Genomic DNA, 115,343 nt, shown 5'->3' with positions numbered 1-115,343 from the left:
TGCCTGCTCCACCGGGCTCGGTCTACCTGGCAGCGCCAGGAAACCGACCTGCCGACTCCAGATGCGCTCCGCCCACAGGCCAAGATCAAGATCTAGAGCCGGAGTACTGACTGGAATCGGTCCAACTTCGCTCGCGCTCGGTCCAAGTTCACTGTCACAGGACAGCTGGTCGTCCCTACCCCCGCTCTCGGGCCCACGGTCAGACACTCCCACCACACCACCGAGAGGCTCCTCCAACGGGTAGCCGAACGCGACCTCATGGGCGGCGCCTGACAGGTCGCTTCAGACGGGCACGAAGCCCCCGGCCATCTGGGCCGGGGGCTTCTTCGTGTGTCCGGAGCCTGTCCGCCCGGACTGCGCTCGCCGCGTGCGAATTCGTCGAGCGTGCGGCACGTACCACTCGACCACCGTGGCAGATGGCTACCCGCTCCGCACTTCGACGGAGCGGGGCAGCGCGCGCCGGAGCAGCAGGCAACCGTCGAGGGGCCGGCCACGGAGACCGCGTAGCCGACGGGCGTCGGCCCAACCGCCGCCGCACTGTGGTGCCGGCCGGCCGGCGGAGGCCGAGGACGCGCACGGCCGCATGGCCGGCCTGACTGACGGTGTGCTCAGGGCGGCGCCCACGTGGTGCGGCGGCTCGGTCTGCCCGCCCGTGAGTATGCCGACGACGCCCGGCCCCGGCCCGGGGCCCGGCCCGGGGCCGGAGCTCACTTCGCCACGATGCGGCCGTCGCGGAGGTTCAGAACAACGTCGGCACGGTCTATCAGGTGCGGGTCGTGGGTGGCGACCACGACCGCCACGCCCTCGCTGCGGACCAGGGCGTGCAGCAGGTGCATCACGGCGTGGCCGGTCTCGGAGTCGAGTTGCCCCGTCGGTTCGTCCGCGATGATCAGGGCCGGACGGTTGGCCAGCGCGCGGGCGATCGCGACGCGCTGCTGCTGCCCGCCGGACAGCTCCCCCGGCCGCTGCTCGGCGTGGTCGGACAGGCCCACCAGGGCGAGCAGTTCGTGGACCCTGGCCTCCCGTTCGGCCGGTGGGGTGCGGCGCAGGCGCAACGGGACACCGACGTTCTCCGCCGCGGTGAGGACGGGGAGCAGCCCGAAGGACTGGAAGACGAAGCCGATCCGGTCCCGGCGCAGCCGCAGCCGGTCCGACTCACCGAGGGCGGCAAGGTCGTGGCCGTCGACCTGGATCCGTCCGCTGTCGGCGCGGTCCAGTCCGCCGACCAGGTTGAGCAGGGTGGTCTTGCCGGAGCCGGACCTGCCCCTGAGCGCAGTCAGTTCTCCCGCCCGGGCGGTGAAGGAGGCACCGCGCAGGGCGTGGACGGCGGTGGGTTCCGTGCCGAAGGACTTGTGGACGTCCTCCACCACGATCATCGCCGGCCCCGGAGGCGTGCCTTCCACGGTGGGCGGGATTGGGGTCTGGGTTCGGCTGGTCATGGCATGCCTCCTGTCGTTCCGTCACCGGCCGGGCCGGGCTGTGGGGTGTCGGGCCGAACGGTGATGTGGTCGTGCTCCAGCGCGAGCCGGACGCGTCTGCTGATGCCGAGGCGCTCGGTGAACTCACGCGGCAACTGGAGGCGTCCGTGGCGGTCCAGCACCGCGAACTCGGTCGAGTCGCCGGTGTCCGCGGCCCGCAGCACCTCGGTGGAGGTGCGTCCGTTGCGGATCCGAACCGTGCGCCCGACCTGCTCGGACACCAGCGGATCGTGGGTCACCACGACCACGGTCACACCCAGTTCGGCATTGGCCCGGCGCAGCGCGGCGAAGATCTCCTCGCTGGTGGTGGTGTCGAGTTCACCGGTGGGTTCGTCGGCCAGGAGCACCCGGGGCCGGTTGGCGACGCTCACCGCGATCGCCACGCGCTGCTGCTCGCCGCCGGACATCTCGCCCTGACGGCGGTGGCGGCAGTGTCCGACGCCGAGCAGGTCGAGCAGTTCCTCCGCGCGGGCGCGGCGCTCGCCGCGCGGCACCTTCAGGTAGGACATCGGCAGCATCACGTTCTCCGCCGCCGTCAGGTAGGGCAGCAGGTTGCGGGCGGTCTGCTGCCATACGAACCCGACCACCTGGCGGCGGTAGTCGCGGCGTTCGCGCCGGCGCATCGCGAGCAGGTCGTGGCCGGCCACTCGGGCTGCTCCGGCGGTGGGCGTGTCCTGGCCGGACAGGATGCCCAGCAGCGTCGACTTGCCGGAGCCGGACGCGCCCACCACCGCCACCAGCTCGCCGTCGGCGACGGTCAGGTCCAGACCCTGCAGGGCTTGGACCTCCACTCCCTCGGCCCGGTAGATCCGCACGAGGTTCTCGCAGACGATCAGGCCTTCCTCCCGCTGCGGACGGGCCGCCGCGACGGCCTTGTGTCGCAGCTCCTCCAGATCGAGCGTTTCGGTGCTCACAGGTACGCCCCTTTCATCCATGCCCGTCGGCTGCGTCGTCCCTCTGCCAGGCGTCGTCCTCATCGCTCGCCCAGGCGCAGGACGGCGTGCAGGCGTGTGCGCCGCAGGGCCAGCGTTTCGGCGGCCGCCGCGCCGAGCACCAGCAGCGCCGCGGCCAGTGCCAGGAGGGCCACCCGTGTGTGGTCGGTCGGCCCGGGCGCCGCCGCGCCGGCGAGCGCGCGCAGGTCCAGTGCGGGGCCCAGGGCATGCGGCTCGACGAGCCCCAGGACCGCTCCACCGGCCGCGGCGGCAAGCGCCAACGGCAGCGTCTGCAGCAGGTGCAGGGCCAGCACCCGCGGACCGCCCAGGCCCAGGGTGCGCAGGACCGCGACCGTGCGGGCACGCCCGCCCGCCGTCAGGACCAGTTCCAGCGTCAGCGCGAGCAGGCAGAACACCGCACCGACGCTGGTGCAGAGCGCGTAGCTGCCCGACACGACCCCGGCCAACGCGTCGGACCCCTCCCCCGTGCCTGCGACCTGCGCCGTGACCAGGTCCCCGAAGACCGCCGTTCCGAGCGTCAGGACGAGGACGTAGAGCGCCAGGCCCGTCGTCGGCGCTGCGTCGGCCGCGCTGCGCAGCGCCACGAAGGCGACCAGGCCGGGGCCACGCCGCGTGCCACGGGCCAGGCCCCGCAGGACCAGCGGGTACAGCCGCAGCAGCACGGCGACCACGGCCACCGACACCAGCACCGGTGTCGCCGTCAGCTGTGGGTCCGGCCCCTGCGCTCCGCCGGAGGCGCCGCGTGCCCGCAGAGCGACGACGGCGGCCACGGCCAGCAGCAGGACGGTGGCCTCAGCGACGACGCGCCGCCCGGCCGGTCTCGCCGCCCCGGTGGCGGTGTGCCGCGGTTCACGCACCGACAGCCAGGCCTGCACGGGCACCACGAGGGCCGCTGCAGCGGCGACGGACCACGCGAGCAGGGGCTCGGGTCGACCCGAGGTCCCTCCCGGCGCCATGGCCGAGCCCGCCCCCCAGCCGAGCCCTGCGGCGACGGCGACCACGACGGCCGCTGCCGTGCCGCGCAGCAGTACCAGTGTCGCGACGGCGGCTCCGCGTGCCTGTTGCAGCCGCATCTGGGGGTGGCGGCGGGCCAGCAGCAGGCGTCCGGTGACGACGACGGTGGCGAGTGCCAGGGCGGCGAGGGCGGCCTCGGCGTAGGAGCCCAGGGCGCGGGCGCGGCGGTCCTTCGCGGCGAAGTCGGCCAGCAGGGGGCTGAGGCGGTCGGTGCCCTGGTAGAGAGTCGTGGCGCGGTCGTCGGCCACGCAGACGGGGTTGCCGTTGGCGTCGGTGCCACTGCACTGCAACTGGTCGACCTGGCTCAGATAGCCGTGCAGGACCTGCGGGACCGTGTCCGCGGCGCGCACGGCCGCGGGCCCGAGGGTCACGTGCAGCTGCCAGCTCAGCGCCGGTTCCGGGACGCCGTCCGCCTCCAGCAACCCGGGGCCGTCCGCGCCGAGCAGCGCCTGCGCCGCGACCTGGCGCCCCGGCGCGCCCGTTTGCGCGTACTGCAGCGGGATGTCCAGGGTCCGCCGAGCGCTCCAGAAGTCCGCGCCGCCCGGGGCCGGGACGAAGATCCCGGAGACGGTGAACGTCACGTCCGTGGACTGCGTGGGCAGCGAGTAGCGCGCCGTCAGATGCTGTCCGACGTGCAGGCCGAGCAGCCGGGCCGTGGCCTGGGACACCGCGATCGGCACCAGCACCCCGGCCGGGCGCGCCGCGGGCCCGGCCGCCGGCGCGGGGGTGCCGGGCGCGGGGGCGCTGCCCTGGACCAGGCGCACGTGTGCGAGGCCGTCGCTGAGATACGACACGGCCAGCTGCGCGGAGTCGGCGCCCGCGGCGGTGGGCTTCAGGCCCGGCAGGCTTGCGGCGGTGTAGTCGGCGGCCGACCAGGTCACGCCCAGCATGCGGTCCAGCGGCAGGTCGGCGTCGCCGACCAGTGCGCGGCCGGCCACCGCGAGGACCTCGGGCAGCGCCGTGGCCTTCCCCGCGGGGGCGGCGAGCAGCTGGGCGCCGACGGTGATCAGCGGCGCTCTCCTCTGCGCGGCCTCCAGGCGCCCCGTCAGCGCGCGGTCCTCCTGGCGTGCCATCAGCAGCGGGCCCAGGGCGCACAACGCGGTCAGCGTGGCGACCACGACCGCCAGGGCGCACAGCAGTGGCAGGTCGCCGCGCAGTTCGCGGCGGATGACAGGCAGCAGCATCGTGTTCCTCACACGTCCTCCCCCGCGCGCAGGACGCGGACCAGATCGACCCGCGCGAGCAGGCGGGACAGCGCCGAGACCACCAGCAGGATGGCCGCGCAGACCACGACCGAGGTCACCGCGACCTGCCCCCACGGCACGTCCACGCGCAGCGGCGGGAACGGGGCCGTGCCCTGGTCGTCGACCGAGACCGACGGCAACACGCCCACGGCCAGCGCGGTACCCAGCAGCGCCCCGGGCACCAGCGCGAACAGGCACACCCCCACCTGCTCCAGCCACAACAGCGCGGACAGCTGGCCCGGCCGCAGCCCCATGGCCCGCAACAGGGCGAAGTCGCGGCGCCGTTCACGGACCCCCACCACGCAGTGGACCGTGAACCCGATCACGGCGAACCCGGGCGCCAGCAACCGGCACAGGTCCAGGACCGTCCGCATGCCCTGCTTGAACGGATCCGCCCGCAGACGCGCGGCCTGCTCGTCGCGGGTGACGGCCTCACCCAGCTGCGGCCGTGCGGCCACCGCCGCGGCGGTCGCGGCGGGACGGCTGCTGGCCAGCCACCAGGAGGTGGGCGGCAGTTGCGGTTCGCCCAGGCCCGCCAGCGTCGCCGCGAGCCGGCGCTGGTCCGTCAGGAAGGCGCCCAGTTCGTGGTCCTGGCCCGGGACGGCGGCGATCTCCCCGATGATCCGCACCGTCAGTTGCCGGCCGTCGACCAGCCCCAGGGCGACCTGGTCCCCGACGCGGTGGTGTCCGTCCGCGAGCGCGGCGCTGTCGGCGAGGACCGGCAGGGCGTCCTGCGCCGAAGGGGCGAGGTCGGCCTCCAGCTCGGTGCCCGCCTGGGTCGTGCCCCCCGGCGCACCGGTGCGCAGGCCTGCGTCGAGGAGGTCCGCGCCACCGGCGCAGGCCCCGGCCTGCGGCCCGCCGGCGCCCTGGCACAGGGTGCTCCGGGCGCCGGAGACGCTCGGCGAATGGTCCGACCACGCCAGGGCGCCGGGCAGGGCCGACAGCCAGGCGCCGCCGGCGCCCACTCGGTGCAGGGCGAAGTCGAGGTCGGCGGCGGGGCGGCCGGGTGTCGGAACCAGGGTGAGCCCGGTGATGGTGAGCGGAGAGGCGCGCCGCTCAGCGCCGGGCAGGCCGAGCGGAACACCGACCTGGTGGCGGGCGCCGTCCGCCGCCGGGAGCGTCACGGTGACGGTGTCGCTGACGCCGGTGGCGTCCTGGACCGTCAGCTGGAGCTGGGGCGCGGACCGGTCGCCGTCGCTGCCCAGGGTCTCGTCCAGGACGAGCGTGGCCGGGGCGCCCGGCAGGGTCAGGCCCTGCGGCGCAACGTCCCGTCCCAGGGCGGCGAGAGCGGAGGCGTAGCCGGGACCGGCGAGGTCGGCCCGCAGGCGCGGCACCGGCGGAGGGGCACCCCCCGCGGCCGTCACGCCGGTGTCGACGGCGACGATCTCGTCGAGGCCGCCGGAGGCGGTGGTGGCGGGGGTGCGGGTCACGGGGGTGGCGCCGGTGACGCCCGGAAGGGCGAGCAGCGCCTGCTGGGCGGCTGCGGCCGGCAGGCCCGCGGCCGCCGGCAGCGTCACCCTCACGTCCGCACCGACCTGGAAATCGGCCTGGTCCCCCGCCAGGCCGTTCACGCACGCCAGCACCGTCGTCGCCAACGTCCCGACCGCCACGGCGACGCTCATCAGCAGCACCGGCCCGGCCACCTTCGCCGAGCGCCGGCCCACCTGCCAACCCGCCAGCGGAACGACCAGCCCACCGAGCGCCCGGCCGAGCCGGTCGAGCGCACGGGCGGCGGGCGGCAACAGGCGCAGCAGCAGCAGCGCCGCCGCGACCGTGGCCACGGTCGGGACCAGTACGAGAACCGGGTCGACTCCCAGCGCACCGCCGGAACCGGTCACGGCCGCGTGGTAGTGCGCCAATTGCAGATATCCGAGCACCGCGACCAGCAGCAGGGCCAGGTCCGCCCCGTGACGTCCCACCGCGGCCGCGCGCGGCCCACGCAGCCGCAGCCGCGCCCCCAGACCGTGCCCGGTGACCGCGGACAGCACCGGCGCGAGGGTGGCGGCGCCGTGGACGAGCAGGGTGGCGCCGACCGCGAGCCACGCGGACGCGCCAACCGCGTCCCCCGGCACGGGAACCGCGAGCCATCCGAGGGCGTGCAGGACCCGCAGCAACGGCCCGGCCAGCAGCAACGCCACCCCCGCCGCCGGCAGCGCGGTACAGCTCCACTCGGCGGCGGCGTCGCGCAGCAGCCTCCCGGTGCCTGCTCCCCTGGTCTGCTGCAACACCAGCTCGCCCTGCCGGTGGACGGCGAGCTGGCGCCCCGTCAACCCGACGGTGACCAGTGCCAGCGCGGCCAGCAGCGCTGTCGGCAGGTAGAGCACGGAGCGGGCGACGACGCTCGGGCCGACCAGCCCCCGCAGCGAACCCACCAGACCCGTCTGCACGGCGGCGTCGACCGGCACGGCGCGGCCGGGCTGCCGGACGCCGTCGCCGAGCGCGGAGATCCGATCCGCCAGCGGGGCGAGGTCTGCGGCCACCACGTGCGCGGTGTCGGGCAGGGCGGTCCACTCCGCCAGCACGTGGCCACCGAACGCGGCGGTCGCGGTGAGCGCCCCCGGCGAGAGGACCAGCACTCGGTCGGCGGTCCCGGCCGTCCCGGCCGGATCGCCCGCCATCGCCGGCCAGAACGCCGCCGCACCATCGGGCCGGAAGACGCCACTGACGCGGATCCGGACGCTGTGCCCGAGCGCGTCGGCGACCTGGAGCAGGGAGCCGGGGCGCAGGCGCAACCGCTGCGCCAAGGCCAGGGGGACCGCCGCCGGTACCGCCCCGCCCGCGGACGGGGCGCCCGCGGTCGGCCAGGTACCTGCGACGAGGCGCGCGTGAGCCTGCGCGGTCGTCACCGGCAGGGCGAGCGGGAAGAGGCTGAGGCCGTCGGCGCCGGGCTGCGGCGAGGTGACGGCCAGCGGCAGCAGCCCGAGCAGGCCCGTACCGAGGTCGTGCGGCACCGGCGCGAACGCACGGTCGAGGGCGGCGCGGATCCGGGCGTCCGCGGCGGCCGAGGTGTCCGCGCGGTAGGGCATGGTGACCCGCACCTGCGCGCTGGGATCAGCGGTCAGGGCGGCGGCGACACCGGAGTCGACCGAACCCTCGGTCAGCGCCGCGAGCACGGCCAGCACCAGGCCCGCCAGGAGCACGGTCGCCGCAGCAGCGGCCAGGACCAGGCCGTGGCGCCCGGAACGCCGCAACGCGGGCGGCAGTCTCCGGGCGGGCGGTGCCTGGCTTGCTCGGACGGCCGTGGCGGCCACGTGTCCCCCTGGTGGTCGGGAATCGGTCGAATCAGGGCGCGCCGTCCCACCCGGGGCGGGCGCGGTCGTGTGCCGGTGTCCCGGCGCTGCGGGTCAGCGGCCGGGTGGCGCGGCGGCGCCGTGGGCGGTGAGCGGGCCGTGGCGCTCCAACCCGTCCGCGACCGCGCGGACGACCGGAGCCAGTGCGGCTAGCGCGGGCACGCGCAGGAGCAGGTCGAGGCTCTCCGGGTGACGCCACAGCAGTTCCTCGATCAGCTGGCGGGTGTAGCCGGCCCGCAGGTCCGGCACGTTGCGCAGCACCGCCTTGAGGTTCCAGGTGTGGTGGAACAGCTCGACCGGGGCGGGCCCGTCCCAGCGTTCCTCCTCGACCAGCCAGAAGCCGTCACCGGCGGGGCGCAGCGGCGTGCCGAGCCTGCGGGCGACGGCCGGTGCCAGGCGCTGCTCGGCGAACGCGGCCCGCGCGACGGGGTGCAGCGGCGCCGGACCGCCGTTGGCGAGGGCGTAGCCGAGGGCGGCCTCGGCGAACGCCGCCCGGTGCTCCTCGTCCAGGAACGCCGCGACGGCCATGTTCGTGGCCGGCGTGTCGAAACGCATACCGCCGAGGTCCGCGCCGGAGCGGCCCAGCAGCTCCGCGGGCTCCGGATAGACGGCGTTGCCGACGGACTCCCAGTGCGCGAAGACGAACCCTTTGCCGTCCAGGCCCGGCAGTGGACGGCGCAGATAGAGGTCGAGGTCCAGGAGCGCGAAGGGGGCCGTGCGCCGGCGCACCGCCAGGTACTTGCCGCCGGTGAAGTAGACGACGGGGTCCAGGGCCAGGTCGTCGAGTTCGTCGAGGTCGGTGTCGATGCGGTCGTAGAGCACGTCCAGCCCCTGCTCGCGGAACCAGGCGGCGCCGAGCGAGTCGGTGGCCAACTCCACCGGGCCGTGGAGGCGCCGCCAGGCCAGCGCCCCGTGCACGCAGGTGAGGATCTCAGGCTCCGCGAGAGCGTAGGGACCACGCCGGGAGCCGGACCGGGTCCGCCGGAGCCCTGCCCGGTGCGGCCCCGTCCAGTTCACGTGCACGGCGGGAACCCGCGCGGCCGAGCTCTCGGGTGCGTCAGGTGTCGCGCGGGTCATCGGGTCCCTCCCTCGATCCGGGCGACGGCCAGGGCCATGCCGCGCACCGTCGCCTCGTCGTAGAGCTGATGCAGCGGCAGATCCACGCCCAGGCGGTCGCTGATCCTGGCCGCGATCCGCGCCACCGTCAGCGAGTGACCACCGAGCTCGAACAGGTCCTCGTCCAGCTCCAGGTCCACCGCGGGCACACCGAGGACCTCGGCCCAGATCTCGCGGACCACCACGGCATGGGCCGGCACGGACGCTCCCGGCGCCGGACCGTCCCGGTCCGGCGTGTCGGCCTCGGCACCGGGCGTGGCACCGGTCTCGACGCCGGTGTGCGGCTGTGCGTCCGCGAGCAGCCCCAGCGCGACGCGGTCGACCTTCCCGGCAGCCGTCAACGGGAGCCGGTCCAGGAAACGCCAGCGCTCGGGCAGCATCACCGCGGGCAGGACGCGGGACAGGGCCGCACGCAGCCCCGCGGACGACGGCTCGGCCGGGACGGCCACCACGAAGGCGGTCAGGACCGCTCCCGCCGGTCCGTCGTGCGCGACGACCGCCGCGCGCACCACCTCGGGCAGGGCGAGCAGCGCCGACTCGATCTCGCCGGTCTCGACCCGGTGACCGCGGATCTTCACCTGCCCGTCCAGCCGCCCCGAGAACACCAGACGCCCGTCCAGCCCCCGGCACACCAGGTCGCCCGTGCGATACCGTCGCGCCCCCGGGGCGCCGTCCGGGTCGGGACGGAACCGGTCCGCGGTCGCGCCGGGCCGACCGAGATAGCCGCGCGCCAACCCCGCGCCCCCGATCCACAGCTCGCCCGGCACACCGGCCGGAACCGGACGCCCCCACCGGTCCAGGACCTGCACGGTGGTGTTCGCGATCGGACGACCGAGCACCGGAGCGCCGCTCGTCGGCAGCGCCTGGTCGACGGTCGACCAGACGGTCGTCTCCGTCGGCCCGTAGGCATGCAGCACCCGGCCACAGCGGCGCGTCAACTCCGCTGCCAGCACCGGCGCGAGCGCCTCCCCGCCCACCACCGCGGTCAGCCCCGGCCCGCCGACCCCCGCCTCGAGCAGCAACTGCCAACCGGACGGTGTCGCCTGCACGTGCGTGATGCCCCGCTCTCGCACGAGCGCCTCGGTCGCCCGGCCGTCCAGGGCGGCGCCGGGCGGCGCGAACACGACACGTCCGCCGTCGATCAGCGGCAGGTAGCACTCGAGGGCGGAGATGTCGAAGGTCGGCGAGGTCAGGGCCAGCCAGCGCGGAGCCTGCTCGCGGCCGGGTTCGCCGCCGCCGCCGACCGGACCGCCACCGGCTGTGTCGCGATCACCGCCGCCGTCGCCGTCGCCGAGCAGGGACCGGAAGGACAGCAGCAGATTGACCAGGGCCCGGTGCTCGATCTCGACGCCCTTGGGCCGGCCCGTCGACCCCGAGGTGTGGAGCACGTATGCGCGGTCCCGCCCGACCGGCACACCGCCCGGCACACCGCCCGGCGCACCGTCACCCGTGCCGGCGGCGGTGGCGGCGGCGAGGTCCGCTGTCGGATCGAGGACCAGCAGCGGGGTGTGCGCGGACGCCGGGAGGGCGTCGGCGCCGCCGGGCAGGGCCAGCAGCAGATCCGGGCGGCAGTCCTCGAGCTGCAGGGCCAGCCGCGCGGAGGGGTGCTGCGGATCGAGCGGCACGTAGGCGGCGCCGCAGCGCAGGACCGCGAGTTGCGCGACCAGGCAGGCGGCGGAACGTGGAAGCGCAAGGGCAACGAGACCTCCCGGACGGGCGCCCGCGGCACTCAGCCGGCCCGCCGTCGCCGCGACGGCCTGCTGAAGCTGGCGGTACGTCAGCCGCAGGCTCCCGTCTTCCACCGCGACCCGGTCCGGCGTCCGCGACGCCTGGTCGGCCACGAGCTCTCCCACGGTCTTGGGGGGCATCGGCACCTCGGTGGCGTTCGCCTGCGCGCGCAGCACGGTCTCCTCGGGTGCGAGGTCGTGGCTGTCGAGGAGGGCGTCCGGCCGCGCGGCGACCGCGGCCGCGAGGGCGCACCAGTGGTCGGCGATCCGCTCGGCGAAGGCCGGAGCCAGGGCCTGCGGGTCGTGGTTCAGGGCGAACCGCCAGGCGTCGGGGCCGTCGACCATGTGGATCCGCAGCGCACCGCGCGAGGTGCCGTTGGGCAGCGCCCAGTCGACCATGGCCTCCGCCCCGGGGAAGCCGGGTGGTGCCTCTCGCCGACGGTAACCGAGGGTGACCGGCACCAGCGCGGCGCCCGGCCGCACGCCGGGCAGGGCGCGGGCCAACGGCACCTCCCGGTACCGGTACAGGCCTCGCAGGTCGGAACGCAGTCCCTGTTCGAAGACGAGGGACTGGGCGAAGTCACGGAAACTCTCACCGCGGTGCGGTGCGCGGGTGAGCGGCAGTTCGTTGACGTGGGCGCCGATCCGCTCGAGGTCCGCGGGTCGGCGGGTGCCGAGGTCGACGCCGAGGACGGGGGTGGGGTTGCCGTAGCGGTGCAGCAACGCCAGCCAGGTGGCAGCAGTGAACTGGAAGACGGTCAGTCCCAGCTCCGCACACGCCTCGGCGACGGCGCGGCGCAGCGCGTCGTCCAGGTCCCGAATCACGACGGCGCCCGCCGAAGCCCCGTCGCCGGCTCGGCGGGGCGCCGGCTCGGGCAGCGATCGCAGGCCGGGCAGTTGCACGCTGTGCTCGACGGCAGGCTGGGTGCGCCAGAAGTCGCGGGCGCCCGAGAGCAGTTCGGCGATGCGGTCTTCCGCGTCGTCAGGGTGTCCGTCCGGTGGGAGGTCGGGCAGTTCCTTGCCCGCGTACAGCAGCGCGAGGTCGTCGAGAAGGATCGAGGTCGACCGGCCGTCGAAGACCAGGTGGTGGGCCACGACCAGCAGCCGGACGGTGTCGTCGGCGGTGCGGAGCAACGTGAACCGGACCAGGGGCCCGTGCTCCAGGTCGAAGGGCCGCCGGATCTCCCCCTCCTCCACGGCGGCCGCGAGCTGCGGGTCCTCGCGCAGGTCCACGGTGACCGGGACCGGGGGGACGGCAGCGGGAACCAGGCCCGGCACGCCGGCCCGTTCCCGGACGGCGCAGCCGAGCACGGGGTGGCGGCGCACCAGGGTGCGGCAGGCCGCGCGCAGCGCCTCCTGGTCGACGTCGCCGGTGAGGGTGACGGCGAACGGCATGGAGAAGACGGTGCCGAGGCCCCCGGCGCGTTCGGTGACCCAGATGCCGTGCTGCGTCGCGGACAGGGGGTGGGGCTGGCGGTCACTGAGCGGCATCGGGGCTCGCTTCCGTGCGGTGGTCGGGATCGGTGGCCGTCGCAGGCAGGGCGGTCATGAAGGACCGGCCGAAGGGGTCGATGAGGGAGGCGGCGGGCTCGGGCGCAGGTGCGGGCCGCGGCTCGGGCGCAGGTGCGGGCCGCGGCTCCGGCGCGGCTGCCGGGGGCGGCGCGGGCGCGGCCATGGCCGCCTGCACCAGCGCGCGCACCTGCGGCTTGACCGGCTTGCCGGTGGCGGTGCGCGGGATGGCCAGGACCGGCACGATCCACACCGGCCGCTCGGCGCGGCTCAGGCGCCGGGCGAGATGGTCGCGCAGCTCGTCGAGGTCGAGACCGGGTTCGGCGCGCACCACCACCGCGGGTACGGCGCCCATGACGGGGCTGGGGACACCGACGGCCACGGCCTCGACGATCAGGGGATGTTCCAGCAGCGCCGCCTCGATGCGCAGCGTGGACACCTTCAGGGCACCCGACTTGATGACGTCGCTGTCGCGGTCGACGAGGCACAGGTAGCCCGCCTCGTCGATGCGGCCGAGGTCGCCCATGCGCACCCACCCGTCGCGGAAGACGGCGGCGGTGGTGGCGGGGTCGTTCTCGTAGCGGCGCGGGGGCGCGTCCGAGCGCAGCCACACCTCGCCGACGGTGCCGGGCGGGAGGGGTTCGCCCTGCTCGTCCGCGATCCTCAGGTCACGCGGGTCGGCCGGGCGGCCGAGGGCGTCCGGGCGGTTCGGGTCGACCAGCATGCTGACCTGGGCGGGCACCGCCTCGGTGCTGGTGTAGTAGTTGACCAGGAACGCGCCGGGGAAGAGCGAGGTCAGACCGCGGGCGAGGGCCGGCGGCAGCGCCGCCGCCGAGGAGCTGACCAGCTGGACCGTGCTCAGGTCGTGGCGCGCGGGTGCGTCGGAGCGCAGCAGTTCGGCGGCCATCGCGGGCACGAGGAAGACGGTGCCGGCCCGGTGTCGTTCGATCAGCGCGCAGAAGTCGTCCGCGTCGAAGCGTCCGGCGCACACCAGGGTGGGATGCGCGGTGAGGGCTTCGATGAGCATCATCTGCGCGGCGTTGGTGCCGATCGGGAACGCGTGCAGCATGGCCCGCGAGTGGGCGTAGCGGCGTGGGCCGCGCCCGCGGGCGGTCGAGCCGTGGCAGAGGTTGGCGTGGGTCGCGCCCACGTCCTTCGGGGTGCCCGTGCTGCCGGAGGTGCACACGATCTGGGCGAGGTCCCCGGGTCGGCAGGCTGGCGCGGGCACGAGCGGTTCCGTGCCCGCGGCCGGGCCATGGGCGCGGGCAAGCAGGGTCTCGGCGGTGTCGGTTCGCCAGGGTCCCGGCGGGGGCTGTTCGTCGGGGGCGTGCAGGACGACGCGGACGCCCGTGCGGCCCAGGGTCTCCTCGGCCTGACGGGGCGGCAGGCCGGAGGTGAGCGGGACGGCGACGCCGCCCGCCGCCAGCACCGCGCAGAACGCGACGGCGTAGCCGGTCCAGTCGGTGCCGTGGAGCAGGGCCACCCGGTCGCCGTGCCGCAGGCCCGTGGCGGCCAGGGCCCGTGCCAGCGTGGTGGCGTCGCGGTGCCAGGCGGCGAAGCTGAGCCGGCTACGGGCGTCGACGATCGCTTCGGCTTCGGGATCTCGGGCGGCGCGGTCGGCCAGCAGGCCCGGCACCGTGAGCGGTCGGGAGGGGGCGTCGGGTGGCCGCTGTGACTGCTCGACTCGCGGCATGGCGCGCCCCCTTCGGCTGTTCGACTGCGGACAGCCCGGGACGGTAACAGCGCCGAAACATGCTTGGGAAGGGGTTGCAGCAAGTTTCTGAATCCTCTTGCAGAGATCGTCTTCATGAGCCAGAGTGCTCACTCGCACCGCCCGTCCCGCCGTCTGCGAACCACCTTGGACGCTTCCCATGGATGCTTCACCGAGTCACGGCAGCACCCTCGCTGACCAGCAGTCAGCGCAGTGGACCGCCACTGCGACCGTCCTCGCCCGGATCTGGCGGCGGCTCCTCGGCGTCCCCCGGATCGGCCTCGACGACGACTTCTTCGCCCTGGGCGGGGACTCCTTCCGCGCCTCCCGCCTGGCGGTCGAGGCCGGACGGCTGTTCGGCGTCGACCTGCCCGTGACGCTGGCCTTCGACCGCCCCCGCCTGCGCGGACAGGCCGCCTGGATCGACTCCACCGCCGGGGCCGCCGCGGCGACCGCCGACCCGCCGCACGCGCCGGACGCCCCGGACGCCCCGGACGCCCCGGACGCCCCGGCGGGCGGTCCCGGACCGGGACAGCGGCTCACCACCCAGCAGTGGGAGTTCCTGGACTGGATGGCCGCCACCGACCCGCCCCGGGACCCCGGCACCGTCTGCACGGCCCTGCGCCTCCACGAGCCGTTCGACCCTGAGCTGCTGCGGCAAGCACTCGACGCGGTGACCCGCCGTCACTCCCCGCTGCGCACCGCCTTCCGGGCCACCCCGACCGGGCGTCTCTCCCCCTCCACCACCGCGCACCGGCCCCCCGTGGTCGAGGTCGTCGACGCACAGGGAGAGACCCCGCAGGAACGCGAACGGCACGCGGCCGAGCTCGCCCGCGCGGCCCGCGACCTGGCCCCGGAGCTGCCGCACGACCCGCTCGTACGCGCCTTGGCGGTCCGCCTCGCCCCCGACGACTGGGTGGTCGTCCTCGCCGTCCACCACTTCGTCTTCGACGGCTGGTCCCTGGGCGTCCTGCTGCGTGAACTCGGCCTGCGCTACTCGGCGTTGCAGACCGGCGACCGCGATCCGCTGCCACCGCTGACGCTGGACCACGAGGCCTACTGCGACTGGACCGCACAGCAGTGGACGCTGAACCGGCCCTACTGGCAGCGGACCCTGCACGGCGCGCCCCGCGCGCTGGAACCGTTCCCGGGCCGGCGTGAGGCGCACCGCTTCTCCCGGCGGCGCCACCCGCTCACGCTCGCCGCACCTTTGTGGGCCCGTTTCCGCGAGCGCGTCGCCGCCACGGGCGGCACGGCCTTCATGGGCGCCGCCACCTGCTGGACCGCCGTCCTGCACGAGTGGACCGGCGCCGACGACATCGTGCTGATGTCCCCCGTGCCCGGCCGCACCCTGCCGGAGCACGACGCGCTGATCGGGTGCCTGGTCCAGTCCCTGCTCATCCGCGTGGACACGAGCGGGCGGCCCGACTTCGCCGCGCTGCTGGAGCGCGTGCGCACGGCCGCCCTCGATGCCGCCCGCCACCAGTTCCACGCCTACCACGAGACCGCGCTGCAGGTGCCCTACCCCGCACGCATCCACTACGAGAGCTGGGGCGGCACCCCGTTCTTCCCCGGACTGCGCTCCGAGGCCTTCGCGCTGCCGCGCGAGCAGCAGAGCCTGGACTGGCCCACGCCGAACGGGGAGCCGGACCTGAGCACCCCCGAGCTGATCGCCGAGGAACGACCGGACGGCACGCTCGAGGCCGCCGTCGTCCACAACCACCACGCCTTCGACGGCGCCACCGCTGCCGCCCTCGCCGAGGCCTTCCGCGCGCACGTCGAAGCCGTCGCCCACGGTCAGGAGCCCGCCCGTGCCTGAGCTCTCCCCCCACCAGGAACGTCTGTGGTTCCTGCAACAGCTGGACCCCGAGGACGCCTCCTACAACATCTTCTGGGTGCACCGCCTGCACGGCGCTCTCGACCCGGCCGTGCTGGGGCGCGCCCTGGACGAGGTGGTGTCCCGTCACGAGACGCTGCGCACCCACTACACCGAGACCGACGGCGTCCCGCTGGCCCGCACCGACCCGTCCACGACCATCGCGCTCGAGCTGGTCGACCTCGACGGCCCCGGCCACGCGCCGGACCCCGGGGCCGCGCTGCGGGCCGCCCACACCGAGGTCCTCTCGCGCGTCCGGCGTCCGTTCGACCTGGCCGCCGGCGCGCCCGTGCGGGCCACCCTGCTGCGCCTGGCGCCGCAGGACCACGTCCTGTGCGTGGTGGTGCACCACATCGCCGCGGACGGCTGGTCGATCCGGGTGCTCGGGGCCGAGATCGCCCACGTCTACGAGGCCTACGCCGAGGGCAAGCCGTCCCCGCTCGCCCCGCTCGCCCACACCCACGGCGACTACACCGCCGAACTGCTCGGCCCCGAGGGCCGCGCGCGCAGCCGGGCCGCTCTGGACCACTGGACCGGTGAACTGACCGGGGCGCCGGACCTGGAGCTCCCGACCGACCTGCCGCGCGCACCGGTCCGCGTCAGCACCGGCGGCCTGCACAAGACCGAGCTCCCCACCGCACTGCTGGCCGACATCGACAAGCTGGCCCGCGCCCACCGCTGCACCGCCTTCATGGTGCTGCTGGCCGCCTGGCAGGTCCTGCTGGCCCGGCACAGCGGCCAACTCGACTTCTGCGTGGGCACCCCCGTCGCCGGTCGCACCCGGGTCGAGCACGAGGAGGTGGTCGGGTGCCTGGCCACCACCGTCGCGCTGCGCGCCGACCTGAGCGGCGACCCGAGCTTCGACGCCCTCGTGGACCGGGTCCGCTCCCGGACACTGGCCGCCTTCACCCACCAGCACATGCCCTTCGCGGAGCTGCTCGGACGTCTGGAGGTGGCCCGCGACCGCTCACGCACGCCCGTCTACCAGACCATGTTCGCCCTCCAGCACATCGACTCCGACGGCTTCGCCCTGGGCGGCGGCTCCGGCGACGTGCTGGAGATCGACTACGGCCAGGCCAAGTGCGATCTCGCGATGGAGGTCTGGCGTGGTCCGGGGCGCACCGAGTGCCACCTCAGCTGGTCCACCGGGCTGTTCACCGCGGACACCGCACGCCGCGTGAGCGAGCGCTACCTCACCCTGCTGCGCTCGCTCGTCTCCGCCCCCGACGCGCCCGCCCTCGACGCCGATCTGCTGCCCGAGCCGGAGCGGGCCGAGCTCCTCCTCCTGGGCGACGGCCCGGCGCTGACTGCGACCGCGGGCGCCACGGCGCTGGACCGCTTCCTCGTTCAGGCTCGCGCCACGCCGGACGCCCCGGCCCTGGACGCGAGCGGCGGGGACTGCCACGGCGCCGCGGAGCGAAGCGTCGTCAGCTACCGTGCGCTGGACGGCATGAGCGCGGAGATCGCGCGTCGCCTGCGCGCGCACGGCGTGGCGCCCGGCGACGTGGTCGGCGTCTTCGTGGAGCGTTCGCCCGCCCTGATCGCCGCGCTGCTGGGCGTCTGGCGGGCGGGCGCGGCCTATCTTCCGCTCGACCCCCGCTACGCGGCCACCCGGACCTCGCTCGCACTGGAGGACTCCGGGGCCCGCTGCGTGCTGGTGTCCTCGGCGTCCGCGGACCGGCTGCCCCAGGACTGCGCCACGCCGCAGGTCCGCGTGGACGGCTGCGAGACAGGGCACGATCTGCGGTCGCGCGCCCTGGACGGGCCGCCACCGGGCGCGCAGGACACCGCGTACGTGCTCTACACCTCCGGTTCGACCGGGCGGCCCAAGGGCGTCGCCGTCGCCCACGGCGCGCTCACCGCCTTCCTGGACGCCACCGCCTCGCTCGTCGGCGGCACCGGCCCGGAGGCGACCTGGCTCGGGCTCACCTCCGTCTCCTTCGACATCTCCGGGCTGGAGACGCATCTGCCGCTCACCACCGGCGGCCGCCTGGTGCTCCCCGACGAGGAGCAGGCAGCCGGCGACGGCACGGACCTGGCCCGGCTGGCCCGCGAACGCGCGGTGACCCACCTGCAGGCCACGCCCACGGGCTGGCAGGTCCTGCTCGCCGCCGGCCTGCACGCCCCCCGCATCACCGCCCTCGTCGGCGGCGAGGCTCTGCCGCTGCCCGTCGCCCGGGAGCTGCGCGCCCGCACCGGACGCGCCGTCAACCTCTACGGGCCGACCGAGACGACGATCTGGTCCAGTGGCTGGGAACTCCCGCCCGACCCGCCGCACGTCCTGATCGGCACGGCGATCCCGGGCACCCGGCTGCGTGTGCTGGACCGGCGTGGGCGGCTGTGTCCGATCGGGGTGCCCGGCGAGCTGTTCATCGGCGGCGCCGGACTGTCGCAGGGCTACCTGCGCCGACCGGCGCTGACCGCCGACCGTTTCGTCCCCAACCCCTGGGGAGCCCCCGGCGCCCGCATGTACCGCACCGGCGACCTGGTCCGCCACCGGGCCGACGGCGGGCTGGAGTTCCTCGGCCGCCTGGACGACCAGGTCAAGGTGCGCGGCCATCGCATCGAACTGGGCGAGGTGGAGGCCGCGCTGCGCACGGCCCCTCAGGTACGGGCCGCCGCCGCCCGGCTCCACGGCGACACCCTCGTCGGCTACGTGACTGGCGACGCCGACCCGGCCGCGGTGCGCGCCCACCTGGTGGCCCTCCTTCCCGGCTACGCCGTGCCGACGACCGTCGTCCGGCTCGACGCCCTGCCGACCACGCTCAACGGCAAGCTGGACCGGTCCGCGCTGCCCGCCCTCGCGCCCACCCGCGCCGGCGAACCGGCCGCGGTCGCGTACGAGGGCACGGCGGCCGAGATGCACGCCATCTGGTGCGAGGTGCTCGGCGTGGACGCGGTCGGCCCCGACGAGGACCTCTTCGACCTCGGCGGGCACTCCCTGGTCATCTCGCGGATCGCCGCCCGGGTCCGCGACCGGCTCGGCGTCGACCTCCCCCTCCACGCCTACTTCGACACCCCGACGATCACCGGACTGAGCCGGGCCGTGGAGGAGCTCGCGTGAGCGACGACCGACGGCTGGACTTCCGTCTCTCCCCCGCGCAGGAACGGCTCTGGTTCCTGCACCGGCTCGACCCGCAGGACACCGCCTACCACGTCTACTGGAACGCCCGCCTGCGCGGCACGCTGCACCGGCCGGTCCTCGAGGCGGCACTCGCGGACCTGGCCGAGCGCCATGAGCCGCTACGCACCGTCTACGTCGACGACGAGGGCGTCGCCCGCGGGCGGGTGCGCCCGGCCGGGGTACCGCTGGATCTGGTGGACCTGAGCGGATCGGCCGACCCGCAGGCCATGGCGACGCGGGAACTGCGCCGCCGCCTGGACCTGCCGTTCGACCTGTGCGAGCAGCCGCCGGTGCGCCTGGGCCTGCTGCGTCTGGGCCCCGAGGACCACGTGCTCAGCCTGGTGGTGCACCACATCGCCGCCGACGGCTGGTCCCTGGACCTGTGGGCCGCGGAGCTCGCGGATCGCTACGAAAGCCTGCTCGCGGGCCGACAGGACCAACCGCCGGCCCTGGCCCGACCCTTCCACCGGCACGCGGAGCTCCTGCGGGAACGGGCCGCCGCCGACCGCGCCCACTGGCTGCGCGAGCTCGACGGCGCACCCGCGCTGGCCCCGGCGGGAACCCGCCCCGAGGCACTCGCCGCCGACGGCGACTCCGCCGGGGCGTTCCACCCCGTTCCCCTCCCCCACGACGCACAGCAGCGCGTGCGCGAGCTGGCCAGGGCCGAGCGCACCAGTGTCTTCGTGGTGCTGCTCTCCGCGTTCCAGGTGCTAGTCGCCCGCTGGGCGGGGACGACGGACGTCTGCGTCGGCACCCCGCTCGCCTGCCGGGACGAGCTGGAGACCGAGCCGCTGTTCGGGTACCTGAGCAGCACCGTGGTGCTACGGGCCGAGCTGGGCGACCGACCCTCCTTCCGGGACCTGATGCGCCGCAACCGGTCCCGGTTCTTCGCCGCCTACGCCCACCCCCAGGTCCCGTTCGAGGAACTGCCGCGCGACCCGGCCGGCCCCTACCAGGCCATGTTCGTCCTCGGCGCGGGCGCCCCCACCGGCAGCATGCGGGCCCTGCCCGGCCTGGCCGTCACGCCCTTCGGGGACGGCCTGCACCGCGTCAAGGCCCCACTGACGCTCGAAGGCCACGACCGGATGACCGGAACCGACGGCCTCACCCTCCTGCTCGGCCACCGGCTGAGCCTCTTCGACCACGCCGCCGGACGGGAACTCGCCCGTCACCTGGCCACGCTCGTCGACGCCGCGACCCGCACGCCCGACCAACCGGTCGACCTGCTGCCGCTGCTGACCTCCGAGGAACACAACCGCCTGCTCGCCCTCGCGCGTGGGCCGCACCCCGAGGCCCCCGCCCTGGACGTGTCCGAGCTCTTCGCCGCCCAGGCGGCCCGCACGCCCGCCGCCGCGGCGGTCCACGACCGCGGCCGCGCCTGGAGCTACGCCGAGCTGGCCGAGCTCGTGCGCGGCGAGACCGACCGGCTGCGCGCGGCGGGCTGCGGTCCGGGCCGGGTCGTGGCCGTACGCCGGGAGCGTTCGGTCCACCTGGTGGCCGCACTGCTCGCGATCCTGGCCACCGGCGCCGCCTACACCGGCCTGCACCCGAACGACCCCCCTGCCCGCGTCGATGCGCTCCTGGCCGGGTCGGGCGCCGATCTGCTCCTCGACGAGGACGGACCCCGCCCCGCCACCCCGGCCACGTCGGGACCGCCCGCCGGCCCCGGGCTCGCCTACCTGTGCCACACCTCCGGCACGACCGGCGCGCCGAAGGCCGTCATGGTCACCCGGGAGGGCCTGGCCGCCCGGGTCCGCTGGATGGGCGAGGAGTACCGGCTCGGCCCCGGCGACCGCGTGCTGCAGTTCGCCTCGCCCGCCTTCGACACCCACGCCGAGGAGATCTTCCCGGCCCTGACCCGGGGCGCCGCCCTGGTCCTGCTCCCCGGGGGCGGCGAACTCCTGCCCGACTTCCTGCGTACGGCCGACGGCGCCTCACTGACCGTCCTCGACCTGCCCACCAGCTACTGGCACGCGCTGGCGGCCGAGCCGGCCACCGCATGGCCCCCGGGCCTGCGCCTGCTCGTGGTGGGCGGGGAGACGGCCCACGCCGGCGCCGTCGCGGCCTGGCGGCGCGCGGTCGGTCCCGGGCCGCGTCTGGTCAACACCTACGGACCCACCGAGGCCACCGTCGTCGCCACCGCGTGCGACGTTTTCGCCGCGGGCGGCGGCGTCGAAAGCCCCGGTGTCGGCCACGGTCAGGAGATCGGCGCGGGCACGGTCGTGCCGCAGGACATGGACCCGCCGATCGGACGGCCGCTCGCCGACACCGAGGCGCACGTCCTCGACAGCCGGATGCGTCCGGTGCCGGTCGGCACGCCCGGCGAGCTGTACCTCGGCGGCGCCGGACTCGCCCGCGGTTACCGGGGCGACCCGGCCCGGACCGCCGACCGCTTCCGCCCGGACCCCTACGGCCCGCCCGGATCCCGGCTGTACGCAACCGGGGACCTCGCCCTGTGGCTCCCCGACGGCCGCCTGCGCCACCTCGGCCGGATCGACGACCAGGTCAAGGTTCGCGGGTTGCGCGTCGAGCCCGCCGGGATCGAACGCGTCCTGTGCGCCCACCCGGCGGTGACCGCCGCAGCGGTGACGGTGGTGGACCAGGCGCTGACCACGTTCGTGGTCACCGGCCTCGACGACCTCTCCGCCCTGCACGACGCGCTGGCCGCCGCGCTGCCCTCCCGCCTGCTGCCGGTGCGGCTGCGGCAGGTGGAGCGCCTGCCGCTCACCGGCACGGGCAAGGTGGACCGGGCGGCGCTGGCCGCACTGGCGGCCGTGCCGGCTGCCAGGGACGCGGACCTGCCTGACGGGCGCTCCGGGTGGTCGAAGCCGCGTGACGAGGCCGAGGAACTCGTGGCCGCCGTTTGGTCGGGGGTGCTGGGGTGCGGTCCGCTCGGGCCCGAGGCCGACTTCTTCCTCCTGGGCGGACACTCGCTGCACGCCCTGCGGGTGGCCGCGCGACTGTCCGCCACCGTGGACGTGGAGATTCCGGTCCGGGTGCTCTTCGAACACCGCACCCTGGCCGGCCTGGCGGCGGCGGTTCGCGCCCTGGTGCTGGACGACATCGACCGGCTGACCGACGACGAGGTGGCCGAATCCCTCGGAAGGACCCCGACCGCATGACCGACCTGCCCACCACCGACCTGCCCACCACCGAACCGCCCTCTCCGGCCCCGCCCGCCACCGACCGGCCCTCTCCGGCCCCGCCCACCGCCGCCCGGCCCTCGGCACCCGGTTCGCCGACCGACGCTGCCACCGCCCGCGCCTCGCTGCTCTCCGCACGGTTGCGGCCATCCGGACGCGAGGCCCCCGCGCCGATCCCCCGCCGCACCCAGCCGGACCCGCCCCTGTCGTACGCCCAGGAGCGGCTGTGGTTCATGGAGCAGTACGCACCCGGCACCGCCGCCTACACCATTCCCCTGGTCCGGCGCCTGCGCGGCGCCCTGGACCCGGCCGCCCTGGAGCACGCGCTGCACCAGGTGATCCGACGTCACGAGGCCTTGCGCACCCGCTTCCCCGCCACCGAGGACGGCCGCCCCGTGGCCGTCGTGGACCCCGACGCCGCCCCCGCGCTCCCCACGGTCACCGTCGCGAGCGAGGAGGAGGCGCAGCAACGCGTCGAGGCGGAGCTCGCGCGGCCCGTCGACCCCGCGCGGGCCCCGCTGGCCCACGCCCTCCTGCTCCGGCTCGGCCCCGAGGAGCACGTGCTGGTCCTGCGCGTGCACCACCTCGCCTGCGACGGCTGGTCCGCCGAACTGCTGCTGCGGGAGCTGCTGGCGCTGGCCGACGGCGCCGCACCGCAGCCCGAACCGGCGGTCCGCTACGGGGACTTCGCCGCCTGGCAGCGCGGCCGCGACGCCGGGGACGAGGAGACCCGCGACCTGGGCTACTGGCTGCCGCGCCTGGCCGGCGTCCCGGCGCTGGACCTGCCGCCGGACCGTCCCAGACCGGCCCGGCAGACCTTCTGCGGCGCCACCCACTCCTTTGCGCTCGGCGAGGAGACCAGCCGGCGCGTGAACGAGATGGCCCGGGCCGGGGCCGCCACCCCGTTCATGGTCCTGCTGACCGCATTCCAGCTGCTGCTGGGCCGGTTCAGCGGGCAACGCGACTTCGCCGTGGGCACACCGGTGGCCGGGCGCACCCGCCCGGAGTTCGAGGACGTCGTCGGCTGCTTCGTGAACATGCTGGCGTTGCGGGCGACGCTGGACCCCGGGCGGAGCTTCGCCCAGCACCTGACGGCCGTGCGGACGGACACGCTCGACGCGTTCTCCCACCAGGGCCTGCCGTTCGAACGTCTGGTGACCGCCCTGGACCCGGCGCGCGACACCAGCCGCTCTCCCGTGTTCCAGGTCCTGTTCGCCCTGCAGAACTACGGCCCCGGCGGCGGCACGCAGGCATCCTCCGTGACCGCCGAGACCTACCCGGTCAGCACCTGGGCGGCCCGGTTCGACCTGGAGCTGTACGTCGTCGAGGGCCCGGACGGCTTCCACTGCCAGATCGTCCACAACACCGACCTGTTCACCGGGGCCACCGCGCGACGGCTGGCCCGCGCCTTCACGACCCTGCTCGCGGCCGCCCTCGCCGATCCGGACACCCCCGTCGCGGACCTGCCCCTGCTGGACCCGGCCGGACAGCGGGCGGCCCTGGCGGCGGGCCACGGCCCCACCGTTCCCGTGCCCGAGCAGGACACCCTGTCGGCGCGTCTTGCCGCCGCGCTGGCCCTGACTCCCGGCCGGATCGCCGTCACCGCCGAGGAGGGCAGCCTGACGTGCGCCGAGCTCGCCGACCGTGCCCGGCGCGTGAGCCGTGCGCTGCGGGCGCGTGGCGCGGGTCCCGGCACACTGGTCGCCGTCCACGCCGAGCGCTCACTCGACCTGGTGACCGCGCTGCTCGGGGTGCTCGGCGCCGGAGCCGCCTACCTGCCGCTCGACCCCGACTACCCGCCCGAACGCCTGGCCCTCGTGCTCGAGGACTCCGGCGCTCCCCTGCTGCTGACGCAGCGCCGGCTCGCGGCGCAGGCACCGGGGAAGGCCACGCAGACGCTGCTGCTGGACGACCTCGTCCGGCAGGAACCCGACGGCGAAGCCGCCGCGGCGCCGGCGGTGGGCCCGCTCGATCCCGCCTACGCCATCTACACCTCCGGCTCCACCGGTCGCCCCAAGGGCGTCCTGGTCCCGCACGCCGCCATCGTCAACCGTCTCGACTGGATGCAGCGCGCCTACACCCTGACCGGCGACGACGCGGTACTGCAGAAGACCCCGGCCGGCTTCGACGTCTCCGTGTGGGAGTTCTTCTGGCCGCTGCTCGCGGGAGCCCGCCTCGTGCTCGCCCGCCCGGGCGGCCACAAGGACCCGGCCTACCTGCGCGAGGTCATCGCCGCCGAGCGGATCACCGCCGCGCACTTCGTCCCGTCCATGCTGGCCGCGTTCGTCGAACAGGAGGACATCGAGACGTGCACGGCCCTGCGCCTGGTCGTGTGCAGCGGCGAGGAACTGCCGCCCGCGCTCGCCGCCCGGCTGCAGCGACGGCTCGACGTGCGCGTGGACAACCTCTACGGTCCCACCGAGGCGGCTGTCGACGTCTCCTCCTGGCCCTGCCCTCCCGCGCAGTGCGAGGGCGTGGCACGCCTGCCCATCGGCACGCCGATCCAGAACACCCGCCTCCACGTCCTGGACGAGCGCGGCCGCCCGGTCCCCGACGGCGTGCCCGGTCAACTGCACATCGCCGGCGTGGCGCTGGCCCGCGGCTACCTCGGCCGCCCCGGCGCCACCGCCGACCGCTTCCGCCCCGACCCCTACGGGCCGCCGGGCACGCGCCTGTACGCCACCGGCGACCTCGCGCTGCGCCGCGAGGACGGCGCGCTGGAGTTCCTGGGCCGCATCGACCGTCAGCTGAAGCTGCGCGGCGTGCGGATCGAGCCCGGCGAGATCGAGGCGGCGCTCACCGCACGGCCCGAGGTGCGCGAGGCCGCGGTCGTCGTCCGCGAGGACCGCCCCGGCGACAAACGACTCGTGGCCTACGTGACGGCCACCGAGGCCGCCGACACCGCCCCGGAACCGGCCCTCCTGCGCGCCGCCCTGAAGGCCACACTGCCCGACCTGTTCGTGCCCGCCGCCTACGTGCTGCTGGACCGACTGCCGCTCACGCCGAGCGGCAAACTCGACCGCTCCGCCCTGCCGGCCCCCACGCCGACGCGCGCGACCGGGTCCGGCGAGCCCCCCGCCCCCGGCGTCCAGCAGGACATCGCCCGCGTCTGGTGCGACGTCCTGGACGTGCCGGAGGTGGGCCTGGACGACGACTTCTTCGACCTCGGCGGCCATTCCCTGCTGGCCACCCAGGTCGTCGCCCGGCTGCGCACGGCCCTCGGGGCCGGGATCAGCGTGCTGGACCTCTTCCAGAACCCCACCGTCCGCGAACTCGCCGACCTGGCAGGCACTCCCACCGCGGAGCGCGGCCCGACGCCGCTGCTGCACGACCTCACCCGCCGCAACTCCGTCAGTGCCACCCCACGACTGACCCTGGTGTGCGCCCCCTTCGGCGGAGGCAGCGCCGTGGTCTACCAGCCCGTGGCCGACGCCCTCCCGGACGACTGCCGGCTGCTGGCCCTGCAGATGCCCGGCCACGACGTCGGCCGCGACGAGGAGCCGCTGCCCTTCGACGAACTGGTCGACCGCTGCACGGCGGAGATCCTCGACCGGGTGACCGGACCGCTCGCCCTCTACGGGCACTGCGCGATCGGCAGTGCCGTGGCCGTGGAGCTGGCCCGCCGTCTGGAGGCGGCCGGACGTGGCCTGGAGGCCGTCTACGTCGGCGGGATCTTTCCCTTCGCCCGCCCACGCAGCCGCGCGGTGCGCTGGCTCGCCGCGGCGGCGCGGCGCGACGTGCTGACCGGCAACCGCGTCTACGAGAACTGGCTGCGCGGGCTCGGACTGGAGCTCGGCGACCTCGACCAGGAGCAGGCCCACCGGATCGTGCGCACCATGCGCCGGGACAGCGAGGACGCCGAGCAGCGCTTCACCGAGCTGCTCCACCGGCGCGTCACGCCGATCGCCGCGCCGGTCGTCTCCGTCGTCGGCGATCGCGACCCCGCCACCGAGTACGCCGACGAGCGCTTCCGCGAGTGGCACTTCCTCAGCCCCCGTGCGGCGCTGGTCGTGTTGGACGAGGCGGGGCACTTCTTCCTCAAGTACCGCGCCGCAGAGGTCGCCGCGATCGTCACCGGCGTGCACGTCGCCCTGGCCGAGGGGGCCGGGGATCGGCTGCGCGGCTCCGCCGGGGAGCGCACGTGGTGGCTTCAGGCGGAGTCGTCCCGGTCGCCGGCCGGCGCGAAGCCGGATCCGCGCGGGACCGCCGGCGAGGACACCGACGCCACTGGCACCCGCGCCGATACCGGTGCGGGTGCGGGTGCGGGTACCGGCGCGGGTGCCAGTGCCGGTTCGGGTGCCGGTTCGGGTGCCGGCGCGGGAGGCCGGGCGGTCGCCGAGGGCGCGGACGACGCCGCGGGCGAGGACCGGGCCCGAACCGGGACGCCGCCGGACATGCGACGCTTCCTCGCCGTCGCGGGGGGCCAGTCCCTCTCGCTGCTCGGCTCCGCCCTCACCGAGTTCGCCGTCCCACTGTGGATCTACCTGCACACCGGATCGGTCGCACGGTTCGCCCTGTTGACCGTCCTCAGCCTGATCCCCGGCCTGCTCATCGCGCCGATCGCCGGCGCCGTCGTCGACCGCGCCGACCGCAGGCGGGTCATGCTGGCCGGAGACCTCGCCGCCGGGGGCGTCCAGGGCCTCTTCGCCCTCGCAGCCGCGACCGGACATCTCACGGTCGGCGCCATCTACGCCTTCGCCATGGTCCTGTCCGTGGCGCTCACCTTCCAGCGGCTGGCCTACGGCTCATCCATCCCGCAGCTGGTCCCCAAGCAGTACCTCGGCCACGCCAACGGCCTCCTCCAGGTCGTCGGCGGCACCTCGTCCGTACTCGCCCCCGTGCTGGCCACGGGACTGCTCGCGCTGATCGGCCTCGACGGGATCCTGGCCCTCGACGTCACCAGCTACGCCCTGGCGGTCGCGGTCACCGCGGCCGTGCGCTTCCCGAACACCCTCCCGTGGCGCCGTCGCGAGTCCCTGGGCGAGGAGATCAGGCAGGGGCTGCGCCACTCCTGGGGCAACCGGGGACTGCGGTCCATGCTCCTGTTCTTCGCGGTGCTCAACATCTTCCTGTCCCCGCTGTTCCTGCTGCTGACCCCGCTCACCCTGAGCTTCGGTCACCTCGCCGACGCCGGGCGGGTCTCCCTGTGCGCGGGCCTGGGCGCGGTCGCCGGCGGCCTGGTGATGGGCTTCTGGGGAGGCCCCCGCCACCAGCGGATGCGCGGCGTGCTGCTCTCGGCCCTCGCCCTGGCCTGCGTCTCCGCCGTCCCGGGACTGAGCGCCCAGGTCTGGACGGTGGCCGTCGGCGCGTTCGCCATGTGCCTTTCGCTCGGCATCATGAACGGCATCTACTTCACCACCGTGCAGGTGAAGGTCGCCCAGCGCTTCCACGGCCGGGTGTTCGCCCTGAACACGGTCATCTCGTGGTCCACGCTGCCGCTCGCCTTCGGCGTCGTGGCACCGCTCGGCACCGGGCTCCTCAACCCGTTGCTCACCCGGCACGGAGCCCTCGCCGACTCGGTGGGACGCGTCCTCGGCACGGGCCCGGGACGCGGAACGGCCCTGCTCTACGTGCTGTTCGCGCTGGCGATGCTCGCCGTCGTCACCGTCTCGCTGCGCCTGCCGACGCTGCGCCGCTTCGACGCAACCGTGCCGGATGCCCCACCCGACGACCTTCTCGGCCTTCAGATCCTCGCGGACCGCGACCACGACCGGACCCAACGGTCCGGACCCAGCGGACCGCACCGCCCCACTCACCCGACGGACAAGGAGCTGCAACACAGATGACCACCGAACGCATCCACATGGTCGTCGTCAACGACGAAGAACAGTACTCACTGTGGGAGGACGGGGGCCCGGCCCTTCCGGCGGGCTGGTCCGCGACGGGCTTTCGCGGCTCCCACGAGGAGTGCCTCGCCCACATCGAGGAAGTCTGGACGGACATGACCCCGCGCTCCCTGCGCGACCGCGCGACCGATCAGCCGGTCGGGAACGGCGCTGACGGCTGACGGAGCCGGCCGTCAACCGCACGTCGCACGCAGTCGAGCCCTCGCCGGTGCTCCTTGCACAGGACGGCACCGGCGAGCTCGAGTCCCGCAGGAACGTGGACGTGGCGCGGGCAGTGACACGACCTCGTCCGGCTGATTGCGGGCACCGCCGGGCCGGGGCCGCGCATCCTGAGCGCGAACGGACCCGACCCTCAGGCAGGAGAAGCCCATGTCCCGTCCCCGTCAGCTGCTGCGTCGACTGCCCCGTCTGGGCGCGGCACTGGGCTGCGCGCTGGCGCTCGTCGCCGCGCAGCCGGGCACGACCGGCGCGGCGGCCGATGCCTCGGGGACCCGCGCGACGCCCGCGCCGCTGCACGCGCAGTTGCTGCTCCCGGATGGTCCCATCCACACCACGACCGTGCTCTCCTACAGCGAAGCGGTGACCGCGCGCTCGGGCACGTTGTCGCCGCTGCCGGGCAACCTCACGATCGTCCGGTACGCGGGCGACGCCGACTCCGGGTTCCTGCGCCGAACGATGTTCTTCCCGGCGACCCCGATGCTCACGCACGGCCTTGCGCTGACTCTCACCCGGGCGGGCAGCAACCAGCCGGAGATGAAGATCACCCTGGGCCGTCCGACCGTCATCTCGGACGACGTGTCAGGCGCCAACGGCGGCGTGCCCAAGGAGACCATCACGTTCTCCTACGGCTTCTACGGCTCGGAGGTCTTCGTGCCCGACGGCCACGGCGGCTCCACGGACATCAAGTCCTGCCTCGGGCCGGACGGAACCTTCGACTGCCCGCAGCCAGTCAACTGACCTACGACTCGCCGGGGGCGCTCGACGCTCAGACAAGTCGGGGCGGCAGAGCGCCCACCCGAGGCAGGGTTGCCGCAGGGACCGGTTCGGACCGCACCTCGCGGCGGTCGCGCACCGGTCTGCGGGCCGGTCGGGCGGCCCTGGCGGTCGCGGCGTGCTCCGATCGGTAGTCGCGTCCCAGCGTGGCAAGCCGCACCAACATGGCCAGGGCCATGTCCGTGGCAGGTCCGGGAACGCTCGTGTCCAGGGCGAGAGCGGGATCGAGTGTGCGCAGGAAGATCCCGCGCTCGCTGAGATCTCCGGCCAGGCTCAACGTCTCTCGCAGGCTGCATCCGAGACGGTCGAGCCTCGCCAGAGTGACGCGGTCGCCCGGCTTCGCGGCCCGCAGCAGCGCGTTGAAGCCATCCCGCTGACCACCGTGACCGGGCTTGGCGTCCACGTAGATCCGCTCCGCCGGGACCGCGGCGCCGCGGATGGCATCGAGCTGCCGCGCAAGATCGTCGCCGTCTCCGCCCTCTCGGCAGTAACCCAGGTCCACGCCGTCTCTCCTCACCCGAAGCCCCCACTGGGCCGCGGTTCGGCCCGATCCAACGCCTGGCCACCGCAGAACGTCAATGGCGTTGGCATAAGCAGCGCGGGGCGGGGCGCAGGCAGGCAAGGCGACGGGCGCCGAGCGGGACGGTCACGAGGGAAAGGGATGCACGGTCGTTGCGGCAGGCGACGCCGTCGCGCGGCATTCATCGTGGCCACGTCGCGGTGAATGGTGCGGCCGTGACGGTCGCTGGGCCGGGGTCCCCATCCCTCACTCCACCCCGACCCAGCCCGGCTCCCGTGCGACGTGTCGTCCTTCCTGGCGTTCGAGCCCACCTCCTCACAGTCCGCGGGAGACGACGTCGAGGACGACCGTGAGGGCTTGGTCCGCTTGCGAGGGCGGCATGTCGTGGAGGGGCCCATCGAGCAGGAGGCCGGCGAAGCCGTGGACGGCGGACCAAGCCGCGTACTCGGCGCCGGGGCGGCGGCTGGAGGGGAGGACCCCGCTGGTGACAAGGTCGTCGAGGGCGTCGTTGAGCTGGCGGAAGGGATGCCCCTCGGGCAAGGCCGCCGCTTCGAGCCGGTCGTGCGCCGTGTGCGCGGGAGGCGCACCGAACGCCGTGCGGAACCATCCGGGCTCGTCGCGGGCGAAATCCACGTAGGCCCGTCCCAGCGCGTTCAGTCTCGCCCCCGCGCCGGCCGCCGGATCGGACTCGGCGATGCCCTGGGTGCGCCGACGCATGAGCAGGCCGAGCTCCTGCATGCAGCGGTCGGCAACCGCCGCGACCAGGGAGCTGCGGTCGGCGAAGTGGCCGTAGGCCGCGTTGTGGGAGACACCGGCCCGGCGGCTCGCCTCGCGCAGTCCGATCGCCTCGGGACCTCCGGCGCGGGCCAAGGCCACGCCGGCGTCGATCAGCGCTTGGCGCAGGTTGCCGTGGTGGTAGCTCTCCTTGACGGTCATCGGATCCCGCCCCATCTTGACGATGTCTACTTTGAGTGGAATTGTAAGCAATCTAGCCAGTGTCAACATGTCCGCGGAGGCACTCATGCCCTCCTCTACCACCTCGCGTCCGGCCCTGGTGCTCGCGGTGGCCTGCCTTGCCGCCTTCACCATCAATCTCGACACCACCATCGTGAACGTCGCCCTGCCGTCCATCTCGCGCGAACTCCACGCCGGCACCCGCGATCTGCAGTGGATCGTGGACGGCTACAACCTGTCGTTCGCCACATTGGTCCTGATCGCCGGCTCCTTGGGGGACCGATTCGGGCGTCGGCCCGCCCTGCTGCTGGGGCTCGCCGGCTTCGCCGCCGCCAGCACCGCAGCAGCCCTCGTCACCGGCCCCGAGGGCCTGATCGCGCTGCGGTTCGCGATGGGAGCCTGCGCCGCCGTCATCTTTCCGACCACGCTGTCCGTCATCACGAACGCCTATCCCGTGCGGCACGAACGCGCCCGCGCCATCGGCCTCTGGGGCGCGGTCACCGGCCTCGGCGTGGCGGTCGGTCCGGTCTGTGGCGGCCTGCTGTTGTCCCACTTCGGCTGGAAATCGGTCTTCCTGGCTCTGGTGCCGGTGAGCCTGATCGCCCTCCTCGCCGCCTGGCGGTGGGTGCCGGAGTCCAGCAACCCGGCCGAGGCACGCCTGGACCTGCCCGGGCTGGCCTGCTCGGCGTCAGCAGTGGGCTTGCTGGTGTACACGATCATCGAGGCGCCCTCGCACGGCTGGGCCTCGCCGCAGACCGTCGTCGGATTCGCCGCGTCGGCCGCACTCATGGCCGGTTTCCTGCTGGTCGAGCGGCGGCGCGAGCGGCCCATGATCGACATCCGGCTGTTCCGCACCCCGGCGTTCTCGGCCGCCAGCGCCTCGGTGACGGTCGCCTTCTTCGCGCTGTTCGGGTTCATCTTCCTGGTCACCCAGTACTTCCAGCTCGTGCGCGACTACGGGGCGCTGTCCACGGGCGTGCGCATCCTGCCCGTCGCCCTGACCATCGCCGTCGGGTCGGTCGCGGGCGTGGCCCTGGCCACGCGTCTCGGCACCCGCGCCGTGGTGGTGACCGGACTCCTGCTCCTGGCCGCGGCCTACGGATGGATCGCCCTCTCCCCCACCTTCACCGCCTATCCGCGCATCGTGGGCCAGATGGTGTTGATGGGCCTGGGCCTCGGCATGACGACGGCGCCGGCCACCGAGTCGATCCTCAGCGTCCTGCCCGCGGCGAAGGCCGGGCTGGGATCCGCCGTCAACGACGCGACCAGGGAGACCGGCGGCACGCTCGGCGTCGCGGTCCTCGGCAGCATCTTCACCTCGCTGTACGCCACACACCTGACCAGCTCGGCCTTCTCCGCCCTGCCGCTCGGACAGCCGGCCTCAGCGCGCGAGTCGGTCGCCGCAGCCCTCGGCATCGCCCGAACCACCCACCGGAGCGACCTGCTGACCGCGGTTCAAGGCGCCTTCATGCACGGCTTCCACACCGCCTGCGTCGTCGCAGCGGTGCTGTGTGTGGCGGGCGCCCTCGCCGCCACCGCCCTGCCCAACCACCCCCTGCGCACCCAGGGCAACCCGACCGGAACTCCCCAGCCGGCCACGGCAGCACGATGACCGAACCGGCACATCACCGGGACTGGCCCCGCGATCAGTCGGTACCGCGTCCGCCTGCAGGGGATCCGGTCGCGCGCGCCAGGGCGACGCCGCTGGCGATGACGCCGATGTGGCTGAACGCCTGGGGGTAGTTGCCGATGAACGCGCCGGTCGACGGGTCGATCTGCTCCGGCAGCAACCCCAGCGGGCTCGCCCGGCCGCACAGCGACGCGTACAGCTCGTGCGCCTCCTCGATCCGGCCCTGGCCGACCAGGTTGTCCACCAGCCAGAAGCTGCACAACAGGAACGCGCCCTCGTCACCCGGCAGGCCGTCGGGAGACTCCTTGTGCAGGTATCGGTAGAGCAGACCCGAGCCCGCGGAGAGCCTCTCGCCGACCGCCGCAGTGGTGGCGATCATGCGCGGATGGTCGGCGGGAACCACACGCCGCAGCGGGAGGGCGAGCAGGCTGGCGTCCAGGTTCCCACCGCCGTCCAGGTGCTCACTCAGGGTCTGCGCGTCCTCGTCCCAAGAGCCCTCCAGGATCCGTCGGCGCAGGTCTTCGGCCGCAGCACGCCATCCGCCGGTGCGCCCCCGCAGGCCGAGCCGTTCGCCGATCGCGGCGGCGCGGTCGAGGGCCACCTGGCACATGGCCGCGGAGTAGGTGAACACCCGGCCCTCGCTGCGGACCTCCCAGATTCCTTGATCCGGTTGTGTCCACGCGGTCGCCGCGGCGTCGGCGAGCGCGGCCAGACCGGCTGCGAACGGCGGCTCCAACTGGTGTCCGGCCAGCAGCCACTTGTAGGCGCAGTCCATGACCTCGCCGTAGACGTCGTGCTGCCGCTGGTCGGCGGCCCCGTTGCCCCAGCGGACCGGCGCCGAGCGCCGGTAGCCCTCCAGGGCGGCATCCTCGACCTCGTCCGGCACCGGCAGTCCGCCGAGCGTGTACATGATTCTCGGATGCCGACTGTGTTCGAACGCGTCCAGCACCCAGCCGAGAAAGGCGTCCGCCTCGCCCGTGAAACCGACACGGCGCATCGCGAACACGGCGTAAGCGGCGTCGCGGACCCAGGTGTAGCGGTAGTCCCAGTTGCGTACACCGCCGACGGGAGCGGGCAGCGAAGAGGTGGGGGCCGCCACCAGCGAGCCGTCGCACCAGTCGTCGCAGAGCTTGAGTGTGATCGCGGCGCGCCGCACCAGCTCGCTCTCGGGGCCGTCGTACTCCATGCGGCGCATCCAACGGCGCCACGCGCCTGCGGTCTGCCGCAGCGTCTCCGCCGCGTCGAACCGGTGGTGCCGGTGGAAGCGGCCCCAGGACAGCACCAGGTCCAGCCGTTCGCCTGCCGCGAGGTGATGGACGCCGTGCAGGGAGTCGAGCGGGCGGTCCGAACGCAGGTGGATGCGCAGGTCCGGGCGTCCGGCCGCACGGATCTCGAGGCCGCTGAACAGGACGGCGACCTCGGCCCCACCGCGAGGCTCCAGATCGACGCGCAGGTCCACGGTGCCGTCGACGACGACGGCCGAGCGCACGAGCTCCTCGTGGGACTGTGGCGAGTCGTCGGCCAGATCCGCGCCGGACCGCACCGCCAGTGCGTCGGTGAGCTGGACGACGCCGGTCGGGCAGCGCATCTCGGTGACCAGGACCGCGGTGTCCGGAACGTAGCGCTGACGCGCCTCCGTCAGTCCCTCCGGGGCGATGGTGAAGCAGCCGCCGCGAGCGTGGTCGAGCAGTGCGCACAACAGCGGTTCGGAGTCGAAACGGGGCAGGCAGAGCCAGTCGACCGAACCGTCCAGGCCCACCAGGGCCGCGGTCCTGCCGTCGCCGACGAGGCCGTAGTCCTCCAGCGGCAGGTAGCCGTCCACGCGCCGGACGGCCCGAAAGGAAGGGTCCAGATCGAGCATGGGTGTCACTCCCGAATCGGACGTGGGTGTCGTGCGCCACCCGGCCCGACGGCCGAGCAGCGGTCGCCGTCACCGCCTTCCATCGTGGGCTCACCCGGTCGGCCGCGCACGCGCACGGCCTGGCGGCGTGGGAATGCAGGCTGGGGGTGACCTCGACGCAGGCACCGGTGCACCGGACATCGACCTGCCGCACGCCCGGAACGAAGCCCGGGGGTCCCGCCACGACGGCCGCAGCTGAACCCGCGACCGACCCGACGCGTAGGACCGCAGAAGGCATACGTTCGACGATGGAGGCTGCGCGATGTGGGTGCCACGGATCATAGGAGTCGTCCTGGTGGTGCTGGGCGGGGTGTGGATCGCCCAAGGGGTCGGCGCACTGCACGGATCCATGATGAGCGGGCATCCCGGCTACGCGGCTCTCGGGGCGGTCACCGTGCTGGCCGGGCTGGTCCTGCTCGTCCTGGGCTGGATCCGCCGCCCACGCGGATGACGGGGGCTGCACGCGGCCGGGTCCGGACGCCGGCATCCGGAGAGCCGCGGCGCCCGCCACCAGGCTGCCCTGGCATTCATCCGCCAGAGCGCTTTGTACGATTCTGGCCGCCCTGACCGTCGGGGGCGGTGACGGCGGCAACGGCCCTGTGGAATCGCGTGCACGGCCCGGGCCTGCTGCGGCTGGTCCAGCGCGTCCTGCTGATCGTGGTGTGCCAGGCGACCGCGATCGCTCTGGTCGCCGCGTGGATCAACAACAGCTACGGGCCTACGGGCGTGCGGGCCTGACGCTCGGGCAGCTTGCGCCCTGTTCGGGGGGCCCAAATCGGCGACCGACCGGATCGTCGCGCACGGGGCCGCCTCATGGCGCCGACCGCTGTCGTCTCACCCGGCGCACGCGCCGACCGCGGTGCCGACCGGGCCCGCCGGAGCGGCCCCGGGCGGCGGCTGTCAAGCCACGGTCGGATAGAGGCCGGCCAGCGGCCCCGACAGTCCGGAGCGGACGTGGCGGGAGACGTCGTCGGCCAGCACCTCGGGAAGGCCTTCCGCCACGCCGTCCAGGGCCAGGCGGGCAACGGCGAGCGGGTCGTTCTTGGGCACGTCGACGTGCGCGGCCATGTCGGTGTCCATGAAGCCCACGTGAAGGGCCGTCACCTGGGTCTTCTGCTCGGCGAGGGAGAGGCGCAGTGCATTGGTCAGCGACAGCTCCGCGGCCTTCGCGGCGGCGTAGGCGGACATGTCGGCGTTGGTGAACCAGGACAGCACCGAGAGCACGTTGAGCACGGCCCCACCGCCGTTCGCCGCAAGGATCGTGGCGAAGGCCCGGGTGACGGACAGCGTGCCGAAGTAGTGGGTTTCCATCTCCAGCCGGATGTCGGCCAGGTCCCCCTGGAGCAGGGACGCGCCGGTGTAGCTCCCCGCGTTGTTGACCAGCAGGTCGACGTCGGTTGCGAGCGCGGCGGCCGCCTGGACCTGCGCGGGGTCGGTGACGTCGAGCCGGACGGGGACGACGCCCGGCAGGTCGATCGAGTCGGGGTTGCGTGCCGCGGCGTAGACCTTGGCCGCTCCCCGGTCGAGCAGAGCTTCGGCGAGACGGCGGCCGAGGCCGCGGTTGGCGCCGGTGACGAGCGCGGTTGCGCCGGTGAGGTCCATGACGACATCCTCCAGTGAGTTTGGATTTCCAACCTAGCATGGGTAGGACTTTCCAATCCAGGGGTAGAATGGTCTCCATGGAGACGCCGTGCGCGATAGCGCGCAGCCTGGAGGTGCTCGGCGAGCGCTGGACACTCCTCGTGGTGCGCGAGGCCCTGTCCGGCACGTCGCGCTTCGCCGACTTCCGCAGGGCGCTCGGGATCGCGCCGGACATCCTGACCAGCAGGCTGAAGGTGCTGGTCGACGCCGGCGTGCTGGAGCGTCGGCCGTACCGCATGGAAGGCCAGCGCGTCCGCGAGGAGTACCACCTGACGCCCTCGGGACGGGAGTTGACGGTGATGCTGGGTGCGCTGATGCAGTGGGGTGACGCGCACCGCCCGTACGCGCCGGGCCCGACGGTCGAGCGCTGGTCGGCCGACGGCCGGCCGCTGCGGGTGGCATTCGTCGACGACGAGGGGCACGAGGTACCGCTTCACGACGTGCGCTTCCAGCGAACCCCCGCCTACCCGACTGCTTGAGCGCCGCCGGGCAGCCCACTGGGGGCCTCCCGGGCGATCCACACATCGGCCGTTGCCGCGCCGGACGGGCGGACGGTGGCGGCCCGCGTCGACCGCGACCCGGCCACCAGGGCGACGCTGCGCGGGAACAGCATCAGCCGCCGGCAGAGCCGTTCGTCGACCTTGGCGATCCGCCGGGCGGCGGGCAGCCGAGGAGGAGTCGCTCCGCCGGGCTTCGTGGCCGATGATTGTGTCGATCGACATCACCCGGTTGCAGCGGACACGTCCCCCGGATCGACCCCCGGCCCGCACCGCACGAGGGGAGCGAGAAGATGACCAAGGTCCTCATGGTCGTGACGGCGGCCGACCACTGGACGCTCAGGGACGGCGAGGAGCATCCCTCGGGATACTGGGGCGAGGAACTGGCGATGCCGCACAAGGCCTTCTCCGAGGCGGGGTGGGACATCACGCTCGCCACCCCCGGCGGGAAGATCCCGACCCTGGACAAGCTGAGCATGTCCTTCACCGCCGGCTGGCCGACCACCCTGCGCGAGGTCGCCCGCTATCTCGACTCGATCCAGCCCCAGCTGCACACCCCACAAAGGCTGCAGGAGATGCACCCGGACGAGTACGACCTCGTCTTCTACCCCGGCGGCCACGGCCCGATGGAGGATCTGGCCTTCGACCCGGTCTCGGGCGCGCTCCTCACCCACGTCCTGCGCTCCGGCAGGCCGCTGGCCCTGCTCTGCCACGCGCCCGCCGCCGCGCTCGCGGCGAAGAACGAGGACGGATCCTGGCCCTTCCGCGGCTACCGGATGACGGGCCTGTCGAACCTCGAGGAAAGGCTGAACAGCTTCGGCCGGAAGGCCGCCTGGCTCCTTGAGGACCGACTCAGGGAGTACGGCGCCGACTACGTGAAGGGACACATTCCGCTGCGCCCGTTCACGGTCGTCGACCGCAACGTCTACACGGGTCAGAATCCCGCTTCCTCCCAGCAGCTCGCCCGCCGCCTAATGGCGGACATGCGGGTGGCGGCACGGTAGTCACCGCATCCGTCGGCGGCCCCGGCACTCCCCCACGCCCCCGCACCGCCCGGGCCCGCCACCCTCGCCCGGCGGCAGCGAGCTCCACCTGACGGCCGTCTCAGCGGGCGACGTTCCTCGTCAGCTGCCGCAGGATCCGCTTGACGTCCTCGAAGTCCTGCGGGGGCAGGGCCATGGCGTCGCCGATGGCGGAGGGCACCGTGCGCGCGCGTTCGCGTATCGCCTCGCCCTGCTCGGTCAGGCTCACCAGCACGGTGCGCTCGTCCTCCGGGTCGCGCTCGCGCCGAACCAGGCCGCTGCCCTCCAGCCGCTTGATCAGCGGGGTGAGGGTGCCGTAGTCGAGCTGGAGCGCCGTGCCGATCTCCTTGACCGGGACGACGCCGTGCTCCCACAGCACCAGCATGACCAGGTACTGCGGATAGGTCAGCCCGAGCTCCTCCAGCAACGGGCGGTACCGGTGGGTCACCGCCCGTGAGGCTGCGTAGAGCACGAAGCAGAGCTGGTCGTCGAGCAGCATCGTGAACCCGCCCGGCGAGGCGCCAGGGGCGTCAGGGGTGTCGGCGGCGGTCATCGGCATCTCTCCGTTCGATGTCTCCCCACAGGTTACCAACGGGGGCGATGACAACGCCCCCGATGAGCTTGTGCACGATTACCTTGCGTCCGAGGTAATCGTGCCATAGGTTAGTTCTCAGACGGAGCCCCCCGGCTCCCTCCCCCCAGAGGAGTCCGTCATGACCGACAGCGCGCCCCGCACCCCCGTCCTGGAGCAGGCCGCGGCCGAGTTCAGCGCCGCGACCGCCAACCCGCCGTCCCTCTTCGACCTCGGTCCCGTGGAGGGCCGCAAGACCGTGGACGAGGTCCAGTCCGGCGAGATCGCCCTGCCGGCGGTCGACGAGGAGTGGATCACCGTCCCCGGTGGCCCGACCGGCTCGGTCCGCACCCGGATCGTGAAGCCCGCCGGCGCCACCGGCACCCTGCCGGTCATCCACTACATCCACGGCGCGGGTTGGGTCTTCGGCAACGCCCACACCCACGACCGCCTGGTCCGCGAGCTCGCCGTGGGCGCGGGCGCGGCCGTCGTCTTCCCCGAGTACGACCTCTCCCCCGAGGCGCGCTACCCCGTCGCGATCGAGCAGAACTACACCGTCGCCCGCTGGGTCGTCACCGACGGCGCGAGCAAGGCGCTGGACGGCTCGCGCATCGCCGTCGTCGGTGACAGCGTGGGTGGCAACATGTCCGCCGCACTGACCCTGATGGCCAAGGAGCGTGGGACCGTGCGACTGAGTGGGCAGGTGCTGTTCTACCCGGTGACCGACGCGAGCTTCGACACCCCGTCCTACCACCAGTTCGCCGAGGGGTACTTCCTGCGCCGCGACGCCATGCAGTGGTTCTGGGACCAGTACACCACCGACGAGGCCCAGCGCGCCGAGATCACCGCCTCCCCGCTGCGCGCCACCACCGAGCAGCTCGCCGACCTTCCGCCGGCGCTCGTCATCACCGGCGAGGCGGACGTCCTGCGCGACGAGGGCGAGGCCTACGCCGACAAGCTCCGCCAGGCCGGCGTCCCCGTCACCGCCGTCCGCTACCAGGGCATCATCCACGACTTCGTGATGCTCAACGCGCTGCGCGGCACCCACGCCGCCGAGGCCGCCATCACCCAGGCGGTCGGGTTCCTGCGCGACGCCCTGGGCACCGCCTGACCGACACCATCTGACGCCGACCACCGGCCGGGGCGGACCCACCCGCCCCGGCCGATCACCACCGCAAGTCCGAGAGGAGCAGCACGCATGCCGGCAGAGGAGTACTGCGAGAGTCCCGCCTCGGAATCCGCGCGGAGGGGGAAGTGGATCGCGACCGGCGATCAGTCCGTGGCCGACTGCACGCGGTGCGGTGAGCCCACCGAGTACCGGTCCGACTCGCCGGGGGCCGTGCTGTGTCCGCGGTGCGAGTGGCAGCAGGCCCAGCGCGGCGCGTGCTCCGGATAGGCCCGCAGCGGTCGGCCGGTGACGTGGGTGTACGCTCTCGCGACGCAGTGAGCATCACCCCTGTTTCCCGGAGGACCCGACCATGAAGAACCCTTTCAGAGAGGGTGGACCACTCGATTTCGGGTCCTGGGTCATAGGTCTGGTCTCGGCCGTCGGCCTTGTGGTCAACGAGATCAGGATGCGTCCGCACGGCGCCTCCTGGTGGTGGGTCGCCGCAGCGGGAATCCTGCTCGCCCTGAATGTCCATGCTGCGTTTCGACGCGTGCGCGCTCGCGTCCAGAAGCGGGCCGACGGGGCCACCCCGCCTGCGTAGACAACAGTCCGGTGCCCGGAGCACATCACCCGCCGGATGCACGGCCGACCTGTGCGCGAACAATTCCGCCCTCTACCGGGTGCTTGAGCCGTTCCCTGACGCGGCGACGGCTGTCGCGCGAGCACGCGAGATCCTCGGCTCCCGGTTCCCCACCGCCCAGTTCATGGGGATCGACGATCGGGATGTGCCTCCCTTTCTGGATGAGCTTGCCCGCAGAGGCGCCGAGTTCGAGCGCGAGGAGCCGAGCTGTCGGTTCAAGATCGACCTGCGCCTGGCGCCCGAACTGCTCGACCTCTGGCCGCTGCCCGGCGGGTTGCTGATGAGTCTCGGGATGACCAGTCCGTTCGGCGGTCCGGACAGCACTGACGAGGACGACAGCACCGAAGCGGAACTGGATGAGATGGTCGCCGTCCTGGGCCCCCGGAGAACCGGGCGGTCAGGGACGCGTGGCGGGAGGCCTGCGGCCTCGACCTCAGCCCCTCCCAGGTCGGCTGGTAGGAGATCCCACCGCTCAGGGAGTCGACCAGGATCGACTTCGCCGGCGTTCACGAGCCTGCAAGAACCAGGGAATCGGATCACCGGCCTCCCCGGCAGCAACACCTGACGGCGAGCGATGGGCCGAGCGGCGGGAACAGGGGGTGCGGCCGACCGGGTGAGGGCGTATCAGGCATACGGGTTGCTGCCCGACGACTCCGCGACATCCGAGGAACACCTGATCTCACATCAAGGATGCTCGAGCGCAGGGACAGCAGAAAGGGAGGCCCGAGATGACCACCGCCATCGTGGGTGTCGGCAACATCGGGGGCGCCGTCGCTCGGCACCTGGTCGCCGGAGGCGAGCACGTCGTCCTGGCGGGGAGGAGCGCATCACGAGCCCAGGACCTCGCAGACGAACTCGGGCCGCTCGCGCACGCCGCCACCGTGTCCGAGGCGATCACCGAGGCCGACAGCGTCGTGCTCGCCATCTGGCTGGACGCGATGAGGGAGCTGGTCCCTCAGGTCGCGCCGCTGTTGAACGGCAAGGTGGTGATCGATCCGTCGAACCCGATCGCGTTCGACGAGAAGGGTCAGATCGTGAGGTCGCTACCCGTCGGGCAGTCGGCCGGGTCGGTCGCCGCGGCCCTGCTCCCGGCGGGAGCGCACTACGCGAAGGCGTTCGGCACCCTCGCCGCGGATGCGCTCGCCACGAACGCGAACCGCACGCCCCGGCGGGCGGCGCTCTTCTACGCCACGGACGACGAGACCGCCGCGGCGGCCGTCGAGCGCCTGATCCACGCGGCCGGCTACGAGCCGGTGAAGGCCGGCGGCCTGGCCGACGCCGGGCGCATCGAGGCCCCCGGTGGCGACCTGCACCAGTTCGGCCTGGACGGCGAGGTCGTCGACCTCGACCAGGCGCGCGCCGCGCTGGACGCCGACCGCCGGTGAATCGCCCGCTCCGCGGAGGACGCCGTGCGCGGGCCGTCCGCCGTGGCGCTGTGACCCTTCGGTGGGGGAACATGCGGACCGGCGGTCGTGGACGGCGGGACGGCGGTACCGTCGAAGGGCGCTTTCGGAGGAGGACCCTGATGACTGCTCAGCCCGTGGCCTACCACCACGACGAACTGCCGCGCGTGGAGCGCACTCCGGACGGCATCGGCCAGGCACTGACCGGAGCGCGCCGGATGGCGTTCTACGCCGACCTCGGCCGGGTGCGCTCGGGCCAGGAGTTCGAGGCCGTCATCGGTCGTTGGTGGTCGCGGGCGGTCCTCGCGCCGGGCCAGGCCGAGCGGATCGCCGCTGCGCGGGCGGGCCGCATCGACGGTCGGCGACCGCTCGCCGAGGTCGTGGCCGGGATCGAGGGCACCGCGTGAGGGTCCGCATATACCTGGACGAGGACCCCGCGCGGACGCTGGGCGAGATCCAGGCGAAGGACCCGGCCCTGTACGTGGCGGTGAAGGAGAAGCTCTCCACGGTCGAGGCGGACCCCTACTTCGCCGGGGACCAGGTGGACGAGTTCGGTGATGTTCTCAGCGCTGCGGTCGGCCCCGTCGCGGTGGAGTGGTTCATCGCGCCCGAGGACGCCGCAGGCGCGGTGGAAGTGACCGTGACCCGCTTGGTCTGGGCGGGCCTCACCTGACGCGACCGACCGGCGTCACGACTCTCCGGGACACCCCCCACCGCACCGGCCCCGAACCAGCTCTGAGCGGCCGGGCGTCGGTGGTCGGTCCGCTTCAGGCGGCTCCTTCGCCGACTCCCGTCAGTGCGGCGGTCGCCTGCCACAGCGCCGTGGCCCGGGACCGGTCGAGACCCACCTTGGCCGGCCTGCGCACTGCGGGGTGGCCCTTGATCCCGCCGAGGCCGTCCGGGCCGACGAAGGCGTTCCCAGGCAGGTCCTGCGTGGCGGCGTAGAGGGTGGGCAGGGCCCCGTGTTCGGGGTCGTTGAGCAGGAAGGCGAAGCGGTTGACGAGGTTCGCCGACGAGTGGGCGGCCAACGACGTCGTGGCGATGCCGGGGTGCGCGAGCACCGAACGGACGGGGCTTCCCGACGCCGTGAGTCGCCGCTGCAGTTCCAGGGAGAACAGGACGAGGGCGAGCTTGGAGTCCTGGTAGGCCTTCATGGGTCGGTACCGGCGGGCACGCCAGTCGAAGTCGTCCACGTCGAGCTTGGACCGGCGGTGCAGCTGGCTGGTCACGCTGACGACGCGATCGGTCAGGTACGGCAGGAGCAGGTTGGTCAGTACGAACGGACCGGTGTAGTTCGTCGCGGTCTGCACGTCGAGACCGTCGGCGGTGCGCGCGGCGGGGACGTCCATGACGCCGGCGTTGTTGACGAGGATGTCCAGAGGGCCGGTCCAGGCCTGGGCGAAGCTCCGCACCGATCGCAGGTCGGCGACATCCAGGTGCCGTACGTCGAAGTCGCCCGGCATTCCGGCCACCGCGCGGCGGCCCTTCTCCACGTCGCGCACCCCCAGCGTGACGCGGGCGCCGACGCGCGCGAGCTCACGGGCGGCCACCAGCCCGATGCCGCTGCCCGCACCGGTGACGAGAACCGTCCTGCCGCTCAGGTCCGGCAGGTCGGCGGCTGTCCATCTGGCCATGAGTTCCTCGCGTTCTGATCGCTGCGCACCGACCGCGGCGCACCCCGGTCGACTCGGAACCGGTCGCGTGGTTCCGCAAGAACCAGTGGACGGCCCCCGGTGGCACGGATGAAGGACCCGCTCAACCACTGATTCGCAGTCAGTGGCTACGGTCGTTCGCGGCTGCGACGATGGAGGAACAGCGCCCCCGACCAGCACCCCGACCAGCACCCGAACGCACTCGACCCCAAGGGCGGACCCATGGCACCGACGGTGGACCGCACGTCACTGGGTGCCTTCCTGCGGGCCCGACGGGAGGCCCTGCAGCCGGAGGACGTGGGCCTGCGCCGCGGACCACGTCGGCGCACCCGCGGGCTGCGACGCGAGGAGGTGGCCGAGCTGTGCGAGATGTCGGCGGACTACTTCGCGCGCCTGGAGCGCGGCGACGGGCCGCAGCCGTCCCGGCAGATGGCGGCCGCGCTCGCCCGTGGGCTTCGGCTCACCACGGACGAGCGTGATCACCTCTTCCTGCTGTGCGGACACCGCGCACCGGACCGACAGACCCGCAGCGAGCACGTGAGCCCCGGGCTCATGCGCATCCTGGACCGGCTGCAGGACACCCCGGCACAGGTGATGGGCCCCCTCGGCGAGACGTTGCTGCAGACTCCGCCGGCCGTCGCGCTGCTCGGGGACCAGACCCACTACAGCGGCGAGGCGCGCAGCGCGCCCTACCGCTGGTTCGCCGACCCGACAGCCCGCGAGCGGTACCTCCCCGACGACCACGGCCTGAACAGCCGCGTGAACGTGGCGCTCCTGCGAGCAGCGGCCACCCGGGACGGCCCCCGGTCGTCGGCAGCCCTTCTCGTGGCGAGCCTGCGGCGCCGGAGCCCGGAGTTCGCGTCCCTGTGGGACCGGCAGGAGGTCGGGCTGCGCTGGAGTGGCACCAAGCGGTTCGTCCACCCGCAGGTCGGGCGCATCGACCTGTTCTGCCAGAACCTGCAGGACCCCGACCTGTCGCAGTCCCTGCTCGTCTTCACGGCGACGCCCGGAACCGACAGCCACGAGAAGCTGGCGCTGCTGAACGTCCTCGGAACGGACAGTCTCGCCGTCGGCTGAGGGCCAGGCCAGGCCAGGCGCGGTCCGGTCCGGTCCGCCAGAGCTGCTGGCCAGGGTGTGGGTGGGGCGCTCCCGGCCTACTTGGTGTCGATGCGTCCGACGGCGTCGGGTCCGTCGGTGAGGTGCGCGCACGTCGCGGCCCACGCGCCGGCGTCGCGACCGAACGCGCTGAGCAGGTAGGAGGCGGTGAGCTCCGCCAGGGCGGCGACCCGCGCCGGGTTCTCGTCGGTGGTCTCCGTCGCGTCGTAGCCGCTGATCCCACCAAGGATGTGCTCCGCGCCGAAGACCGTCAGCAGCGTCTTGGGCCCCGGGGCCAGCTGGTAGGGGTCGGCGTGCCAGTCCGGGCCGGCGTCGGTGAAGTGACGCGAGTCGTCCTTGTCCCCGGCGACGACCAGCGCGGGGGTGGTCATGGTGGAGAAGTCCACGTCGCGGGCGAACGGCACGAGGGGGGCCATCGGTCCGTTGAGCACGTCGCCGCGCCCCGGCGCGGCCAGCACCACGCCTTGCTTGATCCGGGGTTCGCGCAGGTCGACCACCTCGCCGGTGTCCGGGTCGGTGGTGCGCGCGCCGAGCAGCAGGCAGGCGGTGGAGGCCCCGAGCGAGTGGCCGGCCACGGCCACGTCGCCGTGGTTCACCCGGCCCGCGAGCTGCGGCACGGCCCGCTCGATCTCGGCGAGACCGTCGAGCAGGTGCGTCATGTCCGTGGCCCGTGAGCGCCAGAACAGCGGCGCCTCGGGGAGGTGGCCCACCCGGTGCCGGAGCGTCGCGGAGCTGAGGTGGGAGGGCTGCAGCACGAGGAAGCCGCGGGAGGCGAGGAGGTTCACCAGCGGCGCGTAACCGTCCAGCGAGGACAGGTGGTTGCTGGTTCCGTGGCCGTGGGAGAAGAGGATCACCGGGAGGTCGGTGCCGGTCGCCGGTGCGGTGACCCGCAACCGGAGGTCGACGGGTCGCCCGGGGACGGTCAGCGTCACGGGGCTCTGGGAGAGGATCGGCACGGGGAGGCCCGCGGTGCCGACGACGGAGTTCTGCTCGGTCATGGAGGTCCCCTGTTCGTCCGGCGGCCGACAGCGCGGCGCCGGATCTAGAATGAATCGGAACAGCGTCCCGTTTAGAATACGGAACGCTGTTCCGGATATCAATGCCCGGCGTCGCGGCGACCGCCGAACCCGGACGAGACGGAAGAGGGGAACCCGATGCCAGGCGAGGGCGAGCTCGAGCCCACCCCAGCGGTGCGAGGCAAGCGGGCGGACGCGACGCGGAACCAGGCGAAGCTTCTCGCCGCAGCAGCCGACGTCTTCGCACAGGCCGGCGTCGACGCGCCGATCCGCCGGATCGCCACCGCCGCGGGCGTGGGCCTGGGGACGATCTACCGTCACTTCCCCACCCGCGCCGACCTCGTGATCGCCGTCTTCCAGCACCAGGTCGAGGAGTGCGCCGAGGCGGGGCCGCGGCTGCTGGGCGAGTCCGCGTCGCCGCTGGCCGCGCTGCGCGCCTGGCTCGACCTGTTCGCCGACTTCCTGGTCACCAAACACGGGCTGGCCACCACTCTTGGGCCCGGGGACAGCGGCTTCCAGTCGCTCCACGCCTACTTCCTCGACCGGCTCCAGCCCGTCGCCCGGGAGCTGATCGAGGCGTCGATCACCGCCGGGGAGATCGGGCCGATCGAGCCGTACGCACTGATGCGAGGCATCGGCAACCTCTACCTGGGCGCCGGCGACGACCCGCGCTACGAGCCCCGGCTCCTGGTCGACCTGCTGCTGGAAGGACTGCGCCGACGCGGGGACGACAAGCCGGTGTCACCGGCTTGCGCGCGGGAACGAAACAGCGACGCAAGACCTGCATAATCCAGCGAAAGTCACCATCCGCTGTATGCAAATGACGGAGGCTTCGCAAGTATGCGTCCCATGACGCGCAGACTTGCAGAGGTCGCCAAGAAGGTGGGAGTCAGCCAGGCGACGGTGAGCCGGGTGCTCAACGGACGCACCGGCGTCTCCGACGCCACCCGGCAGGCGGTGCTGACCGCCATCGACGTCCTCGGGTACGAACGCCCCACCCAGTTGCGGGGCGTACGGGCCCGGCTGGTCGGCCTGGTGGTCCCCGAGCTGCAGAACCCGATCTTCCCGGCGCTGGCCGAGGGCGTCGGCGGCGCCCTGGTACAGCTCGGCTTCACCCCCGTGCTGTGCACCAGGACCGCCGGCGGCCTGACCGAGGCGGAGTACGTGACGATGCTGCTGGACCAGCAGGTCTCCGGCGTGGTGTTCTGCGGCGGCCTCAGCACCCAGGAGTACGGGCAGCTGCTGGGCCGCGGCGTGCCGGTGGTGCTGCTCAACGCCGCCGTGGACTTCTCCGCGCTGCCGCCGACGCTGCTGGTGGACCCCGTGCACGGCTCCAAGCTCGGCTTCCCGCAGGTCTCCACCGACGACCACGCGGCGGTGGAGCAGGCGTTCACGCACCTGTGGGCGCTCGGGCACCGGCGCATCAGCCTGCTGGTCGGCCCGGCCGAGCACATGCCCTCGCGGCGCAAGGCCGAGGCGTTCGCCCGCCTGTGTGCGCGCACCGGGACCGACCCGCGTGGGCGGATCGGGCACGCGCTGTTCTCGTTCGAGGGCGGCCAGGCAGCCGCGCACGAACTGCTCGCGACCGGCGCGACCGCGCTGATCTGCGGCAGCGACATCGTGGCTCTGGGCGCGGCCCGCGCCGCCCGGCGGCTCGGCCTGGAGGTCCCGCACGACGTCTCGGTCGTCGGCTACGACGACTCGGCGTTCATGAACTACACCGACCCGCCGCTGACGACGCTGCGTCAGCCGATCGATGCGATGGCCCGCGCCGCCGTGCAGCTGCTGCTGGGCCAGATCGACGGCGGCACGCCGACGCCCAAGGAGCTGCTGCACGAGCCGGAACTGGTCGTCCGCGGCTCGACCGCACCCCCTCGGGCGCCTGGTGGCCGACTGCTGGAGGGGGCACGGCTGACCCGGGTCTGAGCCTCGGCCCGGCAGCCGACGCCTGGAAGCCCCGGGGCGTCCGGGCGTCGCTGCGCCGACGGGACGTGAGGACGCAGACGCACGGCCGGACCTGGGCGAGGCCCACCGTCGGCCGTGCGCCGCGCCCGGCGCCCGCCGCTCTGTCAGACGTGCAACCAGACCGCCGTGTCCGGTGGGAGGGCCGTCGCGCCCGCGGCGAGCGGGCCACTGGCGAGCAGGACGGTGCTGCCCTCCGGGAGCGGCAGCTCCGCGCCGCCCAGGTTGACCACGCAGCGGAACGACGCGCCGCGTCGGAAGTCCAGCACCCCCGCCGACGCCTCGGGCCCCCGCGACCAGGCGAACTCCTCCCCGCGCAGGGCCGGTTCGGCCCGTCGCGCGCGCAGCGCCGTGCGGTAGAGGGTCAGCATCGAGTCCGGCACGCCCTGCTGGGCCTGCGCCGTCAACTCCGCCCACGCGTCCGGTTGCGGCAGCCACGGCGCGCCGCTCGCGTCCGCCGGGCTGAAGCCGAACGGCGGCGCCTGGCCCGCCCACGGCAGCGGGACGCGGCAGCCGTCGCGGCCGATGTCGGCGCCCGCGCTGCGGAAGAAGAACGGGTCCTGGCGGGCGGCGTCGGGGATGTCGCGCACCTCCCACAGGCCGAACTCCTCGCCCTGGTAGAGGTAGCAGGAACCGGGCAGGGCCAGGTTCAGCAGCAGCGCGGCGCGGGCGCGGCGGGTTCCGAGCACCAGGTCCGTCGGGGCACCGTGCTGGGCGGGGCTGCGGCCCATCGCGCTGTCGGCGCGGCCGTAGCGGGTGACGTGGCGGGTGACGTCGTGGTTGGAGAGCACCCAGGTGGGCGCGGCGCCCACCGGTGCGTGCGCGGCGAGGGTGCCGTCGATGACGGCGCGCAGCCGGTCGGCGTCCCAGGGGCAGTTGAGGTAGTCGAAGTTGAACGCGGTGTGCATCTCGTCGGCGCGCAGGTAGGCGGCGAGCCGCTCGGGGTCGGCGAGCCAGACCTCGCCGATCAGCGCCTTCGGCTCCGGGTAGGAGTCGGCGACCTTGCGCCAGCGCCGGTAGATGTCGTGCACCTCGTCGCGGTCGACGAACGGGTGCGGGTGCGGCGGCCGGCCCTTGGTGTGGTCGGGGCCGAAGGAGGGCAGCGCCGGGTCCTTGGCGGGCATGGTGGCGGAGTCGATCCGTACGCCGTCCACGCCCCGGTCGAACCAGAACCGCAGTACGGCCTCCAACTCCTCCGCGACCTCGGAGCTGTTCCAGTTGAGGTCGGGCTGCTCGGCGGCGAACAGGTGGAGGTACCACTCGCCGTCCGGCAGCCGGGTCCAGGCGGGGCCGCCGAACTCGGACGGCCAGTCGTTGGGCGGCAGTTCGCCGTTCTCGCCGCGGCCGGGGCGGAACCAGAACCGGGCGCGCGCGGCGGAGCCGGGCGCGGCGGCCCGCGCCTCCTCGAACCAGGCGTGCCGGTCGGAGACGTGGTTGGGGACGATGTCGACGATGATCCGCATGCCGAGCGCGTGGGCCTCGGTGATCAGCGCCTCCGCCTCGGCAAGGGTGCCGAACGCGGGGTCGATGCGGCGGTAGTCGGCGACGTCGTAGCCGGCGTCGGCCATCGGGGAGGCGTACCAGGGGTTGAACCAGAGCGCGTCGACGCCGAGTTCGGCGAGGTAGGGCAGCTTGGCGCGGACCCCGGCAAGGTCGCCGACCCCGTCGCCGTCGGCGTCGGCGAAGGAGCGGACGTAGACCTGGTAGATCACGGCGTCACGCCACCAGGCGGGCGCGCTGCCGGGATGTCCCGGGTCGGCGCGGGTCGTGGTGGCGGCATGGTCCGCTGTGCGTGTACGGAGAGTCATGAGCGGATACTCCTCGGCGAGGGAGACGGGCGGGTGGGTGTCCGGGAGCGCGGGTCAGGTACGCGCTCCCGGACACCGGTCAGGGGAAAGCTCCCGTGATCAGTCGAAGATCTCGAACTCGGAGAGCTGGGCGGCGGGCCAGCCGGTGTTGCCGGTGACGACCACCTGCAGGTAGCGCTCGCTGGTTCCGGCGGGCAGGGTCAGCGTGACGGTGTTGGCGCTCGCCGGGTCGAAGACGTGGTCGGCGGTGGGCACCAGGGTGGTCCAGGTGGTGCCGTCGGTGGAGCCGAGGACGGCCAGGGTCTGCGTCCGCGCGCCCCAGTTGGGCGGCAGGGTCAGCACGACGCTGCGCTCCTGCTGGGCAGTGCCGAGGTCGGCGGTGAGGGTCTGCGGCCAGCCGGCGTTGTCCTGGCTCTCCCAGTAGGAGCCGTTGTTGTCGTCGTTGGCGTTGGACGCGGGGAAGCCGGGCAGCTCGCTGCTGGCGGTCAGCGTCGCGTTCAGGGCGAGGTTGCTGGGCGGGGCAACGCCGCCGTCGCCGCCTATCGGGTCGGTGCTGCCGACCAGTTGGACGGTCGTCGGCGTGCCGCCCTGGGTGGCAGGGAGGGTGAGCGTGCCCTCGGTGACGCCCTCGTGCTGCGCGGTGAACGCGATGTCGAGCACGCACCAGGCGGCCGTGTCCGTCGGGTCGGCGGCGTCGAGCGTCGGGCCGCACGGGTGGGCGGGGTCGGCGGTGACGGTGAAGCCGGGGCTCGCCACGGCCGCGCCGAGCGCGGCGGCGGTCGCGCCGGTGTTCATGACGACGACCTTCTGGGCGGGCGTGGCCTGCCCGACCGTCGCGGCCTCGAACGTCGTGGTGCCCGGGTAGGCCCACAGCGGGGAGCTCGCGGGCAGCCCGCAGGCGGTGGACTTCCAGCCGCCGTTGCCGCCCGCGTCCTTGAGCGCGAAGCCCGCGCCGCAGCTGAACACCCCGGCGAGGCCCACGTGGTTCGCCTGCGTGCCGGAGACGGTGACCGAGCCGGGAGCCTGGTCCTGGAAGACGTAGCTGCCGACGCCGTCGACGTGGTTGTCGTCGATCCGGACGTTGCTGACGACGTGGCCGGCGCTGGGCGGCGTGGTGACGGCGGCGCCGACGTAGGCGTTCGAGTTCTGGAACATGAACGCCGAGTAGGGGCTGTCGACGATGTCGTTGCCGAGGATCTCGACGGGCGCGGTCATGTCGCCCTGCTGCGGGTCGAACCAGATCGCGCCGACGCCGTAGTCCCAGCCCGGGTCCCGCTGGCCGGTGCGCACCAGCCGGTTGCCGGTGACCAGCAATGGGCCGCTCATCGGGACCGAGCCGAAGCGCTGCCCGATGCCGATGCCGCCGCCCCGGGTGACGGTGTCCTGGAGCAGGTTGCCGCTGATGACGTCGTCCGCGCCGGAGCCGTAGACGCCGATGCTGTTGGCCAGGCCCGGCGAGTCGACGGTGTTGTGGACCAGCGCGTCCTGGGTGTCGCCGTAGTTCTCCGACCACAGGGCCAGGCCGTCGTCGCCGGTGTTGCGCAGGAAGTTCTGCGTGATCAGCGTATGGGTGACCGGGCCGTCGGCGGCGTTGAGGTTGATCCCGTCGGCGGTGGTGTCCTGGATCCGCAGGTGGTCCAGGGTCAGGCCGGTGCTGGGGCCGATGATCCAGGCGCCGACCTTCTCGTTCTGGATCCACACGTGGGAGATCCGCGAGTCGCTGAAGCCGCCGTTGAAGCCGGTGTCGGCGCTGTTGCTGTCGTCCCGGACGTCCACGTTGCCGAAGATCGCCAGCCCGGAGATGTCCACGTGCGAGCTGGGCGGGTTCTGCTTGCCCGCGAAGGAGACGTTGTGCCCGGTCAGGACGGTGTACCACTCCCCCGCGCCGGCGATGGTGACGTCGTCGACGTTCAGCGGGGCGCTGAGGGTGTAGGTGCCGGGCGGCAGGTAGAGGCCGCGGCCGGCGGCGGAGGCGGTGTCGATGGCCTGCTGGAGCGCGGCGGTGGTGTCGGTCGCACCGGTCGCGTCGACACCGAGGGCGGTGGCGTCCAGGTAGCCGTCGGGCTTGGCGGTCGGCGGCGCGACCTGCTCGAAGTCGGCGGTGTTGACGACGTACCAGGGGGCGTTGTCGCCCGGGTCGACCCGGAGCGTGACGACCGTCCCGGCGGGCAGGGTGCGGCCGAAGCGGTAGCGGGCGTCGTCGTAGAAGTCGTGCGGCACCTGGCCGTCGGGCTTGCCGACGCTGGGGTTGTTGCTGAAGGGGTAGTTGCCGTAGAGCCAGCTGAACTGGGAGGTCAGCTGGAGCGCCGTCTCGGCCTTGCCGTCGACGTAGAGCGACAGGGGGGCGTCGATGCCGCCGCCGTGGAGCGAGTCGGGCAGCGCGTAGTGGAAGTCGACGGCGTTCGCGGGCCGGGTGAGGGTGAAGCTGACGTACGTGCCCTGGCCGACGAGCTGGACGGCAGTGCGGCCGGTGGCCTCGCTGGCGAGGGTGCCGTAGCGGTAGTCGGGGCCGAGCACCGTGCCGTTGGTATGGGCGTGCGGGCTGGTGGCCGCGTTCTGCTCGTCGAACGGGACGGAGGCGCCGACGGTGTCGCGGGGCCCGTCGGCGCGGTCGGTCCCGTCGGCGTGGGCGGTCCCGGCGGGGAGGACGGCCAGCGGCGCGGCCAGCAGCAGGGCGGCGAGTGCGGGCAGGTCGGTTCTGCGCCGCGGACGCGCGGCGCTTCTCGGGGTCATGGGATGCGGCTCCGGGGAGTGGGAGGCGGTCAGCCCTTCATCGCGCCGGCGGTGAGCCCGGCCATGATGTTGCGCTGGAAGAAGAGGAAGAACACGATGGTCGGCACGCTGGCGATGGCGAGCGCGGCGACGAAGACGTTCTCGGGGACGCCGACGTGCAGCTGGTTGATCCCGACGTTGACCGTCTGCGTCGAGGTGTCGGTCAGCACCAGCAGCGGCCACAGGAAGTCCTTCCAGACCCCGACCACCGCGAAGATCGACACCACCCCGAGGATCGGCCGCGACATCGGCAGCACCACCGACCAGAGCGTGCGCAGCGGCCCGGCCCCGTCGATCGCGGCGGCGGCCAGCAGCTCGGTCGGGATGGAGTCGAAGAAGCGCTTGAGCAGGAAGACGTTGAAGGCGTTGGCCACCGAGGGGAGCCAGATCGCCCACGGGGTGTTGAGCAGGCTCCAGTGGGTGAACGGCAGGTCGTTGGCGGTCAGGTAGGCGGGCAGCACGATGACGGTCGTCGGGATCATCAGCGTGGCGAGCATCGCGAACAGCACGCCGTTGCCGAAGACCGGCCGCAGCTTGGACAACGCGTAGGCGGCGGCCACGTCGAAGACGAGCTGGAAGACGAGCGCGCCGCCGGCGTAGAGGGTGGTGTTGAGGATCAGCCGGCCCAGGTCCATGTCCCGCCAGGCGGTGGCGAAGTTGCCGGGCGCCGGGGAGGTGGGTAGCAGCGAGGGCGGGGTCTGGATGATCTGCTGCGGCGTCTTGAACCCGCCGCTCACCATCCAGTAGAGCGGGAAGAGGAAGGCGAGCGCGAACAGCGCGATCAGGACCCAGAAGACGGTCCAGTAGGCGGTCCGGCCGAGCGGGCGGGCCAGTTGGGCCTGGGAGATCAGGGTGCGCGTCGGGGTGACGAAGGCGGACATGGGGCCTACTCCTCCTCGGCGCGGCGGCTCAGCCACAGGTAGCCGCCCGCGAAGGCGATCAGGACGAGCAGCAGCAGCACACCGAGGGCCGCGGCGCTGCCGTAGTTGTCGTAGTTGAAGGCGTACTGGTAGATCAGGTAGACGACACTGGTGGTGTCGTTGGCGGAGCCGGTGATGATGTACGGCTCCAGGAAGACCTGCATGGTGCCGACGATCTGGAGCAGCAGCATCATCGACAGGATCAGCCGGGTCTGCGGCACCGTCACGTGCCAGACGCGGCGCAGCAGTCCGGCGCCGTCGAGCTCGGCGGCCTCGTAGAGCTCGCCGGGGATGCCTTGCAGCGAGGCGAGGTAGACCAGGACGGTGCCGCCCATGTTGATCCAGGTGGAGAAGAGGACCAGGCAGAGCACGGCGAGGGTGTGCGAGGACTGCAGCCACTGCACGCTCGGCAGGCCGACGGCGTGCAGGGCGGCGTTGAACAGGCCGGAGTCGTCCGGGGTGTAGAACCACTTCCACAGGAAGGCGGCGGCCACCGGCGGCATCATCACCGGTAGGTAGACCAGCAGCCGGAAGTAGGACCGGGCGTGCCGGATCTCGTTGAGGACCACGGCGAGCGCGAACGGCACCGCGTAGCCGACGACGAGCGCGAACAGGGTGAACAGGCCGGTGGTGCGCCAGGCGCTCCAGAAGTCCGGGTCGTGGAGCACGCGTTGGTAGTTGCGCAGCCCCACCCACTTGGTGTCGCCCGCGAAGTTCGTGTACTGGAAGCTCATGATCACCTCGCGGATCATGGGGTACCAGGAGAACACCGCGAAGCAGAGGACCGCGCCGGCCAGGAACAGGTAGGCGGTGGCGTTGCGCCGCAGCTTGCGGCGCAGGCCGCCGCGCCGGGCGGGGTCGGCGGCCCGCAGGTCGCGGGCGACCGCGCGGGTCAGGTTGATCGTCGCCATGGTGGGTGGGGCTCTCGTCTCGTCGTCCGCGAAGGGTGGGGGCCTGTTACTGCTGGGCGTTGGCCAGGATGCTGTTCGCGGCGGCCTTGAAGGTGTCCAGCAGCTTCTGCGGGTCGGCGTTCGGGTCGGTGAGGACCGCGTCCATGGCCTTGTCGCCCTGGGCGTAGAGGGCCTGCGCCTGCGGCGGCTCGACCAGCAGCTTCATGCTGGGCAGCGCGGCCACGTAGGTGGCGAAGTTGGCGACGGGCATGTTCGCGTACTTGGCCATGGCGGCGGCGTCGGCGGCGGCGGTGGCGCCGGTCCACAGGTCCGGCTCGGGCAGGCCGACCGGCTCCTTCTGCTCCGCGCGGCGCGGGTAGTTGAAGTTCAAGCCCTGCCCGGAGGTGAGGAACTCGTAGTTGATCCACTTGATGCCGGCCTGGATCTGGGCCGGAGTGTCCTTCTTGTTGAACATGTAGCCGTCGCCGCCGACGAGCGTGGCGGCCTGACCGGGCATCGGGCCGACGGCCATGTCGTCGTAGGAGACGTTGTACTGATCGTGGATCGTGGTCAGGGTGACCGGGTCGCCGACGTACATGCCGAGCTTGCCCGAGGCCATCATCTGCAGCAGGTCGTTGTACTGCAGACCCTGCTTGGCACCCATCACGTTGTCGGTGAACCGCATCTTGTGCAGGAACTGCAGCACCGCCAGCCCGTTGGCGTCGTCGAAGGCGGCGGACTTGCCGTCGGGGGTGACCATGGTGCCGCCGCGGGAGTACAGCTCGGCGGTGAAGTGCCAACCGCCGGTGTTGGCCGCACTGTAGTCGGCGTAGCCGACATCGCCGTTGCCCAGCTTGCTGATGGCGATGGCGTCGGCCTCGACCTCGTCCCAGGTGGTCGGCGGCTTGTTCGGGTCCAGGCCCGCCTTCTGGAACAGCGTCTTGCTGTAGACCAGGCCGAGGCTGTAGTTGCCCTTCGGGATGCCGTAGAGGTCGCCGGAGGCCGTGCCGCCCTGCTTGTAGATGTTCGTCAGCGCGGGCTGGATGTCCGACAGGCCGTGGATCTGACTGGCGTACTGCTGGATGTCGGCGGCCTGGCCGGACGCGACGACGTTCGCGCCGTCGGTGAAGTAGGTGTAGAAGACGTCGTCCATCTTCCCGCTGGCCAGCTTGGCGTTGAAGGTGGCGGGGTCGTCGCAGGGGTTGCTGTCGTCGCCCTTGACGGTGATGTTCGGGTTCAGCTTCTCGAAGGCGGCGACGTCGGCGATCCAGTTGGCGCGCGGGCCGGCCTGGGTGGTGGGCGGCATGCAGCCGACGGTGATGCTGACCTTGCCGTCGGCGCTCGCGCCGCCGGAGCCGGAGTTCGAGCTGGCGCAGGCTGCGGCGGAGAGGACGAGTCCGGTCGCGAGGGCGACCCGGGAGGCGGTGCGGAGTCTCATCTTCGGTCCCTGAGGGCGAGTCGGGGTGGGGGAATCGATGCTGGTCAGGGCCGCACCCGGTGGTGGGGTGGCGGTCTCGGCCCGGCGTGCAGCACAAGCTACGGGCGCTCCGAGAAGCGGTGCAAGAGAGAAACCGATATGCGCAAAACCTGGATGTTCTGGCGCAAGTGACTGCTGTTTGCACGGCATCGGCTGTAGAGAATCGGGCATCCGGTGTGACACAGTGCCCGCATGACGCGCAGACTCGCCGAAGTGGCACGGAAGGTGGGCGTCAGTGAGGCGACGGTGAGCCGCGTGCTCAACGGCAGGTCCGGCGTCTCCGACACCACCCGCCAGGCCGTGCTGACCGCCCTCGACGTGCTCGGCTACGAGCGGCCCACCCAACTGCGGGGCGTACGTGCCCGCCTGGTCGGGCTGGTGCTGCCCGAACTGCAGAACCCGATCTTCCCCGCGCTGGCCGAGATGGTCGGCGGCGCGCTGGTCCAACTGGGCTTCACGCCCGTGCTGTGCACGCGCTCCGCCGGCGGGCTCTCCGAGGCCGAGTACGTGACGATGCTGCTGGACCAGCAGGTCTCCGGCGTCGTCTTCTGCGGTGGCCTCAGCGCCGAGGAACACCGTCAGTTGCTGGAGCGCGGCGTGCCGGTGGTGCTGCTGAACGCGGCCGTCGACCACGCGGGCTTCCCCCAGGTCTCCACGGACGACGCTGCGGCGGTGCGGCAGGCCTTCGCCCATCTGCACGCGCTCGGCCACCGCGACATCGGCCTCCTGGTCGGCCCGGCCGACCACGCGCCCTCCGCGCACAAGACCGCGGCCTTCGCCGAGGTGTGCCGCCGAGCCGGCCTGGACCCGGCCGGGCGCGTCGGGCACGCGCTCTTCTCCTTCGAGGGCGGCCAGGCCGCCGCCGCGGAGCTGATCGACGCGGGCGCCACCGCGCTCGTCTGCGGCAGCGACGTGCTCGCGCTGGGCGCCATCCGCGCGGCCCGCCGCGCCGGGCTCGAGGTCCCGCGCGAGTTCTCGGCGGTGGGCTTCGACGACTCGGCGTTCATGAACTACACCGACCCGCCGCTGACGACGCTGCGCCAGCCGATCGACGCGATGGCACGGGCAGCCGTGCAACTGCTGCTCGGTCAGATCGAGGGCGGCGCGCCGACCCCCCGGCACCTGCTGCACGAGCCGGAGCTCGTCGTGCGCGGCTCGACTGCGCCGTACGTGCCGCGCCGCCGCGTGCCGACCACAGCTGCGGGCGCGGGCCCAGGCATCGGCGCCGCTCCCCTGCCGAGGGCGCGCGGCCTGGCCTGAGACGGGACCCGGCCCCCCGTCCGGGTCACGCAAGTCGTCGATGTTCCTGATGAGTTCTTTTCAGGTCGTGCACCGACCTTCGGTGGCCCGGGACGGCAACACCGCTGCTGACCTGGCTTCGCAAACCGCGACAAGCACATGACGCGACTCCGGGCCGGATTTTACGGGCCGCGCGCGATTCGTTGTGCGGCTCCCGGACCAGGGCTACCGTGCCGTGGCGTTGCCTGCTCCCCCACCTTCTGGAGCGTCATGCCCACCTCTCCCCCGTGGCTTTCGCGCGCCCGCGCACTGCCCACCGCCGCCCTCTGCGTCCTCGCGCTGCTCCTGGCGCTCGCCGTCGCGCTGGGCGTCGCGCCCGCCGCGCACGCCGCCACCGTGTACGAGGCGGAAAGCGCCGCGCTCTCCGGTGGCGCCGTCGTCGCCTCCGACCACACCGGCTACACCGGCACCGGCTTCGTCGGCGGCTACACCGACACCGACAAGGGCGCCGCCGACACCGTCTTCACCGTCAGCGCCTCCGCCGGCGGCGCGTACACCTCGACGCTGCGGTACGCCAACGGCACCGGCTCGACGATGACCCTCTCGGTCTACCTCAACGGGACGAAGACCGGGCAGATCTCACTGCCCGCCACCGCCGACTGGAACACCTGGGGCACCGTTGCCACCCCACTGAGCCTGACCGCCGGAACCGACACCGTCGGCTACAAGTTCGACTCGACGGACTCCGGCAACGTCAACCTCGACAACATCAGCCTCGCCGCCGTCCCGCCGCCCCCGCCCGGCCAGTACGAGGCGGAGAAGGCGGCGCTCTCCGGCGGCGCCGTCGTCGCCTCCGACCACACCGGCTACACCGGCACCGGCTTCGTCGGCGGCTACACCGACACCGACAAGGGCAGCGCCGACACCGTCTTCACCGTCACCGCCTCCGCCGCCGGTGCCACGCCCGTGACGCTGCGGTACGCCAACGGCAACGGCTCCGCCAAGACCCTCTCGGTGTACGTCAACGGCACCAAGGTCCAGCAGGACTCCCTCGCGGCCACCGCCGACTGGAACACCTGGGCCACGCAGGCCGACACGCTGACCCTGAACGCGGGCAGCAACACCATCGGCTACAAGTTCGACTCCACGGACACCGGCAACGTCAACCTCGACAACATCACCGTCGGCAGCGCCGCATCGTCCACTCCGTCGGCCTCTCCCACCCCTAGCTCCACCTCGACCGGCGGCGCCACCGGGCAGGTCTACCAGGCCGCGAGCGCGTTCTTCACCGGCGGCCCGACCGTGGCGACCTCGCTCGCGGGCTACACCGGCAGCGGCTACCTCACCGGCTTCACCGCCACCGGCGCGGTCGTCGACTTCACCGCCGACGTGCCGAGCGCAGGCAGCTACCCCGTCTCCCTCGCCTACGCCAACAGCACGGGCTCGGCGCAGACCGTCTCGCTCTACCTCAACGGCGTGAAGGCCGGTCAGCTCTCCCTGCCCGCAGGCAGCGGCTGGCTGCAGAGCAGCGCCCAGAGCGAGCCGCTGCGCTCCGGCCTGAACCTGATCGCCTACCGCGCCGACTCCGGCGACAGCGGCAACATCGCGATCAACAGTGTCACCGTCACCGGAGGCGCCGCGCTCGCCGCGCAGGGCGCCACGCTGCCCTACACCGAGTACCCGGCCGCGAACGCGCAGACCAACGGCACGGTGCTGCCCTACAGCACCAGCTACCCGAGCCTGCAGGCCGAGGCGACGGGCCGTCAGGCCGTCCAGCTCACCGGCACCGGCCAGTACGTGCAGTTCACCCTGACCGCGCCGGCGAACTCGATCGTGCTGCGCTACTCCATCCCCGCCAACTCCGACGGCTCGACGGCCACCGCGCCGCTCGCCCTGTACGCCAACGGCAGCAAGCTCCAGGACCTGAGCCTGACCACCCAGTACTCCTGGCTCTACGGCGGCGGCTACTACGACACCCGCACCCCCAGCAACGGCGTCGCCCACCACTTCTACGACGAGACCCGCGCCCTGATCGGCAACTGGCCCGCCGGGACGGTGCTCAAGCTCCAGAAGGACTCCGCCGACACCGCCGCCTCCTACACGATCGACGTGCTCGACGCCGAACAGGTCGACCCCGCCTACGCGATGCCGGCCACCGGCTACACCTCGGTCACCACCTACGGCGTCACGCCGAACAGCGGCGCCGACGACACCACCGCGATCAACAACGCCCTCAGCGCCCTCTCGGGCACCGGCACCGGCCTCTGGTTCCCCGCCGGGACGTACCTGATCTCCGGCCGGATCAGCTTCGCGGGCGTCTCGATCCGGGGCGCGGGCGAGTGGTACACCACGATCCAGTCCACCGCCCCCAACGGCTCCGGCGGCCTGTTCGCCACCGGCGGCGTCAACCAGGTCGCGGACCTGAGCATCACCGGCGACCAGACCTTCCGTAACAACGACTCCGGCGCCGCCGGCATCGAGGGCAGCTTCGCCTCCGGCTCGCTGATCTACGACGTGTGGATGGAGCACCTGAAGGTCGGCCTCTGGGCCAACCCCGGCAACGGCCTGTACGTGGTCGGCGACCGCGTCCGTGACGTCTTCGCCGACGGCGTCCACATCCACGGCGGCAGCACCGGCACCCGCGTCGACCAGACCGAGGTGCGCAACACCGGCGACGACGAACTGGCCCTGGACACCGAGGGCGGCAACGTCACCGGCTGCGCGCTGACCAACGACACCGTCAGCAGCCCGATCCAGGCCAACGGCATCGGCGTCTACGGCGGTGGCAACAACACCGTCGCCAACAACCTCGTCTCCGACACCGTCGCCTTCGGCTCCGGCATCACCGTCAGCACCGCGTTCGGCGGCGGCTTCACCGGGCCGACGACGGTCAGCGGCAACGCGATGGTGCGGGCGGGCTCGTACAACTCCAACTGGGGCTCCTCGCTGGGCGCCCTGTGGATCTACGCCAGTACCGCCGACATCACCCAGCCGGTGACCGTCACCAACAACACCGTCAGCAACGCCACCTACCAGGGCGTCCTGCTCAGCTACGGCAAGCAGATCAGCAACCTCACCCTGGACCACCTGGCGATCAGCGGCACCGGCACCTACGGCATCGACATCTCCAGCGTGACCGGCAGCATGACGGCGAACTACGTCACCGTCACCGGCGCCGCCTCCGGCGGCCTGAACAACCCCGGCGGCTACACCATCAACCGCGGGGCGGGCGACAGCGGGTTCTGACGGAACCGCGGGAGCCGGACCCTGTCAGCGGCAGGGACCGGTCACGGAGGCCGGGCAGCTCTCAGGGCCCGGCCTCCTCACGGCCGGTTCGGCGGGCGTGGGACGCGAGGCGTCCGGCCAGCGCGACGACGAGGTCGCGCAGCTCCTGCGGGCGCTCGATGACGAAGGGCCGGTCGAGCGCGGCCAGGACGGGCGGCAGCCAGTCGAGCCGCTCCGCCCGGACTTCGACCTGCCGCCAGCGCTCAGTGGCCGGGTCCTCCTCGGCGCTGGGCGCCGGCTCGTCCAGGACGGCCAGAGCGGCGGGGAGGTGGGCACGGATCTGCTCGACGGTCCCGTGGATCCGCAGGCTCACCTCGTACCGGTACCCGGCCGTGGCGAACCCCGACAGGACCCGCTGCGCGGGATCCGGGCCTTCGGGCGCGGGCGCGTCGAACGAGCCGGGCAGAGTCCTGGCGTCCGCGATCCGGTCCAGCCGGAAGGTCCGCTCCTCGCCGGTCCCGGTGTCCTGGCCGGTGACGTACCACCGGCCCGCATGGGCGACGATCCCGTACGCGTGGAGCGTGCGCTCGCTGCGCCGCCCGTCGCGGTCGGTGTACCGGATCGCCAGCGGTCGGCGGTGGCGTACCGCGTCGGCGACGCCGAGCAGGACCCCGGCGTCCGGTGCGGCGGGGGACCCGCCAGGCGGATCGGTCAGAGCCAGTGACTCCAGGAGGGCGTCGAGTCGGCCGGCGAGGTGCTTGGGCAGCACCCGTCGGATCTTGGCCGACGCCGTCTCGCTCGCGGTCCGTCCCGCCACCGTCAGCCCCGCGCGGCGGCCCGCCGTCAGGCCGAGCAGGACGGCCAACGCCTCGTCGTCGCTGAGCATGAGGGGAGGCAGGCGGTACCCGGGCCGCAGCCGGTACCCGCCGTAGCGGCCCCGCACGGACTCCACCGGCACGTCGAGGTCGATCAACTGGTCCACGTACCGCCGAACGGTGCGCCGGTCGACGCCGAGCCTGTCGGCGAGTTCGGCCAGCGTTCGGGTCCCTCCGGACTGCAGCAGCTCCAGGAGTGTCAGTACGCGGCCGGCGGGTCGGGTCACGTCCACAACCTCACACACATACAAGACGGGTTCTGTCCACTATTCCTCCTAGCCTACGACGCAAGGACACCGACTACGGCAGCCAGGGAGACAGCACCATGGACTTCGTCTCGATCCGCATCATCACCGGCGACGTCGCACGCCTCGTCGACTTCTACGAGCGCGCCACCGGCGTGCGGGCGGAGTGGGCCACCGAGGACTTCGCCGAACTGAGGACGGCCACGGCCACGCTCGCGATCGCCGGCACCCGCACCGTCCCGCTCTTCGCCCCGGGCTCCGCCCGCCCCGCGGACAACCACAGCGTCATCACCGAGTTCCTCGTCGACGACGTCGACCGCGTCCACGAGAACCTGACCGGCCTCGTCACCGACTTCGTCGCCGGGCCGACCACGATGCCCTGGGGCAACCGGTCCCTGCTCTTCCGCGACCCCGACGGCAACCTGGTCAATTTCTACACACCCGTCACCGCGTCGGCGGAGCGGCGGGCCAGGAGGTCGGCGGAGCGCTGACCCCAAGACGGGGGCGCTCGTGCGGCAGCCACCCGTCAGTGCGGCCGCGAGTTCGCCGTTCCGGCAGCGCCCACCTGCTTCACCATGGCCTCGACGGCCCTGATGACGACGTCGGGCCGGTCGAGCGGGACATCGTGCGAGCTGTGGTCGGCGACGAGCAGCTGCCGGTTGGGCGCGGCATCGGCGAACTTCCGCTGCGCCTGACGCCACAGTCCTGCGTCGAGTGCGGTCGGGAAGGGTGTGGTCGCGGAGACGACCGCGGTGGCGGGGACCGACGCGGGCCAGCTCAGCTCGTGGTAGGCCAGGTGGACCGGCCCGTAGTCGTCTGCCTCGTCGAGGAGCTGACGGGTCGCCGTGGTGAGCGGCCGGCTCCTGAGTGCGTCGATCTGCTGCTGGCTCGCGGCCACGATCCGCTCGGTCTCCGCCGTGGTGTAGAACGGCGGCAGGCTCGCGTCCACCAGGACTGCCCCTGCCACGACGCGCGGGTGCGCGCGGACGAAGTAGGTGGCGATCTCGCCGGCCAGCGAGTGCGACACCAGGACCACGTCCTTCGTGACGCCGAGCTGCGCCAGCCCGGCGGCGAGGTCCGCTGCGGCGTTCGGGGCCCGCCAGGGCCCCGGGACGTAGGGGCTCTCTCCCTCGCCGGAACGGTCGTAGGTGATGATCTCGGCTCCGGTCCGGCGGGCGAGGACGGGGGCGACCTTCTTCCAGTAGGAGGCGTCCAGCCCGCCACCGGAGTCGAGGACGATGACCGGCAGGCGGTTGTCGCCGGAGGTCACGTAGAACGCGAGCCGGTGTCCGTCGACCGTCAGCATGCGGGTCGACGGCTGCGCGGCAACCGGCGCGGAAGGTCCGGCCTGGGATGCCGCGCCGGTCGTGCGGGGCGGCGTCGCACCGGCGGTGCCGCAGGCGGTGAGGCCGCCGACCACGAGCGCGGCGGCGAGTGCGAGAACCGCCTTGCGGTGACGCGCGGTTCGGATGCTCTGGTTGTCCATGGAACCTGTCCCTCCGTCATGAACCTGCATTCAGCGTCGCCGCAGGGAGGGTTCATCGGCGATGGTGCCGGCCCCCCTCGGGGAGGGGGTGTTTTCCCCCGGACCGAGGGCCCCGCCCACCGCCCGGCCCAAGGGCCGTGGAGCCGAGCGTCCTGGCGAGGAAGTCCGTCACGCGTCGCAGTGCGGCGTCGCCCTCGTCCAGCATCGCGGCGAAGGCCTGGAACAGGTGCGGGACGCCGGGGGTGACGTCCAGGGTGACCGGGACGTCGTCGGCCGCGGCGCGGGACGCGAGGCGGACCGCGTCGTCGAGCAGCACCTCGTGCGAACCCGCCTGGACCAGCAGCGGCGGCAGGCCACGCAGGTCCGCGAAGACCGGGCTGACCAGCGGATCCGACGCGTCGGCCGGGCCCAGGTAGTCCTTCGCCCGCACCGCGATCGCCGCCGCCGTGAACGACGGGTCGACGGCGGCCTTGGCCGTCATGCTCGCGCCGGAGAGGCTCAGGTCCGCGTAGGGCGAGAACAGGACCCCGGCTGCGGGCATCGGCAGGCCTTGGTCGCGCGCGGCGACGAGCATGGCCGCGGCCAGGCCCGCGCCGGCCGACTCGCCGACCACGGCGCCGGTCGCCCAGCGGCCCGCCGACCGGGAGAAGCCGCCGCCGGCCGCGTCGAGCAGGGCACGGTAGGCGGCCAGCGCGTCGTCCAGCGCGGCCGGGTAGGGGTGTTCGGGGGCGAGGCGGTAGTCGACGGAGACGACCCGTGTCCCCGTGCGGCGGGCGACGTTGGCCGCGAGCGCGGCCGAGGTGCGGGCGGAGCCCAGGACGTAGAAGCCGCCGTGGAACCAGAGCAGTGTGCCGTCGGGGGTGACGCCGTCGATGCCGATCTCCAGCGCCGGGATGCCACCGAGGGTCCGGGGCTCCACGACGACGTCGTCGGGCAGTGGTCGCGAGGTCAGCATGCGGGTGAACACCTCGCGCTGCGTCAGATGGTCACCGCCGATGTCCAGCGGGCCGGTTCGGAAGAGGGTGTCGAGCGCGTCGCGCTGTTCCTTGCTCATGCCGTCAGCCTGCTGCGACCGACGGTTATGCGGCAATGCCATATCCCGCATACCCTGTATGCGTGCCACGTATGGAGTCGGTCGACCTGAACCTGCTGGCCCCGTTGCACGCGCTGCTCGAGGAGCGCCACGTGTCGCGCGCGGCCGAGCGGCTGCACATGAGCCAGCCCTCCATGAGCCGCGCCCTGCAGCGCCTGCGCGCCACCCTCGGGGACGAGTTGCTCGTCCGTGGACCGGGCGGATACCAGCTCACCCCTCGGGCCGAGCGGATCCAGGCCGAACTGCAGCAGGCGCTGCCGCGCCTGGAGCACGTCTTCTCCGGCGAGGCCTTCGACCCCGCGACGGCGGCACGGGCGTTCCGGCTCGCGGGCACCGACTACACGGTCTCCGTGCTCAGCGGTGCCCTGCTCGGGCGGGTCTTCGAGCAGTCGCCCGGCTCCACGGTGCTCTTCTCACGCTGGCACCACGCCGTCTTCGCCGACGCGGAGCACGGCCTGGTGGACCTGCTCGTCCACGGCGGCACTCCCCCGCCGCCGCTGCGCACGCGGACCCTCTTCGAGGAGGGCTACTCATGCCTGATGTCCGCTCACCACCCGCTGGCCCGGCGCCCCGCACTGTCGCTGCAGGACTACCTGGACTGCGCCCATGTCGTCGTCGACGTCACCGACGGGCGTCAGGGCCACGTCGACCAGCGCCTCTCATCCCTCGGCGTACCCAGGCGGGCGAGCGTCACCGTGCCGTACCACGCGGCGGCCGCGGCAGCGGTTCCGGGCACCTCCCTGGTCGCCACCCTGCCGACGAACTTCGCCGTCCACCACTCCCTACCGGGCACCACCACCGTCGTCCCGGCCCCCGAAGAGATCGGCTCCCTGCGCTACGCCATGTCCTGGCATCCACGCCTGGACGGCGACGCCGCCCACCAGTGGCTGCGCGACACGATCGTCGCGACGCTGGGTGCGGGCTGACGCCCTCCGGCCCGCCGCTGCCCTGACCGCTCGACGATTCCGGCCGACGCGACGGGTCGGCGGTCCGGGGCCGCCGGTTACTCCCAGACCTCCGGGCCGCCACCGAACCATTCGACGACGCCGGGCTGCTCGAACAGGTCCGGGTCCATGGCGCACCGGACCATGAAGGCCTTCACGTCCTCGGCGCTGTAGGCGCGACCGACCTCCAGGCCGAAGAAGTCGACCTGCCGGTAGTGCTGGCCGGCGGCGTCGGTGTGGGGCCGATGGACGACGACGCGGGAATCGTTCTGGCCCGCCGCGAAGATGCTCACGGTCCAAGGGTGTGGTCGCGCCCCGGTGATCGCATCCGTTGGCCGGGGTCGCTCCGGTTGGTGGGCGCGGTGGGAACCGGGCGAACGCGGGTGAGGGGGTCCGCGACGAGCCGGGTCCGTCGCGCCACGGGGAGAGCGGCCCGCACCTGACGAGCGGAGTCCTCGTCACCGCCGGTCGACGGCCGGACCATGCCCCGCCTCACAAGATCACATACTCCCTTCGTAGGATCAGCGACCGCACTCTTTGCAGGTCGCGGCCGTTCCAGGCCCGGCGGGCCTGCCGGAAGCGGACGTCCGTGCTCGTCCGGGAAAGCTGCCGGACCACCGGCGGGAAGCGAGCAAGCGGTGTCCACGACCACAACGGCGACCGACAGACACGGTGCGCCGGGCACCGGCGTGACACTCGCGCCGTCCTGGGGCGGCACCCGCCGCCCGAAGGACAGGAGCGGGCCGGAAACCCCCGGGACGGACAGGACTGGGCCGCCCTCGGTGCCGATCGCGCTCTCGGTCGCGGGCGTGCTGCTGATGGTCCTGGTCGCCGCCGCCGCACCGAACGACCACACCTTGGACATGGCCATGCCGCTACTGCGGCTGCCGGCACTCGCCGGACCCGCGTCCACCTACCTGACCTGCGCGGCGATAGCCGCCCAGGGGCTGGGCCTGCTCGGGATGCTCCACGCGGCCGGCCAGGGGTGGCGGCCGTCACCGCGCAAGCTGCTCACCGCCGGAGGGGTCGGCGCCTGCCTGCTGACGCTCGCCACGCCCGTCGGCTCGGCGGACGTGGCCAGCTACGCCGCCTACGGCAGGATCGCCTCGCTCGGACTCGACCCCTACCGGGTTGTCCCCGCCGACCTCGGCGGCACCTACGCGCATCTGGTCAGCAGTGTCTGGGCGCGGACCCCCTCGGTCTACGGGCCGGTGGCCACCTTCGTCCAGCGGCTGGCCGCCGACATCGGAGGCGACCACGTGCTGGTGACGATCGGTGTGCTCATGGCGGCGAACACCGTGGTCTACCTGGCCACCGGCCTGATCCTCGTCCGTGTGGCGTCCGACCGGAGCCGGGCGGCCCTGCTGTGGGCGGCCAATCCGCTGCTCCTGGGGCTCCTGGTCGGCGGCGGCCACGTGGACACCTACCTCGCCCTGTTCGCCGTCTGCGCGGCCGCCCTCGCCTCGCGGCGGCCGGACTGGCTGGGCGAGGCGCTGATCGGCGCGCTGCTCGGGCTCGCCTGCGGCGTCAAGATCAGCGCGGCCCTCCTGGCGGTCGGACTGTCCTGGCCGCTGCTGCGCGAGCGCAGCTGGAGACCGCTGCTCGTCCGTGCGGTCAGCTGTCTGGGCGTCATCGTCCTGCTGTACGCGCCGGTCGGCCTGCACGCCTTCGCGCCCTTGTCCGGCGCGTCCCAGCTGGTGTCCGTGCCGTCGGTCTGGCAGCTGCTGCAACTGGCCGGCCGTCTGCTGATCGGGCCCGCCGTGGCGGCGGCACTGATCAGCGCCGCGTGGCCGGCGCTGATGCTGGTCACGGCCTCGCTGCTGCTCCGCCTCGGCGCCGGTCCGGCGCGACCGGACCGCCTGGAGCAGCCCCGGACCGCGCACGCCCTGGCGCTGGGCTGGAACATCGCGGCGCCCTGGTCCATGCCCTGGTACACCGCGATGACCTGGCCCCTGGCCGCGCTCCTGCCTCGCGCCCGCACCAACGACTACCTCCTGACGGCCCTCACCCTCGGGCTCGCGCTGGCCCACAACACCGGCGGACACGGCTGGAGCTGGTAGGCGCCTGCTGTGGGCCGGGCGGCTCGGCGCCGCTCGATCAGCGCGGACGCCGACCACTCGTACACCTCCGCCCCCACGCCGAGGAGCGCACCACACGCCGCCGCGGTCAGGCTTCCGCCCTGTGGAACGCACGGATGCCGACCGCCTCGAACCCGGCCGCGTGACCGCGACGAGCGACGAGGCGGGACCACTCGTTCGGGCTCGTCGCGCGAGCGGACGGCGCGGCGCGGGTATTCGATGGAAGGTGGCCCACACATCCTGGCGATGGGAGCCGGCCATGGCCCACACATCCCTCCCCGGTCCGCACGCGACCCGGCCGCTCGCGGCCCGACCGGCATCGGACACAGGGACAACCCCCCAGAATCAGCAGCTGTCGGTGTCCGCCGTCTGCGCCCGGGCCGTTCTTGCGGGCGGCTTCGCGATCCTGGCCGCGGTGGCCATCACGATGCTGTTGCGCGGTATGACCAACATGATGGCCTTCGAGAGCACGACGACGCTCGACGACGGCGTCGCCAATCTCGGAGCCCTGTGCGCCGGCGTGTTCACGGCGACCCTGTTGGCGGCGCTCGTGCTGTACGCGCTGCAGAAGCGGACACCGCGGGCCTTCGAGGCGTTCCTCGCGATCCTGGGCCTGTCCTACGTGGCCTATCTGCTGGTCACGGTGCTGGGCGGACTGAGCGGCTCGCAGCGGGCCGGGAACCTGGTGGCCGCGCTCCTGTTCGCCGGAGTCATCGCCGTCCTCGCGGGCTGGGCGACCAACACCCTGCCCAAACCCGACTGACTCCCTCCAGGGTGGGGCGCGCCGAGGCCGAGAAGGTCGGCGCGCCCTCGGACGGTCGGCGGTCAGCCGGCGTCCGACAGTCCGCGCAGCGCGCCGGCCAGCACGGGGACCAGCCGTCGTGCGGTCCGCTCCGGGGGTTCGGCGGCGAGTTCGGCGCCGATGGGCGCCAGCGCGAGCCAGTTGAGCAGGCCGGCCGCGCAGCGGATCCGGAACACCAACTCCTGCTCCTCCACCGCGGGAAGGCTCGCCGAGAGCACCCGGACGATGTCCCGACGGGACTGCTGGAACTTCCCCGTGAGCCGGTCCCAGCCCTCCGGGGGGTCGATGCCGACGCGCGCGACGGTCCGGATGACGGCCAGCTCCCGGCCTCCGGCAGCCAGCGCGTGCATCATCGGCCGGGCGAACGCCGCGGCCAGCTCCTCGACGCCCGCCGCCGCGTCGAGCGCGGCGACGGCGGCGATCTGCGCGTCCAGGTACTGCTCCAGCGCCTGCTCTATCGCCGCGTCGCACAGGGCCTTCATCGACCCGAAGTGGTAGCTCACCGCGGAGACGTTGGCCTCGGCGTGGTCGGTCACCTCGCGGAGGGTCACGCCCTCCTGTCCGCGCTGTGCGAGCAACTCCTGTGCGGCGGACAGGAGGCGGTCCCGCGTCCGCTGGCCCGCCTCGCGGCGCTGGTCCGCCCGTTCTCTCACCATGCAGAGAAGTCAAACAGTCGCTTGAATTCCCTGTCAAGTCAATCAATCATCTGCTTGACATCCTCTCGACCCCGCTCCTACAGTTCAAGCAATCGATTGATTTGGTGCGCACCCGACAAGGGCGCACCCACCAGGGATGGGGACCGACATGAAGTCGCTCGGATGGAAGACGATCGTCACCGCCACCGCGCTCGCGGGCCTGAGCAGCCTCGCCGTCACCGCCGGGACGTCGCAGGCCGCCGGCCCCGCGGGCGGCGCCGCGCACGTCCGCCCCGCCGCCGGGACGGAGGCGCCCGCGGCGCTGACCCCGGCCCAGCTCGCGGCCCTGCCGCTGACGAACCGTCACCTGACCCGGCACGAGATCGACAACCTCGCGGTCGTGCTGGGCGCGTACCACGACGCCGAGGGGGCGAGCCTGAACGTCGACGACTTCGTCAACAGGTTCACCGACGACGGCGTCTTCAACGACATGGTCGCCGGCCAGAGCTACCGCGGCCAGGCGCTCGGCGACGTGCTGACCAACATGGCCTCGATCTTCCCCGACGTCCACCGCGACCTGCGGAGCATCACCGTCAGCGGCGACGAGGTCAGCCTCGAACTGGCCATCCAGGGAACCTTCGAGGGGCCGGCGCCGACGCCGGCGGGCACCCTGAAGCCGAACGGCGCCCGCATCGACGTGCCGACCGCCGACTTCTGGTACCTGAAGGACGGCAAGATCACGAAGTTCGACTGCTTCGTCGGCTACACCGACATGTACGCCCAGATGGGCGTGAACCTCGACTGGGCCGGAGCCGTCGCCAAGGGCTGAACCGCTTCCGGGCGGGTGATGCCCTGCACCCTCCGACGCGGATCACCCGCCCGCCCCCGTCAGCACCAGCACGGCGGCCATGCAATCGACCCAAGACAGCCCCACAGGGCCACAGCAGGTTCACCGGGGCGTAACTCTGGCCGGGCAGCGTGCTCTTGGCCGACACCCCGCACCTTTCGGCCAGGCGACGCGCATAGACCTGAGCGGAATTTGAGCTTCGACCTGTGGATGCGCGCAGCTCGGCAGGCTGCCTATAGTGGGCTTGTTCTCGACATGTTCACGCTCGGAGGAGTACCCGCTTGAACACGGTCCTCGTGAAGCGTGCGCCACGCGCAGAGCGCCCTGAAATGCCCGAAGGTCAGGTCGAATTGGCGGAGCCTCCGGTCCTCGGGGAGCCCGCGAGCGCCGACTTCGGGTCCACGCTGATGTACCTGCCGATGGGGCTCGGCGCGGGCGCGATGGTGCTGATGTTCTCCATGCGCGGCGCCGGTCCGACGGCCTACATGATGTCCGGGATGATGGGTGTCGCGATGGTGAGCATGACGCTCACTCAACTCGGGCGCTCCAGCGGCGAACGCCGGCGTCGGATGCGCGCCGAGCGCCGCGACTACCTGCGCTACCTGGCGCAGAAGCGCAAGCAGGCCCGGCAGGCCGCGGACGAGCAGCGGGCCGCGCTGCTCTGGGACAACCCGGCGCCGCGCGACCTGTGGGCGCTGGCTCGAGGTGGCCGACTGTGGGAACGACGGCCCGGACACGAGGACTTCGGCCGGGTGCGGATCGGCCTCGGCGTGCGGCGCGCCGCCCTGGAGTTCGTGCCGCCGCAGACCAAGCCGGTCGAGGATCTGGAACCCCTGTGCGCCGTCTCGCTGCGCCGGTTCACCATGGCCCACCAGACCGTCCCCGGACTGCCGATCCCGGTCACGCTCTCGCGCTTCACCAGTGTGGAGTTCGCCGGTGACGGCGACTCCGCGCTCGGGCTGATACGGGCCATGGTCGGACAGTTGACGGTCTTCCACTCCCCCGACGAGCTGCGCGTCGCCGTGCTCGGCGACGACTCCGGGCGCGCGGAGTGGGACTGGGTCAAGTGGCTGCCGCACAACGCGCACCGCTCCGAGCAGGACGCGGCCGGACCGGTCCGCCTCGCCGCGGCCGACCACGACACGCTGATGCAGTTGCTGGGTACGGAGGTTCGCGACCGTCCGGACCACGATCCCAGCGCCTCCCCCAGCATCGCCGAACCGTTCGTCGTCGTCATCGCGCAAGGTGTGCCGCTGCCCGACTCCTCCCGGCTGCTCCACGGCGGCCTGCGCAACGTCGTCCTGCTGGACGCGACCGGCGCCATGACCGGAGGCCCGAAGGTGCTGCGCCTGACCACTCGCGGCGACCGGGTGGAGTTCCCCTCCGGCAGCGACACCGTCTCGGCCCAGGCCGACGCGCTCAGCGGCGTCGAGGCCGTGACCCTGGCCCGCGTCCTCGCCCCGCTGCGCACCAGCGGCAGCGTCGAGCTCCCGGACCGGCCCCTGGAGTCGGACCTGGAACTGACCACCCTGCTCGGCATCCGCGACCCGCGCACCTTCGACGTGGACGCCAAATGGCGGCCCCGGCAGGCGCAGTCCGCCCGGCTGCTGGTACCGCTCGGCGTCACCGAGGACGGCGAGGTCATCGAGCTGGACCTCAAGGAGTCGGCGCAGGGCGGCATGGGCCCGCACGGCCTGCTGATCGGCGCGACCGGATCCGGCAAGAGCGAGCTGCTGCGCACCCTGGTGATCGGACTGGCCGCCACGCACTCCTCCGAGGTGCTGAACCTGGTCCTGGTGGACTTCAAGGGTGGCGCGACCTTCCTCAACATGGACCGGCTGCCGCACACCTCCGCGGTCATCACCAACCTGGCCGACGAGATCCACCTGGTCGACCGGATGCGGGACTCCATCAACGGCGAGATGATCCGCCGTCAGGAGCTGCTCCGCGAGGCCGGCTACTCCTCACTCTTCGACTACGAGAAGGCCCGCCACGCCGGGGCCGAGCTCGCACCGCTGCCCTCGCTGCTGGTCGTCGTCGACGAGTTCTCCGAACTACTGGCCAGCAAGCCCGAGTTCGTGGACCTGTTCGTCTCCATAGGCCGCCTCGGGCGCAGCCTCGGGGTGCACCTGCTGCTGGCCTCGCAGCGCCTGGACGAGAGCCGGATCCACAAGGTGGAGGGTCACCTCTCCTACCGGATCGCCCTGCGCACCTTCTCCTCGATGGAGTCCCGCAGCGTCATCGGCGTCGCCTCCGCCTACGAGCTGCCCTCGGCGCCCGGCAACGGCTTCCTCAAGATCGACACGACCAACCTGGTGCGCTTCAAGGCCGCCTACGTCTCCGGGCCCGCCCCGGACCCGGTCAGCGCGGCCGAGGAGTCGCTCCAGCAGGCCAGGGCGCACCACGAGGTCCGCCCCTTCACGCTGGACCAGCAGGGGCAGCTGCTGTCCGAGGCGGCCGCCGTCGCCGCGGTCCCGGCGCCGCGCCCGGCCGCCGAGCAGCCGGACCGCGCCCAGAGCGACGAGTCGCTGCTGGAGGTGCTGATCGACCGTCTGGAGGAGAGCGGCCCGCCGGCCCGCCAGGTGTGGCTGCCGCCGCTGACGGCGCCCGCCAGCCTGGACCAGCTGCTGCCCGGCATCGTCCCCGACCCGGCGCGCGGCATGACCGCCGCCGACTACCCCGGGCTCGGCAGGCTGCGCGTCCCGCTCGGCATGGTCGACCGCCCCTACGAGCAGCTGCGCGAGCTGCTGGTGGCCGACCTGTCGGCGGCCGACGGGCACCTGGGCCTGGTCGGCGCGCCGCAGACGGGCAAGTCCACCGCGCTGCGCACCCTGATCCTCTCCCTGGCCCTCACCCACACCCCCGACGAAGTGCAGTTCTACTGCCTGGACTTCGGCGGCGGCGGTCTCGTGTCGGTCTCCGGCCTGCCGCACGTCGGCTCGGTGGCGACCCGCCTGGAGCGGGACCGGGTGCTGCGCACGGTCGCCGAGCTGACGCAGCTGATGGAGCGACGCGAACAGGAGTTCACCGCGCGGGGCCTGGAGTCGATGGCCGCCTACCGCGCGCTGTGCGCCCAAGGCGCGGTCGACGACCCCTACGGTGACGTCTTCCTGGTCGTGGACGGCTGGTTCACGCTCCGTCAGGACTTCGACGACCTGGAGCCCAAGGTCATGGAGTTGGCCGTGCGCGGCCTCTCCTTCGGCATCCACCTGGTCGCCTCGGCGGTGCGCTGGTCCGAGCTGCGACCCCGGCTGCGCGACATGCTGGGCACCAAGCTGGAGCTGCGGCTCGGCGACTCGCTGGAGTCCGAGGTCGGCCCGCGCGTCGCGGCCACCATCCCGCACCAGCCAGGACGCGGCCTGACCTCGTCCGGCCACCACTTCCTGGCCGCCCTGCCGCGCCTGGACAGCTCCCCGGAGACGGCCGACCTGACCGAGGCCACCAAGGCCGCCGTCGCCGAGATCCGCGCCTTCTGGCCCGGCGGCGCCGCCCCGGACGTACGGCTCCTGCCGACGCTGCTGCCCGCCGAGAACCTGCCGCCCGCCGAGGGCGACCTCAAGGTCGCGCTCGGCTGGGACGAACAGCGCCTGCAACCGGTCTGGCACGACTTCGCCGCCCAACCGCACCTGATGGTGTTCGGCGACGGCGAGACCGGCAAGACCAACGCCCTGCGCCTGGTGATCAAGTCCATCACCGACCGCTACACGCCCGACCAGGCGCGCATCATCGCCGCCGACCCCGGTCGCGGCCTGCTCGCGATGATCCCGGAGGAGTACCGGATCGGCTACGTCGTCGACCGCGACGGCCTGGCCACCCTGGCCGGCAACGCGGCCGTCTCCGTCACCAAGCGCGTGCCCGGGCCGGACATCAGCCCCGAACAACTGACCCGACGCGACTGGTGGTCAGGGCCACTGCTGTTCGCTCTGGTCGACGACTACGACCTGCTGGCGCCCAGCGGCGGCGTCGGCGCCACCTCGCCACTGGCCCCCCTGTTGCCGCTGCTCTCCCACGGCGCCCATGTCGGCCTGCACCTGGTCGTCGCCCGCTCCACCTCCGGCGCCACCCGGGCCATGATGGACCCGCTGCTGCGCCGCCTGTGGGAACTCGGCAACCCCGCCCTGCTCTTCTCCTACCCCAAGGAGGAGGGCAAGTTCCTCGGCGAGGCCAAGCCTCGCACCCTGCCCGCCGGGCGCGCCCAGCTCGTCACCCGCCGGTCTGTCCGCCTCGTCCAAACCGGATTGGTGACCGCCCCATGACCACCATCGAACCCGTGCTCTCCGCCGAGGTCTGCCGCGTCACCGTGGTAGGGCCCAAGGGCCAGGCCGACCTGGCGGTCCCGGTCTCGCTCACCGTCTCCGCGCTGCTGCCCGCCCTGCTGGCCCGCGTCGAGGAGGCGACCGGGCCGGGCGGTGTGCCCTGGGTGCTGCAACGCCTGGGAGAGGACCCGCTCGACCCCGACGCGACGCCGGACTCCATCGGCCTGCGCGACGGCGAGGTGCTGCACCTGCGCCCTGCCGAGGCGCCGCTTCCCGCCCTGCAGTTCGACGACCTCGCCGACGGCGTCGCCCACGTCCTGGCCGGACGGGCGGACCGCTGGCAGCCCCAGCACACCCGGCGCCTGGCCGTCAGCGTCGCCGCACTGACGCTCGGCGCGCTGCTGTGGGCGCTGCTCGGCTTCGGGCCGGGGGCGGCCGCCGCGGGTACGGCCGGCGGCCTCGCCGTCCTGCTCGCCGCCGCCGCAGTGGCCGGGGACCGTCTGCACGCCGGCCAGGGTCCCGTCGTCCTCGCCGGGACGGCCGCGCTGCTGTTCGCCGCGGCGGCCGGGCTGACGTTCCGCGCGGCGCCGCAGGCCGGCCACACGATCCTCGGCAGCGCCGTGGCGTTCGGCGGTTACGCTCCCGGCGAGCCCGGCGTCCTGGTCGCCGCGGGGGCGGTCGCGGCCCTCGCGGCGGCGCTGCTCGGGTTGCGGCCGCTGCCCGTGGTCATCCCCGCAACGGCGTTGGTCGTGGCGCTGGCCGCCGGCATCGGCGCGCTGCTGGTGCGCTCGGCCGATCTGCCGCCCGGTCAGGCGACGGCCGTCGTGGCGGTGGCGCTGTTCGTGCTCGGCCACTTCGGCCCGCGGCTGACGCTGCGCATGGCGAGGCTGCGCGTGCCGCAACTGCCGCACAACGCCGAGGAGCTCCAGCAGGACATCGACCCGGAGCCGCTGGAGCGCGTGGAGCGCCGCGTCACCGCCGCCCACGGCTACCTGAACACGCTCAGTCTGGCCTCGGCGCTGGTCTACGCGGCGGGTCTGTGGTGCATGGTGCGCGAGACCGGGTGGATCGGCTGGGTGCTGCCGCTCGCCTTCTGCGGTGCGGTGCTGCTGCGCTCACGCGGTCTGACCAGCACCCTCCAACGGGTACCCATGGTGCTGGCGGGCGCGCTCGGCCTCGCGCTGCTGCTCGTGGTGCGCGGCGCGTCCGGCCACCACACCGCGCGCGGCGTGGTCGTGGTGGTGCTGCTGGTCGCGGCCGTGGCGCTGCTGGTGGCGGCCTGGCGGCTGCCCAGCAGTCGGCTGCTGCCGGTCTGGGCGCACTCCGGTGACCTGCTGGAGACCCTGTCGGCCGTCGCGCTGCTGCCGCTGTTGCTCCAGGCCGTGCACGCGTACGCCTGGTTCCGGTCACTGGCGAGCTGAGGGGAGAGACGGTGCAGACACGACGCGACCACCTGCAGGCCTACCAGTTCGCCATGGGACGCCTGGCCACCGCGCTGGTCAGCGGGGACCCCGGGCGAGGCGAGAGCCCGACCAAGCGTGCCGCCCTGGGCAGCGTCCTGGGCGCGGGCGTCGTCGTGCTGCTCTGCGCCGGGTTCGGCGTCTACGGGCTCATCTCCCCCGCCCCGACCGACGACTGGCGCACCCCGGGCTCGATCGTGATGGACCGGTCCACCGGCAGCCGCTACCTCTACCTCGACGGGGTGCTGCGGCCCGTCCGCAACTACGCCTCGGCGCTGCTGATCGCGGGCAAGGACGCCACCGTGCGCGAGGTCTCCGCCGTGCCCCTCGGCGACACCCCGCACGGCCCCCCGATCGGCATCCCGGACGCGCCCGACGCGCTGCCCGCCGCCTCGGCGCTGCTCAGCGGCCCCTGGACGCAGTGCCTGCGCCCCGACCTGCAGGCCGGCGAGTCGGTCGACTTCACCCCGGCGGGCCGCACCAGCGGCGTCCCCGCCGACCGGCAGCTGCTGCTCACCGGACCGGACGGCAAACTGCAACTGCTGTGGCGGGGCGTCACCCACCTCGTCCCGTCAACCGCCACCCTCATCGCCCTGCGGCTCGACGCCGACCAGGCCGTCCCGGCTCCGGCGAACTGGCTGCGCACGCTCCCGTCGGGCGCGCCCCTGGTCGCACCGGTGCTGGCCGGGAGCGGGCGGGCGGCCGGCTCGGTGGGCGGCCAGGCCGTGAAGGTCGGCCAGCTGTTCACCACGACGGACGGCGCGGGCCGTTCCTACGTCATGACCAGCGGCGGACTGGCCCCGATCAGTGCCACCACGGCAGCCCTGCTGGCGGCCGAGCGCGGCGCCGCCCCCGTGCGCCAGGTCGGCTCCACCGTCCTGGCCGCCGCGCCGGTCGCCGCACCCGGCAGCTCGCCCGGGACGGACCTGCCCGACGTCCTGGGCGCCCAGCAGCTCACCGTCGGCGCACACGCGGCGGTGTGCGAGCTGCAGCACATCGCCGACAGCGGGCGGACGGTGGCGGGCACGCTGGTCCTCGAACACGGCGGGAGCGGAACCGGAGGCCCCGCCGTCGACGTCCCGGTGGGCGGTGGTGTGTTCGCCGTCGCGCAGGAGGACGTTGTGGCCCAGGTGTCCAACCCTCAGGAGTACCTGATCACCGATCAGGGCACGGCCTACCCGATCGACAGCACGGCGGCGGCGCTGCTCGGCCTGGGGAGCACCAGCCCCGTCGAGCTCCCGCAGGGCCTGCTCGACGTACTGCAGCGCGGGCCCGTGCTCAGCCGCGGCGCCGCCGAGGCGACGGTCGGCGGTGGTTCCTGATGGCCTCCGTGCTGCGGGCGGGCCGCTCGACCGCAGCGGCGCTGCAGGCCCGGGTCGCCGGACACGCGCTGCTGATCCACCCCAAGGGTGAACCCGACCCGCAGGCGGTGGAGTTCGCCGCCGGGCTCGCCCAGGACGACCAGCACCTGCTGGTCGTCGTCGACCTGCCCTTCGGCGCACTGGACGAGGCATGGCCGGCGGTGGCGCGGCTGCTGGCGCCGCGCCGCGGCAGTCTGCGGTTGATCTTCGGCCGGGCCACACCGCAGGAGGCGCGTCGCGCCGGCCAGGCCATCGCGGACCAGTTGGAGCGGCTGGTGCTTGCTCCCGACGGCGAGCTGCTGCCCACCGCGGGCGGCGGCCTGTTCATCCCCGCCGACCACGGGGCGGGTTGGCTGCGGATGCGCCCGGGACGCGAACCGGAGCGCGACTCGCAGCGCTTCCCCAAGCCGCTGTGGGAGTTCTCCACCCTCGACCGGCCGTGGCAGACCAGTGAGTTCGGCGTGGCCGAGTCGGTGCCCAGTGGCGTGTGGGTGCGCAGCGCCCGGCCGCACGGGTTGCTTGCCGCCTGGCGCCGCCTGGTGGACCGGCTCCCCAGCGACCGCTCGGTGCTGACCGTCGTCCTCGGCTGCCCGGGCGGCCCGGCCGTGCCGCTGGCCGACGTCGTCGGCGTGTGGGACTCCGTGCTGCCCTCGGTGCGCTCGCGGGTGAAGTTCGTCCACTTCGGCCCCGTGGCCGTCCCCGGCGGCGAAGCGCTGGGGCAGGCGCTGGCCGACGTGTTCGACCAATCCGTCACCCTCTGGACGGACCTGCCGCTGGGCGTCGGCCCGCTCGAGGACGCCCTGCCGAACTGGGCACCGTTCGTGCAGGCCCTGCAGTACGCGCCCGGCAGCGCCGGTCCGCCCGTCCTGCTCGGCTTGCGCCCGCCGCTGCCGGGGGTACGTCAGATCGGTCCCACCTCCTACGAGTACACCGCGACCGACGTGCTGGAGGTGGTGCAGTCCGGCCTGTGGATGCGCCCCGCCGCCGAACCCGCCAACAGCGGGGAGGTGCGGCGGATCCCGGCCGCGCCGGGCTACTCGGCCCTGCTGTACGACCGCAGCGCCCCCGACGGCGGCGAGCGGATGAAGGCCCTTGCGGAGGACCTGCTCTGGCGCTTGGAGCCGGCCGCGCGGACCCTGTTCCGCATCGCCCCGGCCGACGACGCCGCGCTGGCCGCCCCACCCGGACACCAGGACGCCTGGTCCCTGCCCGAGCCCTCCACCGAACCCTTTCTCACCGCTCCGGGCTCGACCCGTCCCCGCCCCGCGCATGTCGCGCCCTGGGCGGTGGAGGCCGAGGCGAGCCCGGCCGTGGAGGAGGGGCGGCGCGGACGCACGGCCTCCTCCTCCGGCCAACAGGGCCGGGCGCTCGGCAGCCTCGCCCCGGACGAGACCCCGTCTCCCGCTGTCGCTCTCCCGACGACGCCCGCCGCACCGACGCCCGTCACGGCACCTGTGCTCCCGCAGCCGCGCACGCAGACTTTCGCCCCGGCGAACGCGCTGGCCGCTGCGGCGCCGTCCGGGCTCGCAGGCCCGACCCTCGCCGTCCCCAGCCCGCCCCCGCTGACGGCCGCAGCCTCGGCCGAGCCCGGCGTCACGACGACGGAGCAGGCACCTGCCGGACTCGACGCGAGGGCAGGAGCGCAGCCGCCCGCCGATCCCGGCACAGGGACGGCATCCCAGCCGCCCACCGGCACGGGCTGGGTGACTCCCACCCCCACGCCACCGCCCGGCCCCGACCAGCCGGCCACAGCGCACCCGGCCACTGGCCCCGCCACAGGCACCACAATCCAGCGCCCCGCCGGCACGGGCCGGGCGACGCCCACCCACACGCCACCGCACGCACCACACCAGGACGCGGCCCAGCCGCTCGCCAATCACGGCACAAGCACCACAACCCAGCGCCCCACCGGCACGGGCCGGGCGACGCCCACCCACACACCACCGCCCGGCCCCGGCCAGGCCGCGGCAACAGCGCAACCGGCGGCCGTGCCCGCGGCCCGGCCCGACGCCACCCATGCGCTTCCGGCTCCTGCGACGCCGGCCCCGCCGCCTGTCGCCTTCACGCCAGGAGTCGCGCCGCACCCGCAGGGCCCCCGCGCGACACGGGGCTTGGAGCCCGGCGCGACCGAACCGACCGGAGAGCCGGGACGGAACGAGGGATCGGAGGCAACCGTTCCCGACACCACGGCCGAGCCCGCTTCGTCCGACGGGGCGACGCCTCGCGGACCGCTGCCTGCCTCCCTCCCGGCCATCGCACCCGTCGTCGGCCCCCTTGGCGCGCTCGACCCGCCGGACGAGCCCGAGGCCGGGCCTGACCGACCGGCCGCTGCGACCTCCGAGGCGGTCAGGCCCGTCCTGCCCGCCATCGCCGGGATCCGGCTGGAGTCGGGGGCGCCCGGGGGGCCGTCTCTCGGGCCGGCGAGCGCGCCGCACCGTGCCGACGAGAACGCCGAGTCCGGCGAACCCCCGGAGGCCGTGCCCGAGCCCGCAGCGCAGAGCGTGCGGGTGCAGCCCGTGCCCAAGGAGAGCGCGCTCGCCCTGCCGCCGCAGCAGGGCGTCGAGCAGGAGCGGGAGTGGGTGCGCCGCACCTTCAGCGCGCAGTACCACGCGATCGCCGGGAGCGTCTCGCGGGTGATGTCGGAGGCGCCGGGCCTGCGCGACGGGTCGCGCACCGCCGCCGACGCGCTGACCGACCTCGTCGCCGTGCGGCTCTACCTCTCCGGCGACGGCGCGGAGGTGGACGACGCCGTGCGCGGTGCGACCGTCGGGCCGCACGTGCCGCTGGCGCGCTGCATCGCGTCCGGGCTGCGTCGGCTGCCCTCGTACCGGGGGGCGGCGCTGGTCCGGGCCCGGCTGACCGCCGCCGAGTGGGACTGGTACCACGAGGGTCGGCGCGTCACCGAGTGGGCGTTCTGGACGGCCTGGACCGGGTGGCGGCTGGCCCCGGAGGGAGCCGCCGACCTGCTGGTCTGGTCGCTGACAGGCCGCCGGACCAGCCTGTTGGACCCCGCCGTGCCGGACCGGGTCGTGTTCCTGCCCGGGACCGCCTTCAAGGTGCTGCGCGCCGACGACAGCGGTCCGCGCCCGCTCCTGCTGCTGCGGGAGCTGACCGCTGCGGAGGCGACGGAGCCCGAGGAGGCGCGGCAGGCCGACGCGCCGCTCGACGCCCTCGCGCTCGGGGTCCTGGACCGCGCGGTCGAGGCCCTCGGTGCCGCCACCGGCGGCAACAGCCAGGAGAGCGGCGAGCCTGCCGGACCAGTCCTCGGCACGGCCCCCGGCCTGCTCGGCCGTGCCCGACCCACCCGAGCCGGCGCCGCACGCAGGGGAGCGAACACGTGAACCGACCCGTCCTGCTCGTCTCGCGCTCCCAGGCGGGCGCCTACCGCACCATCGGCGAGGCGCTGCGTCACGCGACCGACGGCGCGCTGATCACCGTCGCCGCCGGGCGCTACGACGAGACGCTGACGATCACCCGCCCGGTCTCCCTCGCCGCCGAGGACGCCGGGGCCGAGGGCGCGGAGGTCCGCGTCCACGCCGAGAAGGGCAGTGCCCTGGTGCTGGACGCGGAGGCGGTCCAGCTGTCGGGGCTGGTGCTCTCCGGCGCCGACCCGGAGGCGCCGGTGCTGGACGTGCGGCGCGGGCAGGCCGCGCTCGACGGCTGCCGGATCGAGGGTTCCGCCTGGGCGGCCGTGCTGGCCTGGCACGACGGGACGGTGGCGCTGCGCTCCTGCACGCTGACGAACAGCCAGGGGGCGGGCGTCGTGGTGACTTCCCCCGGCGCGAGCCTGATCGAGCGGTCCCGGATCGCGGACGTCGCCTCCTCCGCCGTCGTGGTCGCGGACCGGGGCCGGCTGACCGTGCGCGACTGCACCGTCGAGCGGGTGGAGGGCAACGGAGTCTGCGTCAACGGGCAGGGCTCGGTGACGGTGGAGTCGACGCAGGTGCAGGGCTGCCGCAAGCCCGCTCTGGCCGTCGAGCAGGAGGGCACCGCCCGGCTGGACCAGGTGGTCGTGGGCGGCAGCGCCGCCGTGGACGCCTACCTCACCAGCAGCGGCGAGACGGTGCTGACCGGGTGTCGCTTCGAGCGCTCGCGCGGGCAGGCGCTGCACATCGCCGGTCCGTCCACGGCGCTGCTGCGCGGCTGCGCGGTGACCGCGGCCGCCACCGTCGCCGTCCAGGTGACCGGCGGCGCGCGGCCGCGGCTGGAGGGCTGCGTCATCGCCGACTCCCCCGTCGGTCTGCTGGTCGACGCGGGCAGTGCGGCACACGGCACGGACCTGACGGTCCGCGGTGCGCGCACGTCGGCGGTGCGGGCGGAGGGTGAGGCCGTGCTGACCCTGCAGGGCGGCGAGATCACCGGCGGGGGCGGCGGCGGTGTCGAACTGGACGGCGGCGCCGAAGCCAGGTTGACGGAGGTGCGGCTGCACACCACCGCTGCGGACGCCGGGACCGCCCTCGGCCTCGCCGGGGGCGCCCGGATGCAGCTGACCGGCGTCCGGGTCCGGGGCTGGACGACGGTGGTCGGCGCGGACTCACAGCTCACCGCCCACGACAGCGAGTTCGCAGACTCGGCTGCCGACGGCGTCCGGGTCGCCGAGGGGGGCACGCTCACGGCCGTCGGCTGCCGGATGACCGGCGCGCACGGTCACGGGGTGCACGTGCAGCCGGGTGCGCGGGCGGAGCTGACCAACTGCGCCGTCGTCGGCAACTCCGGTGACGGGGTGCGCTCCAGCTCGGACGAGCCGGTGCAGCTGCACCACTGCGAGGTCCGCGACAACGCCGGCAGCGGGGTGCGGGAGTTCAGCCCCTCCGGTCGCGGCGGTGAGCCTCCCGCGGCACCGACCGCGCAGCGCGCCGCGCCGTCCCCGCAGCGCGCGGAGCAGCCGTCGGGCGCGGGCGCCCACCACGTGGGCACCGGTCCGCTGGCCGATCTGGACGCGCTGGTGGGCCTGGAGAGCGTCAAACGCGAGGTCACCGGGCTCATCAACCTGAACAAGATGGCCCAGCGGCGGCAGGAGATGGGCCTGCCCATGCCGCCGATGAGCCGCCACCTGGTCTTCGCCGGGCCGCCCGGAACCGGCAAGACGACCGTCGCCCGCCTCTACGGCGCGGTGCTGGCCGAGCTCGGCATCCTCAGCCAGGGACACATCGTGGAGGTGGCCCGTGCCGACCTGGTCGCCCAGATCATCGGCGGCACGGCGATCAAGACCACCGAGGTCTTCACCAAGGCGCTCGGCGGTGTCCTGTTCATCGACGAGGCGTACACCCTGACCAACCAGTCCAAGGGCAGCGGCCCGGACTTCGGTCAGGAGGCCGTCGAGACGCTGATGAAGCTGATGGAGGACCACCGCGACGAGATCGTGGTCATCGTCGCCGGGTACTCGGCGCAGATGGACCAGTTCCTGGCCTCGAACCCCGGCATGGCGTCGCGGTTCGCCCGGTCGGTGGAATTCCCCAACTACAGCCCCGACGAGCTGGTGACCATCGTCGAGGGCCTGTGCGCCAAGCACTACTACGAGCTGACGGACGACGCCCTGCAGGCCCTGGTCCGCTACTTCGAGGACGTGCCCAAGGGTGCCACCTTCGGCAACGGCCGCGTCGCCCGGCAGGTCTTCGAGGAGATGATCAGCCGTCAGGCGTCGCGCCTGGCGGCGGAGGCGTCCTCGGACGACGCCGCGCTGTCCGTCCTGACCGGGGCCGACGTGCTCACCGTCCCCGCCGCCGACCAGCCCGCGCCGACGCAACCCCTGTCACCGCGACCGTCACCGCAGTCCTCGCCGCAGGGTGTTCCGGAGGAGGGGTTCGACTCTCCGGGGTTGCGCCGCCTGGACGCCCTCGCGGGCCTGGACGAAGCCCGCGCCACGCTGCGCACCCGCCTGCAGCAGTTGGCGACCCTGCACCGGTCCGGCACGCTGGTGGAGGGCCTGGCGCACGTGGTGCTGCAGGGCGGCCCCGGCAGCGGGCGGCAGGCCCTGGCGGCCCTGTACGCACGCTGTCTGGCGGAGTTCGGGCTGCTGGCCTCCGGGGCGGTGCAGCGGCTGCCGCTCTCGCACGTCCCGGTGCGCTGGGCGGAGCAGCCGGTGTTCCGGCTGGCGGCCGCGCTGCGGGAGTCCGAGGGCGGGCTGCTGCTGCTGGAGTTGGACGAGGCCTTCACCCAGCGCCGGGAGCCGGAGCGCGGGCCGGTGCTGGAGGCGCTGGCGAAGCTCGCCTCCAAGCCGCACGGGGCGGTGCTGGCGCTCAGTGGCAGCGAGCCCCATCTGATGCGGGCGCTGGCCGGACACCCGGAGGCGGCCGAAGCGTTCGCCGAGTACGTCGAGTTGGCGCCCTACACACCGGAGCAGCTCACCGTTCTGCTGGAGCGCAGGCTGCGGCTGTTCGGCTTCCGTCTGGGCGAGGAGGCGGCGGCGACCGCGACGGCGCTGTTCGCCTCGCGGCCGCCGGCGCGCGGCGCCTTCGAGGTCCACCGGCTGGCCGAGCGCCTGTCCACGACCGCGCGAACGCGCACGCTGACCCCCGGCGACCTCCCGGAACCGGGACCGAACCGGGCAACCGGCGCGGAAGCGGAACCGCCCGCATCCTTGGTGCACTCATGACAATTGAAGCTTCGACGTCCTGACCACCTCCCCACACCGCCTCCCAACTCCCTTACCCCGGACACGATCCGCGACGAAAGGAACCGCAGTGAGCAAGCTGACCGCAGTCGAACTCCAGGGAATGACCACGGCCCAGGGCACGTTCCAGACGGCCCTGGACGACACCACGCGCTCCTACGCGCAGGTCGAGGGCCAGATCGAGGCCCTGCAGGCCAGCTGGACCGGCGAGGCCGCCACCATCTTCAACCAGGCCATGACGCAGTGGCTGGAGGACTTCCGCTCCGTCAACAACGCGCTCAGCACCATGCTGGAGAAGCTGGCGCAGAACACCAACGTCTACGCCAACACCCACGCCGACACCGAGCAGGTGGCCCAGCAGGTCGCACAGACCATCGGCTCCGGCAACTACGGCGGGCTGCCCGGCCTGTAGGCCCGACCACCACTCACCTGCCGCGGTCCCCGCGACCGCCCGGCCGACCACTCGTAAGGAGAGCCCAGCATGACCACGTACACCGTGCAGATGGAGCAGGTCGACTACATCGTCGGCGAGATGAACTCCATCACCCAGCAGCTCAACCAGACGCTCGCCGACCTGGACAGCCAGTCGAAGATCAACCTGGCCGAGTGGACCAGCGACGCGCAGGCCACCTACACCCAGGTGAAGGCGCAGTGGGACACCGCCGCCGCCGACATGACCAGCAAGGTCGCGGCCGCGATCCAGATGCTGGGGCAGATCAACGAGTACTACGCCAACGGTGAGCGCCAAGGCGTTCAGCTCTGGGCGTGACGCATGCCCGGTGCCCCCATCCCCATGCCGCGGCCGAAGCCGAAGCCGCCGTACCAGCCCAAGCAGTACGGCAACGGCACCTCAGTGCCCAACGGGCACGGCTCCTACTCGAACCCGCAGACGTTCACGCCGCCGCCGGTCCCCTCCGGGAACGGTGACGGCAAGGGAACGACGGTGGACACACCGTCCCTCGACCTCTTCGCGTCCAACATCGACCAGTTGGTCGACCCGGTGCGCAAGGCGCAGACGGCCCTGGAGGGAGTCTCGGTTGTTCCTGGGGACTTCTACCACGCCAACAAGATGCGGATCGACGTCAACGGCCCCAACGCCGACGCCGGTCTGAAGGAGCAGTTCGTCAAGGTGCTCGGCGACCTCAGCCAGGGGCTGAGCGACCTGAGCGCCGGCGTGCGGCAGCTGAGTGCGAAGTACAAGACCATCGAGGACGCCAACTCGGCGAGCGCGAACGATCTCCAGAACGCGTTCCAGTCGACGGACGGCGACTTCACCTCCCTGATCACGGACGCCGGGGGCACTCCCGGCGCGCCGCCCAGCGGAGGCAACGGCAAGTGAGCTCCCGCCCGTGTCCGCGCCGCCGACCGCGGTGGCGCGGACACGGGCTCGGGGCCGACAACGGGTGCGCGCCTGGACGCGGCGGTTCGAATCGGAAGATCGGGTGGGGACGATGGGGTCGGGCGACTACAACAGCGGTGGGTTCACCCAGGGCGGCGACGGCACGGTCTTCGGCGACCCGAGTTCGGACCCGGGCTCCATCCAGGACTACAACACCTGGGACTGGAAGCAGATCGAGGCCGCCATCAACGGCATGTCGGCCGGCGTGGACAGTTCGGCCAACTCCTCGCACGCCAAGTCCGTCTCCGATCCGCAGTCGCTGCAGGACGCCGCCGACATCTTCTACCAGGTGCAGGTCGTGCTCAGCGGCGTCGCCCAGGCGCTCACCGACCAGGCCAAGGCCCTGGCCGGGGACAACGGCCCATGGAAGGGCGACGCCGCGGACTCGTTCCTCACCATGATGGAGACCTTCTCCAAGCAGGTCTCCGCAACGGCGGCCGCCCTGTCAGGCGGTACCTCCGGCCTGGACTCGGTTCCGCAGCAGCTGGCCAACAACGCCGTCAACCTGGTCAACGCGCAGAACCTGATCTCGGAGATCGACACCTACTACGCCAACGAGGCCGTCAAGAGCGGCGTCACGCCCATGTCCAACGGCCTCATCCCGATCAGTCAGCGCCCACAGCTGGTCGAGTGGATGAACGAGGACATGCGCGCGGTCCTCAAGAGCCTGGCAGGCGAGTACCAGGTCACCATCGACTCGGTGCGCTCCCCTGGGCCCGTCAACTCTCCCCTGGGCAGCAACCAGCCCCCGCCCACGGACACCGGCCCCAACCAGCCCAACTTCCAGGACACCAACCCTGGTTCGGTCAATCCGGACCTCAGCGGGCTGCGGACCGCCGACAGCGGGCTGCCACTCACGCCGATGAACCTCGACACGACTCCCCGGAGTGCCGGCGGACCGGACCTGAAATCCCTCGACCCGAGCCGGCTGGCCCAGTTGGGCGGCAACCCTAGCGGCCTCGGCACCGGTCCGGGCATCGGCGCGCTGAGCCCGAACGCCCTGGACCGCGCGCTCAACCCCAGCGCGTACAGCGGCGGCCTGGGCACGGGCGGCACCGGCGGCCTGGACCCGCTCGGGCTCGGCGGGGCCGGTCTGCTGCCCTCCGCGTTCGGCGGGGGCCTCGGCACCGGCGGCAAGGGCGGTCTCCCGGCCGAGAAGTCCGCGATCAAGAGCTCGGCGTTCCCCGGCTCCAAGGGAGTCGGGGGCGCGGGCGCTGTCGGCGGCGTCGGCGGCCTGGGTGCCGCCAAGCCGGGCAAGCTCTCCACCGGCGACGGCATCGGCACCGGCGGCCTCGGGGCCGGGCAGCGGTTCCCCGGCAGCACATCGCTGGAATCCGGCCTGCCCGGCACCGGCTCGGGCACGGCGGAGCCAGGTCTTGGCGCGGCGGGCGGTCTCGGCGAGGGCATGCCGTACATGCCGGGCATGGGTGGCGGCGCGGGCCAGGCCGCCGGCCACAACGGCGAACGCAGCGACGCCTCCGGCCTGTTGGACGCCAGCGGCAAGCCCTGGGCGGGCGGCACGAACGTCGGCGGCGACATCGGCCACCACCTTGGCACCGCCGCGGGCGGCGAGGGCCTCTCCCTGCCCACGGAGCACGCGCCCGGCCTGGGCGCGAACAGCCTGCCCGGCGCGGGAGCGCTCGCGGGCGAGGGCGCGGGGGCGGGAAGCGGTGCGGGCGGCGCGCTCGGCGAGGGCATGCCCTACATGCCCGGCATGGGCGGCGGCGCGGGCCAGGCCGCCGGCCACAACGGCGAACGCAGCGACGCGTCCGGCCTGCTCGCGGCCAGCGCCGCACCGTGGGAGGGCGAGGCGGCCCTCGGCGGTGAGGTCGGCAGCCACCTGGGCACCGCCGCCGGCGGCGAGGGCCTGGGCCTGCCGGGCGCGGCCGCGGAGGGGGCCACCGTCGGCTCCGCCGAGCAGGCAGGGGAAGCAGCAGCCGAGGCGGGCTTGTCGGGCGAGGGCGTGCCCTTCCTGCCGGGCACGGGCGGCGCCGCAGGCCAGGCGGCGGGAGCCCGCGAGGGCGAGCGCAGTGAGGCCTCGGGCCTGTTGGCACCGAGCGCCGACCCCTGGAGCGGCGACCCCGCAGAGACGGAGCCAGACACCCAGGCAACGGCGGCGGGCGGCGAGGGCCTGGCCCTGACCATCGCCGCGGCGGCGGCGCTCGCCGCGGTGGCGGCCGGGCCGTCCGAGTCCTCGGCGAGGACGCACGAGACCCAGTCGGCCGCACCGGTCGGCGAGGCCTCGGCGCTGACCGCCACCACCGCGGCAGCCGGGAACCCCGGCACCCCCGCGACCACATCGGGCGGCGAAGCCGCTGCCGCAGCGGCGGCAGTCGCCGCCGAGGCGACCGGGCACGCCGGCACCCGCGCGACAACGCACAGCCACACAGCCTCCGACCCGACCACGGCCACTGCAGCAGGGGTCACCTCGGAAGCGACCGGGCAGGCCGGCACGGGCGCGACCGCGTTCACCCACTCGGGGCAGGCCGCGACCGCGACCGGCGCATCGACCGGGGGCTCGACCGCGCTGCCCGGCGCCACGCCCACGAGCGCGGGCGCGGTCGCACCGCCGGCCTTCCACGCCGTGAGTGAGCCGCCGACGGCAGCCGCCGGATCCGCCGCGTGGCAGGCGACGGCACCGCACGGCACGGGCACCGGCCCCGCCGGGTCGGGGGCGGCGCCGACCGCTCCTGCGCCGGATCAGGCCGCCGGCCCTGCCGCTGCGGCAGGGCCGGTCGGGGGCCACCCCGGCGGACAGCCTGCGGCCCACGCCGCCCCGCGCTCCCCCCGCCCGACGAACTGGACCGCAGGGGCAGGCGTCGACGAGGAGGCCGACTTCGCCGAGGTCGAGTTGGCCGAGCCAGCCGCCGGACCCGCGCTCCTCGGCGGCGAGGCCGCCGCCGGGTGGGACGGCGCAGGGGCTGCGTTCGTGCCACTGCTGTGGTCCGTGCCCGTCCAGGAGGAGGGGGACGTGCACGCGCCCGGCTACGCGACGACCGAGCAGAGCGCCTGGGGCGACGTCCCGGCCCCTCGCGCGACCGCCGCCCAGCCCGACGAGGAGGAGCCCCGGTTCGCCACCTGGCGACCCAACCGGGCCATCGTGACGACCAGTTCGGAGGGCGGCGGTACCCCGGTGGTCTACCGCAGCAGCGCAGCGGACGACTTCGAGGAGGAGCCCGCGCCCGAGCCGGAGACGGAGGAACCGGCCGAGGAGAAGCCCGGTCGCGGCGCCGCCGACCTGCTGGTCCAGGAGAGCGACACCTGGGGCGTCGCCGCCGACGACGACTTCGACGCGATCATCTGAGGAGGAGCCACCGTGACCACCCCGTACGACCAGGGCATCGAGGACATGCTGGCCCTGTACCAGAAGCAGCGCGCCGAATCCGCCGACACCCGGCGCAGGATCAACGAGGTCACCGGGACCGGCAGCGCGCCCCGGCAGGCCGTGAAGGTGACCGTCACCGCGCACGGCGAGCTCACCGCCGTGGAGTTCCCGACGGGCGCCTACCACCGCATGGCACCCAAGGAGCTGGCGGACGCGTTGATGGCGGCCTTCGCCGAGGCGCGCGCGGACGCCCTGACGAAGGTCGCGGAACTGACCGACCTGCGGCTCCCCCCGGGGGTCCGCGTCGCCGACCTGATGGAGGGCAAGGTAGACCCCGGAGCACTGCTCCCCGAATCCCCTGGCATGCCCGACTCCGTGAGCGACTACCTCGCCAACGGCCGACCCGCAGGAGGCTTCCGTGGGTAACGAGTCCTTCGAGGTCAACACCGAGGGCCTGCAGAACCAGTTGCCGTACCTGCGGGAGCTGGCGGCGCGGTTCAGGGGCATCGGCACCGAACTGGAGGCGAAGCTCGGCTCGCTCGGGCAGCCCTGGGGCGACGACGAGACCGGGCAGCAGTTCCTGGAGTCCTACGACAACCCCCACCGGCAGATCCTGGACGGCATCAGTCAGACCGGCGAGGTCCTCGACAGCACCGGCGACGGCATCGACACGATGGCGAAGAACTACCGGATCCTCGAGGAGGAGAACATCGCCGCCGCCCGGACGCTCGACACGGGCAGCGGCGGATCCGACCACCCGACCCCCACGCACCCGACGACCGAGAAGCCCTAGACACCCATGAGCATCGAACTCCCGCCCTGGCTCTCCTGGGTGGCCTCGCTGGCCGTCGGACAGCACTGGCCCAAGGGCGACGAGGACGGCCTGCGGGCACTCGGCGAGGCCTGGGACGAGGCCGCACAGAAGCTGGTCGACATCGGCGAGGAGATCGGACCGGCGACCCAGGGTGTCCTGGCGAACGTCGGCGGCTCGGTGGCCACCGAGTTCGGTTCGTTCGTGCAGCAGTTGCAGACCAACCTGCCCGACATGGCCACGGCCGCCGGGCAGATGGGCACGCTCGGCAAGGAGACCGGGGTCCAGGTCGAGTACGCGAAGTACATGATCCTGGCGCAACTGGCGTGGCTGGCCGTGGAGATCGTCGACCTGTCGTGGTGGGCTCCCGAGGCCATCCCGGCCGCCGTCACGGCCGCGCGCGTCGCGGTCTGGATGATCCTGCGCCGGTTGCTCACCTCGATCGCCAGCGGCATCGGATTCATGGTCGGCATGGACGCGCTGATCCAGGCCATCCAGCTGCTCAAGGGCGACCGGACGCACTGGGACTGGCAGAGCACCCTCTCCTCGGTCGAAAGCGGCGCCATCTCCGGAGCGATCGGCGGGATCATCGGGGAGGGCGCCGGCCACTTCGCGCCCAAGTTCGCCTCGAACCTCATCGGCAAGGGCGTCATCGGCGGCGTCACCGGGGTGGCCAGTGCCGCCGCGCTCAGCGGCATCTTCGGCGGCGGCAACGACTACGGGGAGATCTTCGCCGGCGGCGCGATCGGTGCGGTGCTGGGCGGTGGAGGTCACAAGGGCGGCGAGGAACCGCACGTGCCGCAGGAGCACACCCCCGAGATCCACGTCCCCACCGCGATCGACCTCCATCTCCCGGCCGTGGACACCGCGGTGGCTCCGCCGGAGGAGGTCACCACCCACCCGCCGAGGGTGACGACCGCATCGGGTTCGGGCGCGGGCTCGCCGCCGGAGTCGGCGGTGTCGGCGGTGTCGCACGAGACCGGGTCGGGCGCCGAGGCACACGGCAGCAGTGGCGTCCCGAACCCGGTGACCATCGGCACGGGGACACCCGGTCAGGTCGAGGCGGCCCCGGCTCGGACGTCGCCGCACGTCTCCGAGGCTCCCGCCACCGTTGGCGTGCCGGCCGTGCACGAGTCCGACGGCGGACTGCCCGGGTTCGAGACCACCCTCGCCACACCCGCGCCGAGCGAGGGCGCGAACCCCGCGGCGGCGGTCGGCGCGCAGCCCGCGCCCGACACCCGTGCCACGACGACACCCGCACCGGCTCCCGTCGAGGCGGCCCCCCGCGCCCCGCTGCCGACCGCCACCACACCGACCGAGACACCCGCCGCCCACACAGCGACACCCCCGCCCGCCACAACGGGGACGGACCTGCCACACACCCAGCAGGCTCCACCCCTCACCACGACAGGGACCGGCCTGCCACACACCCAGCAGGCCCCACCCCTCGTCACCTCCGGCCCGGACACCCACGTCGAGCAGGCGTCCTCGCCCTCTCCGTCGCCTGAGACGGCCGCGTCGACCCCCGGCCCCACCGAGCCCGTCCCTACGACCGTCGGCGGCCCCGCTCCGGTCAGTCCGGTGAACCGTCCGGCCGAGGTGGGCGCGCCGCCCGGACCCGTCTCCCGACCCACCGAGGTCACCCCCGCCACCGAACCGATCGCGCGCCCGGCCTCGGCGCCGCCGGCCATCAGCACCGAGCGGGCCACGCCGCCGCCCACCACCGAACTCGGCGGCGGCCACCCCGTCCCGCCCACCTCCGAACAGCCCGCCGTCACGGAGCACGCCGGCGGCGTCCCGGCCACCGCCGACCAGCAGACCGTGCCCGTCCCGCAGGAGCTCCCGGCGCCCCCGCCCGAGCGGCCGGCCGCGACCCCGCAGAGTGAGACGCCCCCGCCTGCGGGACCGCCGCCGCGCACCCCGCCCCCGCGGATGAAGCTGGACCGCACCCCGCGGTTCGTCGTCCGCTCCGGCTTCGACCAGCGCGACTTCTCCCACGACGGCACGCCCTACACCGACCTGACGGTCCGCATCGCCTTCCGCGGCGGCGATCCCGCCGACTACGCGGGCACCTTCGAGCGGGCCCAGCAGGGCGTCGAGCAGTACTTCAACCAACCCGGCTACCGCCTGCCGAACGGCAACCGACTCCACGTCACCGTCGAGCCGGCCGCCCCGCACGAGCAGCCGCACCTCACCGTCACCGTGGTCGGCCAGGACCACGGGATGGACCAGCGCAACTGGCCGCCGCACGCCTCGCCCATCTCCTACGCCCACGAGATCGGGCACCAGCTCGGCCTGCGCGACGAGTACCGGGACGCCTCCAACCCGAACCGCGCGCACGTCCCCGGAAGCCTGCTCGGCGACTACCACAGCCCCTCCGAGCACGGCCTGCCGCTGGGCGGCCTCGGCGACCGCCACCTCCAGCTGCTCAACGCCCTCACCGGCGGCGGCTCGCACACACCCGCACCCGCGCACGGCGGCGAACCGGCCGGCGGCCACCTGCCCGGAGGCGACGAGGTCACCCCGCGGATGCCGGACCCTGCTCCCACCGCCTCGCTCCACGACCACGTCCCGCAGGACCAATGGTGGAAGCTCTACATCGACCCGAAGAACCACGCGACCGCGCTCGAGCGCTTCCCCGACGACCCCGGCTCGTTCTACGACAACGACCGCTCGCCGGGCTACCAGCAGGGCATGGTCTCGGCCTACCGGCAGTTCCTCGGCGACCCCGAGGCCGCGCACACGCCGCTCACCGCGGGCGCCTACCAGACCATCCACGACCTGGCCGTCAGCAACCTGGGCCAGACGATCGACTGGTCCGGCGGCCGGCCGACGCACTTCCCGCTGCGCGGCATGCAGCTCTCCGGCGACATGTTCCACGAGACCGTGGACGGGCGGCCGCTGGTCTACGACCTCACCAAGCACGACTGGTCGAAGAAGCTGACCGGCCCGAAGCCGGTCACGATCATGACCAACGTCATGTTCAAGAACCACGCCCTGTCCACCAACTACGGCCGGGGCGAGGCCCCTGGACTGGTCGACAGCGTCTTCCGCCGCCACTACGACACGGTCGGCCAACCCGGCGTCGACGACCACACGAAGCTCGGCTCCATCGCGAGCACGATCCGCGCACTGCACGTGATCCACCCGTTCGAGGACGGCAACCTGCGCACCAACGTGCAGATCGTGCTGCCCAAGTTGCTGTTGGAGCAGGGGTTCCGGCCCATTGTCCCGGACGACATGTACACCATCTTCCAAGGCGGCCACTCGGTCGAGCAGATGGTGGAGTCCCTGGTCAGGAACGGCGCGACGGAAGGACTGCCCCACTCCGCGCCCGGTGGCGACGCAGTGGCCCCCAAGGCGCCGGTGCTGCCACCGGACCCGGTCACGGCCGAGGACGCCGGCAGGCTCTACGGCATGCCGAAGGGCAACTTCACCAAGTTCCAGCAGATCGCGCGGCAGAAGAACCTGGTCATCGACGTCCGGCCGACCAACCCCGAGTCCGTGAAGTGGCTCGAACAGGGCATGCTGCCCAAGCCCATGGACATCAAGGCCAAGACCATCAACGTCCTGGACACCCACCTCGGCGCCGACCCCGAACACCAGGGCCTCGTCGGCTACTTCAAGCCCACCCTGCCCACCGAGCGCCCGCCGGGCATGGACGACGGCGCCTGGAACCGGCTGCAACAGCGCTACCACCAGCGCGCCGACGAGTTCGAGCAGCTCGCCCCGAAGATGCAGAAGCTCGCCGACCAGGACAAGTTCCACGTCCAGGAGGGCCTGGTCAAGGGCTACAACGGCGAGGGCAGGCTCACCGCCATCACCGGCGACCACGACATCTTCGACATCAGCACGCCCGGCGGCAGCCAGCTGACCCCCCACACGTACCAGCACACCGTCGACGAGATGATCGCCAACAACATGGCGGTCGCCCACGGCGCGCACATGTACTGGCCCGAGCCACGCTCGCCGTTCAGCCAGGGTATCTACGAGAAGATCGTCACCTCCCACGCCGAGCCCGACGGCGAACCGCTCGTCCGCTTCCAGCCCGGGGACACCAACAGCACCCAGCTCGCCTGGTCCCGGCCGCCCGCCGGTTCCGGGGAGGCCGCCCCGAAGGCACCGGGGCCGATGACGGCGACGGAGACGGAGGCACCAGGGCCGCACGCGCCGCAGGAGGCCCGGCCGAGCTGGCAGCAGGTGCGCGACCAGACGCCGCCGGTGTTGCGGCAGCACGCCTGGGTGGACCCGGTCTCCGACCCCCACCGCACCGAGATGCCCCAACCGGAACCCCGGCCCGAGCCCCGGCCCGAACTCCAGCCCGCATACCGGAGCGAGCCGCCGACCGAGCCGCTTCCGGCCGCGCACGTCGAACACCAGGAACAGGCGCAGCCGACGCCGGTCGAGGCCCCTCCCGTGGTGGAGGAGCGCCCCCCGACGCCGGAGGAGCACATCCCCGCGCAGACGCCGACACCGACGTCGCCCGTCGACCCGACGCCGCCCGTCGCCGCTCCGCGCCACCAGCAGTCCCTCGCGGGCCTGAAGATCACCGACGATCCCGGCCCCGGCGCCATCCGCGACCGGATCGGGGCCATTCTCGGCGACCACCGCGACGAGCAGCAGGTGCAGCAGCGCCTGAACGTGCAGCTCGACCCCGCCAACTTCCGGACGCAGCACCCGCAGATGGTCGACGGCGGCTGGCGCTTCCCGATCACCGTCGACGGCAGGCCCCACGAGGTGCAGATCGAGGCCACGCCGAGCCCCTGGCAGGGCACGCCCGGTACGGCCAAGGACGGTGGCGCGGACATCGAGGCGTCGTCCGCCGCCAGCTACGCGCCCGAGCCGCGCAAGGTGGACACCACCTCGACCGAGACCGGGCTCGACTTCGGCCCCTCCGGCAGCATCCCGGTCAACCCGCATCTCAACGCGCTGGTCACCGGCTCGGTGAGCGTCGGCGGTGTCAGCCACGCCGCGAACACCACCGTCAAATCCGCGACCGAGAGCCCGAACAAGGTCACGCTCACCGGCGCGACGGACAACCACAGCTCCACCTTCACCTACCACGTCCGCGTGGTGGACGACCACGGCACACCCCTCCCGCATCCGGCCGACGCGCCGCCGATCACGGGCGAGGTGAAGGCCGACATCCCGCGTGCCGACCCCGGCCCCGACCCGCTCACGCCTCCGCGCGCCTGGAACGGCTGGAACCCCACGCCCGGCACCCACCCGAGCGGGCGACCGCTCACCGTCACCGGTCTGGGCGGCGTCCGCGACGCGGTCTTCCAGCACCTGCCCGACGAGCAGCGCCCCGACGGGCTCGCGCACCGACCGATCCTGGACTTCCTGGACGCCAAGAACGTCGTCAACGGCTTCGAGCACGCGTCGAGCTGGGGCCTGGACTCGCCGCAGATGACGTTCTCCGACGGCCGTACCGGCTACCTCCGCCTGACCCTGCACCCGCAGGACTCCACCGTCGTCGACACCGTCGACCACAAGACCAGCCTCGGGGCCAAGTCGACCACGGAGCACTCCGGCAGCCAGGGCAACAACAGCTCCCGCGCCCTGGGCGCGAGCGGCGGCGCCAGCGGCGAGGTCTGGGCGTCGGACCAGAACCACGAGACCAAGTGGCTGACGGGCACGGCAGGTTACTCCTACGCGGCCACCACGGCCCACCAGGCCAAGCTCAGCAACAGCCTGACCACGCAGAGCAGCCACGAACGGGCCGGGACCTCGGACCTGGTGGCCACGCGCGTGCACTTCCAGGTCGAGGTGATCAAGAACCATCTCGCTCCGGGCACGGACGGCCTGCGCGCCACCCGTGGCCAGACGGTCGGCCTGCGCGACCCGCTGCCGGAGCCGCAGCCGCATCCCGACCACCTCGCGATCACCATGGAGCATCCGATCGCCGGGGAGGCCCTGCGCCTGGTGCCCGCCCCGCCGACGGCTCACCCGACGCCCGACGCCGCGCCCGGCACTGCCCACGAGCTGCCCCACGAGCCTCCGCACGAGCCGGCTCCGCCGCCGCCTCCCTCCGCCGCGGACCTGCGCGTGCCGCAGACCGCGCAGCGGACCTCGTTCCTGGACGTGCCCGGCTCCGCCGAATTGGAGCAGCACATCCTGACCCGCGCGCACCAGCAGGCGCCCGGCCTGCTCCCGCCGCCCCGTGACGCCGCCGCTCCCACCGGCGGCGGGCACCGCGTCACCCCGCAGGCCATGGAGAACCTGCGCATCCTGCACCAGCAGCTCTCCCCCTCGGCCCTGCGCGGCGGCGGCGGCAAACTGCTCGACGGGAGCTACCGGATCACCCTGGACACCTCCCACCTGCCGGGCTTCCCCGGCCGGACCTACGAGATCACCCTGCAGGCGCACCTCGACCACGGGCGGGCCACGCACCTGGGCAGCGCCGACTCCACGAGCAAGAGCAGCCTCGGCCTCAAGACCGGTGCCGACAAGCAGATCGGCAGCGGCGGCAAGCACACCGTCTCCGTCTCCGGCAACCTCCGCAGCTCGCTCAACCCGCCGGACACCGGCCGGGCCTTCCTCAACGCGAGCGCGGACGGCTCCTACTCCCGCACGCACCAGCTCGCGACCGGCTCTGAGTCCGAGGTCAAGCGCGAATTCACCCTCGAGTCCCCGGCCGACTCCTTCGGCTACCCCGTCCGCTACGACGTACGGATCGGCCCGCAGGGCGCGACCCACGAGCCCAGCCGACTGCCGATCCCGGACGGGCGTCCGCTCGTCGCCGAGGTGCGTCCACCCGCCACCCCGGAGACCCCGCCGCCCACGCGACTTCCCGGCGTCGACCTACCGGCCGCACACCTGGTCACCGACGTCGGCGACGCCGACGCGTTCCGCCGGCAGGCCGACGCAGCGCTCGGCAGCGCTTTCGAGGCCAAGGGGGACCGCCGTCCGCCGGAACTGACCGGGGCACTCGACTCGCTCACCGGGCCGGACCAACTGCGGGGCCAGATCTCGGCCTCGCACCACTCCTGGTCCAACAGCGGCATCGAGCACGTCGGTTCGGGCCGCAACCGGGACGCCGTCGGGCTGTCGACCCGCACCGTGCTCTCCGGCCTCACCTACCGCGAGACGCTGCCGGGCCAGGGCAAGCTGAGCGTGGAGACCAAGTCCGGGTCCGCCACCACCGTCGTCGACAAGTGGAGCGGTGGCGTCAAGGGCGGGCTCGGACCGGACTTCGTCCGCTACCCGGAGAATCCGCAGGGCCTGCACGAGTCCACCTACCAGGTGCGCGCCGGCTTCAAGGGCAAGGCCTCCGTCGGCCGGGACGGCAACGACTCCCTCAAGTCGCAGGTCACCACCTCCCACAAGACCACGACTCCCAAGGGCACCTGGCACGTCTACGAGGCCGACGCCCAGGTCACCACGACCGGTCGGGTCGTGGACGCCTCCGGCCGAACGCACTACGGGCAGCCACAGCGTAGCGACCACCGAGTGCTCGTGCTGCTGTCCGACGAGGACGTGCACCGCCTGGCCACAGAGGGCCCGACCCCGCCCCCGCAGCGGCATGTCCCCCTGCTCGACGCCGGCCTGCCCGCCGGCGCCACCGTGCACTTCCAGAACACCGACGGCATCCTCCACGAGATCGACGCGCAACTGCGCGGTCCGCGGCCGGACCGCGAAGTGCCGCTGCGGGCACTGCCGTTCGCCAACACGTTCTCGCCGGACAACCTCTCGGCCCACTACGCCGACCTGGTCGGCAAGGGCATCCTCGACTACCACGTGGAGGAGACGCGCGCCGGACGGACCGTCACCGAGGTGCTGGTGCAGGGCGTTCCGCGCGAGGCGCACTGGCAGGACGAGGGGCAGCGCTCGGAGTCCGACACCACTCGCACGGTCACCTCGGCGCGGACCGCCAAGGGCAACTCCGGCGAGAGCTGGTCGGCCGGCGCGGATGTCAACGCCAGCGCCTCGCTGCGCACGCCCCGCGCGGTGGACCATCTCAGCAACGCCAACTACGGCCCCAGCGCGGGCGGCGAGGCGGGCCGCACCAGCGGCGCGGAGTCGGGCGTCACCGCCAAGACCGAGCAGAAGACCGGCAAGTACGGGCCGAGCCTCGCCTTCAGCAACGGCATGGACTTCAGGGTCGTGGTGACCCAGCGCACCGACTACGGGCGCTTCGTCCACCTGCCCAAGGGCCCCGGGACCGTCCCGCACCCCGGCCGGGTGACGGCGTGGGTGCCGGAGTCGACGACACGCCCCGTGGACGCGACTCCCCTCGACACCGCGCCCCTGGACACCACTCCCCCCGGAACCGACCACCCGGACCCGGCCCCGCCGGGCGAGCCCCAGGGCCCGGGTCTGCCGGGCGGCATCCCGCTCGGGCCGGTACCGCCGGCGGACGCGGCGCACTGGCAGCAGCAACTCGACTCGGGCCACGACGTGGTGGGTTTCGACCACGCCGGCGCGCTGCTGGACAACGCCGGCGCGGTCCTGAACGCGCCGCGGCCCTGGAGCAACACTCTGCTCGGCAGGGCGGGTGAGACCACGAGTGCGGTCCTGGGGACGGGCGCGAACTGGCTCGGCGGCGCGATGAGCACCGGCGCGCACGCGGTCCTGCCGAAGGCGCTCACCGACATGGGCCACCGCGTCGTCAACTCCTTCGTCTCGGATCCGCGTCTGAACGGGGACGGCTCGGGCGCCGTCGGCCCTCTCGGCTCACTGGGCGGCGACGTCCAGGGCGAGCAGCGGCAGCCGCTTCCGCAGCGGCTGGGCGTGCGGCAGGTCTTCTCCGCGCAGTCGCTCCCGAGCGTGCTCCAGCAGGCGAAGGCGTCCGGCGGCCACCACGAGACGGTCACCCTGGGTGCAGACGGCGCCACGAAGCTGCGGGTCTCCGTCACCCCGACCGGTCCGGCCGTGGAGGTGAGCGCCCGCCCGAACGGCGAGGACGAGATCACGGTGACCACGGAGGACGCCTCCGGCACCAGCGCCACCAGCACCCATTCCTTCAGCGCCGGGCTCGCGAACTTCTCGTTGACCACCAACAAGCCGGTCGTCACCCTCCCGTTCAACGGACCCAAGCTGACCGGGGAGGGCGCCTCGGACCGCACCGCCCCGGTCACCCGCACGCCCGGCCAACCGTCGGTCCCGCAGCCACCGGCCACCCTTCCGCACGGCCTCACCGCCGGGGAGGCCCCGGGCAAGGCCGAACTGAAGGGTCCGCAGGCGCTGATGCGCCAGCCGGTCCGCGTCTCGGTCCAGCGGACCGACGCGGGCGGCCCCTACGGCGCCGCCGTCCCTACCGACGGCCACCTCTACTACTGGGCCGCCAAGCCCACCGAGACCGCCGTCCCCGAGCCGCCGGTCGAACACCCGGCCGAGACCCACACGCCGGCGCCCCCGCAGCCGCCGACCCCGCCACGCGCCGAGTCCCCGGAGCCGGAGCCCGCCCCGGCACCGACCCCACCGCAGCCCATACCGCACGAGACATCGCACGGGACATCGCACTCGACGCCTGCGCCTGCGCCGCCCCTGGCGCCGCACACCGATCCGCTGCCGGTCGACGCGGGACACGACGAACCGGTCGTCATCCGCCTCTCCTCGGGCGACGGCCGGGCCCTGCCGCCCGACCAGCTCGCCGCCCTGCACGACACCGCCGCGCAGTTGGCCGATCTCACCGCGCAGCGGACCCAGCACGGCGAGCCGCCGCCCTCGGTGACCGTGACGGCCTCCGCCGCCGTCCATCACAACGGCGTGCCCCACTACGGCCGCTCCCTCTCCCTGGCCAACCAGCGCGCCCGGTCGGTCGGCGACGCGCTCAACAGCGCGCTCGCCGAACGGGGCACCTCACTCGAGATCACCCTCGACCCGCAGGTCAGCCGGGACCCGGAGACGCCGGGCGACCACCCCTACGCGCTCGTCGTCAGCCCCAGGGCCCCGCGCGCGCCACAGGCCGCGCCGCCGTCCCCGCCGCCGCGCCCGTCCTCGGGGCCGGGCAGCAAGGACTGGACGGAGGCCCGCGCCGCCGCCCCGGTCGCGGTCGTCGACACCGAGCACTTCGACCCGAGCCGGCTCAGCACCGCGTCCCGACTCGACGGCAGCAGCACCCGGATCACCTACGACCTGCGGCAGTTCGAGCCCGAACCGGGCGTCAGGGTCAAGGACTTCACCATCCGCCTGCACGTCGAGCCGGGCCCGGGCGCGCACGCGGGCGAGGCGCTGGACGTCTTCGACCGCGCCCGCGCGGCCGTCGACGCCCAGTTCAACAACCGCTACACGCTCCCCGACGGCTCCCGGCTCCAGGTCCACCTGGAGCGCACCGACGACCCGGCCACCGCCCACCAGACCGTCACCGTCCGTCCGGGTGAGGGCCGCGCCGACCAGCTCACCTGGTACACCGGCAGCCGGACGCCCGACCTGGTGCACGAGGTCGGTCACTTCCTCGGCCTGCGGGACGAGTACCCGGACCCGGAGGCGCTGTTCCACCGCGCCGACCCGCCCGGCAGCCTGATGGGCGGGGCCGTGCGCACCGACGACCACCAGCTGCTCGACGGGCACCTCACCACGATCGACCGGATCACCCGATCCGGGCCCGTGGTGCGTGAGCTGACCTACCACCAGTTCCAGGAGCTGCGGTCCGCCGGTGCCGCTCCGACGCACCCCCAGCCCGCCCCGCACGTCAACGGCGGCCACCAGCCACCGCACGCCCCTCCGCACGTGGCGCCGCGCTCCCCCGAGGAGGTGCGCACGGTCCTCGCCACGCCCCCGCACAGCGAGCCCGCGGCCAGCAGCCCCGAGAACCGCCGGCGCGGCGAGGCGCTGGGGAACCGGTACGACCGCGTCAGCCTCATAGATCCGGGCTCGGACGGGACCGGCCACCAGACCGGCTATCTGCGATTCCTCGACGGCCTGGCGGCAACCGGCTACCGGGGCGAGGTGCACCTGACCTACGTGCGCACCAAGACCCCCTTCTACGCCAAGGAGTTCGGCCATCGGGGCAGCCTCGAGGACCCCTCCCTCTCCTACGGCCTGTTCCACGAGACCTGGCACGGCGGCTACAAGGGCCTGGACGTGGTCATGCACCCGGTGGGCCCGGACGCGCACCCGCCCTTCCGCGGCGCCCCGCAGAAGCTCGCCGGGGACGTGCGGACCTACTGGACGCAGACGGCCTGGAAGAACGCGGACGGGCCGACACCCGAACAGCTCGGCCAGCTGGGAGGCTGGCAGAAGAAGGCCTACCTGGGCGACCAACTGCCCTCCACCCAGAACGAGTTCCACACCAGCGTGATGCGGCGCACGACCGACTCGACCGTCATCAGCATCGCGCCCGGCAGCGACGACCTGAGCGGTTCGCTGCTCTCCCCCGGCCCGCGCACCCTGACGGTCTTCGCCGCGTTCGACGCACCGCACGACGCCGACCCCGCCACGTTCTTCCGGAGCACCCCACTGCCCCGGGCCATCGCCACGATGACCCACGAGCCGCATCCGGACGTCCTGATCCTCGAACCGTTCCTGTGGGACCACCACCAGCTGCAGATCCACCACGGCGACGAGGTCACCGACCTGGGCGCGGCCATCCGCGAGAAGGGGGCCTTCCCCTCCTACCACTGGCAGCCGCCGGCCCGACCGGCCGACGTCAAGGCGCACGTCGACCAGCACTGGACCGCCGACTCCTCCCACCTGCCCGGCGCCCAGGACGCGGTGGGCACCCTGCTGGCCCAGGCGCGCAGCGGCGACGTCCGGCTCGCCACCGCCTACTACGGCGACACGATCACCGGCGCGCTACCCCACGGCGCGATGCTGCAGACGCTCGGCAAGGCCATGACCGACCCCGGCATCGCCAACGACCGGCCCTCCGTCCTGGTCCTGCTCGGCGGTTCCGCCGACGGGGGCCTGGCCGCGTCGGCGGCGGCCGAGCTGCAGAAGCTGGGGCACCCGGCCTTCGCCGGGCCGCAAGCCCTGCACGGCGCCGGGCCGGGTGACGTCGTGCTGCTGGAGCTGGGCCGCGTCCCGTCGGAGATCATGACCTCGTTCGAGCGGCACTCCGACCTCTTCGTCACCGAAGGCGCCTCCACCTGGCAGGAGCTCCTCACCCTCGGCACCACCGGCATCTCCGCCCGCCCGGACGGCGACACGCAACCGTGGAGCCACCAGGTCCCCGGCACGGACCTCGCCGCCGGCGAGCTCGTCGCCAAGGCCTCACGCGCCCTCATGGCCGGCGACACCGGGCCACTCGCGGCGTTCATCAGCGCCCTCAACGACCCCGACAGTCCCGTCCGCGCCTGGGTGGAGTCCTGGTCCGCCGCCCTGCAGAACCCTGCGGGCGACCAGGTCATGGCCGCCATCGACCACCTCCTCGCGCTGTCGGGGCCGGAAGGGACAGGCAGCTGACCGCGACGCCGCGGGGGGTCCGAGGTGCCTGGCCGGAAACGGCCCGGCGTTCACCGGGGATGCGCGGAGAAGACCTGGTGCAGGATGTCCAGGTAGGCGCCGTGGCCGCTGCTGCTCGGCCAGCTCGTGGACGACTCCACCGCCGTCCCCTCGCCCCACTCGTTGTAGGTGACCACCAGCTGGAACGGAGCACCCGAGGTGGCGACCGTGACGGCGTCCCGACGGAAGCGGGCGAGGTCGCGCGGGACCCGCGGGGTCGCTTCGTCGTTCTTCCAGAACCCCGGGGACAGGACCGCCGAGTACCCCGGCTGCACGTCCAGACTGTCGGTGTACTGATGCCAGCCCTGAGGTTGCTCCGCGCAACTCCGGTAGCCGGGAAACACCTTCAGGACGACGTAGTACCCCGCGGTCCGGTTGGCCTGCGCCCAGCGCGCGGCCATGCCGCAGCCGTCGCCGCCCGCGGCGTAGACGAAGATGACCGGTCTGCCGTCGACGTGCAGCCACGCCCGCTCGCCGGAGTACCGGCGCAGGTAGAGCAGGTCGCTCCTGATCTGCGCCACGGACGGATCGGAGTAGGCCTCCTGCTCGTAGTACACCGTCCAGGAGAAGCCGAGCCTGGCGCCCTCGGCCAGCAGCAGCGGCAACCGCCTGTCCTCACGCCTCCCCGCACCCCACCAGGAGGAGATGCCGGCCTGGAGACCCGCGTACTGCATGTCCTCGATCTGACGGTCGACGGTGGCGGGGGCGTCCACGGAGTATCGGCCCGCCGAGGGCGTGTAGTGGCTGCCGGAACCGGTGAAGTTCTCCGGGTACCAGGGGTAGTAGAAGGCGGCGCGCACGGGCGGTCGCGTGTCGACGACGGTCGCCGCCTTGGTGGTGGCAGAGGGGGTGGGGCTCGGCTTCGCCGCCGAGGAGGACACCGTCGGCGTGGCGCCGACGGCCGCGCCCGCGCTCGTCGCGGCGGCGCGGACCGGCGGAGCCCCGTGGCGTCCGGGCAGGCCGAAGGCGTAGCCGACGGCGAGGACGGAGACCAGCGCGACGGCGCCGAGCAGCGTGACCTTGCCGGTGGTGACGCCACCGACGCGCGCGGCGCGCCCCGCCACCCTGCCCGCCCGGGCAGCGCGTCGGCCGACCCGCGCCGTACCCCGGGCCGCGCCCCGGCCGGCCCCGCTGGTCGAAGCAGTCGAGAAGGTCGGGGCAACCGACGTGGCGCCCGTCCCCCCTCCGCCGAGGCCGGCCAGGTTCGACGCCACGAGGCCCAGCAGGACGGGCGGAACCGACACCAGCGCCAGGTCGGCCAGCAGCCGATCAGCGGCGACCAGGTCCAGGGGCGCGGCGCCGCACGCGGGGCAGTCGCGCAGGTGCCGGGCGATCCGCTTACGCCACAGACCGCCCGGCTGCCCGTTCCAGCCCCGCAGCGTCTCCCGCAGCTCCGCGCACCTCGGCTCCGCCCGCAGCGCACGGACGATCGCACGGGCGAGCTCCAGACGGGCCTTCGTCCGCTGCACCCGGACGGCCGCCTGCGGCAGCGGCAGGTCCATCGCGCCCGCCAGCTCCGCCCGGGTCAGTCGCCCGGCGACCTCCATCCACCACAGCGACAGCAACTGCCGCTCGTCCGCGTCCAGCCAGCGCGTGGCCTCCACCGCCTCCCGGCGCTGGCCGGACAGGCTCAGCGTGGTGACCGTCAGCTCGGCGAAGTCGGCCCTCGGGTCGGCCAGCGCGCCCGTCCCCGCGAGCGCCTCGAGCCCGGCGGTCGGCGGCCCGCCGCGCCGCACCCGCCAGTGGCGCCGCACCTCGCGCAGCGCGATGGCGACCAGCCAGGAGCGAAAAGCCCCGGGGTCCCGCAACTGCCGCACGTCGCGGACCACCTGCAGCATGATCTCCTGCACGACGTCGTCGGCCTCGTCGGGGGCGTCCAGTGCCCGTCCGACGATGTTGTAGATCAAGGGCAGGTGGTCGGACACGAGGGTGTCCAGCGCGCGGGCATCGCCGTGCTGCGCCGCGCACACCAGCGCCGGGTCGGCGGGGCCGGGGGGTGAAATCTCGCTCATGGTTCGAGGAGGGGCTCCGAGTCGGGTCGCCATAACAGAAATCGGCGAAGTACTTCCTGTCGATGCCCACGCATCCTTGCAGGCCGCCCTGTGTCTGGGCCAGTGGCTGTCCAGGGGCTCTCCGGCCGCCGCGGATAACAGAAACCGGCCCGGGAGAGCCGATTCCCACATCCGTCGCGGATCGATTGACCCGCGCTGCTGCGCACCCGTTGAATCTCCTGCAAGCCGGCCGGCTTCCTCCCCCAACGCCAGGACGACAGACAGAACCAGGCAAGGAATCATGTTCAAGAAGGCTTCGAGGAAGCACCGTGCACGCACGTACCTGATATCCGTTCCGGCCGCCCTGCTCGCCGGACTGGTCGTGGCCGGGGCCGCGTTCACGGCCCCCCTCTTCGGGGCCGACGCGGCCACCACCACGGCCACCGCGACGCAGGCGGCGGCGAGCAGCACGCTCTGGTCCACACAGCTGAAGTGGGACGACAACGGCGCCGCCTGGTCCGAGGCGTCCTTCGCCGCGCTGAAGGCCAAGGGCCTGGAGCAGGCCGAGATCGACATGTCGTGGAACACCGTCGAACCGGCCCAGGGCAGGTTCGACTACACCGAGTTGGACCAGGAGATCGCCAACGCGAACGCCGCCGGCGTCCACCTGGTCCTCATCTTCTGGTACTCCGGCTGGAACGGCAGCCCCGCCTCCTGGGTCACCAGCCACGAGACCACCGCCTCCGGCGCACAGAGCGCCACGCCCGCCTGGTGGGACCGGACCGACGAGCCGGCCTACCTCGCCTACGTGACCGACACCGTCAAGCACGTGGCCGGCGAGGCCGGGTACGGCGGCAGCGTCCTCGACTACGGACGGCTGGACTCCGTCTGGGACAGCACCGTCAGCGGCCAGGTCGACGGCTGGGCGCAGGCCGACGTCGACGAGTTCCACAACGTCTACCTCCCGCAGACCTACGGCAGCATCGGCGCGTTCGACAGCGCCCGCAAGACCTCGTACACCTCGTTCGCGCAGGTGCCGGCGGCCACGCCCGGGCAGCCACTGGCTGCCGTCTACCAGCTGTTCCGCCTCTGGAGCGTGCAGCAGGTCTACGGGCAGCTGGCGGCCGACGTGCGGGCCGTCACCGCGTCGACCCCGCTCTACTTCTACTTCGGCGGCCACGTCGGCAACTTCGCGAACTACGAGAACGTCCCGGAGGTGTTCTTCGCCCTGGCCAAGAAGTACGACGTCACCGTCGTCCAGGACTGCTCGGAGTCCACGGGCATCGACCTGCTCTTCGCGAGCCTCGGCCGCGCCTACGGCGTGAACGTCGCCACCGAGTGGACCGCGCCGAGCGACAGCACGCAGCTGGCGGCGCAGGCCGTGCAGTGGATCGGCAACTACCCCATGATGCTGCCCGAAGGCGGCGGCACGGACTTCTTCATCCACGACGGCACCCAGAAGGACACCGTCGCCTACCCGATCTACACCGCCTGGCTGGGCCACCTGAAGGGACTTTCCGGGTCCTACCCGCAACAGCCCGTCGCCGTCTACCTCGACGACTCCCTCGCCTACGGCAGCACCTCCGGCGGCGCCCTGGGTGCCCCCGAGAACGGCATCGCCTCCCTCTGGGACGGCTACCAGGCCGGGTTCTCCGTCGTGACCAGCGAGGAGGTCGACACCGGGATCGTCAAGCTCGCCCAGTACCGGGCGGTGCTGCCGATCAACGGCGTCGACGCCAACCTGACGGCGTACAGGAACGGCGGAGGCCACCTGCTGACGGCTGCCTCGCAGCTGTCCACGTACGCGCCCGCCTACGCCACCCTGGCCGGCAGCGGCGTCCTGCAGATCGCCCCGGTCGTCGACGCCGCGAGGACCGGCGCGCAACTGACGCTCGCGGACATCACCTCCGGCGCCGCCTACGACGGCCCGGTCACCGTCAGTCCGGCCGGCCTCGGGCTGGCCGCCGGCACCTACCATCTCGTCGACGCGACCGGTCAGGCGATCCCGCAGGTAGCGGTCGCCGGGGGCCTGTGCGCCTCGGCGGGCGTCCCGGCGGCCTCGCTGGCCGAGTGGTCCGTCGTGGCCGGCGCCGCACCCGCGGGTACCCCCACGCCAGCGGGCTGCGGCACCGGCACGCCGCCGCCGTCGTGCGGCGCGCTGACCGCGAACCAGCAGCTGACCGCCGGTCAGTCGGTCACCGCCTGCAACGGCGGCTACAAGCTGACCCTGCAGGGCGACGGCAACCTGGTGCTGTCCAGGAGCGGCACCGCCCTGTGGTCCTCCGGCACCGCCCACTCCGGCGCGACCCGCGTCGTGATGCAGGGCGACGGCAACCTCGTGCTCTCCACGGGCACGGGCGCGGCCGTCTGGTCGACCAGGACCGCCACCCACAGCGGTGCCTACCTCGACGTCCAGAACGACGGCAACACCGTGCTCTACAGCGCGGCCGGGGCCTCGCTCTGGTCCACCGGCACCGCAGGAAGGTAGCGGGCGCCCCCTCCCGCTGCGCGGGTGGGAACGAGACCGCGCCGTCGGACCGTCGACGGTCCGACGGCGCGGCGCCTCGCGAGTCGTACGCCTCTGCCGGCCGATGCCGTGCCCGGCTCGACTCGACTCGACATGACGCGACGGGGCCCGCGCCCGGCCGTCAGGCCAGCAGCGCTCCCTCCCGGGCCGCCTCCACGATCCGGCCACGGTCCGAGGCCGGGAAGCGTGCGAGGATCTCGCGCAGCGCGTCGGCCGCCACATTGGCCCCGAACGCCTCGGTGCCGGGTTCCAGGCGGACCCCCTGCGCCAACGACCCGGCGACGACCGGGTCGAAGCCCAGCGCGTCGACGAAGGCGGCGACCGTCGCCACGTCGCCCGGATCCTCGCCCGCGACGGCGACGGCCTTGCGGCCTGGCGCGCCCACCGGGCGGGCGCCGTCCTCCAGGTCGTGGTAGCCCATGTGGTTGAAGGCCTTGACCACGCGCGCTCCCGCCAGGTGGGCCTGGACGGTCTCGCTCGACGAGGTCCGAGGGTCGGTCAGGTCCGGGCGGTCGCCGTCGATCTCCCACCAGTAGTTCATCGCGTCGATCACGAGCTTGCCCGCGAGCGCCCCGGCCGGCACCTCGCGGTACCGGCCGAGCGGCAGCGCCAGGACGACGAGGTCGGCGCCGGACACGGCCTCGGCGGCGGTGACCGCGCGGGCGCCCGGCGTGAGGACCTCCACGGTCAGGGCTATCTTCGCCGGGTCGCCCGACCCGGCGATGCGCACGTCGTAGCCGGCGGCCAGGGCCAGCCGCGCCAGCACGGTGCCGACCTTGCCCGCGCCCAGGATCCCGACCGTGCCCGTGGTGCGGGGCGCCGTCCGTCCGTTCCCGTTCCCCTTCATCGTCTCGTTCCCGTTCATCGTCCGGCCTCTGCGTCGGCGAGGAGGTCGCGGACCATCGGCAGCACCTTCGAGCCGTAGAGCTCGACGGAGCGGAGGCGGTTGCTGATCGACTGCGCACCGTGGGTGTAGATCATGTCGAACCGGCCCACACCCAGCGTCTCGATGGCCGCGGCCATCTTGCGGGCGACGGTCTCCGGGGAGCCGACGTAGAGCGAGCCGTGGTCGATCTCCGCCTCGTACTCCTCCTTCCGGACCGGCGCCCAGCCGCGCTGCTGTCCGATCCGGTCCCGGATGACCTTGTAGTGCGGCCAGTGGGCCTCGCGTGCGGCCTCGTCCGTGTCGGCGACGAAACCCGGGGAGTGCATGCCGACCGGGTACGCGGTGGTGCCCAACTGCTCGGCCGCACGCTGGTAGAGCTCGACGTAGGGAGCGAACCGCGCCGGCGAGCCGCCGATGATGGCGATCATGAGCGGCAGCCCGTACCTGGCCGTCCGCACGACCGACTGCGGTGTCCCGCCGACCCCGACCCAGGTCGTCAGGCGTCCCGACTCCGTCTTCGGGTAGACGTCGGCCTCGTGGAGGGCGGCGCGCGTGGTGCCCTCCCAGCTGACGGGCCCCTCGTCGAGCAGCTTCGCGAAGAGCTCGAGCTTCTCCTCGAAGAGCACGTCGTAGTCGCGCAGGTCGTAGCCGAACAGCGGGAACGACTCGGTGAACGACCCGCGGCCGAGAATGATCTCCGCGCGGCCGTCGGAGAGCGCGTCGAGCGTGGCGAAGCGCTGGAAGACGCGCACCGGGTCGTCGGAGCTCAGCACGGTGACGCCGGACGACAGCTTGATCCGCTCGGTGCGCGTCGCGATGCCCGCGAGCACCGTCTCCGGGCTGGAGATCGCGAACTCGTGGCGGTGGTGCTCACCCAGGGCGACGACATCCACACCGGTCGCCTCGGCCAGGACCGCTTCCTCGACGACCTGCCGGATCGCACGCGCGTCCGACACCAGCGCACCGGCGTCGTCCTCGGGTACGTCCCCGAACGTGTCGAGACCGAACACGACATCAGACATGGCGTTCTCCTCAGCCCTAAAGTTGACACTTCAACTAATATCACGGGCCGAGCATTCCCACCCCTGCACCCCCAGGTCCGGACCCCGTCCTGCCGTGGAGCTCACTCGCTGGTCGCTCCCCCGTCCTCCCCGTCGAGCGCAGCGGCGCGCAGCGGGAGGATGCGAACACCGGGCGGCGCGGAGCGGAGCAGGCCCCGCGACACCGTCGTCAGCCCGCAGCCCGCGGCCACCAGCCGCACCGCCGAGGAAGCGGGCTGGCCGCGGTGGCTGAACGTCCCCCCGAAGGTGGCCCAGGTCGCCGCCGTCCGCGCGGTCGCCGCCGTACGCCGGGACCGGGACCTCGCCGAGGGCACGCTGATCGCATCGGTCTGTCCCGGCATGGTCGACACCGCCACCTCACGGCCGTGGTTCAGCGACTACAGCCACGCCCAGTCGCCCGCCCGGGCCGCCGAGGCCGTGCTCGACCTCGTGACCACCGAGCAGGTCGACCCCTCGCTCTACGGCGAGCCGATCCGCTCCGGCGAGGCTGTCGGAGGAACTGCTCTCGGCGGTGGGAGGACCACACCCGCGGGCACCTCCGCGACCCGGACGGAAGGTCAGGGGTGGACCTGGGAGCCGACGCCGAGATCGAGGCGGATGGATTCGAGGAGCACGAAGGCCGTGCTCTCGGTGTAGACGTCCGCGGCGGCCAGCACGCCGGTGTACTTCCTGACGACCGGGCCGGCGGCGTACCTGGTCTGCGCCGCCTGGTATTCCTTGACCGCGGCCCACTCGTTGTCGCCGTACCTGGCGAAGAACGGGGCGGGGTCGACGTTGGCCAGCGCCGCCTTCACGCCGTCGATCAGGTCCGCGACGTACTGCTGGTAGACGGCCATGTCCTCGCGTGTGCCGAGCCGGCCCATGTGGCCGCCGATGTGGTGGGTCCACGGATAGGCCAACGCCTTGGCCGGGGCGGCGACGGAGCCGGGGACGTCCTCGTTGAGGTTGAAGCTGTCGAACGGCACCCAGCCGGGCAGGTTGATGTCGACCAGCATCAGCGTGCCGTGGTCGGGGAAGTGGATGTAGATGTTGTCGGGCGTGTGGTTGGTCCCCAGGTGGGCCAACTCGATGCGCTCCCCGCCGATGTGCAGCGTCCTGCGGTCCGTGAAGGTGGTGTCGGGCACGGGGCGCGCCGGATCGTTGTCACGCAGCAGCAGGGCACGGGTCTCGGCATGGCCGATGCGTTCGACGTCGCGGCCGAAGAGCGACGACCCGCCCAGGTGGTCGGCGTGGTGGTGGGAGTAGACGAGGTGGGTGACCTTGTTGGACACCCCGTTGGCGCCCGCGACCTCGTCGATGGCGCGCTGCAGGTTGTGCCCGATCGTGGGCGGCGCGTCGAAGAGCACCACGCCGTCCTTGGTGGTGAGGAAGGCGGCCTGGTAGGTGCCGTCGGTGACCCAGTACAGGTTCCGCTCCACCCGGCCGACGTGGTAGCCCTGGGCGTTGACCGCCGGCCCCAGCGCGGAGGGCGGTATCGGGGCGTAGTCGGGCAGGCCCGTGGTGTCGGCGGCGGCGGGCCCCGCGAGGACGCCGCCGAGCGCGGCGGCGACCGCGGGGACGGCGGCGGCCTTGGCGGAGCGGGCCAGGAACGTGCGGCGGTCGGTCGGGCGTCCGAGCGAGTCGGTCACAGACATGGCGTCAACTTCCTTTGTTCGCGGCTTGGTCGGGCAGCTCGGCGGGACGCGCACGGACGCGGTTGAGGGAGACGAGGTCGAGCCCCAGCATCTCCAGCTGCGACAGCACCCCGTACAGCCCCGAGCGGTCCAGTTGCCCGACGAGGACGGTGTGCGCGGCCTCGTACTGCGCTGTCAGCGAGGGGAACGCGGACAGGGCGATGGCGCCCAGGTGGCCCTGGACGCGGATCGTGTACAGCGCCGGCTCTGCGTTCATGTCGCCGATACTCGGCTCACCCCTGGTGAACCGGCCTCACCGGGACCGGGTGAACCGACGTCGCACGAAGCGCCCTACGGCGAACCGACCACCCGCGAACCGGCAGTTCAGCGTCGGGGCAGGGCGCGGTCCGCCAGCAGGCGCAGGGCGCGGGCCCGTTGGACCGCCGAGGTCCGGTCGGTGGCCTGGAGCTTGGCGTAGATGTTCCGCACGTGGGTGTTGACCGTGTTCACCGAGACCGACAACTCGCCTGCGATCTCGGGCCGGGAGAGGTTGGTGGGCAGGTAGCGCAGCACGCGCAGTTCGGTGGGGCTGAGCTGCCCGCCGCCCGCGGACGGCGGCACGCTCACCGCCGGTGCGACTCCGTGCAGGACGTCCAGGACGTCGGCGCGCAGCGCGGCGTGCGCGGACCGGCCGCGCGGCGCGGCCTCGACCAGCTTCCCGGCGTCGGCCATCACGAAGGGCAGCACCAGCCGCTGCGGCTCCGCCAGGGCGAGGGCCCGCTCGACGGCCTGCTCGGCCTGTTGGTGCTCCGCGAGGTCCCGGTGGGCGAGTGCGGCCAGGAGCTGGGCCTCGACCAGGGTCGCGACGTGGACGCTGGGAGCGCTTCCGTCCATGACGCCGGCCACCTGCGCCAGCGCGGCCGCCGGGTCGCCCTCCGCCAGACTGAGGACCGCCCTGGCGTTGCGGATCTCGCCGCACCCGGTCGGCGCCGCCTGGAATGCGGCGAGCGTTTCGCGCGCCGGGGCGAGGGAGCCGAGGCGGGCGCGCGTGGCGGCGAGCCAGCCGGTCACGTAGCCGCTCAGGGCGTGCGGGTGCGACAGCTGCGACTGCAGGGCGTGTGCCTCGGCGAACTCCCGTTCCGCCTCGGGCCTGCGACCGCGGCCCGCGTGGAGCATGCCTTTGACGAGGTGCAGCAGCGTCCCGATGCCCGGTCCGCTGTCGGACTGCAGGGCCAGGTCGGCACGGAGCAGCAACTCCTCGGCGGTGTCGAACTCGCCGGACCAGACCATGGAGCAGGCCAGGGTGACCAGGGCCGGGGCGAGGACGGGGGCGGTGCCCCAGCCGTGCTCCTCGGCCAAGGCGACAGCCCGTTCGCAGCGTGTGCGGGCGACCTGGAAGTCGGGCAGCTTCGAGGCGAATCCGAGCTGTGCCAGGCAGGCCACCTCCAGGTACGGGCGGCCGGTCCGGCGGGCCAGGTCCGCACCCTCCTGCAGGTGCCGCACGCCGTCGGCGTGACGGTCGGTCCAGGCCTCGACGGTGCCCAGGTTCATCAGCGCCATGACGCGCAGGTCGCTGCCGAGGGCGAGGTCCTCGTCCGTCTCGGCTGCGGGCCGGGCATCGAGGAACTCCGCGTGCCGCCGCACGTCCGCGAGGTCGCCGCGCCGCCGGGCCAGCGAGAGCTGGAGCGCGGCGACGGCGGTGCGCAGCCTGCGCCGGCTCGGCTCGGGCGCTGACGACGCGCAGGCCTCGGTGACGGCGAGGTGTGCGGCGGCCCCGTCGAGGCGGCCGTGGACCAGGTCGACCATGGCGCGCACGACGCTCAGCTCCGGGAAGCCCGGCGCGGCGCGTTCGGGGAAGGCGTCCAGCAGCGTCTGCATGATCTCCTCCTGGCCGTCCAGCATCAGGCCGAGTGAGTGGTCCGCCAGGAGCGTCGCGGCGTCGTGCCAGTCGCCTGCGGACTGCAGATGCCGCACGGCCGGGACGGTCTGCCCCTGTTCCGCGAGCCACGCGGAAGCCGAGCGGTGCAGGTGCGGGACCTCGTCGGGCCGGGTTCGGCGCAGCTCCAGGCGGAGCAGGTCGGCGAGGAGGTGGTGGTAGCGGAACCAGGTCCGCTGCGGGTCCAGGGAGATGACAAAGGCGTTGGCGTCCTCGAGCGCGAGCAGGATGCGCTCGGCGCCGGGGCGTGCGGTGAGCAGGCCGGCGAGCTCGCCGTTGACGCGCTCCAGCACCGAGGTGCGCAGCAGCAGGTCCTGGACCTCCTGCGGCTGCCGGTCGAGCATCTCGGCCACCAGGTACTCCGCGACGGTGCGGTTGCTGCCGCTGAAGTCCGCGACGAAGCGCTCCGGGTCGGGGTGGCCGGTCAGGGAGAGCACCGCCAGTCGCAGCCCCGCCGCCCAGCCCTCGCAGCGCTCGTGCAGCCGTGCCACGGACGCCGGCGTCAAGGTGATGCCCGAGGCGGTGAGCAGTGCCCGGGTTTCCTCCTCGGCGAAGCGCAGCTCGGCCGCACGCAGCTCGGTCAGCTCGCCCGCGAGGCGGAGTCGGTGCAGCCGAAGCGGCAGGTCCCGGCGGGTCGCCAGAACGGCATGCACGTGCGCCGGGAGGCTGGTGAGCAGACGGGTCAGGGCGGCATAGGCCTCCGGGGAGGTGAGCTCGTGCACGTCGTCGATCACCAGGCTGACCCGGCCGGGCAGGACGGCCAGCTCCGCGAGGATCCGGTCGACCGCCGGATCCGCATCGAAGTCGGGTGAAGCGGTGGGGAGTTCGCCGGCGAGGGGTTCACCGTTCAGGCGGCACACGGCCGCCAGCAGCGCGGTCCAGAAGCTCTGGGCGTCCTGCTGGTCGCGCTGCACCTGGACGGAGGCGACGAGGTGCGCGTCGGCGCGCCGGTCGGCCCAGGCGCGCAGCAGGGAGGTCTTGCCGCTCCCGGCGGGCGCGGTGACGACCGTGACGGCTCCGGCGGCGGCCCGGTCCAGCGCGGCCACCAGCCCCTCCCTGTCGACCAGTCGCAACCGGCCGGGCCTCCCGTCCGGGCTTCGGCGGGGCGCGTCCTCGGGCTTGCCTGTGATCGCCGACACCGTCCACTCGATACCAGCCGCGTCCGCGCGGCGTCAACGACGGCGGTCTCACCTGCTTCCGGTGATGGGCGCTCACCTTTCTGTTCGCGAGGCTGACCCTGGCACCTACGTCCGGGACGAGCGGAGTTGACGATGAGTGAGCGAGTGGCGGGACGACTGGCCGGGAAGGTCTGCGTCATCACCGGCACCGGGGGGAGCATGGGCCGCGCCGCCGCCCTGAGGTTCGCCGAGGAGGGCGCCCTGGTCGTCGGCTGCGACGTCGCGGTCGCGCCCGCCGAGGAGACGGTGGAGCTGGTCCGGGCCGCGGGCGGCGCCATGGTGTCGCTGCAGCCGTGCACGCTGTCCGATCCCGAGGAGTGTGTGCGGCTCGTCGACTTCGCGGTGAAGGAGTGCGGCCGCATCGACGTGCTGTTCAACCTGGCCGCCCGCAACCGCTTCGCCTGGCTCGAGGAGGTCACCGACGAGGACTGGGACGGCGCCCGCCGCGACGAGGTGGACCTGGTCTTCTACCTCACCCGCGCCGCCTGGCCGCACCTGCGGGCGAGCCGCGGCGCGGTGGTGAACATGGCCTCCCTGAACGGCTCGATCGGGTTCAAGGAGTTGCCGTCGCTCTCCCACACGACCAACAAGGCGGCGGTCATCGGCATGACCCGCCAACTCGCCCTGGAGGGCGGCGAGCACGGGATCCGCGTGAACTCGCTCTCGCCCGGCCTGATCGAGACCGGCGCCACCCGGGCCCAGCTGGCGGAGGGCGACTTCGCTGTCCGGATGGCCGCCCGCACCCTGCTGGGCCGCCCCGGCCGCCCCGAGGAGGTGGCCGAGGTCGCCCTCTTCCTCGCCGGCGACGAGAGCTCCTACGTGACCGGCGTCGACCTGGTCGTCGACGGCGGCATGAAGGTGTGGTGAGCGCTGCGCGGATCCTCCTTCCGCGTCCGCCACCGCGGCGGTGGCGCGGGTTACGCGCGATTCCCCTGCGGCCATCCCTGCGCGTCGAACACGGCGACGGGATCGAGATAGTCCCGCCAGTGCACGACCTTGCGGTCCTTGACGGTCACGACGGAGACGAACCGGTTGTCGTAGGGCCGCCCCGTCCGTACGGAGGTGCCGTGGACCTCGTACTCGAGGACGACGACCGAGGTCACGGGATCGCGGTGGACGCGGAGGTTGTCCGCGCTGTGCAGGGTCACGTAGTCGCCGTAGTCGCGGTACAGGTCCTCGATCGCCTGCCGTCCCTGGACGCGGCGCGGGTACCCGGGCACGGTGATCACGAACTCGATGACCACGTCGTCGGCGAGGAGGTCGTAGTAGTCCTCCCCGTCGACCAGGCCGTCCAGCCCTTCCCTGATGATGCGGAAGAACGGGCTGTCGGCCCCGACCAGGGGCGTGTCGTCGCTGACGGTCTTGCTCATGTCGCCTCCGTGGTCCAGGCGTGGGCGTGGCGCTCGGCGAAGTCCCGGAAGGTCGTGGCGGGGCGGCCGGTGACCTTCTCGACGTCGCCGGTGGGCAGGGAGCCGTTGCCGGAGACGATGGCGCCCGTGAGCCAGCGCAGCACCACCGCGTAGTCGGCGGGCAGTCCCGCAGCGAGCGCACCGTTGATCCAGGCCTCCTGGTCGACGTCGTGGTAGGCGACCGGCCGGCCGCTCACGCGCGCGAGGGTGTCCGCGACGTCCTGGAAGGTGAGGGCCTGGGGGCCGGTCAGCGCGTAGGCGGCGCCGGCGTGGGCCGCGGGGTCGAGCAGTGTCTCGGCCGCGACCGCGGCGATGTCGGCGGCGTCGACGAACGCCTCCGTGCCGCCTGCGCTCGGGGCGACGATCGCTCCGTCCACGAGCGGGAGGTGCTCGTCGGCGAAGTTCTGCATCACCCACGCCGGACGCAGGATCGAGTGCGTGATGCCGTGGCGGGCGACGAGGTCGGCTTCCACGGCCGCGAAGTCGGCCTCCGTGGGCGCCTGGTCGGCGTAGTGGACGCTCAGCAGCGTGACGTGTCGCACGCCGGCCGCTTCGGCGCGGTCCAGAAAGGCGGCGACCTGAGCGGCGTAGCGCAGGCGAAGGGTGGGTGTCACTAGGTAGAGGCGGTCCGCACCCCGCAGGGCCTCGGCATGGGTGGCCGGGTCGTCCCAGTCGAACCGCACGTCCGCACCGCTGCGCGCCGCAGTGCGGGGGCTGAATCCGCGCTGGGCGAGCCGGTCGGCGAGCAGCGAACCGGACCGACCGGTCCCGCCCAGGATGAGGGCAGTAGGTGTTTCGATACTCATGACTCCATGATTGGGGCGGATATCAAGACAATCCATGCGCAAAACGCTCGCATTCATACGTGAAGCTCTCACTGGTTGACCCTGATGTCGGTGCTGCCCAAGCTGGTCCCATGGACCTGCTCTCCGACCATCTGGTGCGGGCACGCGCAACCGGCGCGGTGTTCGCGCGGACCGTCGCCGAACCACCGTGGGGTCTGCGGCTGGGCGGCTCGATACAGCTGTCGGTCCACACCGTCGTACGCGGCCGGGGCTACCTCTGGTTGGACTCCCCCGGCAGCACCGTCGAGCTCATCCCGGGCTCGGTCACCCTGGTACGCGGCGGAGTGACCCACTCCATCGGACACGAGCCGGGCGCCGCATGCCTGGAGCCCGAGGAGTTCCGGGCTCGGCACGCCCACGCCGGCCCCGCCGACAACCCGCGGGCCACCGTCTTCCTGTGCGGCGCCTACCGGTTCTCCGGCGACGTCGGCGCCGGGCTGCTGGACGCGCTGCCCCAGGTCATGACCTTCGCCGCAGCCGACGACGACCCGCTACGGGAGGTGATCACGATGCTGTCGCGCGAGCTCGTCCGTACCGAGCCCGCGCAGCAGCTGGTGCTCGACCGCCTCCTGGACCTGCTTCTCGTGCTGGCCATCCGCAGCGAGTTCCGCCGCAGCGCGACCGCGCCGCGCTGGTTCCGGGCGGCGGCGGATCCTCGGCTGGGCGCCGGACTGCAAGCCATGCACGAGGACCCGGCCCACTCATGGACGGTGACGGAACTCGCCGAACTGAGCGGCCTCTCGCGGGCCGCCTTCGCCAGGGTGTTCCGGGAGGCTCTGGGCCAGGCTCCCATGCAGTACCTCACCAACTTTCGCATGGCCCTCGCCCGTGACCACCTGCGCGCCGACGGCCTCACCCTCCCCCAGATCGCCGACGCCGTGGGCTACGGCTCGGCGTTCGCCTTCGCCGCTGCCTTCCGCCGACACCACGGCGAACCGCCCGGGGCTTGGCGGCACAGGGAAAGAGCGGCCGCCGACACCCACCTGTTGACCCCGCACTGAGCCGGCGTCGGCGTCACGGCGCCCCCTGTGTTCCAAGCCCGGTGCTCGGGGGTGCCGGTTGGTCGAGGTCGGTGGCGAAGGCGTCCAGCAGGCCCAGGACCTCGGAGGCGAAGTCGCGCATGGCGTCCGGGTCGATCAGATCGGCGGCGTAGAGGAACGACAGCCGGGTGGCGCCGTTCGCCGCGCTCGCCAGCAGCAGGATGTCGCGGAAGAGCGAGAACTCGCTCTGGCGCGGCAGCAGGCTGACGGCGGCCTGCCCCATGCGCTCGGGCACGTCCAGCGGCGGCAGGTAGTTCATCGAGATCCGGATCGGGATCTCCTCCTGCCCCTGTCCTGCCAGATGGAAGTACTGACTCATCGACAGCCGCTGCTCCTCGCCCGCGTCGAGCACGGCGTCGCGGACCCGGCGCAGGCACGCGCCCAGGGTCGGTGCGCCGGTGAAGTCGCAGGTGATCAGCTGGGGCTGGGAGATGAACCCGACGACGCGAGCCAGGTCGGGCCGGTCCCGCCCGGACCAGGTGGCCGGCACGGTGACGCACGGCTGGCCGCCGTGGCGGCCGAGGGCCAGCAGGTAGGCCGCGAGGACGAGCATCTGCGGGGTCGTCGCCGTCGCGCGTGCCGTCACCTCCAGTGCGGCGGTGAGCTCCGGTCCGACGAGGGCCTCGGCGAAGCCCGAGCGGACGGCCGTGCGTCCGGCCGGGTCGACGGTCCTGACGAAGCCCGGTCGCGCGGGCCTGGCCGCGGCGAGCCGGGCCTCCCAGTCGCGCTGCTGCGCTTGGAGCACCGGCCCGGTGAGTGTCGCACGCTCCTGGACCGCGTAGTCGACAAGGCGCAGCGGCGGTGGTTCGAGTCCGTCGGGCCGCCCGTCCAGGGCGGCTTCGTAGGCTCGGACCAGGTCGACGAGCAGCACGCCCTGGGACCAGCCGTCGGCGACGAGATGGCTGATCGCGGTGCACAGGATGTGCCGCCCGCCGTCGCGCAGCAGGTGGAAGCGGAACAGGGGCTCGTGGGGCCGGAAGGGGCGTTCGACGGCGCGGACGGCGGCCCGCAGCTCGCCGTCCGCGGGCAGGGTGGCGAAGGTCAGCGGCGAGCGGGAGGGCACCTCTCGGATGAACTGGCGCGTCCCGTCGGCGGTGAAGCCGGTCCTCAGCCCGTCGTGCAGGCTGACGGTTCGGTGCACGGCGACGGCGAGCGCGTCCGGGTCGACGGGCCCGTCCAGCACCAGGTGCTGACCCAGCACGTGTGCGGCGCGCTGGGCGTCGTCACCGCGCTCGGCGAGCAGCATGCGTTCC

The 115,343-nt window shown here is 73.3% G+C and carries 73 protein-coding genes and 1 pseudogene (1 of these 74 running past the window's edge); 41 read left to right on the top strand and 33 right to left on the bottom strand.

Annotated elements, in window-relative coordinates; all coding sequences use genetic code 11:
- Positions 1-707: 707 nt before the first annotated feature.
- The 7 genes from BMY61_RS16320 to BMY61_RS16290 all read right to left on the bottom strand — a co-directional run bounded on the left by BMY61_RS16320 (position 708) and on the right by BMY61_RS16290 (position 14,024).
- The gene (locus BMY61_RS16320) at positions 708-1,376 is read right to left on the bottom strand and encodes an ABC transporter ATP-binding protein (protein WP_236655871.1); all 669 of its coding nucleotides are present in this window, start codon (positions 1,374-1,376) and stop codon (positions 708-710) included.
- Positions 1,377-1,435: 59 nt separating this feature from the next.
- Entirely contained in the window at positions 1,436-2,413 is a 978-nt protein-coding gene (locus BMY61_RS16315) for an ABC transporter ATP-binding protein (protein WP_042442874.1), read from the bottom strand.
- A 38-nt stretch (positions 2,414-2,451) separates the two neighbouring features.
- Positions 2,452-4,629, bottom strand: coding sequence for a hypothetical protein (locus tag BMY61_RS16310; RefSeq protein WP_042442873.1), 2,178 nt, complete (start codon positions 4,627-4,629; stop codon positions 2,452-2,454).
- An 8-nt stretch (positions 4,630-4,637) separates the two neighbouring features.
- Positions 4,638-7,940 carry an ABC transporter permease gene (locus BMY61_RS16305; protein ID WP_244904213.1) on the bottom strand — a complete coding sequence of 1,101 codons (3,303 nt, stop codon included), beginning with the start codon at positions 7,938-7,940 and terminating at the stop codon, positions 4,638-4,640.
- A gap of 93 nt (positions 7,941-8,033) precedes the next feature.
- Positions 8,034-8,897, bottom strand: a complete 864-nt coding sequence (locus tag BMY61_RS16300; protein WP_174514468.1) for a hypothetical protein — start codon at positions 8,895-8,897, stop codon at positions 8,034-8,036.
- Between the two features lie 155 nt (positions 8,898-9,052).
- Positions 9,053-12,313: a non-ribosomal peptide synthetase gene (locus BMY61_RS16295; RefSeq protein WP_042442867.1), complete on the bottom strand. Its 3,261-nt coding sequence runs from the start codon at positions 12,311-12,313 to the stop codon at positions 9,053-9,055.
- Positions 12,300-14,024 (bottom strand): class I adenylate-forming enzyme family protein, encoded by a 1,725-nt coding sequence (locus BMY61_RS16290; RefSeq protein WP_083555172.1) that lies wholly within the window; start codon positions 14,022-14,024, stop codon positions 12,300-12,302. Before BMY61_RS16290 ends, BMY61_RS16295 begins: the two co-directional genes overlap by 14 nt.
- A gap of 178 nt (positions 14,025-14,202) precedes the next feature.
- Between BMY61_RS16290 and BMY61_RS16285 the strand changes: the two genes are divergently transcribed.
- The 6 genes from BMY61_RS16285 (at position 14,203) to BMY61_RS16260 (ending at position 28,988) form a co-directional block, all read left to right on the top strand.
- Positions 14,203-15,861 carry a condensation domain-containing protein gene (locus BMY61_RS16285; RefSeq protein ID WP_052438341.1) on the top strand — a complete coding sequence of 553 codons (1,659 nt, stop codon included), beginning with the start codon at positions 14,203-14,205 and terminating at the stop codon, positions 15,859-15,861.
- Entirely contained in the window at positions 15,854-18,982 is a 3,129-nt protein-coding gene (locus BMY61_RS16280; protein ID WP_052438340.1) for a non-ribosomal peptide synthetase, read from the top strand. The genes BMY61_RS16285 and BMY61_RS16280 overlap by 8 nt, the downstream gene beginning before the upstream one ends.
- Complete coding sequence (locus BMY61_RS16275) at positions 18,979-22,164, top strand: AMP-binding protein (protein ID WP_042442863.1); 3,186 nt, start codon at positions 18,979-18,981, stop codon at positions 22,162-22,164. The genes BMY61_RS16280 and BMY61_RS16275 overlap by 4 nt, the downstream gene beginning before the upstream one ends.
- Positions 22,161-27,971: a non-ribosomal peptide synthetase/MFS transporter gene (locus tag BMY61_RS16270; RefSeq protein ID WP_063773173.1), complete on the top strand. Its 5,811-nt coding sequence runs from the start codon at positions 22,161-22,163 to the stop codon at positions 27,969-27,971. Before BMY61_RS16275 ends, BMY61_RS16270 begins: the two co-directional genes overlap by 4 nt.
- Positions 27,968-28,192, top strand: coding sequence for an MbtH family protein (locus tag BMY61_RS16265; RefSeq protein WP_042442861.1), 225 nt, complete (start codon positions 27,968-27,970; stop codon positions 28,190-28,192). The genes BMY61_RS16270 and BMY61_RS16265 overlap by 4 nt, the downstream gene beginning before the upstream one ends.
- Before the next feature lie 208 nt (positions 28,193-28,400).
- The gene (locus BMY61_RS16260; protein WP_042442859.1) at positions 28,401-28,988 is read left to right on the top strand and encodes a hypothetical protein; all 588 of its coding nucleotides are present in this window, start codon (positions 28,401-28,403) and stop codon (positions 28,986-28,988) included.
- Positions 28,989-29,016: 28 nt separating this feature from the next.
- Here the strand turns inward: BMY61_RS16260 and BMY61_RS16255 are convergent, their stop codons facing one another.
- Together BMY61_RS16255 and BMY61_RS16250 are read right to left on the bottom strand one after the other, a co-directional pair.
- Positions 29,017-29,526 (bottom strand): recombinase family protein, encoded by a 510-nt coding sequence (locus BMY61_RS16255; RefSeq protein WP_052438339.1) that lies wholly within the window; start codon positions 29,524-29,526, stop codon positions 29,017-29,019.
- 333 nt (positions 29,527-29,859) lie between these two features.
- Positions 29,860-30,480, bottom strand: coding sequence for a TetR/AcrR family transcriptional regulator (locus BMY61_RS16250; protein WP_052438338.1), 621 nt, complete (start codon positions 30,478-30,480; stop codon positions 29,860-29,862).
- An 85-nt stretch (positions 30,481-30,565) separates the two neighbouring features.
- On the opposite strand from BMY61_RS16250, the gene BMY61_RS16245 reads away from it, so the two are divergent.
- Positions 30,566-32,110, top strand: a complete 1,545-nt coding sequence (locus tag BMY61_RS16245) for an MFS transporter (protein WP_042443040.1) — start codon at positions 30,566-30,568, stop codon at positions 32,108-32,110.
- Between the two features lie 34 nt (positions 32,111-32,144).
- Here the strand turns inward: BMY61_RS16245 and BMY61_RS16240 are convergent, their stop codons facing one another.
- Positions 32,145-33,989 carry a glycoside hydrolase family 15 protein gene (locus BMY61_RS16240; RefSeq protein ID WP_042442856.1) on the bottom strand — a complete coding sequence of 615 codons (1,845 nt, stop codon included), beginning with the start codon at positions 33,987-33,989 and terminating at the stop codon, positions 32,145-32,147.
- Positions 33,990-34,296: 307 nt separating this feature from the next.
- Between BMY61_RS16240 and BMY61_RS16235 the strand changes: the two genes are divergently transcribed.
- Together BMY61_RS16235 and BMY61_RS46230 are read left to right on the top strand one after the other, a co-directional pair.
- The gene (locus BMY61_RS16235; protein WP_425314689.1) at positions 34,297-34,479 is read left to right on the top strand and encodes a hypothetical protein; all 183 of its coding nucleotides are present in this window, start codon (positions 34,297-34,299) and stop codon (positions 34,477-34,479) included.
- Between the two features lie 128 nt (positions 34,480-34,607).
- Positions 34,608-34,766 (top strand): hypothetical protein, encoded by a 159-nt coding sequence (locus BMY61_RS46230; RefSeq protein ID WP_161791203.1) that lies wholly within the window; start codon positions 34,608-34,610, stop codon positions 34,764-34,766.
- Positions 34,767-34,928: 162 nt separating this feature from the next.
- On the opposite strand, the gene BMY61_RS16230 is transcribed toward BMY61_RS46230, so the two are convergent.
- Positions 34,929-35,630, bottom strand: coding sequence for an SDR family oxidoreductase (locus BMY61_RS16230; protein WP_042442853.1), 702 nt, complete (start codon positions 35,628-35,630; stop codon positions 34,929-34,931).
- A gap of 77 nt (positions 35,631-35,707) precedes the next feature.
- Here BMY61_RS16230 and BMY61_RS16225 point away from each other — a divergent pair, with 77 nt between their 5' ends.
- Both BMY61_RS16225 and BMY61_RS16220 read left to right on the top strand, forming a co-directional pair.
- Positions 35,708-36,148 (top strand): winged helix-turn-helix transcriptional regulator, encoded by a 441-nt coding sequence (locus BMY61_RS16225; RefSeq protein ID WP_236655861.1) that lies wholly within the window; start codon positions 35,708-35,710, stop codon positions 36,146-36,148.
- 311 nt (positions 36,149-36,459) lie between these two features.
- On the top strand, positions 36,460-37,170 hold the full coding sequence (locus BMY61_RS16220; protein WP_042442849.1) for a type 1 glutamine amidotransferase domain-containing protein: 711 nt from the start codon (positions 36,460-36,462) through the stop codon (positions 37,168-37,170).
- Positions 37,171-37,270: 100 nt separating this feature from the next.
- Here BMY61_RS16220 and BMY61_RS16215 read toward each other — a convergent pair whose 3' ends face one another.
- Positions 37,271-37,741, bottom strand: a complete 471-nt coding sequence (locus BMY61_RS16215; protein ID WP_063773171.1) for a MarR family winged helix-turn-helix transcriptional regulator — start codon at positions 37,739-37,741, stop codon at positions 37,271-37,273.
- A gap of 160 nt (positions 37,742-37,901) precedes the next feature.
- Here BMY61_RS16215 and BMY61_RS16210 point away from each other — a divergent pair, with 160 nt between their 5' ends.
- From BMY61_RS16210 to BMY61_RS16185, 4 genes are all read left to right on the top strand, one after another.
- Positions 37,902-38,870: an alpha/beta hydrolase gene (locus tag BMY61_RS16210; RefSeq protein ID WP_042442847.1), complete on the top strand. Its 969-nt coding sequence runs from the start codon at positions 37,902-37,904 to the stop codon at positions 38,868-38,870.
- Positions 38,871-40,235: 1,365 nt separating this feature from the next.
- Positions 40,236-40,892, top strand: coding sequence for an NADPH-dependent F420 reductase (locus BMY61_RS16195; RefSeq protein ID WP_042442844.1), 657 nt, complete (start codon positions 40,236-40,238; stop codon positions 40,890-40,892).
- Positions 40,893-41,032: 140 nt separating this feature from the next.
- Positions 41,033-41,317, top strand: a complete 285-nt coding sequence (locus tag BMY61_RS16190; protein WP_143094374.1) for a hypothetical protein — start codon at positions 41,033-41,035, stop codon at positions 41,315-41,317.
- Positions 41,314-41,583, top strand: a complete 270-nt coding sequence (locus tag BMY61_RS16185; RefSeq protein WP_042442841.1) for a hypothetical protein — start codon at positions 41,314-41,316, stop codon at positions 41,581-41,583. The genes BMY61_RS16190 and BMY61_RS16185 overlap by 4 nt, the downstream gene beginning before the upstream one ends.
- Before the next feature lie 94 nt (positions 41,584-41,677).
- Here BMY61_RS16185 and BMY61_RS16180 read toward each other — a convergent pair whose 3' ends face one another.
- Complete coding sequence (locus BMY61_RS16180; RefSeq protein ID WP_042442839.1) at positions 41,678-42,544, bottom strand: SDR family NAD(P)-dependent oxidoreductase; 867 nt, start codon at positions 42,542-42,544, stop codon at positions 41,678-41,680.
- Between the two features lie 240 nt (positions 42,545-42,784).
- Between BMY61_RS16180 and BMY61_RS16175 the strand changes: the two genes are divergently transcribed.
- On the top strand, positions 42,785-43,639 hold the full coding sequence (locus BMY61_RS16175) for a helix-turn-helix transcriptional regulator (RefSeq protein ID WP_042442837.1): 855 nt from the start codon (positions 42,785-42,787) through the stop codon (positions 43,637-43,639).
- Between the two features lie 77 nt (positions 43,640-43,716).
- Here the strand turns inward: BMY61_RS16175 and BMY61_RS16170 are convergent, their stop codons facing one another.
- Positions 43,717-44,676, bottom strand: coding sequence for an alpha/beta hydrolase family protein (locus tag BMY61_RS16170; protein WP_042442836.1), 960 nt, complete (start codon positions 44,674-44,676; stop codon positions 43,717-43,719).
- Positions 44,677-44,832: 156 nt separating this feature from the next.
- Between BMY61_RS16170 and BMY61_RS16165 the strand changes: the two genes are divergently transcribed.
- Positions 44,833-45,483, top strand: a complete 651-nt coding sequence (locus BMY61_RS16165; RefSeq protein ID WP_082014746.1) for a TetR/AcrR family transcriptional regulator — start codon at positions 44,833-44,835, stop codon at positions 45,481-45,483.
- A 60-nt stretch (positions 45,484-45,543) separates the two neighbouring features.
- The gene (locus BMY61_RS16160) at positions 45,544-46,620 is read left to right on the top strand and encodes a LacI family DNA-binding transcriptional regulator (protein ID WP_042442834.1); all 1,077 of its coding nucleotides are present in this window, start codon (positions 45,544-45,546) and stop codon (positions 46,618-46,620) included.
- Between the two features lie 143 nt (positions 46,621-46,763).
- Here BMY61_RS16160 and BMY61_RS16155 read toward each other — a convergent pair whose 3' ends face one another.
- The 5 genes from BMY61_RS16155 to BMY61_RS16135 all read right to left on the bottom strand — a co-directional run bounded on the left by BMY61_RS16155 (position 46,764) and on the right by BMY61_RS16135 (position 54,484).
- Positions 46,764-48,464 carry a glycoside hydrolase family 13 protein gene (locus BMY61_RS16155; protein ID WP_082014745.1) on the bottom strand — a complete coding sequence of 567 codons (1,701 nt, stop codon included), beginning with the start codon at positions 48,462-48,464 and terminating at the stop codon, positions 46,764-46,766.
- 99 nt (positions 48,465-48,563) lie between these two features.
- A complete protein-coding gene (locus tag BMY61_RS16150; RefSeq protein WP_052438336.1) occupies positions 48,564-51,197 on the bottom strand; it encodes a discoidin domain-containing protein in 2,634 nt (877 codons plus the stop codon).
- A 29-nt stretch (positions 51,198-51,226) separates the two neighbouring features.
- Positions 51,227-52,117: a carbohydrate ABC transporter permease gene (locus BMY61_RS16145; RefSeq protein ID WP_042442832.1), complete on the bottom strand. Its 891-nt coding sequence runs from the start codon at positions 52,115-52,117 to the stop codon at positions 51,227-51,229.
- A gap of 5 nt (positions 52,118-52,122) precedes the next feature.
- Positions 52,123-53,067, bottom strand: a complete 945-nt coding sequence (locus BMY61_RS16140; protein ID WP_052438335.1) for a carbohydrate ABC transporter permease — start codon at positions 53,065-53,067, stop codon at positions 52,123-52,125.
- A 46-nt stretch (positions 53,068-53,113) separates the two neighbouring features.
- On the bottom strand, positions 53,114-54,484 hold the full coding sequence (locus BMY61_RS16135; protein WP_042442830.1) for an extracellular solute-binding protein: 1,371 nt from the start codon (positions 54,482-54,484) through the stop codon (positions 53,114-53,116).
- Between the two features lie 231 nt (positions 54,485-54,715).
- On the opposite strand from BMY61_RS16135, the gene BMY61_RS16130 reads away from it, so the two are divergent.
- The gene (locus BMY61_RS16130) at positions 54,716-55,783 is read left to right on the top strand and encodes a LacI family DNA-binding transcriptional regulator (RefSeq protein WP_063773170.1); all 1,068 of its coding nucleotides are present in this window, start codon (positions 54,716-54,718) and stop codon (positions 55,781-55,783) included.
- Positions 55,784-56,032: 249 nt separating this feature from the next.
- Entirely contained in the window at positions 56,033-59,008 is a 2,976-nt protein-coding gene (locus BMY61_RS16125; RefSeq protein WP_042442828.1) for a CBM35 domain-containing protein, read from the top strand.
- 61 nt (positions 59,009-59,069) lie between these two features.
- Here the strand turns inward: BMY61_RS16125 and BMY61_RS16120 are convergent, their stop codons facing one another.
- Entirely contained in the window at positions 59,070-60,089 is a 1,020-nt protein-coding gene (locus tag BMY61_RS16120) for a helix-turn-helix transcriptional regulator (RefSeq protein WP_042443024.1), read from the bottom strand.
- A gap of 98 nt (positions 60,090-60,187) precedes the next feature.
- On the opposite strand from BMY61_RS16120, the gene BMY61_RS16115 reads away from it, so the two are divergent.
- Positions 60,188-60,598, top strand: a complete 411-nt coding sequence (locus BMY61_RS16115) for a VOC family protein (RefSeq protein ID WP_042442826.1) — start codon at positions 60,188-60,190, stop codon at positions 60,596-60,598.
- Between the two features lie 35 nt (positions 60,599-60,633).
- On the opposite strand, the gene BMY61_RS16110 is transcribed toward BMY61_RS16115, so the two are convergent.
- Positions 60,634-61,593 carry an alpha/beta fold hydrolase gene (locus tag BMY61_RS16110; protein ID WP_042442824.1) on the bottom strand — a complete coding sequence of 320 codons (960 nt, stop codon included), beginning with the start codon at positions 61,591-61,593 and terminating at the stop codon, positions 60,634-60,636.
- Between the two features lie 52 nt (positions 61,594-61,645).
- Complete coding sequence (locus tag BMY61_RS16105; protein ID WP_042442822.1) at positions 61,646-62,647, bottom strand: alpha/beta hydrolase; 1,002 nt, start codon at positions 62,645-62,647, stop codon at positions 61,646-61,648.
- Between the two features lie 71 nt (positions 62,648-62,718).
- On the opposite strand from BMY61_RS16105, the gene BMY61_RS16100 reads away from it, so the two are divergent.
- Complete coding sequence (locus BMY61_RS16100) at positions 62,719-63,612, top strand: LysR family transcriptional regulator (protein WP_042442820.1); 894 nt, start codon at positions 62,719-62,721, stop codon at positions 63,610-63,612.
- Between the two features lie 77 nt (positions 63,613-63,689).
- Here BMY61_RS16100 and BMY61_RS16095 read toward each other — a convergent pair whose 3' ends face one another.
- Positions 63,690-63,923: a hypothetical protein gene (locus BMY61_RS16095; protein WP_042442818.1), complete on the bottom strand. Its 234-nt coding sequence runs from the start codon at positions 63,921-63,923 to the stop codon at positions 63,690-63,692.
- A 489-nt stretch (positions 63,924-64,412) separates the two neighbouring features.
- On the opposite strand from BMY61_RS16095, the gene mptB reads away from it, so the two are divergent.
- The gene (mptB, locus tag BMY61_RS16090; RefSeq protein WP_052438333.1) at positions 64,413-65,690 is read left to right on the top strand and encodes a polyprenol phosphomannose-dependent alpha 1,6 mannosyltransferase MptB; all 1,278 of its coding nucleotides are present in this window, start codon (positions 64,413-64,415) and stop codon (positions 65,688-65,690) included.
- Between the two features lie 376 nt (positions 65,691-66,066).
- On the top strand, positions 66,067-66,471 hold the full coding sequence (locus tag BMY61_RS16085; protein WP_042442816.1) for a DUF1646 family protein: 405 nt from the start codon (positions 66,067-66,069) through the stop codon (positions 66,469-66,471).
- Positions 66,472-66,533: 62 nt separating this feature from the next.
- Here the strand turns inward: BMY61_RS16085 and BMY61_RS16080 are convergent, their stop codons facing one another.
- Positions 66,534-67,166 carry a TetR/AcrR family transcriptional regulator gene (locus BMY61_RS16080; protein ID WP_082014744.1) on the bottom strand — a complete coding sequence of 211 codons (633 nt, stop codon included), beginning with the start codon at positions 67,164-67,166 and terminating at the stop codon, positions 66,534-66,536.
- A gap of 148 nt (positions 67,167-67,314) precedes the next feature.
- Here BMY61_RS16080 and BMY61_RS16075 point away from each other — a divergent pair, with 148 nt between their 5' ends.
- From BMY61_RS16075 to BMY61_RS16015, 13 genes are all read left to right on the top strand, one after another.
- A complete protein-coding gene (locus BMY61_RS16075; protein ID WP_042442814.1) occupies positions 67,315-67,974 on the top strand; it encodes a nuclear transport factor 2 family protein in 660 nt (219 codons plus the stop codon).
- Positions 67,975-68,321: 347 nt separating this feature from the next.
- A complete protein-coding gene (gene eccCa, locus BMY61_RS16070) occupies positions 68,322-72,248 on the top strand; it encodes a type VII secretion protein EccCa (RefSeq protein ID WP_082014743.1) in 3,927 nt (1,308 codons plus the stop codon).
- A complete protein-coding gene (gene eccD / locus BMY61_RS16065) occupies positions 72,245-73,669 on the top strand; it encodes a type VII secretion integral membrane protein EccD (RefSeq protein ID WP_042442811.1) in 1,425 nt (474 codons plus the stop codon). The genes eccCa and eccD overlap by 4 nt, the downstream gene beginning before the upstream one ends.
- An 11-nt stretch (positions 73,670-73,680) precedes the next feature.
- On the top strand, positions 73,681-75,030 hold the full coding sequence (gene eccB, locus BMY61_RS16060; protein ID WP_042442809.1) for a type VII secretion protein EccB: 1,350 nt from the start codon (positions 73,681-73,683) through the stop codon (positions 75,028-75,030).
- On the top strand, positions 75,030-78,410 hold the full coding sequence (locus BMY61_RS46225) for a hypothetical protein (RefSeq protein ID WP_042442808.1): 3,381 nt from the start codon (positions 75,030-75,032) through the stop codon (positions 78,408-78,410). The genes eccB and BMY61_RS46225 overlap by 1 nt, the downstream gene beginning before the upstream one ends.
- Positions 78,407-81,664, top strand: coding sequence for a right-handed parallel beta-helix repeat-containing protein (locus BMY61_RS48390; protein ID WP_042442807.1), 3,258 nt, complete (start codon positions 78,407-78,409; stop codon positions 81,662-81,664). The genes BMY61_RS46225 and BMY61_RS48390 overlap by 4 nt, the downstream gene beginning before the upstream one ends.
- An 88-nt stretch (positions 81,665-81,752) precedes the next feature.
- Positions 81,753-82,094 carry a WXG100 family type VII secretion target gene (locus tag BMY61_RS16045; RefSeq protein ID WP_042442805.1) on the top strand — a complete coding sequence of 114 codons (342 nt, stop codon included), beginning with the start codon at positions 81,753-81,755 and terminating at the stop codon, positions 82,092-82,094.
- Between the two features lie 69 nt (positions 82,095-82,163).
- Positions 82,164-82,451, top strand: a complete 288-nt coding sequence (locus BMY61_RS16040; protein ID WP_042442803.1) for a WXG100 family type VII secretion target — start codon at positions 82,164-82,166, stop codon at positions 82,449-82,451.
- 3 nt (positions 82,452-82,454) lie between these two features.
- Entirely contained in the window at positions 82,455-83,021 is a 567-nt protein-coding gene (locus BMY61_RS16035) for a hypothetical protein (protein WP_143094369.1), read from the top strand.
- Between the two features lie 112 nt (positions 83,022-83,133).
- Positions 83,134-86,385 (top strand): WXG100 family type VII secretion target, encoded by a 3,252-nt coding sequence (locus tag BMY61_RS16030; protein ID WP_075003926.1) that lies wholly within the window; start codon positions 83,134-83,136, stop codon positions 86,383-86,385.
- Between the two features lie 12 nt (positions 86,386-86,397).
- Positions 86,398-86,832, top strand: coding sequence for a YbaB/EbfC family nucleoid-associated protein (locus tag BMY61_RS16025; protein ID WP_042442798.1), 435 nt, complete (start codon positions 86,398-86,400; stop codon positions 86,830-86,832).
- Complete coding sequence (locus BMY61_RS16020; protein WP_042442797.1) at positions 86,825-87,199, top strand: hypothetical protein; 375 nt, start codon at positions 86,825-86,827, stop codon at positions 87,197-87,199. The genes BMY61_RS16025 and BMY61_RS16020 overlap by 8 nt, the downstream gene beginning before the upstream one ends.
- A gap of 6 nt (positions 87,200-87,205) precedes the next feature.
- Positions 87,206-99,565 carry a WXG100-like domain-containing protein gene (locus BMY61_RS16015; RefSeq protein WP_075003925.1) on the top strand — a complete coding sequence of 4,120 codons (12,360 nt, stop codon included), beginning with the start codon at positions 87,206-87,208 and terminating at the stop codon, positions 99,563-99,565.
- Positions 99,566-99,615: 50 nt separating this feature from the next.
- Here BMY61_RS16015 and BMY61_RS16010 read toward each other — a convergent pair whose 3' ends face one another.
- Entirely contained in the window at positions 99,616-101,616 is a 2,001-nt protein-coding gene (locus tag BMY61_RS16010; RefSeq protein ID WP_052438332.1) for a sigma-70 family RNA polymerase sigma factor, read from the bottom strand.
- 280 nt (positions 101,617-101,896) lie between these two features.
- On the opposite strand from BMY61_RS16010, the gene BMY61_RS16005 reads away from it, so the two are divergent.
- The gene (locus tag BMY61_RS16005) at positions 101,897-104,083 is read left to right on the top strand and encodes a beta-galactosidase (RefSeq protein WP_052438331.1); all 2,187 of its coding nucleotides are present in this window, start codon (positions 101,897-101,899) and stop codon (positions 104,081-104,083) included.
- Positions 104,084-104,243: 160 nt separating this feature from the next.
- Here the strand turns inward: BMY61_RS16005 and BMY61_RS16000 are convergent, their stop codons facing one another.
- Both BMY61_RS16000 and BMY61_RS15995 read right to left on the bottom strand, forming a co-directional pair.
- Positions 104,244-104,969, bottom strand: a complete 726-nt coding sequence (locus tag BMY61_RS16000) for an NADPH-dependent F420 reductase (RefSeq protein ID WP_042443014.1) — start codon at positions 104,967-104,969, stop codon at positions 104,244-104,246.
- A 14-nt stretch (positions 104,970-104,983) separates the two neighbouring features.
- Positions 104,984-106,030: an LLM class flavin-dependent oxidoreductase gene (locus tag BMY61_RS15995; RefSeq protein ID WP_042442791.1), complete on the bottom strand. Its 1,047-nt coding sequence runs from the start codon at positions 106,028-106,030 to the stop codon at positions 104,984-104,986.
- Between the two features lie 228 nt (positions 106,031-106,258).
- Between BMY61_RS15995 and BMY61_RS15990 the strand changes: the two are divergent.
- Positions 106,259-106,561: pseudogene (locus BMY61_RS15990) on the top strand (carbonyl reductase); the annotation flags it as partial.
- Between the two features lie 65 nt (positions 106,562-106,626).
- Here BMY61_RS15990 and BMY61_RS15985 read toward each other — a convergent pair.
- The 3 genes from BMY61_RS15985 to BMY61_RS15975 all read right to left on the bottom strand — a co-directional run bounded on the left by BMY61_RS15985 (position 106,627) and on the right by BMY61_RS15975 (position 110,757).
- Positions 106,627-107,703, bottom strand: a complete 1,077-nt coding sequence (locus tag BMY61_RS15985) for an MBL fold metallo-hydrolase (RefSeq protein ID WP_042442785.1) — start codon at positions 107,701-107,703, stop codon at positions 106,627-106,629.
- 4 nt (positions 107,704-107,707) lie between these two features.
- On the bottom strand, positions 107,708-107,959 hold the full coding sequence (locus BMY61_RS15980) for a hypothetical protein (RefSeq protein WP_042442784.1): 252 nt from the start codon (positions 107,957-107,959) through the stop codon (positions 107,708-107,710).
- A 107-nt stretch (positions 107,960-108,066) separates the two neighbouring features.
- Entirely contained in the window at positions 108,067-110,757 is a 2,691-nt protein-coding gene (locus BMY61_RS15975; RefSeq protein WP_236655859.1) for a winged helix-turn-helix domain-containing protein, read from the bottom strand.
- Positions 110,758-110,889: 132 nt separating this feature from the next.
- Between BMY61_RS15975 and BMY61_RS15970 the strand changes: the two genes are divergently transcribed.
- Positions 110,890-111,663, top strand: a complete 774-nt coding sequence (locus BMY61_RS15970) for an SDR family NAD(P)-dependent oxidoreductase (protein WP_042442781.1) — start codon at positions 110,890-110,892, stop codon at positions 111,661-111,663.
- Between the two features lie 50 nt (positions 111,664-111,713).
- Here the strand turns inward: BMY61_RS15970 and BMY61_RS15965 are convergent, their stop codons facing one another.
- The gene (locus BMY61_RS15965; protein ID WP_042442779.1) at positions 111,714-112,166 is read right to left on the bottom strand and encodes a nuclear transport factor 2 family protein; all 453 of its coding nucleotides are present in this window, start codon (positions 112,164-112,166) and stop codon (positions 111,714-111,716) included.
- The gene (locus tag BMY61_RS15960) at positions 112,163-113,011 is read right to left on the bottom strand and encodes an NmrA family NAD(P)-binding protein (protein WP_042442772.1); all 849 of its coding nucleotides are present in this window, start codon (positions 113,009-113,011) and stop codon (positions 112,163-112,165) included. The genes BMY61_RS15965 and BMY61_RS15960 overlap by 4 nt, the downstream gene beginning before the upstream one ends.
- Before the next feature lie 110 nt (positions 113,012-113,121).
- On the opposite strand from BMY61_RS15960, the gene BMY61_RS15955 reads away from it, so the two are divergent.
- Positions 113,122-114,051, top strand: a complete 930-nt coding sequence (locus tag BMY61_RS15955) for an AraC family transcriptional regulator (protein WP_042442771.1) — start codon at positions 113,122-113,124, stop codon at positions 114,049-114,051.
- 13 nt (positions 114,052-114,064) lie between these two features.
- Here the strand turns inward: BMY61_RS15955 and BMY61_RS15950 are convergent, their stop codons facing one another.
- A protein-coding gene (locus BMY61_RS15950; protein ID WP_052438330.1) for a type I polyketide synthase crosses the window boundary here: on the bottom strand, positions 114,065-115,343 show its 3' end. The gene runs 5,009 nt beyond the window's last position; only the last 1,279 of its 6,288 coding nucleotides appear in the window; the start codon falls outside the window, past its right edge — the gene reads right to left on this strand; the stop codon is at positions 114,065-114,067.

The sequence above is a fragment of the Streptacidiphilus jiangxiensis genome (assembly GCF_900109465.1).
GTDB lineage: Bacteria > Actinomycetota > Actinomycetes > Streptomycetales > Streptomycetaceae > Streptacidiphilus > Streptacidiphilus jiangxiensis.
Note: the sequence above shows the minus strand (reverse complement) of the source record. Positions and strands in the feature narration are given on the sequence as shown.

Excerpts from the sequence above, each read along its gene's own strand:
- BMY61_RS16245 (WP_042443040.1), top strand. The coding sequence starts at position 30,566 with ATGCCCTCCTCTACCACCTCGCGTCCGGCCCTGGTGCTCGCGGTGGCC.
- BMY61_RS16215 (WP_063773171.1), bottom strand. The coding sequence starts at position 37,741 with ATGACCGCCGCCGACACCCCTGACGCCCCTGGCGCCTCGCCGGGCGGG.
- BMY61_RS16075 (WP_042442814.1), top strand. The coding sequence starts at position 67,315 with ATGAAGTCGCTCGGATGGAAGACGATCGTCACCGCCACCGCGCTCGCG.
- BMY61_RS16110 (WP_042442824.1), bottom strand. The coding sequence starts at position 61,593 with ATGGACAACCAGAGCATCCGAACCGCGCGTCACCGCAAGGCGGTTCTC.
- BMY61_RS16190 (WP_143094374.1), top strand. The coding sequence starts at position 41,033 with ATGACTGCTCAGCCCGTGGCCTACCACCACGACGAACTGCCGCGCGTG.
- BMY61_RS16315 (WP_042442874.1), bottom strand. The coding sequence starts at position 2,413 with ATGGATGAAAGGGGCGTACCTGTGAGCACCGAAACGCTCGATCTGGAG.
- BMY61_RS16155 (WP_082014745.1), bottom strand. The coding sequence starts at position 48,464 with ATGACTCTCCGTACACGCACAGCGGACCATGCCGCCACCACGACCCGC.
- BMY61_RS16135 (WP_042442830.1), bottom strand. The coding sequence starts at position 54,484 with ATGAGACTCCGCACCGCCTCCCGGGTCGCCCTCGCGACCGGACTCGTC.
- BMY61_RS16260 (WP_042442859.1), top strand. The coding sequence starts at position 28,401 with ATGTCCCGTCCCCGTCAGCTGCTGCGTCGACTGCCCCGTCTGGGCGCG.
- BMY61_RS16150 (WP_052438336.1), bottom strand. The coding sequence starts at position 51,197 with ATGACCCCGAGAAGCGCCGCGCGTCCGCGGCGCAGAACCGACCTGCCC.
- BMY61_RS16130 (WP_063773170.1), top strand. The coding sequence starts at position 54,716 with ATGACGCGCAGACTCGCCGAAGTGGCACGGAAGGTGGGCGTCAGTGAG.
- eccD (WP_042442811.1), top strand. The coding sequence starts at position 72,245 with ATGACCACCATCGAACCCGTGCTCTCCGCCGAGGTCTGCCGCGTCACC.
- BMY61_RS16035 (WP_143094369.1), top strand. The coding sequence starts at position 82,455 with ATGCCCGGTGCCCCCATCCCCATGCCGCGGCCGAAGCCGAAGCCGCCG.
- BMY61_RS16040 (WP_042442803.1), top strand. The coding sequence starts at position 82,164 with ATGACCACGTACACCGTGCAGATGGAGCAGGTCGACTACATCGTCGGC.
- BMY61_RS16125 (WP_042442828.1), top strand. The coding sequence starts at position 56,033 with ATGCCCACCTCTCCCCCGTGGCTTTCGCGCGCCCGCGCACTGCCCACC.
- BMY61_RS16230 (WP_042442853.1), bottom strand. The coding sequence starts at position 35,630 with ATGGACCTCACCGGCGCAACCGCGCTCGTCACCGGCGCCAACCGCGGC.
- BMY61_RS16175 (WP_042442837.1), top strand. The coding sequence starts at position 42,785 with ATGGCACCGACGGTGGACCGCACGTCACTGGGTGCCTTCCTGCGGGCC.
- BMY61_RS16180 (WP_042442839.1), bottom strand. The coding sequence starts at position 42,544 with ATGGCCAGATGGACAGCCGCCGACCTGCCGGACCTGAGCGGCAGGACG.
- BMY61_RS16195 (WP_042442844.1), top strand. The coding sequence starts at position 40,236 with ATGACCACCGCCATCGTGGGTGTCGGCAACATCGGGGGCGCCGTCGCT.
- BMY61_RS16005 (WP_052438331.1), top strand. The coding sequence starts at position 101,897 with ATGTTCAAGAAGGCTTCGAGGAAGCACCGTGCACGCACGTACCTGATA.
- BMY61_RS16310 (WP_042442873.1), bottom strand. The coding sequence starts at position 4,629 with ATGCTGCTGCCTGTCATCCGCCGCGAACTGCGCGGCGACCTGCCACTG.
- BMY61_RS15955 (WP_042442771.1), top strand. The coding sequence starts at position 113,122 with ATGGACCTGCTCTCCGACCATCTGGTGCGGGCACGCGCAACCGGCGCG.
- eccCa (WP_082014743.1), top strand. The coding sequence starts at position 68,322 with ATGCCCGAAGGTCAGGTCGAATTGGCGGAGCCTCCGGTCCTCGGGGAG.
- BMY61_RS16165 (WP_082014746.1), top strand. The coding sequence starts at position 44,833 with ATGCCAGGCGAGGGCGAGCTCGAGCCCACCCCAGCGGTGCGAGGCAAG.
- BMY61_RS16105 (WP_042442822.1), bottom strand. The coding sequence starts at position 62,647 with ATGAGCAAGGAACAGCGCGACGCGCTCGACACCCTCTTCCGAACCGGC.
- BMY61_RS16010 (WP_052438332.1), bottom strand. The coding sequence starts at position 101,616 with ATGAGCGAGATTTCACCCCCCGGCCCCGCCGACCCGGCGCTGGTGTGC.
- BMY61_RS15970 (WP_042442781.1), top strand. The coding sequence starts at position 110,890 with ATGAGTGAGCGAGTGGCGGGACGACTGGCCGGGAAGGTCTGCGTCATC.
- BMY61_RS15965 (WP_042442779.1), bottom strand. The coding sequence starts at position 112,166 with ATGAGCAAGACCGTCAGCGACGACACGCCCCTGGTCGGGGCCGACAGC.
- BMY61_RS16030 (WP_075003926.1), top strand. The coding sequence starts at position 83,134 with ATGGGGTCGGGCGACTACAACAGCGGTGGGTTCACCCAGGGCGGCGAC.
- BMY61_RS16225 (WP_236655861.1), top strand. The coding sequence starts at position 35,708 with ATGGAGACGCCGTGCGCGATAGCGCGCAGCCTGGAGGTGCTCGGCGAG.
- BMY61_RS16160 (WP_042442834.1), top strand. The coding sequence starts at position 45,544 with ATGACGCGCAGACTTGCAGAGGTCGCCAAGAAGGTGGGAGTCAGCCAG.
- BMY61_RS16115 (WP_042442826.1), top strand. The coding sequence starts at position 60,188 with ATGGACTTCGTCTCGATCCGCATCATCACCGGCGACGTCGCACGCCTC.
- BMY61_RS15960 (WP_042442772.1), bottom strand. The coding sequence starts at position 113,011 with ATGAGTATCGAAACACCTACTGCCCTCATCCTGGGCGGGACCGGTCGG.
- BMY61_RS16140 (WP_052438335.1), bottom strand. The coding sequence starts at position 53,067 with ATGGCGACGATCAACCTGACCCGCGCGGTCGCCCGCGACCTGCGGGCC.
- BMY61_RS16170 (WP_042442836.1), bottom strand. The coding sequence starts at position 44,676 with ATGACCGAGCAGAACTCCGTCGTCGGCACCGCGGGCCTCCCCGTGCCG.
- BMY61_RS16265 (WP_042442861.1), top strand. The coding sequence starts at position 27,968 with ATGACCACCGAACGCATCCACATGGTCGTCGTCAACGACGAAGAACAG.
- BMY61_RS16270 (WP_063773173.1), top strand. The coding sequence starts at position 22,161 with ATGACCGACCTGCCCACCACCGACCTGCCCACCACCGAACCGCCCTCT.
- BMY61_RS16285 (WP_052438341.1), top strand. The coding sequence starts at position 14,203 with ATGGATGCTTCACCGAGTCACGGCAGCACCCTCGCTGACCAGCAGTCA.
- BMY61_RS46225 (WP_042442808.1), top strand. The coding sequence starts at position 75,030 with ATGGCCTCCGTGCTGCGGGCGGGCCGCTCGACCGCAGCGGCGCTGCAG.
- BMY61_RS16145 (WP_042442832.1), bottom strand. The coding sequence starts at position 52,117 with ATGTCCGCCTTCGTCACCCCGACGCGCACCCTGATCTCCCAGGCCCAA.
- BMY61_RS16250 (WP_052438338.1), bottom strand. The coding sequence starts at position 30,480 with ATGACCGTCAAGGAGAGCTACCACCACGGCAACCTGCGCCAAGCGCTG.
- BMY61_RS16295 (WP_042442867.1), bottom strand. The coding sequence starts at position 12,313 with ATGCCGCTCAGTGACCGCCAGCCCCACCCCCTGTCCGCGACGCAGCAC.
- BMY61_RS16080 (WP_082014744.1), bottom strand. The coding sequence starts at position 67,166 with ATGGTGAGAGAACGGGCGGACCAGCGCCGCGAGGCGGGCCAGCGGACG.
- BMY61_RS16000 (WP_042443014.1), bottom strand. The coding sequence starts at position 104,969 with ATGAAGGGGAACGGGAACGGACGGACGGCGCCCCGCACCACGGGCACG.
- BMY61_RS16220 (WP_042442849.1), top strand. The coding sequence starts at position 36,460 with ATGACCAAGGTCCTCATGGTCGTGACGGCGGCCGACCACTGGACGCTC.
- BMY61_RS16320 (WP_236655871.1), bottom strand. The coding sequence starts at position 1,376 with ATGATCGTGGTGGAGGACGTCCACAAGTCCTTCGGCACGGAACCCACC.
- BMY61_RS15980 (WP_042442784.1), bottom strand. The coding sequence starts at position 107,959 with ATGAACGCAGAGCCGGCGCTGTACACGATCCGCGTCCAGGGCCACCTG.
- BMY61_RS16210 (WP_042442847.1), top strand. The coding sequence starts at position 37,902 with ATGACCGACAGCGCGCCCCGCACCCCCGTCCTGGAGCAGGCCGCGGCC.
- BMY61_RS16100 (WP_042442820.1), top strand. The coding sequence starts at position 62,719 with ATGGAGTCGGTCGACCTGAACCTGCTGGCCCCGTTGCACGCGCTGCTC.
- BMY61_RS16290 (WP_083555172.1), bottom strand. The coding sequence starts at position 14,024 with ATGCCGCGAGTCGAGCAGTCACAGCGGCCACCCGACGCCCCCTCCCGA.
- BMY61_RS15985 (WP_042442785.1), bottom strand. The coding sequence starts at position 107,703 with ATGTCTGTGACCGACTCGCTCGGACGCCCGACCGACCGCCGCACGTTC.
- BMY61_RS16240 (WP_042442856.1), bottom strand. The coding sequence starts at position 33,989 with ATGCTCGATCTGGACCCTTCCTTTCGGGCCGTCCGGCGCGTGGACGGC.
- BMY61_RS16015 (WP_075003925.1), top strand. The coding sequence starts at position 87,206 with ATGAGCATCGAACTCCCGCCCTGGCTCTCCTGGGTGGCCTCGCTGGCC.
- BMY61_RS15995 (WP_042442791.1), bottom strand. The coding sequence starts at position 106,030 with ATGTCTGATGTCGTGTTCGGTCTCGACACGTTCGGGGACGTACCCGAG.